We start from the raw sequence: 115,343 nt of genomic DNA on the forward strand, positions 1-115,343 counted from the left end.
TTGGTCTGGTAGTTCAGCTGGTTAGAATACATGCCTGTCACGCATGGGGTCGCGGGTTCGAGTCCCGTCCAGACCGCCAAAATTAATTAAAAGGCATCCATTTGGATGCCTTTTTTTGGTTTTATCCCCTCCTATTATCCCCAAGTAAATACTTTTTCATTAAATATTTTTATAAAAATAAATGAGTATATTTATTTTATCAATTTACCCTACTTATGGAAATCCCAAATGACAGCTCGAACTCCGAAGGTAGAACGGTAGCCATCATATCCTACCTCACAGTGATAGGACTTATTATTGCGATCGTCTTGAATGAGGAAAAAAAGCATGATGAAGCCAGCTTTCATATCCGTCAATCCATGGGCCTATTTATATCTATTGGATTAGTTTTACTCCTTACCTATATCCCTGTCGTTGGCAATATCTTAGCCAGTATTGGACTCCTCTATTTTATTGTTTTATGGGGTTTTGGCATAGTTAATGCCGTATTTGGGCACAAGAGAAGAATCCCTACAGTAGGTTTGTACTATGAAAAAGTGTTTTCAAATTTATAGAAAACAGTCGGTTCAATTTCTGTATACAAGTTCTTTCTGCATCAATAACTAATATTCCATAAAGATTTATTAAGGTTATTGATAATACATAAAATTTGCATTACGTTTGGGAAGTAAATTGAAAATTTAATTTAATTTACAGAAAGGTGGGTTACTATTTGAAAATAAGGGTATTAATTAGTGAGTAAAATAAAGAAAATCATTGCAAACACTCGAAGCGATCAAGAGCTTTTGGAGGGGATTCGATTAGGAGATAATGCGGCGATAGCTTATGTATATAAATCTTGTTATCCTTCGGTGTCCCATATGATCATCAATAGCCGAGGAAACGAAGATGAAGCCAAAGATATTTTTCAAGAAGCCATCTTAGTTTTATACGATAAAGTTACTCATCAACAATTTGAATTAAGCAGCAAATTAAGTACGTTCTTATATGCCGTCTGTAGAAGGTTATGGCTAAAACAACTTGGAAAAAAAGGTGGCGCTATTCATTTAGATGACCATGAGAATTTAGATATTCCTGATCTGGAAGAAGATATAGTCAATCATGCGGAGCAAGAATTAAAATTCGAGCATATGCATGTCGCTTTAGCGGGTCTTGGTGAACCTTGCGCAACGATTCTTAAAGATTTTTACATCGCCAACAAATCGATGCAAGATATCTGTGACAAGTTGGGTTATACCAATACGGACAATGCTAAAAATCAAAAATATAAATGTTTACAACGATTAAAAAGGTTGTTTTTTGAACAACATCAAAAAAATGGGTAATTTAATGAATCGACAAGAATTTTTAGAGTTAGCAGACCGCTACTTACGCGATGAATTGTCGGAAAGTGAAATCATAGCATTTAATACCTTGATCGCAGCAGATCAAGAGTTGAATGAAGCATTCCTTGCGCAGCAAAATTTTATAAATACGTTTAAACAGCATCAACAGCGTGAAGATTTTAAATTCGCCCTTACAGATGTGATGGAAAACACATCCACTGAACCTATCGTATATAGGATGTGGAAAAAGCTAAAAATTAATGCTATTGCTGCTGCAGCAGTAGCCATTATTTCTTCTTTAGCTACCTTGTATCTTACAGGATATTTTTCGACTTTACGTAAAACGACTTCCGATTATAGTGCTTTAAAACGTGAAGTAAACAATGTAAAACGAAATGTCAATGCCCATCAAGATGCCATCCAAAATATAAGTAAAGAAAATACACCTCAAGCCGCCCTTCATTTTGGCGCTACAGGCTTTATGTTAACCAAAGATGGCTATGTCGTAACCAATTATCACGTCGTTAGTGGAGCAGATTCTATTCATTTACAGAATGCTGCAGGACATACCTATAAAGCATCCATTGTCCATTTAGACCAAGAAAAAGACATTGCCATATTGCATATATCGGATACCAGCTTTAAGAGTGTCACGAATATTCCTTATACTTTCAAACGTCAGAATATTGATTTAGGAGAAGACATCTATACCATTGGCTATCCAAGAGATGAGGCTGTTTATGGCGAAGGTTATTTAAGTTCAGCAACTGGCTATACAGGGGATACCACGGCTTATCAAATTTCTATTCCTGTCAACCCTGGAAACAGTGGTGGACCTGTGATAGATAAACATGGTAATATCATCGGAATTATCTCTGGAAAACAAAAGAGTTTGGATGGTGCTGCATTTGCCATAAAAACCAAAGCATTAATAGAAACCTTAAATCGCATTCCAAAAGAATCTTTAAAAGGCAATATTGTTTTAAGCAGTAAGAACAGCTTAAATAAGTTACCTAGAACAGAACAAATTAAAAAATTGCAAGACTTTATATACATGGTCAAAGTATATTAATAGCAAGTTTTCGCTCAAGCGTATTATTTAAAGATTATATAAATGAGGTTATTGAAGAAATAACCTCATTTTTAGTTTTGTAATTTATTCAAGACAAGTGCTATTTCTAACCGAAAATCGAATTAAAATTTAAAAATTATCTTTTACTTTGCATTGCTTAATATATAGGTTAAAAATTTACAAAAATTAACTAAAGCATACATTAAACCAATTAAAGAATTAAAAAAAGTAATTATTTATTTAACAGTATGAAAAAATCATATTTATTTTCATTGTTGATTTGCTTATCAACAGTCACTTACCATTCAAGTGCTCAAACCTCCACGTTCGAAAACAATAAATGGTCTGGATTTTTCGATCAGGAAAAATTTAATCAAAATTTCGAAGATAAGACTGCATCCCTATTACTGAATGAACAATTTATAAATCCTCAAGATGCAGCAAACAAATTAATTGAGGTGGAAGGTCTTAAAATCAAACTTAACAAACCTAAAACGAGAACTAAAGCCTTGAGTTCTGCAGAAATTGCGTCTATCATCCAACCTTCTTTCGTCGCTTTCGGGGTAGCCTACGACTGCGGAAACTGCCACAAGACCCATATTAACCCAGCATCTGGCTATATTATTAGTGAAGATGGATTAATTGTTACAAATTATCATGTCATTGAAAGTTATACAAAAACCAGCGATAACAAGAATTTAGCCATGACTGTACAAGGCATAGATGGAGAGGTGTATTTAGTTACCGAAGTAATTTCCAGTTATAAAGCCGCAGATTTGGCAATCGTAAAAATAGATACCAAAGGCAAAAAACTGAAAGCATTGCCTTTAGGAAATACAGCCAATGTAGGTGACGATGTTTTTGTAATCAGTAATCCTGCGCCTATGATCAATTATTTTACGGTAGGAAAAGTAGCTAGAAATTATTTAGGTTATTTCAATTCCAAAGAAAAGCTACCTCAAACAGATATCACAGCCGATTATGCTGCTGGCTCTAGCGGAGCTCCCATCGTAGACCAATACGGCAATGTGGTTAGCACAGTCTCCGCCACACGCTCCATCTACTACAATCCAAAAGAACAGAAAAACTTACAGATGGTAGCAAAAAACACCATTCCTGTCGTTTTGTTAAAAGAACTTATTGCAAATTAATGCCCTAGTTTGCCAACTCAAAAAAATATTATGCAAAAAGGAAAGAAGCCAATCATACGATTGGCTTCTTGAACTTTAAATATATTACTCTAGTTATTTATTTGGCTGTGGAGTTGTTCTCAGGTAAGGCTTTATTTCTTTAAACCCTTTAGGAAATTTACCTGGAATATCCTCTGTTTTTATGGCAGGTACTACAATTACATCTTCCCCATCTTTCCAATCTGCAGGAGTCGCTACCTGATATTGATCTGTTAATTGTAAGGAATCAATCACCCGTAAGATTTCTTGAAAATTCCTCCCTGTTGATGCTGGATACGTGATAGTCAATTTCACTTTTTTATCCGGACCTATCACAAATACCGAACGTACTGTCGCAGTCGCGGAAGCATTGGGATGAATCATATCATACAATTGTGCCACTTGACGATCTTCATCTGCAATAATCGGAAAATTTACTTCCGTATTTTGTGTTTCATTTATATCCAAAATCCATTGCTGATGATCTTCTACTGAATCTACACTGAGGGCTAACACCACTACATTCCGTTGATCAAACTCCGACTTTAGTTGAGCTGTTCTACCTAATTCGGTCGTACATACCGGTGTGTAATCCGAGGGATGCGAATACAATACAACCCATTTACCATTAATATATTCGTGGAAATCGATATCTCCTATCGTTGTCTTTGCCTGAAAATTTGGTGCTTCATCACCTAATCTTAAACTCATATCTATTAATTTTAATTTTATTAACTTAATTAACCAATTAACTCTACCAATATAGTAGATATTATTTGTTATTCCAAACAATATCCAGGAATATGACAATAAAATTTGTCTTACTCCCTAAACAAATCCATACGCCATTAGTTTTTAACATTCCATTATTCCGCTCCGCAGTTGCTCCCAGTATACGCTGTACATAAACACAAATTTTTTGTTATGCTTGCATAGTATAAATTAGTTATATTTGATTAACCATAGTAAACAAGCATATGCATTTTCAACTTTCCGAAGAACAAATCATGATTCAAAATGCGGCAAGGGAGTTTGCCCAAGAATTAAAAAAAGGAGTTATCGAACGAGATGAAGCCGCCCAATTCCCTACAGAATTTGTAAAAAAAATGGGTGAACTAGGTTTCATGGGCATTATGATTCCAGAAATCTATGGTGGGGCAGGAATGGATACGATGTCTTACGTATTGGCCCTAGAGGAGATTGCAAAAATAGATGCCTCTGCGGCAGTCATTATGTCTGCTCACAATTCATTAGTATTGTATGGACTTCATGCCTATGGCACAGAAGAACAAAAAAATCGATTCTTAAAACCACTAGCATCCGGCGAAAAACTTGGTGCATTCGCGCTCTCAGAACCAGAGGCGGGATCAGATGCATCCTCCCAGCACACGTTAGCAGAAGACAAAGGCGATTATTACTTGCTCAATGGTACTAAAAACTGGATAACTAACGGCGGAAATGCCGATATCTATTTGGTCATCGCGCAAACACATCCCACATTAGGTCACAAAGGAATTAATGCACTTATCGTTGAAAAAGGCACAGCAGGCTTCAGTATAGGTCCGAAAGAAAATAAACTAGGAATTCGTAGTTCAGATACCCATTCATTACACTTTACGGACGTTAAAATCCCAAAAGAAAACCGAATTGGAGCAGATGGTTTCGGATTCAAATTTGCGATGAAAACATTGGATGGTGGCCGTATAGGCATCGCGGCACAAGCATTAGGAATTGCTGCGGGTGCCTATGATTTATCCTTGGCCTATTCCAAAGAACGGAAGACATTTGGAAAACCCATATCCAACCACCAAGCCATTCAATTTAAATTAGCTGATATGGAGGTAGAGATTGAAGCAGCGCGACTTTTAACCTATAAAGCAGCCTGGACCAAAGACCAAGGACTAGCATTCGGTAAAGAAGCTGCAATGGCAAAATTGCACGCATCAGAAGTAGCCATGAAGCACAGTATTGAAGCAGTGCAAATCCATGGTGGATATGGTTACGTCAAAGATTACCATGTAGAACGACTCATGCGCGATGCAAAAATCACCCAAATCTATGAAGGCACTTCAGAAATTCAACGCTTAGTAATCGCAAGAGAAATATTGAAATCATAATCCAAAGTCCAAAATACCACAAAGGCTATCTTCTCACCCGGAAGAAAGTCTTTATGCATAGGTACAGCCGAAGGATAAACCCAATAAAACGCGCGAAATATTTCAACTTTAGCAAGCAAAAAATATTTTAAACAAGTGAAATTTATTCATTTTTAAGTCTACTCAACTGCATCTTATACGGATCTCCTTCGGATGTTCTTCGGATTTCACTTGAAAAGACCCGAACAAGAACCAAAGAAGATGCCTGTAAAAACCGAATATTCGGCAGATCTTAACCGATTAATACAATTAGCTAATCCATTAGCAAACAGACAGCTACGGGATTCGAATGGACTTGTAAGTCCGCTTTAAAAAACTACAAAATCATTTCCGCATTGAATAATATACCTTAACTTAGAATTTGGGAACTAATCGGATTAATACACGAAGTCTCTAAATTCATAATCCTTCAAATGATGATTTACATCAGCCACATTATTAACAACCGATCAGCAGAAGAGCGAATAAATTACCCCTACCATATCCCTGCATTAAAACAGATGGATAAGTTGGAGTTCCGAAAACCCGTCACTTTTATTATTGGAGAAAATGGGGCTGGAAAATCAACCTTAATAGAAGCTATTGCGATCAAAGCGGGTTGCAACCCAGAGGGAGGTAGTGCCAATTTCAACTTCAGTACTCACCAAAGCCATTCTAACCTCTACGAAGATATTCAGCTTATCCGAACGGTAAACCGAAACAAAGACACTTATTTTTTGAGAGCAGAGAGTTTTTACAATGTGGCCACAGCGATCATTGAATATGGAACGATAGCGTCATATGGTGGTTCATTGCACGATCGTTCACATGGGGAAAGTTTTTTAAATTTATTGCATTACCGATTATCTGGGAAAGGATTGTATATTTTTGATGAGCCAGAATCGGCATTATCCATTATGAGCCAGTACAATATGCTGATCAAAATAAAAGAGCTCGTAGAAAAAGAATCGCAATTCATTATTGCGACACATTCACCATTTTTGTTGGCCTATCCTGGCGCAGATATTATTCAAATCACTAATAACGGCCACGAACTTGTCTCTTTGGAAGAAACAGAACAATTTCAAATGACCAAATTTTTTGTAGAGAATTACCAATCTTTAATCCGCGAATTGGGATTGACACCTTAACAAGAAGCTCTTGTTAACTAAAGAGTTCATTAATATCTGCTTTACTCAATGACTTCACAAAGGATTCTTCTGTAGTAATTAAAGCATTCGCAATGGATTTCTTATTGCCTTGTAGTGCCAGAATTTTCTCTTCTATGCTATCCTTAGCAATAAATTTATAAATAAAAACATTCTTCGTTTGCCCAATACGATGACTACGGTCTATGGCTTGTTGTTCAACCGCTGGATTCCACCATGGATCCAGAATAAATACGTAGTCTGCTTCGGTTAAGTTTAGCCCTACTCCACCGGCCTTGATAGATATTAAGAAAACTTGAACATCCGCATGTTCTTTAAAACCCTTTACAGCCTCACTCCGGTCTTTAGTAGCCCCGTCCAAATAGGCATGTTTAATTTGATGTTTATTAAAATAATCCTTAAAAATTTGCAGATGTCGGACAAACTGAGAAAAAATCAATAGCTTATTTCCTTCTTTTAGGATAGACTGCATCAATTCTATAGCAGCATCAAATTTTCCAGATCCAAACGAATAATCCTGATCGATCATGGCAGGATGATTAGCCAATTGCCTTAATTTAGTCAAGCCTTGTAATAAAGCAATTTGAGAAGCTTTCCCAGAAAAAGCACCATCTAAAATCGCATTTCTATATTCCGATTTTACAGTTTCATAATATTCTTGCTGCTCCTCGGTCATACTGCAATAAAAAATTTGTTCAGATTTTGGCGGAAGTTCCGTAGCTACCTGAGACTTTGTACGACGGAGCACAAAAGGCTTAATGATTGCTTGAAGTTTCTTACTTTTCTGTTCATCTTTCTTCTTCTCTATTGCAAATACAAATTCCTTTTGAAAATAAGCATAACTTCCTAACAAACCAGGGTTGACAAAATGCATTTGTGACCAAATATCGGCCACCGAGTTCTCAATAGGGGTTCCACTCAACGCTAATTTGTTTCGGCTTTTAAAATGGCGAATAGCAGCAAAAGATTTAGATCTAGAGTTCTTAATGTTTTGACTTTCATCCAAAATAACATAATTGAAGAAAAAGCTATTAAAAAGTTCTTCGTCGATACGAGCTATTCCATAAGTGGTAATCACCAAATCAAAGTGTGTAAAAGCAAAATTATCTTTACTACGATGAGCTCCCGTATGCAATAATATTCTAAGTCCAGGCACAAATTTTTCAGCTTCCTTTTGCCAATTGAAAATTAATGAAGTTGGAACGATTAACAAGGATGTTTTCGGATGTTCAGAACCTAGCAGCTGTTCTTTGTTGTATTGCAATACTGCTAACGTTTGAACGGTCTTTCCCAAGCCCATATCATCTGCCAGTAAACCGCCAAATCGATAAGCTTGGAGAAAATGAAACCAATTATATCCGGCCTTTTGGTAGGGCCTTAATGCTCCATTGAAAGCAATTGGCGTCGGTACATCTACGATTTCATCAAATTCGCCCAATTTGTTCAGTTTTCGTTGCATTCCAATCTGGGTATGTTCAGAAATCTCATTCAATAAACCAACATGAGATCTATTTAACCTTAACCCGTCCTTTTGCGTAGAAAATTGAAATAAATGCTCGTATTGAGAAAACCACTCTTGGGGAATAATCGCAATTTCGCCGTTTGGTAATTCAAATTCTTGAATACGATTTAAAATATGCTGTCTAAGTTGAATAAAAGGTATTTCATAGTCACCGAAGCGCACAAAAGCCTGCACATCGAACCAATCATTTTTCTCATTGATCTCAATACTTAAGCTAGTTTTACCAATCAAAAATCTTTTCACATGGTCTGGCTGAATTACTTCATAACCTAATTCCATGAGTTCAGTATAACGATCATTTACCCATTCTATGGAAGACTTGCTAAAACCACTACCGTCATCCATGGGACCATAGGTCCCAAAAAGTGGATCAATTTTTTTTAAACCTAAATCCAATAATTCTTCCGCTTTATTTTCTTCCCAAAGAAGGGATCTTTTAACGCGATAAAATTTATGCTCGTCATTGGATTCTTGATAATCATACTTGACCGTAATGGGATGATGTCCTCCTGCTGCAAAATTAAATTCTCCATATTGGAAATTTAACTGCAATTGGGATTCTTGATCACTACTATACAAGATCCTGAGCTGAGGTTTTGCCTGTTCCTTATAAGTATGTATCGTTAAACCTTCGGCATACACATGATGCTTTTCAATTAAACTCGTAACAAAAGTTTCAAAATATTTTTTTTCTGTGTTCTTGGGAATGGAAATAAATCTTTTTTGAAGAAAGGGTGTTAATTTCTTTCCTTCCAATTCTTCATCAAAATGATACAGTACTGAATCCAACAATAACCAAGCTTGTTGATTAATAATAACCTCCGCATTCTTAAACATAAATTCCATGCGGTGCCCATCATATTTTAGGGTAGGGAAATAGCGTGTTTCATTCTCCGTTTTTCGGAAATGAAATAATATGGAAGTTGATTTTTCAGCAATTTTTAATTCTTGATCAGCAGGATACCCATCTTTACTCATTAAAAATAAGGGTTTATCGCCAATCAAATGGAGGATACTTAAAATACGTTGTTCTATTTTAGGACGAATAAAATCGTAAATTTTGGAATCGAAAATTTTGGTGAAATAATCTACTGGTCGAATTGCCTTTTTATGAAATCGCTTAATAATTTGCGTTTGTTCGATTTCATCAGCCCATTTAATTAACTGGTAATCAACCTCATCCAAAACAGCGCTAAATTCACTAACTGTATTGCTGAATACCCTTTTATACGAAAGGGAATAGCTCCCATTTTGATTTAAATAGACAATATGAGGCTCTATGAGAAAGCCTAAATAAGGATGCTTTCCTAAAGAATAAACTAAACGATAAGTTGATGAGTTATCTACCTGCTGCATAAAGCCATGTTGCTCTCAGAAAAAGCTACTAATATACATTAATTGGAGCTTTTTCTAAGAAAACAACAGATTAAATAATTAAGAAATTTTTACTTTACCGTTAAATACCTGAACCGCGGGACCTGATAAGTAAACTTGCGTAAACACATCTCCCGCTTTGTGGAAAGAAATTTTTAATTGTCCGCCAAGAACGCGAATTGGAATTTCTAAGTCGCCTTCTAAGCCTTCGGATAAGGCAACAGCCATAGCCGATGCCACAGCTCCAGTACCACAGGCATACGTCTCATCTTCTACCCCACGCTCAAATGTTCTTACAAAATAGCCCCCCTCTTCCTTTTCCACAAAATTAACATTAATGCCTTTGGGACCATACGTTTCATTATTTCGAATACTAGATCCATTTAAGTATACCGGATACGTTTCTAAGCCCGTGACAAATTGAACATAGTGGGGAGAACCTGTTTGTAAGACATAGGCCTCGTAATCTTTATGATATTCCCTAACATCTATCATCCCTAATTTAACTTCATTGGCAGAAATACTTGCATCATGGGTACCATCAACCGCCAAAAAGTCAGTGTTTTGTTGTATCACACCTAAATCCCGTGCGAAAGCGACGATACATCGACCACCATTGCCACACATCGAACCTTCTTGGCCATCGGCATTATAGTAAACCATTTGGAAATCATAATTATTATGTTTTTGAAGGAGCATTAATCCATCAGCACCTATTCCAAACCTACGATGACATAATTTTTCAATTAAATCATGGTTTTTAGGATCAAAATCATCGTTTCTATTGTCGATTAATATAAAATCATTACCTGCTCCTTGGTATTTATAAAATTGAATTTCTTTTATCATGGTATTGAAAATCTGCTGTAAATTTAATATTCTTGTTACAATAAATCGAGCTTTTGTTAAATCATGTTAAATTAGAGACAAAGGATGTCCCCCTTAACATTATTTAACTGACAAAACTTGTGCTAAGCATTCTAATGGTATTACATTTGAATAAGAGTTGAAACAAGAATATATATAAAAGTTATAAAAAATATATGAAAAAGATAGGAGCAACATTATTAACAGCCATCATTGGAGGAGCGATAGCAGTAGGCGGGTTTAAGCTCTTTGAAAACAAACAGATGGATGGAATGACGTTTGAGGAACGTCAAAAAGTATATTTTGCCAATAACCCAGGAGCAGAAATTCTGTCTTCTACAGGGAATCCGGATTTTACACAAGCCGCTGCAGCAGTAGCTCCGGGGGTAGTTCACATTCAAGTGACTATGAGTAGCCGAAATTCTCGTGGAGGGGGTGGTGGAAGTGGCTCACCATTCGATATGTTTGAGGAATTTTTCGGAGCTCCTCAGCAACGTCGTGGTCAGCCTCGTCAAGCAACAGCTTCCGGATCAGGCGTAATTATTTCCCCTGATGGATATATCGTAACCAACAACCACGTAGTGGAAGAGGCTGATAAGATTGAAGTGATATTGACTGATAAAAGAAAATTTGAAGCGAAAGTGATTGGTCGCGACCCTAACTTTGATTTGGCTTTATTAAAAGTAAGTGCGACAAGTTTACCAATTGTTAAACTTGGAAATTCAGATAATGTACAAATAGGGGAATGGGTGCTTGCCGTAGGTTATCCATTAGGATTGCAATCTACAGTAACAGCGGGAATTATTAGTGCAAAAGGTCGTCAAATTGGCATCTTAGGTGAATCGCAACAACAACAACAACAACAACGCGGATATGGCTATGGTTATGGAGAACCTGAGCAAATAATCAACACGGCTGTAGAATCCTTCCTTCAAACAGATGCTGTAATTAATAAAGGTAATAGTGGAGGTGCATTAGTGAATGCAAAAGGAGAATTAATTGGAATTAATTCTGCTATAGCTTCCCCAACTGGAACCTATGCAGGTTACGGATTTGCAATTCCAATCAATTTAGCGAAGAAAATTTTAGATGACTTCAAAGAGTTTGGAAGCGTTAAACGTGGATATATTGGAATTACATTCAATGAAATGGATGATGCTATCCGTAAAAAAGCAGGCATTGAAGATGTAAATGGCTTATATGTGAATGATGTTGTGAAAGGTGGAGCAGCGGAAGCTAGTGGCATTAAAGCTGGTGATATTATCACTAAAGTGGAAGGTAAAGTGATTTACGGTTCTCCTGATTTACAAGAGCATATCGCTAGATTACGCCCAGGTGATAAGGTTAAATTAACGTACAAACGTGGAGGTCAAGTAAAAGAAGTTAATGTAACGTTGAAGGGTGAAGAAACAAAAGCGAAAATAGCGGATGAGGAATCCAGTGCATCAGCCACTGAAATCTTTAATAAACTAGGTGCAAGTTTTGTTCCAGCGCCAGATTCACGTAAACAAGAATTAGGCATTAGCTCTGGTGTCGTGGTATCACAAGTGCACCGCGGTGGCGTATTCGAATACTTTGGAGTAGAACGCGGATTAGTGATTACCAAAATAAATGGTAAACCTGTTAATTCCGTAGATGATATTGAAACGGCTTTAGGTAGCACAAAACGAAATATTGTCCGAATTACTGGAGTACCTGAAAAAGGTAGTACGGTAGAATTCAATGTTCCTTTGCAGTATTAGATATACATCATTAAATGAGGCTGTCTAAAAAGGTCTCTTAAAAAAATAACCCCGTCATTAAAGAATGGCGGGGTTTTCTGTTTTTTGTCCTTAAGATTTAGTATCTTAAGGTGCACCCAAAAAACAATATGGGAACCATACATTTCAAAGCGTTTCCATCCAATAGTCCGAGTCTTTTTCCTGAGAATATTTTAGATCGTTTCCCATTAAAGCATCCTGTTCGGTTGCTGAATCAGGTTGTTGAACCGTTGGATCTGGAGCATATTTTCATCTGCTGTTCGGATGGAAAAATAGTTGTCTTGCTATTCTTTTTCATGAAATTTATCTCTCTAAACCAATGCTGCAAAAATATTAGCATTTTGAAATGTGAAAGCAATGTCATATTTGGAACATAGAAAAAATATGACTAGTGACGTAGTATCAATTATCAACACGGCCAAGATTAATGGCTGTTGGATATATTATGAAAAAAAGCACCCTTAGGGTGGTAGTGTGAAGCGAAGCAATCAAGCCGAAAAAGATGGATAGGGGAAAAAAGTTTAAATCCTGTATTATCATGATCGTATGCATGTCCGGAAACAGTAAACCCTTTTTGAAAAGCAAAATAACAACGGACTTTGTTGTCAACCGGAAATGTCAATTTCAACTCAGGACTAAGTGTAATAATTTATATATTAATTCCGAGAGTATATTGGGGAATGTTCCTTTAATAGTTCCTGCAATTGACCAATTTAAATCAGAAATAAATAATTGGGTTCCTATAGATAATTGTGAATCCATTTTCTATCCATATAATGGATTCATGGGTAAAATAATATTATGATAACACACTTAAGATAAGTTTTCATCAAACAGTTTTAATTGGTATGCTCCTGCACACTATTCTCTGTAAGTTAGTTAACAAAAGTCTTTTTAATTTCAATAACCCGTTCTTTACCTTGCCCAATTAACGAACCATTCAAATAATACTCTTTACATTTTATTACGTCGTTTTCCAAAATTATTTTTCCAGAAATCGTATCTGCGGGTAATCCGTTATTCCAATTAATTATTAAGTTTGAATTCACAAAATGCGGTGAAATGAAGACCGACATTGCAAACCTTCCATCATCTTGTTTTCTAATAAAAAAAGATGTCGGTGCCATATACTCATATGTAAAATCTAATTTCTTTGAAGGAGAACTTCCGTTTCCATTATTTCCATAAGATTCAATTTCTATATCCTCAGAGACAATACTAAATGAGAAATCACTGTCTGGATTTAATAGGTCTTCATTCGATTCATCCTTAACATACAACTTAATTTCATTATCTAGCTGATAATATTTATTTGATTTGGCACACGACATCACTAAAGGAAATAAAATGACCAATAAAAATATTTTTTTCATATCACAATAATTTAATTTGTTATTTATTTAAAAAAAACGATTACTTTAATTAATAAATAATACGACTCTGAATTAAGAAATGCTACATTTTAAAATAATATCCTCAAGCTATATTCTTTAACACATTAAATAACTGTTCTATTAATGATGAGTTGTGAAAAAGAAACCAAACCAACTGTAAAAGTTGATGCTCCAACATCTGTCGATGAAGGTTTGAAAGCACTGGGGTTTAATCCAACTACAACCAAAAAGATGGGTGATACCCTAATTGTCGAAGGGGATATTATATTATATAAGTCTAAGCTATTACAGAATCTTAATAAGACAACAGCAAGACAGGCAATAGCTATTATGGGCGCATTAGATAAAATTGACGTAAAAATAGCTATATCAACGGCCTTCACATCCGCTGAAGTTGCAGTAATTAAAGATGCATTAAGTGAATTTACAATAGGAAAACGAGGAAATTATGGATATAACTCTATAACATAGGTCTCTGAAACACAAAATCCAGATGCTAGAATCGTCTTCGCTACACTTTCTTCCGGAACTTGCGGTCAAGCCGAATTGCCTATACAATATATTGTAGGAGGAAGTCTGGTCTATAAAAAATTAGGCACTATAATGCGACTTAGTCAAACTTCTTTTAGAAATTTAAATCCTGCTTCACAAAAATTTTTAGTAGCACATGAATTTGGACATATGATTGGCTTGAGACACACTAATTGGAGAATGGGTGAATCAGAGACAGGCTCCTACAATGGCCAAGCCTAGGGGGCTTATACAGTTTTTGGCACCAATAATTCATCTCTAAATCCTGGCCCAAACTCGGTTTTTAATTCGTATACCTGCGGATACAATTGGGCAGGATTTATTTCAGCAGATTTGACAGCTATTAGATTATTATTGCCTCCTAGTCGTATGGGAAGAAAATAAATACCGCTGGAAAAGAGGATATTATAACAGGATCTAGAGATGTTGCTAATTGGTTGGATTAAGGAGATATAAAAGGTTACAAAATGTCACTCCAAGAATGCAAGAATGTAAATTATTATGGTCAAAAAGGTATAATTTATCAAGTTGCACAAGCAGGAAGTCTAACACATCTAGATATTTATTCAGGAGGAGGTAATACAGGATCTGATTTATGCTAATGATACAATTGTATTTTATCCTATTGATGATAATGGGTGTCTTGATTAATTATAAACCTTTCTGAACTGTTGTGCTTTATTATTCTAAAATTGTAATTATAGCCTTCTGAAGGATATTAAAGCGATAGATATAGATGTTTCGACTATGCTCAACATAACATTAGTAGCGGTTTTAGGTCATAATACCCAAGGGCAGTAGTGCCTGCCCAAAGGGATGCAAGCCATTAAGAAGAGATGGAAAAAAAATTATTTGCTGATATATAAACTAATTTATGCTATTGTGACAAATGAATTCATATCCAGGTTCTATAAAAAATCTACACTTTAGAAATTTCTACATAATTTTATGAGCTATCGATTCAACAAATTTTTTAACATTTCCTGTTTTTGAATTGTAATATGTTACTATTTTTTCTGAATTGGTTCAGTCACCTATCATAGAAAATGAACACATATAAAATCATAAATCTTATTAAATTCTTACATTTATTGACCATTTGGAATTCAATTATGAGACCTTCGTCACAAAAGCAGTATAATGATTGATTGTTTCAATAATTGGTATATTTGAAACCATGAAAATATTAATGGTATGTTTAGGCAATATCTGCCGTTCTCCCCTAGCCCATGGGATTTTAGCACATATAGTGAAACGTGAAGGGTTAGTTTGGGAAATTGATTCCGCAGGAACAGGTGATTGGCATGTAGGGCAGGCACCCGATCGCAGATCTATTGCAGTTGCCCAGCATCATGGTATTGATATTTCGAAGCAACGTGCACAACATTTTACTCCTATACTTTTCCAACGATATGATCGTATCCTGGTGATGGATCAGCAAAACTACAAGGATGTTTTATCATTGGCCAGCAATGAAGAAGATAAAAATAAGGTGGCTCTTTTTATACCCAACGATATGGTCCCTGACCCCTATTACGACAACAATTTATTTTTACCGGTTTTTCAACTCATCGAAAATCGTTGTAAAGAATTAATCAGCGAATTACAAGAACAATAAAAAGATAAAAACGCATGCAAGCAACAGATATAAATAAAAAATGGAAACAACTCCAAGAGGCTATTTCCAAGGCCTTTGACACCGATATTCCAGACATCAAAGTGATGTTGTTTTTAATTGGCGTACAAGAATTGGGTAAAGGTCCTATTTCGTATTCGAAAAGAGAAAAAGAAGAATTGATGCACATTGCTACCTGCAGGCTATTCAGTAGTTTGGGATTTTATGAATTGGAAGGATTAGACGAACAAGGCTGGCCACACTGGAATTTGGTAAAGCCAATTCCAAATTATACCTTAATGGAGCAAGAAATGGTAATGAAATCTTTGATTATCGATTATTTTGAAGAAGTAAATATGATTTAACATGAGAAAACTTTTATTAATTAGTATACTCCTACTGGGCATCACTTCCATATATGGGCAAACGCCAAATCATTATTATGTAATCATTGAAACGAAGGAAGGAAATTGTCGGTTAAAACTATATAATGAAACCAAAAAACATCGTGATAATTTTGTGAAATTGGTGAAAGAAGGCTATTTCGATTCCTTATTATTTCATCGCGTGATTCACAATTTCATGATTCAGGGAGGAGACCCGGACTCTCGATACGCCGGGAGTAGACAAAAATTAGGAGAAGGTGGACCTGAATATCGAATTCCTGCAGAAATACAGTCTGAAATCATTCATAAAAAAGGTGCTATTGGTGCCGCAAGAGATAATAATCCTGCGAAGGAATCCTCAGCTTCTCAATTTTATTTGGTTCAAGGTCGCGTCTTTAGTCAGGCTGCATTAGACTCGTTGGAACAATTTCGACTTAAAGGGGTAAAATTAAGCCCATACCAACGACAAACCTATTCCACCATTGGTGGCACCCCTCATTTGGATGGCAATTACACCGTTTTTGGCGAGTTACTACAAGGCTTAGCAATCGTTGATTCCATCGCGAAGGTAAAAACAGACGAACGAGACAGACCACTCACAGATGTACGCTTTTCCATGAAACTCCTGAACAGGAGAGAAGCCTTAAATTATGAACGTGAATTGAATGGACTTCCACCCAAGCAAGGCTTTTTAACCCGCTTATTTGATTCCTTTAAATCTAGAACATATAAACTCCCATAACTCATGAAAATAATAACCTATAATGTCAATGGAATTCGAGCAGCACTCAAAAAAGGTTGGTTGGATTGGTTTAAATCTGAAAGTCCGGATGTGATTTGTATCCAAGAAATAAAAGCCAGCCCAGACCAGGTACCGGAGATTGTGTTGCTGGAAGAATTGGGTTATGAGCATTATTGGTATCCTGCACAGAAAAAGGGATATAGCGGAACAGCCATTTTTACTAAAATAACGCCTAAACATGTGGAATACGGATGTGGACATGAAGATTACGATTTTGAAGGCAGAATCATACGTGCAGATTTTGACGATGTCTCCGTCATGAGCACCTATTTTCCATCAGGGACTACAGGAGATATTCGGCAGGACTTCAAATATAAATTTTTGGATGACTTTCAAATCTATAGCAATGACTTATTGAAAGAGAAACCCAACTTAGTGGTTTGTGGTGATTATAATATCTGTCACCGTGCTATAGATATCCATAATCCAAAATCCAATGCCAATAGCTCAGGATTCTTACCTGCTGAACGAGAATGGATGGAGAATTTCATCAACTCGGGATATATAGATTCATTTAGACATTTAAACCCAGATCCTCATCAGTATACCTGGTGGTCTTATCGCGCGGGCGCCCGTGGTAGAAACTTAGGTTGGCGTATCGATTATAACATGGTTTCTGAAGGATTGAGAGATCGTATACAGTCTTCTAGAATATTAAGTGAAGCAGTACATTCAGATCATTGTCCTGTAGAGCTTGTTTTATCCTAAACAAGCATTTAACTGTTTGAGATAGATTTTAACTAATCAAACAGTTAAATCTGTTGTTATCCACCTTTCAAATCCAAACGCAGGAATTTTCATCTTTACGGCAATTATGTTGCATGGATTACGATTAAATCCATCCATTTGCTGTATATTTATGGTTTTAATACTTAATCAACCAATTTGTTGATTCAATCACAAATGAAAAAGCCTATTCTAGTTATAAAATTTGGTTCAGCATCCATTACAACTGATGGAGAAATTGATGAACGTATCGTTTTAGAAATCGCCCGGCAATGTGCGCAATTACAAGCGAACTATAATATTGTTTTAGTCTCTTCCGGTGCAGTAGCAGCAGGGAAGAAATATATTCCAAAATATACAGGCACCTTAGCGCAACGAAAAGCCGCAGCAGCCATAGGAAATCCACTATTGGTGATGACTTATGCGTCCTATTTTAAGCCCTTTAAGATCGCATTGGCGCAAAGTCTATGTGAAAGGCATCATTTTGCCAATAGAGCCCAATTCCTTCAACTCAAAAGCACGTATGAAACACTATGGAAGAACAACATTATTCCTATAGCCAATGAAAACGATGTGGTGAGTAATAAAGAATTAAAATTTTCGGATAACGACGAACTAGCAACTTTAATAGCTGTGGGCTTTGGGGCAGAACAAATTTTGTTTAGCACTTCGGTTCCAGGTGTTCTGGATAGCAAAGGTGAGGTCATCAGAGAGCTTTCTGTGATTGACAAATCGGCATTAGCCCTAGCTAAGAAAGAAAAATCTGCCGTGGGATTAGGAGGAATGACCTCGAAATTAAATTTTGCCCGATTGGCGACACAAATGGGGATTAAAGCGGTTATCTTTTCCATGCAATCCGAGAACGGCATAATTAAAGCCGTATCCGGAGAAACAGGCACGATTTGTTTAGCACAGAAAAGCAAAGTTTCATCCAGAAACAAATGGTTAGCCAGTGGAAGTTTAATCACTGGATTGGTGCAAGTAGATCAGGGAGCTTTAAAAGCATTAAACAACAGAAAAAGCTTACTGGCAGTTGGTGTTAGTAAAATAATCCAGGACTTTGAAATTGGTGAAGTATTTCAGATTGCGGATGAAGACTATGTGATTCATGCGGTAGCAAAGTCCAAAATTGATTCCATCAGTCTAAGATCAAAAACCAAACAAAAAAATATTGAAATTGCTCACGCAGATGACATCGTTTTACTTTAAATTAAGATGAAAAAATCCATAATTGACCAATTAGAAGCCAGCAGAAAGGCGAAGCGAAGTATAAGCACATTAAGTATAGCTCAGAAAAAAAAGGTATTGTCCGATTTGGCAGAGCAGTTAATCCAACAAACTGAACATATCTTAGCGGAAAATAAGAAAGATTTAGCGCTAATGGATCCCAGTGATTCCAAATATGATCGACTAAAATTAACGAATGATCGAATTGCCAGTTTAGCGGAGAGCACCTTGGCAATTTCCAATCTTCCAGATCCTACAGGTCAAACCTTAAGCATTAACCAGCTTTCCAATGGATTGACCGTGGAAAAGAAAACTGTAGCCTTAGGGGTGGTTGCTGTAATTTATGAGGCTAGGCCTAATGTAACTATTGATGTTGCTGCCTTAGGTATTCAATCTGGTAATGTGTCCTTATTGCGAGGCGGATCGGATGCCTGGTATAGTAACTCCTGCTTAGTGAGCATCATTCAAAAGGTACTGGAAAACAATGATTTGGACCCGAATATTGTTCAATTGCTACCTACTGATCGGGAATTAGTACATGAATTATTGGAAGCAACCGCCTATGTAGATATCATTATCCCTCGTGGTTCTCAGTCTTTGATCGATTTTGTTCGAGAACATGCGAAAGTCCCTGTTATAGAAACAGGAGCAGGTGTATGCCACACCTATGTGGATAAATCTGCAGATATCCATATGGCTGCAAAAATTGTCGCAAACGCGAAAATATCCCGGCCCTCCGTATGCAATGCACTAGATACGATTCTATTGGAGAAATCTACTATAGCCAATTTTGTAAAAGAAGTAATCCCCTATTTTGAAGAGGCATCTGTACAGGTACTTGCTGATGACAAGAGTTACCCAGTATTTAAACAAGCAGGTTATCCTTACCTGCAAGAAGCTGAAGAAGCCGATTTTGGAAGAGAATTTTTAGATTTTATATGTTCCGTGAAAGTAGTAGATGATTTAAATCAGGCTTTAGATCATATCGCAAACTATTCTTCCAAACATTCTGAATGTATTGTATCTTCTGATTCAGAAAATATAGCGACCTTTATGCAAGCGGTAGATGCAGCAGCAGTTTATGCAAATGCTTCCACCCGATTTACCGATGGTGGGGAATTTGGATTAGGTGCGGAAATTGGTATTTCCACACAAAAACTACATGCTCGTGGACCCTTTGCTTTAGAAAAATTAGTTTGCGAGAAATGGTTCGTAACAGGCAATGGACAAATTAGGTAATTATGGGTATACGATACGAAAAAAGCAGTATTCTAAATTGGATTAATGAAATGGGCAAATTTTTACGCCTAATTGTTGATAAATGGGAAGGAAATATCGTTGATCTAACGGATCAACAAATTGATAGTGCCTATACTGATTTTTTTGGCTTGGCTAAAGAATCGTTCATGAACATGAAGGAGGCAGAAATTCTTCAATTCATAGATACCTTGGAATTGGAAAAAATACATCCATTAGGAAAACTTTTACTTTATGATGGATTAATCCAGGAACAAACAGAACTATTAAAATTATCCAAATTTATTTTGGAAGAAAATATGCGAAGAACGGGTAACTATTCTTTTGATGATTATGGCTATTTGGCAAAAATAGATCAAGTATTAGCTGCAAAATAATTCCATTCAAAAAAAAGATGCTCTTGTTTTAATAAACAAGAGCATCTTTTTTTTGAATAGCTTATCGTTATAGTGCTGCTCTAAAATTAACTGCACTAATTTTAACATCATTCATATTGTTTTCCCAATTGTATTCATACTCTGCAGCAATCATACCTTTGTATTTTTGACGCTTCAACTCTTCAATTACGTTTTTAAGACCTAGTTTACCTGTTCCCCAATGAACATCGTGTGCATTTTTCTTATTGAATTCATTCAAATCTTTAAAATGAATATGATAAATACGACCACTCAATTTTTTCAATGATTCAACTGGATCTAAACCTGAACGCATCCAGTGACCAACATCAGCCGTTGCACCTAAACGCTTACTTCTACCCTCCAAGGCTTTAAGTACCAAATCAGGATTCCAGTAGTAAGAAGGATCCGGGTGATTGTGAATAGCTACCTTAATATCGTATTGATCAGCTAATTTGGATATAATATCCAAATGCTCCACTTTTGGTTCGGTATTAAGAACCTTAATTCCTAATTCTTTTGCAAAAACAAAGACCTTCTCCCACTCTTCTTCACTGCCTGGTACAATTACTCCGTATGCTTGAATACTAATATTTTTGTCTTTTAAAAGTTGTTTAACAAAAGCTCTCCCTTCTGCAGAAAGGTTATGTGACAATTGCTCCTTGCTTCCAGCGCCGATAGCTTGACCAGGGAAAGCTTCCACATGTCTTAATCCAGCACTATCAATTTTATCTAAAGCTTGAGCAAACGTGAATAAACGGAATGTATAAGCTTGAGAGCCTAACATCCAGCCCAACTTCTCTTCTGGAAAAGCTGCTTTCTTTCCATTACCTGCTGTAGAGCTTGTGGTAGAACATGCACTCACAAAGATCATCGATACGGCAAGGCAGGCAATAAAAAGTTTTTTAAAATAATTCATATATGTTTTTGTTTAAGTTGATTCTATCCTTCAAATTTGGGTAATGCAAGTTGAATACGTTCAACCACTTCGTCTTTCCCTAAATGTGCAGCAATTTGGAACACATCAGGTCCAAATTTACCTCCTACGAGCATGATGCGGAAAGGCATCATTAATTCGCCAATTTTCATTCCTGATGCTGATATCTTAGCTTTAAACATAGGTTCTAATATTTCAGCATTCCATTCAGATTGGTTAGCAAAATCAAGTGCAATTTGCTCAAAAAAAGCTGTTTTCTCGGCATTCCATTTTGGTTTCACCGCATCAACATCATACTGATTAGGTTTTTGAAAAAAGAAAGATGCTTGTTCCCAAAAATCTTCGATGTAAATTAATCTTTCTTTTACTAATTCTAAAATGGAAATTACAAAATTATCATCAATTTTTACGTTTTCTGGCAAATGCTCTTCGATAACATGTTGAATTTTTGGCAATAATTCAACATTTGAGCTTAGTTTTATCCATTCTTGATTAAACCACTTCGATTTTTCGAAATCGAATTTTGCACCGGCTTTACTGATACGCTCCACGGAAAACTTATCGATAAGTTCTGCTAAGGTGAAAATTTCTTGTTCAGAACCATCATTCCAACCTAGCACTGCTAGCATATTAACAAATGCTTCTGGCAAAAATCCACGCTCGCGAAATCCTACAGTTTCGTCCCCAGTCTTCGGGTCTTTCCAATTCATAGCATAAACCGGAAATCCTAATCGGTCACCGTCTCTTTTACTCAGCTTACCATTTCCATCAGGTTTTAAAATCAAAGGTAAATGCGCCCATTGCGGCATCTCCTCTTTCCAACCTAAATATTCCCATAACAAGATATGTACAGGGGCAGATGGCAACCATTCTTCGCCACGGAAAACATGAGAAATCTCCATCGCTCTATCGTCCACGACAACGGCTAAATGGTAAGTAGGCATGCCATCGGCTTTTAACAAGACTTTATCATCTACCAGTTTGGTTTCAAAAGTTACGCGACCACGGATAAGATCTTCGAAAGATACCAATTCATCTTCAGGCATTTTGATACGTACAGTATATGGAGCCCCTGCTTGTAATAAGGCTGCAGTTTCCTCAGCGGAAAGACTAAGGGAATTTCTTAAGGTCTTTCTGTTTTCATGAGAATATCTAAAATTAGGATGGATTTGTCTTTGTTGATCGAGTTCTTCAGCAGTGTCGAAAGCATAGTAGGCATACCCTTTTGCTATTAATTGTTCGGCAAACTGACGATAGCTCGGTTTGCGTTCGCTTTGACGATACGGTCCGAATGAACCTTCTTTCCATGGGCTCTCATCTGGAGTGATTCCACACCAATCCAAACACTCCTTAATATATTCCTCCGCACCTGGAACAAATCTTGTTTGATCCGTGTCTTCAATACGTAGAATAAAATCACCGCCTTGATTTTTAGCAAATAAATAATTGAACAAGGCTGTTCTCACTCCCCCTAAATGTAGACCACCGGTAGGACTTGGCGCAAAGCGCACTCGTACATGTTTTTGTGAACTCATAACTGCAAAATTAAGCATTTAAAAATTTCTTTCTCCAAGCTATTATAAAATGATTAATTTGGAATCCAGTTTGTCATATATGAAGCAACATCCTTACCGTTACAACAAACAAAAATGGAAAGTCCTCTTGTTCTTATTTGCCGCATTAATTGCCGCGGCATCCTTACTCTATAGCAATTATTTAGTAAAAAACTTATCTAAATCTGAACGCAGCAAAGCGCAGGTTTGGGCGATGAGTACTCAAAGTATCGTGAGCATGCCCGATGTAGATGATCAATTTATCAGTTTTATTTATGCTGTTCGGGATAGTTTGAGCCTTCCAGCCATTATCACCAATGAAGAAAACCAAATCATATTTTGGCGTGATTTAGACTCTACAAAAACCAATATTCCACTAGTTGCGCAAGATAGTAGTAATCTGCTGGATCATGATCCAGGTTATTTTGAAAAGCAACTTGCTAAAATGAAGAAAAGCCACCCTCCTATTATCATAAACTTGGATACCGGAGAAAAATGGCATGTTTATTACCATGACTCAGAGGCCCTGCGCCAATTACGAATCTTCCCCTATTTACAGCTTTCGCTCATTGCAATCTTTTTAATCATCGCGTATACTGTTTTTAATTCTATCCGAGACTCGGAACAAAACTTGGTTTGGGTAGGCATGGCTAAGGAAGCCGCTCATCAATTGGGGACACCTATCTCCTCCTTAATGGGTTGGGTTGAATTAGCTAGAATCACCTATGAAAATAATGACCAACAATTGTTTGATGAGATGGAAAGGGATATCAAACGATTGGAAATTGTGGCGGATAGATTTTCGAAAATAGGATCGACACCTTCTCTTTCCAACTTGGTTGTTTTTGACGTCGTGCAAGAATATGTGAACTATTTTAAAATTAGAACAAGCAAACGCATCACCTTCGAATTAATCGGAGACCAGCATGTGGAAGCTATGCTAAACATTCAAGTTTTTGACTGGATTATCGAAAACCTCCTTAAAAATGCAGTTAATGCAATTGAAGGAGAGGGAAAAATAATAATTAACATTTCAGAAAATATTGCAAAAGAAGAAATTTTTATTGACATTAGTGATACTGGTAAAGGAATCCCAAGATCAAACTGGGAAATGATTTTTCAACCTGGCTTCACCACACGTCAACGGGGATGGGGTTTAGGGTTAAGTTTAACACAAAGAATGGTGTATTACCATCAAGGACAAATATTTGTTAAAGAATCTGAAATCGGAAAAGGAACTACCTTCAGAATTATTTTAAAAAGCAATCTACGTTATGAGCCAACTCAAATCTGACGAATACCCAGCAATCTTCAATGATTACATTGAAACGATTACTGGAGATGTCATGGAAGAATTAAATGATCAAGTCAGCAGTTTTCCAGAATTTATAGCTAGCATCCCAGAAGAGTTAGGGACGTTCAGTTATGCTGAAGGAAAATGGACCATTAAAGAAGTTTTGTGTCATATCTTGGATGCTGAACGAATCATGACTTACCGAGCATTGCGATTTGGAAGAAATGATATGACCGCTTTATCTCCATTTGAACAAGATGAATTTGTAGCTAATGGAAGGCATAATGATCGAAAATTAACGGATATCGCGCAGGAATTTTATCATTTGAGAAAGGCTAATCTGTATTTATTTGAATCTTTTGATGAAACAGAACTCGCCCGTAAAGGTATGGCTTCAGATAGGTTGATCAGTGTTCGTGCATTCTTGTATATTATAGCTGGTCACTTAAATCACCACGTGATTTTATTAAAGTCCAGGTATTTAAAAGATCAAAACTTAGGAAATGATTTGGTATAGATCATATACACTAGAAGAAATCAACGAATTATTTGCCGTCAATATGACCGGATATTTAGGTATTCGTGCGACTTCCATTTCCTCGGATTCCATGATTGCAGAGATGCCTGTTACTGATAAAGTCAAACAACCATTTGGACTTCTTCATGGTGGCGCTTCGGTTGTACTGGCCGAATCAATAGGTAGTGTAGCATCTAATATGCTGATTGATACTGATAAATTTGCTGCAGTAGGACTAGAAATTAATGCGAATCACATACGCCCAGTAACAAAGGGAACTGTTTATGCAACTTGTAAATTACTGCATCAAGGTAAAACAACCCATGTTTGGGATATTCAGATAAAAAATGAAAAAGATGCATTAATCTGTATTTCCAGGTTAACCATTGCCGTTATAAAAAAACCAACTGTATAAAAACAATCTAAAATAATTTTTGTTAAACATATTAATATTACCATTTTGGTTTTATGATACGGTTTAGGTTTTTTTGAGAGACGTCGCCCATTCGAGGTCTCTCATCTATTTTAAATATCATGTGCAAACGATTGTTATGATTTTTAAATTTTATTATTCCAAATTATTTTATTAGCCTTGTGAAATAGCTAATAAATTAATCCATAAATCGACTTTATGAATAATCAACAAAATCAATCTACCGTAGGTCCAATGATTATCATTGCCTCGTTATTTTTCATTTTTGGCTTTGTGACTTGGTTAAATTCGCTTCTGATTCCATATTTACGTATAGCATGTGAATTGACGGAAGTGCAATCTTATTTTGTCACATTTGCTTTCTATATTGCCTATTTTGTCATGGCACCAGTATCTACTTGGGTATTGAACAAATTTGGTTTTAAAAATGGAATGGCAGTAGCCCTTGGCATCATGGCTTTTGGTGCATTTCTATTTATTCCAGCAGCATATACAAGAACGTATGTTTTATTTTTAATCGGATTATTTACGATTGGAGGTGGATTAGCCATTCTTCAGACCGCATCCAATCCATACATTACCATTATAGGTCCAGTGGAGACCGCAGCGAAACGAATCAGTATCCTAGGGATATTCAATAAACTAGCTGGGGGTATTGCCACGTCTGTCTTTGGGGTTTTATTGAATGTTAAAGACGTTGATAAATTAGAAGCAGATATCAAAACATTATCTGCAGATCAATTAGAGCAAGCATTGGATAAAATGGCTTTGGAAGTTGTTAATCCATACATAGGTATTGTGGTAATCTTATTAATCTTAGCATTCTGGATTTCTAAAACAAACTTACCTGAGGTAAAAGGTGATGAAGAAGAAGATGCAGAACACCATACCTTAACAGAATCAAAACGCAGCATTTTTGATTTTCCGCATGTGATCTTGGGTTTTGTTGCTCTATTTGCTTATGTAGGTGTGGAAGTTTTGGCTGGTGACACAATTATCGCTTATGGAAAGTATTTAGGAATTCCATTTGCCGTAGCTAGTAATTTTACGTGGATAACCATGCTATCGATGGTATTAGGATATATAATCGGTATTATCGCCATCCCTAAATACTTAAAACAGGAAACAGCATTAAAACTATGTGCCATCTTAGGTATCATATTAACGTTCGGAATTGTCTTTACAGATGGTATGACTTCCTTGGTATTAGTAGGTTTATTGGGTTTTGCTAATTCACTAGTATGGCCAGCAATTTGGCCTTTAGCATTGAAAGGTGTAGGTAAGTTTACCAGTGCAGCATCCGGTATTTTAGTGATGGGTATTGCTGGTGGAGCAGTAATTCCATTACTTTACGGTCAGTTGGCACATGTGACTAATTCGCATCAAGCCTACTGGATCGCATTGCCTTGTTATTTATTCATTTTGTACTATGCTGTGTCTGGACATAAAGTTCGTAAACACTAATATTAAAATATTATGAAAATAAACGGAGTTAGCTGACTAACTCCGTTTGTTATTTAAAAGCAGTTCTGTATCTTCGGGAAACTCTAGTTAAATTGATCATGAAAAAAATATCACTTACTCTATTAATTCTTGTTGGTGTTTTATGTTGTACGGCTCAAGCACAACTTAAATTACCACCAGCAAGTACAACACAATTCATTATACAAGATTTAGGTGTTCATCAAGTGAGTATCATTTATCAACGTCCAAGTATTAAAGGAAGGGTAGTCTTTGGTGACTTAGTTCCTTTTAATCAAATTTGGCGTACAGGTGCTAATAATGCAACAAATATTACTTTCCAATCTGAAGTAATGATTGAAGGACAAAAACTTGCGGAAGGTACTTACGCATTATTTACTATTCCAAATAAAAACGAATGGACGATTATCTTCAATAAAAATGCGAAACAATGGGGTTCATATAAATATGATGAAAACGATGATGTACTACGAATCAAAGTTAAACCTGTTGCTATAAAAGACAAGATTGAAACATTCACCATTAGTTTTGATGATGTAAAAGACCAATCTACCAAAGTTTCTTTGGCTTGGGAAAACACGAAGGTTGCTTTTAATATCTCGGTTGATCAATCTAAAGAAATCATAGCAAATATTGAAGAAGCTATGAATGGTGAGAAAAAACCATATTTCCAAGCTGCTCAATATTATTTCAACAATAATTTAGATATTCAAAAAGCTGCATCATGGATTGTTGAAGCAGATAAAGGAAATACGCAGGCTGCTCATATCAAATATTGGAAATCTTTAATCTTAAAGAAATCTGGCGATCAAGCAGGCGCAATTAAAGCCGCTGAAGAAGGTATTGCTATGGCCAAAAAAGATAACAATACAGAATATGTTACTTTAAACACAAAGGCATTACAAGCCGCTAAAAAATAAGGTTGTTGTATACCCAAACAGAAGAAGGCGCCAAATGGCGCCTTCTTCTGTTTGGGTATACACATAAAGATTAAACTAAGGTTTAATTTAATGCATCAAATAAAATTTCAATAGGATGTTTAGCGATTTCCTTTGTTCCGTCAAAAATTTGATGCCTGCAACTTGCTCCTGGAGCAGCAATTATGCTTTTACTAGGCTTATTCCTAACCGCGGGAAACAAAACCAATTCCCCAATTTTCATGGATATATCGTAATGTTCTTTTTCATAACCAAATGAACCAGCCATACCACAACAACCCGAAGGTATGGTACTAACCTTATAATACTTAGGAATAGACAATGCTTTTTGAACTTTTGGCATTAATCCCCAGGCTTTCTGTTGACAATGACCATGCAATAATATTGCTTGAGAGGTTTCTTTGAATTGTGAGGAGGTAATATGGCCTTTTTCAAATTCTTCCACCATAAATTCCTCTATACTTAAACAATGAGGGGCTATCCGTTTTGCATCTGCAATGAGAGACTCATCCACTAAATCAATGTATTCATCACGAAAGCTTAAGATGGTGGAAGGTTCTACTGCTATTAATTTACAATCATCATTTAGTCGTTTGGAAAATATGCTTACGTTGCGATTAGCTAGTTTTTTAGCGGCTCTTAATAATCCCTTGGAAATTAATGCTCGCCCAGAGAAGGCATGCGGAACAATTAAAACTTGATAACCTAACTTTTCTAATAGCAAAATAGCTTTCTGTCCTAAGGCGACATCATTATAATTGGTAAATTCATCACAAAAGAAATACACAGATTTATTTCCTTTAGATGGATTAAAATATGGCTTATCCCTTTTAGAAAACCACGTTCTTAAATTTATATTGGAAATTAACGGAATCTGACGAGCATTAGAGAATCCCAATACAGCTTTAATCCAAGAACTGGTTAGGGTATTCTTTGCAAATGTATTGTATAAACCGCGCACAGGGTACATTAAACTAGTTAAAGTATCTACATGGGCTATCATTCTGGAGCGAAAAGGAACTCCATGGCTATCGTAGTAGGCTTGTAAAAATTCAGATTTTAATTTTGCCATATCAACACTGGAGGGGCATTCTGATTTACAAGCTTTACAACTTAAGCATAGATCCATTACTTCCTTGATTTCTTCATGATCAAATGGATTTACTTTATCAGACTGTGTAAGCATCTCTCTCAAGACATTCGCACGTGCCCTCGTCGTATGCATTTCATCCTTAGTAGCCATATAAGATGGGCACATGGTACCTCCAGATAAATGTGTCTTCCTGCAATCTCCAGATCCATTACATTGTTCTGCATGTTGCAAAACATGTTGATCCCCATACCTAAATACGGTTTTAATAACGGGGTAAACTTGTAAAGGATCATATCGAAGTTGGGTATTCATGGGAGGCGTATCGACAATTTTACCTGGATTAAATATACCATTGGGATCCCAACTTCTTTTCAGTTCTTTAAGTAGAGCATAATTATGTTCGCCAATCATTAATGGAATAAACTCTCCGCGCAATCGACCGTCACCATGTTCCCCACTTAAAGAACCTTTATATCGCTTCACTAATAGCGCAATTTCCAAGGCAATGGTTCTAAACAATTGATTACCTGCTTCGGTTTTCAAATTGATTATAGGTCTTAAATGCAATTCTCCGGTAGCTGCATGGGCATAATGGACGGCATACAATTGATGTTTATCCAATAGCACATTAAAATCCGCAATGAAATCAGGAAGGTCATTTACGTCTACTGCGGTATCTTCTATAACCGCTACGGGCTTACTATCTCCTGGAACATTACTTAATAGTCCCAATCCGGCCTTGCGAAGATCCCATACTCGTTTCTTGTCTTTTTGAAGCACTAAAGGAAAGTGATAGCCTAAGCCAGCATTACGCATATCCGCTTCCAATACAGCCGCTTTTGCCAAGACCTCATCTGCTGTTACGCCATCAATTTCAATGATGAGCACCGCTGCTGGATCGCCTTGAACAAAAAACCGATTTTGTGCTTGCTCTAAGTTTTGTTTGGTGCATTCTAAAATATAATGATCCATTAATTCTACCACCAAAGGAGCGTGCCTGAGGGCGATTAAATTCGCTTGTAATGCATCTTCCAAACGCTCGAAATGGACACACAATAATCCAGAAGGATTGCTAGGTAATTTTTCTAAGTGAAGCTTTATTTCGGTAATAAACGCCAAAGTTCCTTCAGAACCACAGATAAGTTTACAGAAATTAAATGGTGCTGCACCAGCCACAAATGGATCAGAATCTAATAAGAGATCGAGTGCATAACCTGTGTTTCGTCTTTTAATAGTTGATTTCGGGAAATTAGCTCGTATTTCTTGTTGGTTTTGATAATCACTAAGGATATGTTTGATCTGGGAATAAATTGCCCCCTCTAAATCTTGTTGTTTACTTTTATCAACAAACTCATCAAAGGATAAGGTTTTAAAAATTGCTTCGGAACCATCACTTAATAATGCATGAATCTCTAACGTATGCTCCCGTGTACTGCCATAAATTAAGGAGTTAGACCCACAAGAGTTATTACCGACCATCCCTCCGATCATCGCTCTATTTGCTGTGGATGTTTCAGGTCCAAAATACAGCTGATGCTCTTTCAAAAACAGATTTAACTCATCCCTGATTACACCTGGCTCAACTCTTACCCAATTCTCTTCCGTATTTAATTCTAATATGGCTGTTAAATACTTGGATACATCCACTACGATTCCGCTACCTACCACTTGTCCAGCTAAAGAAGTTCCTGCTGCACGAGGTATTAAAGAGGTATGATGCTCATTAGCAAAAGCTACAAGCGCTTTTAAATCAGACTTTCCTTTTGGATACGCAACCGCTAATGGGAGCTCGCGATATGCAGAAGCATCGGTGGCATATAAAATACGCATGGTTTTGTCCCAATAGAGTTCTCCTTGAAGCTGATTTGCCAAGTGTGCCAAATGCGCATCCATCTGTTATTCTTTGATTTGAGAAGTATAGGTGCTTTCAAAAATTTTATCCGCATTATTGGTTTCAAAGCCATCCCTACGGTGATGAGAACGGATGTCTTCTTTGTTCAGATTTTGAAAAGGAGGCAATACACTTCGTTCAGCAAACTCTACGTAACTCCCCGCAATCTTCAATACACGCTCATCTGCAAATGTCGCATCGTATAAGGCAGATACCGTACTGCTTTGTCGTAAATAACCATCAGCGCTGGTCTTTATCTTTCCACCAGAAGTATTTAGTTTAATGCCGATGCTCTCGAGAAATAAATTAAATTCTTCGAGCGTATTATACCCATCCTTTAATTCATGGATACTGATGGTATAATGATTCAAGTAATAGCGATTGTATATCACCCAAGCAGCGTATTCACTCTCTGCCAATAATTTTTCATATTCTGATGAGCTGGGCAAATCCCATAGTGGGCGTTGCAAGAAATTAGCGACCTCAGGGCCATTCGATAAATCCAGTGAGTCTACAGGATCACTGCTAATAGGTTCTACATACTTATAAATGATTTGCTGTGCTTCATCGCTTAACTCAGCAACACGCAATTCGGAAACAAAGATTCTAGGATATTCTGGACTTGGAGGAGCATACCAATAGGCATCTAACTTTTTGCCTTCGAAGTAAAAGTAATCCTTCTTCTGATAGCCGAAGGAAAGAAAAATCTTTTCAAAAGACTTTATACCAAGATTTGGCACACCTAAAGTCCGAAAAGCGATATGATCATTCACAATTTCCTCCTGTGAATTTACAACCCCACGTTCTAATAAAGCTTGGGTAATCTTATTTACATCAGAAACATGTTGACGATAGTGTTCAAATAGGTCATTCAAAACAAAGGCTATCGGTTTATTTTCATCAAAATGCATAGCTTTAAAATTAGTTTTACAAATTGAATAAAGTTATCTAAAAAACAGAAAAAACTCGTAAAAATTCGATGAAATTTGATAAATAAAAAATATTATTCAGCAAAACTACAATTCCTCATTCAATATTTTCTCCAACTCTTCTGCCGTGAGATTCATATTGATATTCCCGTCTTTTGCAAAGGAAATCTCGCCTGTTTCCTCAGAGACGATCACAGCTACCGCTTCGGATACTTCTGTAACGCCAATTGCTGCTCGATGTCTTAATCCAAACTGCGGGGGTAAATCATCACTATCAGAAAGAGGCAATACCGAGCTAGCAGTCATGATCCTAAAATCAACGATAATCACTGCACCATCATGTAAAGGAGAGTTTTTGAAAAATATAGACTCCAATAATCTTTTCGAAATAGGGGCATCGATATTGGTGCCACTCGTTTGGTAATATTCCTCATCAAAATACCTAGAAAACACTAAAAGAGCCCCAGTTTTGGATTTAGACATATTCTGACAAGCTTCAACAATAGGCTTGATGTATTCGGAGTGATCTTGGTTGGTCGCTTTCTTCGTCCCAAATATTGTCCAAAAGAATTTTTTCCTTTTCAAGGAAATATTCTTGCCAATATGCAATAAAAATCGTCGAATTTCTTGTTGAAATACGACAATCAACGCAATGGAACCTACTGAAATAAAACCCCCAAATATTTCGGTCAACAACCTCATCTCCATTTGCTTTACAACAAAATAGATGACGTAAAACAACCCTACTCCAATCAGAATATTAACCGCTATGGTACCCTTTATGAGGCTATATATGTAATAGATAATAATTGCAACCAGCAATATATCAATAAAATCCAAGAGCCTAAAGCCACTTAATAGATTGAGGTCCAGTCCGTCCATATTATCCGCAATTTAAATAATTTTATCCATTGCTTTACTCTTATTAAATCATAAATTGACAATAAATTGGCAATGCAAAACTGTAAATTTGTAAAAAACGATTATCATGACTAAACTTTCTGTAAATATCAATAAGATCGCGACCTTAAGAAATTCCAGAGGTGGAAATGTACCAAACGTATTATCTGCGGCACTTGCGTGCGAACGTTTTGGAGCGGAGGGAATTACCGTACACCCTCGACCGGATGAACGCCATATTCGATATCAAGATGTTTATGATTTAAAAGCAAACATTAAAACCGAATTCAATATTGAAGGGAATTGCCAAGAACAAAAATTTATTGATTTGGTATTAGCCAATACGCCTACCCAAGTAACCTTAGTACCCGATGTGTTGGGACAAATTACTTCTAACCACGGTTGGGACACAATCAAGCATCAAGCCTATTTAAAAGAGATGGTCAAATTATTTAAAGACCAAGGTATACGAGTTTCTATATTTGTAGATCCTATCGAAGAGATGGTGGAAGCTGCCGCTGAAACTGGAACTGACCGAATTGAGCTCTATACTGAAGCATATGCTGCAGAATTTGGATTTCATAAAGAACAAGCGATAGAACCTTATTTTAAAGCTGCGGTAAAAGCACGGGAAGTTGGACTTGGATTAAATGCTGGTCATGATTTAGACCTTAATAATTTGCAATTCTTCAATCAACATATCCCTGGATTATTGGAAGTCAGTATTGGACATGCACTTATTGCTGATGCCTTGTATTTAGGTCTTGAAGAAACCATAAAAAGATACCTTGCTGCGCTAAAATAAAATTGTATAAAAAAAAGACCTAATGAATTAGGTCTTTTTTTTATTGCGAAGCTCAAGCTACAAATCGAACTGATTTAACATCACTTGATTTAATTAATTCCTTTAAAAATTCTGTTCCATCTAACCTTAGAAAAGAAAGAACCATCTTTATCCCAACTTAACCAAGTAAATAATGCTTTTCCAACGATATGATCTTCAGGCACAAATCCCCAACCTCTTGAATCTAATGAATTATGACGGTTATCCCCCATCATCCAATAATAATTCATTTTGAAAGTGTAATGATCTGTTTTCTGACCATTTACATAATATCCATCAGATTTTAACTCAAAATCATTCCCTTCATAAACACGAATTATTCGTTCATAAAGTGGAACAGTAAGGGAATCTAATTTCACTGAAGATCCTGCACTAGGAACCGTAATAGGACCAAAATTATCGTAATTCCATGCTGGTCCTTCTACATAGTGCGGAAAGCTAATACTATTCGAACTGGCTGTTCCTGCTGGAAATATCATTTCATAGAAATTCTTAACATTTGGCCATTTTTTTACTATTTCTGCTTCTTCCTTAGTTAAGTGTAAGGCGTATTTACCAGAATTGAAGTCCGAGTATAATTCATCAATTTCAATACGTAAGTCTAATAAGCGTTGCATATTCATGCCATTAGGTTCAGTTTCCGCCATGTAATTGGTTTGAAAATCCGCATTTGTAAATGCGGGATCCCCATTCACAAATAATTTCGCCATTTCCATCGTCAATACATCTCCCGGTAAACCCACGCAACGTTTAATATAATTCTCACGTTTATCTATTGGCCGTTCAGTTTCCATAGGATAATTGAATACAACCACATCATTACGTTTAATTTCCTGAAAACCTGGAATCCTTTTATAAGGTACTTTTATAATTTCGGAGTATGCTTTACCACCTGTAATCGGCATTGTGTGGTGTGCAAACGGAAATGCGATAGGTGTCATGGGAATACGAGGTCCATAATTAAGTTTACTGACAAACAAAAAATCCCCTACCAACAAACTTCTTTCCATCGATCCCGTAGGAATCATATAAGCCTCTATTAAAAAACCTCTAATCAATGTCGCTGCGACTGTTGCAAAAATAATTGCATCTGCCCATTCACGGGAAGCCGACTTTTTATAAGGATAATTCTTTTTAAAATCTTCGCTGGTCGATAATCCTAAATATTTCACTTGAGGATCTCTTCCCCACATCGGAAGTACGATAAATGGAACCAACACTGCTGCTGCATTCTCCCAAAACCTTCTTTTACCAAAAGCCTTAATTAAATTAAGATATAGATCGTAGAAAATAAATATGTTTACAATCGGAACAAACAACCAAACAATCCACCATCCAGGTCTTCCAACCAATTGAGCCATTACATATTGCCCGTAGAATGGAACAATTGCCTCCCATCCTTGTTTGCCTGCTTTTCTATATAGTAAATAGAGCCCATAAAGAGATCCAATTAAAAATATGGCTAAAAATATATACCACATAAATTATTTATTAAAATCAAACATTTCCGTTACTTGGTAAAAGCCTTTTTTACCATACAGCCATTCTGCTGCAATCACTGCCCCTAAAGCAAATCCTTCCCTGCTATGAGCAGTATGTGTAAATTCTATTTGATCCACTTCCGAACTGTACAATACGGTATGCGTTCCAGGAACTTCTTCAATACGTAAACTTTCAATCAACAATTGATCTGGTTTAGCGATAATTTCCTCACCAGAACCCTCAATTGAATTTACCCAAGAGTTTTTATCATCTATTTGATCCAATATACCTTCCGCAATAGTGATTGCAGTACCACTAGGAGCATCTAATTTGTGGATATGATGGATTTCCTCCACCTGCACATCATATTGTTTATAAGGATTGATTGCTTTCGCTAATAACTTATTAATATGAAAAAATATGTTTACACCTATACTAAAATTAGAACCATATAATAAGGATTGGTCTGCATTTAGACAAGTATCTTTAACTTCCTCTAAGTGTTCATACCAGCCTGTTGTACCAACCACAATCGGCAGGTTAGCCTCGAAACACAAACTAATATTATCTAATGCTGCATCAGGGGTACTAAAGTCTATGGCCAAATCTGCATCTTCAATATCCTCCAGCTCTATACTCGATCGGTTATTTTCATCAACGACCAATACGATTTCATGCCCCCTTTTTACGGCAAATCGTTCGATCAGTTGACCCATTTTTCCATATCCCAATAAAATAATTTTCATATACTGTTAATTGGTTATAATTATTTAATAGAAATTGTCATTTTTAATCCTGGCGCGAATAAACTCTTTGCGTTTAATGATCCGAAACCAGGAGTAGCTGCATAAGTTGGCATAAATGTAGGTGATAATTTAAAAGTAAGATCGTCACTCATATTCCACCTATTTTTCAACATGGAGTCCACATAAGCCTCCACGATATTCAAACCATACCATCCTAAAGTTACTAAAATTGTCAAATCCCGATTACGTCTACCGTAATCTTTAGATTTCACCAAGCCATTGACATCCCAATTACTTTCCATCCCTAAGATTCCATCAGAACCCTGTCCAAACTCTGCCCGGTATTGAAGTTCATCCAAGAACAATTTATAATACCACTGCCAATAATTGAAAACAAAATACGAGGCGACAAAACCTCCATAAATAATGGGTACCTTGATCCACCATACTCCTTGATTAGTATATTGTCCCCAACCTGGCACCATCGCTGATCGCTTCCATGCCACTCTGGACAATCTTTCAATTTCTAGGCGCGAAGAATCCTTTAAAATATCTTTATAATAGAATTTAGCACGTTCTTTTTCCGCTTTCTCTCTAGCTTTCCGTTCGGCTCGTGTTTCTTTTTTTACTGTATCTTGCAATTCCTTAACCGCTAAAGAATCTTTCAATTCAATAGGATTTTTAGTCTTTGGAATCGTATCAACTTCCTGTCCATTCACCAAAGCATGGCACATCAACAGGAGTCCGAGCAATAACAATCTGTACATTACCAATCAAGTAACTCTAAAATACGGCTTAAATCATCTTCCGAGTTAAAAGGAATTTCTATCGCACCTTTACCCTTCACACTTTTTAAATTCAATTTAACTTTAGTGGCAAACTTTGACGCCAAATCATCTTCAATTTTTTGAAATTGAAAGTTCAGTCCAGCATCCTTATTTCCTTTTAATTTTTTGTCTTTTGCTTGTTGAACCTCACGCACCAATTGTTCTGCTTTTCGAACCGATAACCCTTTTTCAACTATCTCTTTAAAGATAAAAAGTTGCTTATCCACCTCTCCAACATTGATTAAAGCACGTGCATGACCCATAGAAAGATCTCCATCACGAATTGCAGCTTGAATAACCGGTGGAAGTTTTAATAAGCGCAAGTAATTGGTTACAGTAGACCTGTTTTTACTTACTCGGTCACCCAGTTCTTCTTGCTTTAAACTGCACTCTTCAATCATTCGCTGAAAACTAAGCGCGATCTCTATGGCATTAAGATTTTCACGTTGAATATTTTCAATCAAAGCCATTTCTAGCATTTGCTGATCATTCGCCGTGCGTACATAAGCAGGTATCTCCGTGATTCCAGCTAATTTAGAAGCTCTTAATCGTCGTTCTCCACTAATTAATTGATATTCATCCTTAGCAACTTGACGAACAGTTATTGGCTGAATTAAGCCTTGAAGTATGATTGATTCCGATAATTCCTGTAATGCTTGCTCGTCAAAATCTGTACGTGGTTGAAAAGGGTTGATTGCGATTTGTTCAACCTTAATAAAATTAATACTCCCAGCGGTAGCTGAAGGTATTTTTCCAATTGGAATCTCAACAGACGACTGCTGTGAAACTGGAATATCTTCTTGTTGCAATAATGCACCTAATCCCTTACCCAATCCTGTTTTACGCTGTTGTGCTGCCATACTATACTGTTACTGTTTTCGTATTTTCTTTCAATAATCCGTTTTTCTCTAAAATCTCTCTTGCTAGATTTAAATAATTAATTGCTCCCTTACAAGAAGCATCATGCATGATCACTGAAATTCCAAAACTTGGAGCTTCACTCAAGCGTGTATTCCGTTGAATAATCGTGTCAAAAACTAAATCTATGAAATGTGTCCTCACCTCTTCAACGACCTGATTGGAAAGTCTTAATCGAACATCATACATGGTTAACAGTATTCCTTCAATTGCCAATTCGGTATTTAATCTGTTTTGAACAATCTTAATTGTATTTAACAACTTGCCTAACCCTTCCAATGCGAAATACTCACATTGCACAGGAATAATGACAGAATTTGAAGCCGTTAATGCGTTAATCGTAATTAATCCCAATGATGGCGAACAATCAATGATGATAAAATCATAATCATCTTGAATCGTTTCCATGACGCGTTTCATTTTAAATTCACGCTCTTCAAGATTGATCATTTCGATTTCTGCACCTACCAAATCAATATGTGCAGGAAGCAAATACAAATTGGGAGTATCAGTAGCATGAATGGCCTCTTTAGGATCCAAATCATTCACCAAGCATTCATAAATACTTGCCTTTATCCCACGAGGATCAAAACCAATACCAGAAGTAGAATTCGCTTGTGGATCTGCATCAACCAATAATGTTTTATATTCTAGAACAGCAAGACTTGCAGCAAGGTTTATTGAGGTAGTCGTTTTCCCAACCCCTCCCTTTTGATTCGCTATGGCAATTATTTTTCCCATTGTTATACCTCAAATTTTGAAAATCTGTATTGTTTTAGACCATATCTTACTCCAATATGCAAATTAACACACCTTATCGATAAAACAGTCTTAAATGATGTTAAATTTGCTAATTTTGAATTAGATTTTAATCTACTTACTCAGGATGCTAAGATACAAAAAATAGAATTACGTATAGTGATGTATCTTCCATGCTTTTTATAAGTAACAAGAAACAATGAACTTAATTATATCGGGAACTAACAGGAAACACGCCAACTCATTAAGGGTCGCAAACTTTTACCAACAAGAATTATCCAAACGAAAGGAAGAATACAAAATACTTTCGCTGGAAGATCTACCACCCAACATTATACAAACTGATCTTTATGGCAAAAGAAGTGATGATTTCAAAACAATTCAAGAACAAGTTTCCGCTTGCGATAAATTTATTTTTATTATCCCAGAATACAACGGCAGCTTCCCAGGTGTGCTCAAAGTTTTTATTGACGCCTGTGCCTTTCCCGCTTCTTTCTATCATAAAAAAGCGGTTTTAGTGGGCGTATCATCAGGAAAATATGGAAATATTAGAGGTGTTGATCATTTTACAGGCGTATGCAATTACTTAAGAATGCATGTCCTTCCACTTAAAATTCACATCCCGCACATTCAATCGGAACTAAATTCAGAATTACATATTGAAGATCCTTTAACGTTAAAGTATATCTTAGAACAGATTGAAGAAATAAAGCATTTTTAACCAAGATATTAAACTTGCAAATCCGCACTTAAATTTGTTTAGGCTTTTGATGTTGGTTAACCAGCAGCAAAAAATAAAACGAACTAAAATATAACGTACCTAAACTTGCTAATAAACTGGGTTTACGCCAGTTCAATTGAAGAATTATAATTACAATAGGTATAGCGATTAAAACAGCAATCAATACATAATATACGACAATTGCAGCTTTCGTTTCATAAAATGTTTTGCCTTCTTGAATCGAATGATTATTGAGTCCATTTGACAAATTGAAAATTATAATTTTTTCATTAAAATCCTTTTTAAACAAGTCAAATTCACCATTATAATAAAAAATAGATTGATGAATTTTAATTTTAGAATTGTCTTTTAACGTCAATTTAAAAACATCATAGTTTTGATCATTCTCAAATACATATTCTTTAATATCCGAAAAGAGAATATCATAATCGTCTATTTTATGAAATAAATATTGATTCAACCATTTAATTCTTAAACGTTGGTCAGATAAACTAATTTCCATTTTTACAATGGCAGTTGATCTTATTAAATAGATTACCAAGGAAAATTGGCAAAGTACAAGAATTGCAAGTTGCAGTGTAGTTAAGGTAGGAATATAATCGTTAATTTTTAAAATATAATAGGTGCCCATTATAATAACATTAACAACGAAGACATTCAAAAAAAACATTAATGGCGAAGTATTTCTAATGTAATAATTGGTCATATTTCTTGTTTAGGCTAACAATTATAAATTTGATAATTGAAAAATAACAATTTTGGAGCAACCTAACCCATTTATATTTAACAAAAAAAGCATCAATTTCTTGATGCTTTATCTTGTGGAGGCTACTGGGTTCGAACCAGTGACCCTCTGCTTGTAAGGCAGATGCTCTGAACCAGCTGAGCTAAGCCTCCTTTTCTTATGTTGGTGGAGAATACTGGGTTCGAACCAGTGACCCTCTGCTTGTAAGGCAGATGCTCTGAACCAGCTGAGCTAATTCTCCCTTTTCCGTCTTGCGGTGTGCAAATATAGGTCTTAAATCTGATTTTCAAAACATTTTACAGATATTTTTTACGAATTAGACAGCAAAATATTAAAATACAATAAGATAAATTTTCATTAGGCTACTTCTATTCATTCCTTTTCTAGGTATGAATAGATCTTTTGCATATAAAATGCTTCATCTAGCGCCGACACCAGTTGATTGAGTTCATAGGGATTGAATGAAAAATTGATACCATTATAGGGTGATTGCATGAGAATTCGATGCCTTCCATCTGGAAAAATAACAGCACCATGCTCCGCATAAATATGCTTTACCATCGTTCTAAAAATAGCAAAATCATATAATGTAAAATTGATCATCAGATTATTGAAACACAGATGAATAAACTCCTTACTTTCAGGCATACTGATAAATCCCAATTCATTCATCGTTAAAATTTTAAACTTGCTACTTTCCATAACAGAATCCAAACTATCCATTTTTTATGTTGTGCCTGCATTACCCGTATGGCTTCCCCATACGGGTAAACAGGGCTTCAGTATGAATGATACGTGCTGTTCATTTAATGAAAATAAAGATATAAATTATTTAGAATGATTATAAATAACAATGCTTGTTTTACCCTTTTATGACATTAGTATTATACAAGACCTCTTCTATTATCCAAAAAAAAGAGGATTCTATTCGAATCCTCTTTCATATATAATCAATTATAGAAGCTTATATTACAGCTTACGGAGCAATATATTTCTAAATCCAACCGAGTCTGTATGGTTTTGAAAAGCAATTTTACCCTTTTTAAAAGTGCCAAATCCAGGGTAATTTACCATGTTTGTTTGGGAAACCTTTTCTCTAAACTCGGAGCTAAGTACATCATCCTGAAACGTAATCTGATCATTAAGCCAAAAAGTAACCTGACCGTTTTCTTGCCTTATTTTTCCTTGGTTCCATTCATTAAAAGGTTTTGGTTTTGAAGCACTCCCTAAACAATCAACGGCATATAAACAGCCTGCCCAATGCGTAGAATCTACTTGATGCCTTGGCTCAGCATTTTTATTGTCTAATAATTGCATCTCTAAACCAGTAGCAAATGTAGCAGCATACGCAGCATCTTCCTTTACATTAATAAATACACCACTATTTCCCCCCTTACTCACTTTCCACTCAAATTCCAACTCAAAATTCTCATACTCTTGATCTGTGATAATATCTCCAAAAACACCCGTACTTTTAGGATCACAAATCAATTCCCCATCTGACACTTTCCATTTTGATGGAATATTTCCTTGATTATAAATATGCCATCCTGTTAAATCCTTACCATTAAAAATAAGATCATCATGCGCCTGATTTTCCGTTGACTGACATCCAGTTAATACAATAAGAAAAATAAAGAATAGTGCTTTAAAGAATTGAATCATAATAAATTTTTATATCCTGTTTTAAAACGAAACTACAAAAATTATCACGATATATCATCATGAACATAAGGGCAATACGGTTATATACCAATAGCTAATCCCTAAATAAGACGACCTCTTTGATCGTTCAAAGAGGTCGTCTTACTAAATTTAAGCTCTCATTTATTTATTTTGAAACACGGAATTAACTTCACGAACCTTCCATCCGCCAGCATCCGTAGTTAATTGCACATAATCGGTACGTATAAAATCATTAAAAGTCAAAGTTACCTTTGCTATACTAAATCCATTGGCTTCTTCCATCAGTTCCACAGCAGTTTTACAATTATACTTAACCCCAGTTAAAGACTTAAGATGTTTAATATACGCACTCTTTTTTACTGAAGCCTGTTTGTTTCCAGTTTGAAATCGTTGAACAAAATCTTCAGAAATAAATTCCTGAACAAATTCTGATTGTCCATAAACAGAACTGTTAACATATGCATCCAACACAACACTTACATTAGCCCTATTTAAGCTATTTGTAGGCACTTTAGCAAATGATAGAGCGGAGGTTGTAATAACTAAACCAACTATTGCGAATACTTTGATTAAACTTTTCATCATGCGTTTTTATATTGTTTCTAATGTTTTGATAGGTCAAAGGTATTGCGAAACAGCAAATCAAGCCAGTTCAAATAGGTTAAAACAACTAGAAATTCGGCAAAACACGAATTAGATTCGGTGAATAAATCAAACGCTAGAAAAGAAAATAAGAATTATACGGCCTTTAGGTTATAGCAGTCAATGCTTGGCTTGTAACCGCAGATTTGGAAATAGTTTAGTCGTAAAATTTCCAAGAAACTCCAAACCGAAGAAATGCAGGATTCATCGGATATCTACGCACGGTATAATAACCGGTCGGGTAAATATGTTGGTTCACATAATTATAACTTAAAAACAAGTTAACACGTCCAATATTGGCCGTCAACCACAGATCAACTATTGGATATGTTGAAAATTCTAAACCAACCTGATCATTATAAAATTGCCCTGAGTTGATGGAATAAGATGGAGAGCGGAATGGGGTATTAAAACGCACATCAGTACCGATTCTAAAATCCATAACCTTATATAATATATTAGCATAATACAAACTATGCCAGGTGTACAGTTCTGGAGTTGCTAATAAGGATAGGGCATCAGATTTTTGATAAACTACCCGATTATCCAAATGAAATTTTCCGAATTTAAAGTTTTGACCGATGGTCAATTTTAATAAATTCAAATTCCCATGTTGCCGAGGTTCAATCAGTTTATTTAACTGCAATTCCGCATTTGGATTATCTACCTCGTTAAAATAAGTGTAATTATTAATTAAGAAGTACTCCAATTTACCATTAAATCCAACTTTACTATTTGCATAAGCAAAAGATAAATTTTGCGTCTTAATCTTATCCAAATTAAAGTCAGCCTCATTCCAAGTATGATAAGATAAATTTGCATTTTGAAAAATCATTTCTGGAGATTGATTTTGCGTATATGCTCCTATTTTTAACTTACCAATGGACTCGGAGATAAAAACATCCGCATTAGCCTCGTATAAAAAGTCACCAAAGTTTCTGCCTAACACAATTTGATTAACGGCAAAATTAACATCAATTCGATCACTAAATTTATAACCTACATTGCCCTTCACAGTCGAGTTTTGATAAAACTCCCCTAACACACTGTCCGAATACCAAATTAAATCATTTTGAAAACCAAGCTCCACCTTTGCTTCATTTTTAAGCGATTTGCCCCGCACAAAAAAGCTATAAGAAAAATCATTGCTGATGGTCGTTATTTTGGTACTGTCGTCAACATGGGTGAGTGCTTTAAATGGAAAAGCATTGTATAAATCGGCTTGATTCTTAAAAAAGATAAACTGTTGTTGCCGTATACTTGAATTATGGGCGATAACATTCGTTGGATGAATTTCCGCATCTGGACCTGCTCCATTCACGGTATCGATTCGCCCTAAATAATAGGATTGACGAAGAAAGAAACCTAAATCCTTCCACTTATTAAAAGGCCTGTTAGCTTGTGTCCCATTTAATCGCACAGGGTATCTAGAAGGCGATCGATTTGAAGAAGTATCTCTAAACACCGTATCATTCATGATAGAGCCATTCTCTGTCGCATCTAAGGTATTAAAAGTAAAATTGGACAATAAATTATAGCGTTTACTAGGTGATTCGTACCAGGAAAACACAGCCCCTTTTCGATCGCTATACAACTGGTTATTAAAATAACCATCTGTATTAGTGGCATGATATTCAGCTCCAATATTGAGATTGGGATTAATATTTTGAGCTAATCGAACTTTAAAAACCTGATCATCAAAGAAAAAACCTACCGCATACAATTCAGAAAATCGGGCTCGCGCACGATAATACTGTACCGAATCAGCATGAATTAAATACCGCTCTAAGGCATGATATCCAGGTTGAAATCCAATTTTTTTATTCGGTGTAAATAATAAATCACGAGTTGCCAAACCGTAAGAACCTAAATTAATCGATGGATTCCAGGGCAAATTTTGTTTATTATAATATTGAAAATTTATATGGGAGGTATCTAATTGATAAGTCTTGGTATACTTCCTCATCGTGTTTAAGTTCGTATACCTGACATACTTTGCGCTAAAAACAACGGAGTCCTTCTTATTATCTTCCTTAGACCTAGCAGAATCCAAGGCCGAACTGAACTCTTCTTCCACCTGAGCATAAACAGCAGGTATACAACAAAACAACATCAAGACAAGAAACCACTGTTTTAGCATACGCATGAAAGAATCCTAAATTATTTTATCAACAAAATTAATCCAAAAAAGCAAAATTATTGCAAAGCAATCAATTCTTTTAATATTTTAGTCAGTTTAGGCTCTGCTTCTGCCGCTACCGCCACTATTTCTTGAAGTGAAACAGGATGCAACTGTGCATGAAAACCCTCATCTGTAATGACAGATATAGCAAATACGGGAATATTCATATGATTAGCTACAATCACTTCCGGAACGGTACTCATTCCAACGATATCCCCACCTATGATTCGCATGTAGTTATATTCTGCTCGGGTCTCTAAGTTGGGGCCCGGTGTTGACACATAGACCACCTTATGCGTTCTAAAACCAAAATCAGCGGCTATTTGCAGCCCCTGTTCTATCATTTTAAAATTATAAGGCTGGCTCATATCTGGAAAGCGTGGACCAAAATTGCTTTCATTTGCTCCCCTTAATGGGTTATCGGGTAACAAATTAATATGATCATCAATAATTCCGATATCTCCTTTCAATATCTGTGGATTTAAAGATCCTGAAGCATTAGAAACAAACAGTTTCTGAATTCCTAAGACCTTCATCACTCGTATTGGAAAGGTAATTTCGCTCATGCTGTACCCTTCATAATAATGAAGCCTACCTTGCATCGCTACCACTTTTCTACCATTCAAACTTCCAAAAATTAGTTTTCCGGTATGAAACTCAACGGTAGAAATAGGAAAATTAGGAATATTGGAATACATCATTTGAAATTCAATTTCAATTTCGTCTACCAATTTTCCTAAACCTGTCCCTAAAATGACACCAAATTCTGGAGTAAAATCACCGATCTTTCGGCGTATAGATTGTACAGATTCTTCAATCAAATGATACATGTGTGCAAAAAACTAATTATTCAAACTTACAGCTAATTTTTTGCACACACAAATCATCCTATAGGCTAGCGTCTGCCTACTAGCTTACCGACTACCTTACCTGGAGAAGTTAACCACAATAAGATAAAAGTTAATAAACCGTTGTAAACGATCAATTCAAAACCTATTTTGTATGCTGTATACGGAAATACATACAATGAAAGTAAAAATATCAACATTGGAGCAATCACACAGATAAATGGCACCAACTTATCATTTACTTTTCTATTGGTCAAAATACCAAAAGCAAACAACCCTAATAGAGGTCCATAAGTATATCCTGCTATCTTAAATATCGCAGAAACCACCGAATCATCATTTATCCAATTAAAAAGCAAAATAACCAATAACATCACTAAAGAGAAGGCAAAATGCACATAGTTTCTTTGCTTCACCAACTTAGGATCATTCGGGTTCTCTTTTTTATTAAAGTTTAAAAAGTCTACACAATAGGATGTGGTTAATGCTGTCAAGGCTGAGTCTGTAGTCGCAAATGTTGCGGCTGTTAAGCCCATCATAAAAATAATTCCTGGCAACAAGCTTAAATGACGTAAAGCAATTTCTGGATATAAATAATCTGATTTTCCTAAATCAGCAATCTTGATTCCATTCGCATCTGCATAAAAATACAATAACGCTCCTACCGCTAAAAAGAATATATTGATTACAATAAAAATACCTGTAAACGTCATCATATTTTTCTGCGCTTCACCGATAGTCTTCATGCTTAAGTTTTTTTGCATCAAATCCTGATCTAATCCAGTCATCGCGATCGTAACAAATGCTCCACCAATGATATGCTTCCAAAAATGTCGCGTATCGCCCAACAGATTTTCCCATACAAAAATCTTAGAATAGGAACTTTCTTTCACCTTTTCAAAAGCTTCTCCTATGGACAGGCCAAGACCATCAGCCATAAAATAAATAGAAAGTATTACCGCTAAAACCAGAAAGGTCGTTTGCAATGTATCGGTAATAATGATGGTCTTCAAACCACCTTTATTCGTGTAAAGCCAAATTAATAATAAACAAACCGATACCGTAAGGAAAAATGGAACATTCCAGGCATCAAATATATAACGTTGCAATACAATTGCCACCAAATACAAGCGAAATGCTGACCCGATGGTTCTTGATATCAAAAAGATCATCGCCCCAGATTTATAACTTCTATGGCCTAAACGCTCCTCTAAATACGTATAAATGGACGTTAAATTCATACGATAATACATCGGCAATAATACGTAAGCGATAATGATAAAACCTATCGCATTTCCAATAACAAATTGGAAATAGCTAAAATTATTCGCATCCGTCAATCCAGCTGGTGTATTCCCGACATCACCTGGTACAGAAATAAATGTCACGCCAGACAAGGCTGTACCAATCATTCCAAAGGCAACCATGTACCATTTCGAATTTCGATTCGCCACAAAAAAAGTACTATTATCGGCTGTGCCCTTTGAAGTAAAATAAGACACGCCCAATAAGATCGCAAAATATACGACCAAAAAGGTTAATAATATTATTGGAGTCATAGAGATTACAATTAATTGCTTTGGTTAAAATTATCTATTGCTTTACGAACATTGCCAAATTCTTCGATTAAAGCCGTTGCTGTTTCTTCATCCAATCCTGTTTCAGCCATTACCATCCGTACACCACGACCAACCAATTTATGATTGGACAATTGCATATCAACCATTTTATTCCCTTTTACACGACCTAATTGAATCATGACTGCTGTACTAATCATATTCAACACTAATTTCTGTGCTGTACCTGCCTTCATACGCGTTGATCCTGTCACAAACTCTGGCCCTACAATTACTTCTATCGGAAATTGTGCTCTTGCTGCTATTGGTGAATTTCCATTACAAACGATACAACCTGTTGCAATCCCTCTCGAATTCGCCGCGTCTAATCCTCCAATCACATAGGGAGTAGTCCCTGAAGCTGCAATGCCAATCACCACATCATGCTCATTAATTGCATATTCCTCTAAGTCCTTCCATGCCTGATTTAAATCGTCTTCTGCAAATTCTACCGCTTTACGAATCGCTGTATCTCCTCCCGCTATTAATCCGATTACCCAATCAAATGGCACTCCATATGTAGGTGGACATTCTGAGGCATCCAAAATCCCTAAACGACCACTTGTTCCTGCTCCAATATAAAACAATCTTCCTCCAGCTTTCATTCGGTCAACTACAATCTTCACCAATTCTTCAATCTGTGGAATTACTTTTTCAACAGCTAAAGGAACTGTTTTATCTTCATTATTGATGTTCACTAATAATTCTTGAACCGACATCAAGTCTAGATCCTGATAATTTGAATCCTTCTCCGTTGTATTCACCATAACATTCTGCATTTGCAATACATTCATTAACATTTCGTAAATATGCGACTTTTTGATAAAAAACGCAAAAACACGCAACTATATTTTATAATTCATCTAAAGTGACGAATTTGTAATCTTTATTTTTTAATTCGGTAATCAATTTATCTAAACGATTATAAAATTTATCCGCCCTTCTAGCATCGGTACCTATATGAATTAATACAATGAAACCTTGCATACCATATTTTTCCTCGTAGCTCAGAAGTTGCTCCATGATACGATCTGAACTCATATAACGGCTACCCATTTCTGGATAGGTATAATCTGCTGCAGTCCGCAATCCTGGGGTTAAATTGATTAGTTGTAATCCTCGCTCTTGAGTCCAAGAACCAATGGCCTTATTATACCATTCAAAAGGAGCCACAAATTTATCAATGTTTAGCATACCTAGGGCATTAATTTTAATAATATTTTGTGTTAAATCTTCATTATATTCCTCTTTAGAAATCAATAAACTATCCCGATTTTCCCACGGCGAATACAATAAATGCTTATCCGAATGTGGACCTACATAATGTCCATCCAGAATTAATGCCTTCAGAATTTGAACGGAAGGTTCATCTTCCAAAAATTTACCCGTAACAAAAAAACTACCTGGTACTTTATGTCGTTTTAAACTCTTAGAGATGCTTGGCAAACCATCCCTAAATTCATCCCCTGTAAATATTAAACTTAATTGCCTTTTACTGGTATCACCAGCTATAGTAGCGCCATAAGGATCAATTAATCTTTTTTTTTAGATTCAAATTCTTTGGCTGCTAGCAGGTAAACCAAAGATGCTGTTCCATCCATCGTCGGTTCATTCGTGCTATAATCACCAAAATCATCATGATAGACAACCAAATTACTTTGGAAGTCTTTATAGCTATCTTCGTTATAAAGCTGTATTCCAATCAAATTATTGAATATACTAGCATATACTGGTCCGTCCACTAGTCCACCATCTATAGGAAAACCATGTAAATACGTAAACGCTGAATGTGGATCTACTGGTGTATCGCCGTCACTTGGTAGTCCATAAACCATACTAGTACCCCAGGGATTAACCCCAAATAACCAATCAATATTTGCTTGTGCTAATTCATCAAACTGACGATCATGACTTACTTCCTGATACCAAAGACATTGTATAGCAAAAGCTGTAGTTAAATTATTACTACACCATATAAACGGAACACCCCGATAAAAAACATTTTCTTTTGCACGATCCCAAACCTGCGTAATTCCTTCTTTATAATACTTGATGGCTTCTGCTTTAATTTTCTTATCCTTTGATTTTGCCAATTCATAATGGCCTAAATTGATGAAAGGATAATATTGATAATGATTCGCAGTATCTCTTACTATCCATGGTGTCACCGTTTCTTCTCGTGCAAAACGCACCGCTTTATCCAGATATTCTTCCTTCTGGTGCAAATGATACATGGAAACTTCTGCAAGCTCCATATCGTCTACCCAATTATCTTCTGCATAGATGTATGGTGATTTCACCGAAACTGTTTGAGTAACTCCAGGCTTTTTATAAGCAAATTGGTAGGCGCTACCCGCCTTCTCCTTCAATAATTCTGCATATGACTTGTCTGCACTAGCCCATAATTGATGACCGAGCCCAAACGCACTAACAAATTTAGCAGCTGTAGAACTCGTGCCCGTAGTATTATTCAAAAGTTTACCACGCTGTTGCGGAAGTCCATTGATGAAATATACTGGACGCTCATGACCTCTGCCATAAATAGAATCTTGACCTGGCAGTCTCAATTTGGTATGATCCCGATCATCTGCGATTTGATTGTACATAATATGTGGTTCAGGATGCATTTTCAGCAACCAGTCCAAACCCCATTTAGCTTCATCCATTACATCCGCAATTCCATTGCTTCCATCGAGTCCGTTTGCTTGTTTTTCATCTGTAAATACCGACCGAAAATCCCGGTAGGCAGATAGCAAATGATAAGTTGCATTCGCTGAAGTTGTTGCATACTGCAGATAATCGGAGGCATCATGCCACCCGCCTGCTACATCCACTCGAGTACTATCGGCTAATCCAACGGAGGAAGCATACATGGTAAAACCATCATGGGTATGACAACTATCTTGTAAATAAGGATTAAATAAAGTTCTTTGTTGACGCATATACCGCAAAGCAAAGTCAGCAGTTCCTTTATAAACTTCATTATTAACTCTAAATTTTGGAGATTTAACGCCATCATCCGTTTGGATATAATATTCACCGCTTGATTTAAGTGCAGTAAAATTTAAGCGATATCCTTTACTAAAAGGGCCATATGCACCGAATGCTTGACTTACTTTTCCTTTGTAAACCGATTTTCCACTGTGTAAATCATGAATTTCAAAACTCTTTAACGTCTGATCCGATTTAGAAACCCAAACAGCAACTTTTGAGGATTGAGGTAAATAGCCTAGCTGATTAATACGAATCCATGATTTATCTTGACTAAACGTACTTAACGCTAAAAAAATAAAACCTACGAGCAATACAATACTTTTCTTCATAACACTAGATTATAAGGCTAATTGAACTATTTTACCATCCATCGTACTAGCAATGACCTTATTTTTTAAAATTAGCACTGGATTAATCATTCCATTTGAAATTTTATACTGCCAAAGGATCGCTCCAGTTTTAGCTTGCACTGCTGTCAATAATCCTTTATCACTTGGAACAATAACCACATCCTTTTCGCTCTTAATCGCGGATGGTGCTAATTCGTAAGGTAATTTCAACTTAGCTTTCCAACTGACAGTTAAGCCAGAACTAGTGACAGGTACACCAATAACCTCCCCATCCATGGTTTTAGCGTATACTGTTTGGCCATCTGCCGATAGGCCCATAGATTCACGCACACGGATATCTGGATTTTTCTCTCGCCATATTTCTTTGCCCGTTTTCAAGTCCAATGCGGTCATGAAGCGATCTGGTGCCACTATAAAGACACGACCATTGGAAACTACCGGATAACATGCTGCTGCCGAAAACATCCGGTTTTGATGCCCATTATCCCAAGCCCAAACTAAGGCGCCATTCTGTTCATTCAATGCATAAAAACCATTAGACCAACTTCCAAAAATCACTTTCCCATCGGCTAGCGTTGGTTTACTAGACACATATCCATGCACCGCTTTAAACTCCCAGATTAAATCTCCAGATTTCAGATCAATAGCGCGAAATATACCATCAGATCCGCCGATAAATACTTTTCCAGATTTTATAGCAGGAGAACCTAAAACAGCCTTTTTTGTTTCCAATTTCCAGATAAGCTGCCCATTTTTTGCATTTAAACCATAAATATAGTGATCCGAAGAACCGACTACCAAAACGCCTTTACTCACGGTTGGAGTAGAATAAACCTTGCCTCCCGTTTTAAAAGTCCACACTTTTTTTCCTGATTTTGCGTTTAACGCATACACATCCCCTACCGTATTGGCCGCAAAAATATGTTTGCCATCTGAATCTAATCCTGCACCTATGTCTCCATGATCTTCGAACTCCCAAATTAGTTTCGTACTGTTCGTATTCACCTCATAATTCGGTCGTATCACGACAGGTTTTGAATCTTTATTCAACGGTTTCAAAGCTACAGTCAGCCAAGGAGATTCCAAAGAACCTAAAGGACGCTTTACTTGAAAAATAGCATTGCCATTGCCTATACTGATGACATTATAACCACCAATACTATCCTTTGCTCTTAAATTTGAACGCGACATTACCCCTGGAATTCCTTCCCAATCGTACAACTGGTTTTGATGCCCATGTCCACATAAAGCAAGTTGTATATTTCTACTTTTTAAGCGGTCAATCAACTCATACCAATTATTTAAATCAGCATTTAGCGGATAATGATTGATGGAAATCAATGGTTTTTCACGATTTAGGTTTCCCTGAAACACAGAGTCTATCCATACTAAATTTTCTCTAGGAATCTGACCAGGACTCATCCGCATATTCGGCCCTGAAGCAGAACCTACAAACTGAAAACCCTTATGCTCAAAGAAAAATGTTTCTGACCCAAATACCTTTCTAAAACTATTCGCTCCACTTTCTGACCAATTACTATCATGGTTGCCCGGCAAAATGTATAAGGGTAATTTTAAACTGTCTAAAATCTGTTTTCCCAAAGCCAGCTCCTCATCAGAGCCAAATTCTGTAACATCTCCAGAGAGGATTACAAAATCAATATCTTTTGATTCATTTAGGTCTTTTACAGTCCTGCGCAAATCATCGGCTCCAGTACTTCCCCCTATGTGGGTATCTGTAACTTGAGCGAATTTGAACGATTGTCCAAAAAGGGAAAATGGTAATAAAAGTAGGATTAGGATAATTCTTTTCATGCAATAAGTTTAATCATAAATATCAATATAAAGGCTAGAAAAATCTAGCCTTTATTTTTACTTAATTTTAACGGTTAATCTTCCCAACCAGGATTTTGAGTTAACGTAACTCCCTGATCTTTATACAATCGGATTTGATCTCTCGGAATCGGATTTAAATAAACTTTCTCCCCTGTAAAAATTCGTTGCGTTTCAGCTCTAAATGCAGGTTTGATATATCCGATCCGTGTAGTTGGACCACCAGTTACGGTTAAATTTTCAACCAGTAGTTTTCCAGTGCCATCTTTGTAATCATCTTTGTTAATCCAAGCACCCAAGTTGATTTCTGGATGGTTATTCGTATCCATGGTAGGCAGAAGTTTCCATCTTCTCAAATCGTTATAACGGAATCCTTCCATCATTAATTCTACACGACGCTCTCTTCTGATTTCCCAAAGAATAGGGGAAATGGTCGGATCACGTTCCGGATCATTAATGCTGACTCCATCTACCAAGGCATTCTGGCCAGTAACTTCAAGTTTAGGCAACGATACACCTGCTCTGCTTCGGATAACATTGATCGATAAATCCAAATCAGTTTGTGTTAAATTACCAAGCTCCGCTACAGCCTCCGCATAATTTAATAACACCTCTGCATACCGGATTATCGGTGCATCCGTCTCATTTAAACTACCACTTCCTTCTGGATTATTTTTAACCCCTTCATTTAAAAATTTCATTACCGCATAACCAGAAGTACTTGAATTCGGTGATACACCAACCAAACGATATTCTGGAGCTAAAATTTGATTTAAACGAGGGTCACGATCAGTCAATACATCAGCGATCGAATGATCTCCCTGATACAAAGGCGACTGATCTACAGGAAGACCATCTTTTGACAAATAGCTTCGTACTGCATCACGAGAAATTCCTGTTTGTGCTTCCTTATTGTTATAAGACATTAATGCATGAGTTAACAAACCAGTCACATAACGTCTATACATGATCATTTCTGGGTTACCTGTTAAGCTCAACGAAGAAAATAAATCTCTATAATTAGGGCCTAAAGTATATCTTTTCGACGTTATCAACTCATTAGAAGCCCATTTAGCAGCTTCTAAATAAGTTTTTGCGCGTGCTTGATCGGTTGTATGGTATTTCAACCAAGTCCCTTGAAACAACATAATGCGAGACATGAATGCTAAAACCACATCTTTATTTACATATAATCCCTTTTCACCGACATCAGCTACCCGAACATTTTCGGCCGCAAACTGTAGATCTTCAAGAATCTTGTCTACAACCAAACTTCTAGGGTCGCGTGGTTTATACAAAGTGGTTAAATCCGTTTCGCTAATCACTTGATCATAAAATGGCACATCTCCAAATCGGCTTACCATATCGTGGTATTCCATCGCACGGAAAAAGCGAGCTACACCAGACCAATGTTTATTAGCCTCTTCAGATATAGGAGCACGTTGAATACGTTCTAAAAACACATTCGCTTTTCGTACCCAAGTAAAGCCCCATCCTCCACCTGTTTCCGGAACGATTCTCGTGAATTCGCCAGGACTAGAGCTTGCAAAATCATCATTAAAGGCTTGACCTGAAAAATAATTTCCCCAAGTAAATCCAGAACCATATCCCGTAAAATAACCGGTATAAAAACCATAAGAGAATGTTCTGATATTTTCCTCTTTGGTCCAAAAATCTTCATCTGTCATCGTATCTTGGGGATATTTCTCCAAGAAATCTTTACTACAACCCGTGAAAACTGCTGTTGTTCCTATAATTCCTATAAAAGCAACGATCTTATTAATAAATTTCATGTTAAGATTCAATTTATATTATAACCCTAATTGAACACCAAAAGAAAAGGATCTTTGGAATGGATAAACGCGACCAAAGGAATTTCCATCATTGATACCCCAACTGGTATAATCCGTTTCTGGGTCGATTGGAATATTCGTATTCTTTTTCTCAAACAAATTCTCGCCACTAAAGAAGATACGTGCTCTGCTAAACTTCGCACGCTCTACCAAATGCTTAGGTAAGGAATATCCTATGGTTAAGTTTTTCAATCGCAAATAAGACATATCCATTAAGTACTTGGTCTGCGGCATAAAATTTCTAGTCGCATTGCTTTGTCCTTGATCAGTAGGGCGTGGATAATACGCATTCGGATTATCTTCTGTCCAATAATCCAATTGATGCTCGTACCACGCTTCTCCTGGACGGAATCCTGGAACAAAAACTGTCCCACTTGCCCATTGACTACGTTGACCTACTCCTTGGAAAAACACGCCCAAATCAAAACCTTTGAATTCCATATCTAAACGAAATCCATATTGATATCTTGGATTGCTATAACCTATGATCTTACGATCACCTGGGTTCTCCACAGTACCGTCTCCAGTAGAAATTTTACCGTCTCCATCTAAGTCTTTATACTTGATATCACCAGGTCCATAAAAGAACCAACCACTTTCAAATTGTTTCTGATCTGCAATACCATCATTCAAGATCCATTTACCTGCAGCATCTTTTAACAAATCACCATTTCCATCTTGTTGAAAATCGTCTTTTGAAAAGAAACGATCCGTTTCATAACCCCAAACTTCACCGATCACTCTACCTTCATAGTTAGACGTAATTAAGCGAGTTGCATTATTAAACTTGGTAATACGTTCCTTGAAATCACTCAACTGTCCTGAAACACTGAAAAATAATCCGTTATCGAAGGAATGTCTAAATTTCACTTCCGATTCCCAACCTTTCGTTTCCATAGCACCTGCATTTACACGTGGTGGATTTGCTCCGAAAGAACCTGGTAAAGTCGATCCACTACTTAGCATATCACTCGTAGTTCTTTTAAACCAATCAAAAGTTACATTTAAGCGATCTCTAAATAAACCAAAATCAGCACCAAAATCTACATCGGTTACTTTTTCCCAAGTTAACGTAGGTGAAACTACGGTCGGTGTTCCAACGGTGTTTAAGAAGGCGTCTCCAACCAACCATCCAGAAGATGTTGGATTCATGGTGGAGATAAACGCATTGGTTCCCACGTTTTGATTTCCAACCATACCGTAAGATCCTCTAATTTTCATAAAAGATAATACCGGTTTCAAAGGATCCATAAATCCTTCTTCAGTAACTACCCATCCTGCAGACATAGCTGGGAAAAATGCCCAACGATCGGAGGAAGGAAAGCGAGAAGATCCATCTTGACGTCCACTCACTTGCAACAAGTATCTGTTTTTAAATGCGTAGTTAATACGTCCTATATAACCTAGTGTTGCCCAATTTCCTAATGAACTTCCTGCAGTTTGAACTCCAGTAGCTAAAGCTAATTCGCCTTTATCTGGATCCATCAATTGCATTTTTTGAGAAAAGTGGTCTCCACCTTGATACATTTCCATGTTCATACCGGCAGTAAATTTCAAATCATGATCACCAATTACTTTATTGTAATTGAAAAATCCGTTGAATACATGCCTATCTTGGTAGTAGGAGGTATAATTTACACGATCATGCGCCGCAGATGTGAATGTGCGGTATGGCATATCGCCTCCACCAGCCCAAAAATCTACCCCTGCTACCGATCCACCAACGATATGATCTCTTGCACCATAATTCGTATAGGTATAATCCGCATCAAAGGTTAAACCATCAATGATATTTAAGGTCGTTCCTAGGTTAATCCTAGTCATACCCATTTTATATTCATTCATTTTTGCTTGCTCCACTTCCGTAATGGCATTACGAGTTGGGTTACCACCTATCGTACCATATGGGAATACCTTCTGCCATCTGTACAAATAAAACCAAGGGTCATATGTCCCTCCACCAAAAGAGTATGGTGCAGTTTTAGTGGTATTTGAATACAATAACTTACTGCGTACCGATACCCATTTATTTACTTTAGCATCAATCGACGCATTCAAGTTATACCGCGTAAATTTATCTGGATTAACTTTCAACACCCCTTTTTGATCGATATACCCTAAACCTAAGTTATAGGAAATAGCACTACTTCCTCCATTTAGATTCACGTTATGGGTTTGTTGAGGAGAAAATTTATTCATATACATGGCGGCAGCATCCCAAGGGCGATAGAAAAATAATCTACCTCCACGGACTTCCCAGTCACGGCCTTGCACCAATTCATTTCCTAAATCTTGTCCGCCATATAATTTTTCCCATTCACGCATTTTCTCGATGGCAGTTTGATCATAGTTTACTCCTACTGCACCAAATACATTCGTATTAGGATTTGTACGTTGCATAGCATTTAGCGCTACTTGAGCTCCATCCGCTGCATTTGCAATTTCTAAGATCTCCGTAGGCTTTTGCCAAGAGAAATTGTTCGAATACGATAATTGATTTGGCGTATCTTTACGCCCTGTTTTTGTTGTAATTAAAATTACCCCCCATGCCGCTCTTGTTCCATAAACGGAAGTAGATGCCGCATCTTTTAATACTGAAACACTGGAAATATCTTCCGGATTCACCATTTGTAAATTCGGAACTTCCACGTTATCTACGAGGATTAATGGAGATGCTGATCCCGCATTTAATGATCCCGTTACCCCACGTAATCGAATGGTTGGATTGGTTCCTAAATCTCCACTTGGGGAAGTAATCGTTAGTCCTGGTACAGAACCTTGAAGTGCCTTACCAACATCTGTTATTGGTCTTGTTTTAAATGTTTTTTCCACATCTACAGAACTCACAGCACCGGTTACATTCGAGCGTTTTTGAGTACCATAACCTACGACAACCACTTCGTCCAAGCTGTCGCTTGATGGGTCTAGGAATACATTTAATGTATTACCAGATACGGTTACTTGTTTAGATTCAAAACCTACAAATGTAAATTTTAATGTAGAACCTACAGCTGCTGTAATACTGTATTTACCATTGGCATCAGTTACGGTAGTTTGGTTACTACCTAGCACATTTACTGTGACACCAGCGATAGGACCTGTAGACCCTGTGACTGTTCCAGAAATAGGATTCTGGTATACAGCTGATGCTGATTTCCAATCAGCAGATTTTTCTAGGGCTCCAAAACCAGTTCTTCCATAAATGGAGGCATAGCTTGGCATGGTTAGACCTAGAGCGAGAGAAAAGAGTAGAAGTCTTCGCATTGCTAAATGATTAAATATTAAAAATTTGAGTTATCATAATTAGGTCTATTTCATTTAAAACATGAAGAAACCTGCATAATTTCGTCTAAAAAAACATTATAGAATGCTATAATGCGCACGTTGTTTCAATAACAATATAGGGCTCAAGAAATCATGAGCCCTTTGTTTTTCATTCAAAATCTGGGTAGAGTAAATATTTTTTACGAAGCTCTTTATAGGCTTTTAGTTCCGGTTCCCAGCTCTTCCGAATCTCAGCCTCTGACTTTCCAGCTATAATTTGCTTCCTTAATTCATCGGTACCAGCCAACTTATCAAAGAATTCTGCCCTTGCAAAAAACTTAGATTTATCTGGCATATTTTTGTAAAAATGTAAGAGATACTTCAAGGTAAACTTTTCTTTATCCGGATCTAATTCCCTTAAATCTAATCCATAGTTTACTTCTCCTTTACCCTCTACATGCTTTACCATTCCAGCTTTTTCTCCTGGGGTAAATGTAAAATCACCATAAACTGGATTGGTGTATCCAACCACTTGAAATGGCCAATCTGTACCACGACCTACTGAAATATCCGTTCCTTCGAATAAACATAATGAGGAATATAAACGTACAGACAAATGATTTGGAAGACTAGGAGACGGCATTACAGGTAATTCATATTTGCTAGCATGGGTGTAATTTTCTACAGGAATTACTGTTACCTTACATTGTTTACCGTCTTTTAACCATTTTTCCCCATTGATCATGTGTGCTAGTTCTCCAACGGTCAATCCATGAATCATAGCAATTTTATGAAAGGATACCCCAGATTTAAATTTATCATCTTTACGCACTGGTCCATCCACTTGATCTCCACATGGATTTGGGCGATCTAAAACTATCAATTGCTTATCATGTTTTGCACACAATTCCATGACCTCGTGCAAGGAAGTGATGTACGTATAAAAACGCGCTCCCACATCTTGCAGATCAAAAATCATCACATCAATAGAATTTACTATAGAATCTTGCTTTTCATTTTTACCATATAAGGTAAACAAGGGCAATCCCGTTTTCTTATCCACGGCATTGCTCACCTTTTCCCCGCGTTCAATATCCCCTCTAAAACCATGCTCAGGAGCAAAACCAAATTTCAAATCCACGTTCTCCCGCAGCAGTACATCCACTAAATGTTCTTTTTCAGCGCCAACTATGGTCGTTTGATTTCCCATCAATCCCACTTTTTTCCCTTTCAACTGAGGAAGGTACGCCGTCAATCGATCTGCAGCTGGTAGGATTACTTGCTGATTATATTCGGAAGTCTTTACAGTAGCTGCTGAAGATGGCGTTGTTTTTTGGCTTGTTCCACAACTATTCATTAAAAAAACGCCTAGAAGTGCGGTATGAATAAAATAATTTTTCATTAGTAGTTCATGATGTAAATGCAGATTCATCAATATTTCATGATAAAAATAAAACAAATCACGCATAATTACGCACAATTTGTAAATTTTTGTGCAACAATTACTAATTAAGCCAATGTAAGACCGCTAAAAAACGCAAACATACTTAATTGGAAAATTATTTTTTTATTGAAAATGAGGGTTCTAATGAATAAAAACAAATGGTTGATGCAAACGATTGCAAAACTTAGTGTACAATAAACACACTAAAGTAACTTTCTTGTGACTTTACTAACTTCTAAATTAGAGCCCACTAAAAAGCCGAATAGCTTTAATACGCTATTCGGCTTTCTTTGCTTAGGAGCATGTTTGGTTTATTCTACTTCTTCACCGATATATTCACCTTCATTTCCTAAACGATCTACTGCTTTTACCGCAACAGCTGATAATTTTTGTCCATTCTTTATTTTAGGTAGACTCATTTCAGTCTGAGCTGCATCCAAAATTTCCAAATTCCAATGTTCACCATATTTGCTATAAACTACCCATTTAAACACTTGTTCAGATTGTTTATGTAACCACTTCGCAAAAATACTACTTGGCTGTTTGCTTAGCATTAAGGTAGGTTGTAAAATAGGATTCGAAGACAGCCATGGTGAAGCAGGAACCAAGGCATTTTCACGGTACAAACCTTCGCGCAATTCCTTTAATAAAGTTGGGTTTTTTGTTAAACCAGCAATACTCCAATGCACTGCTCCTACACTTTTTGGCGTAATTTCTCGAGTCACTTCAATTTGCCTTTTGATTTCTTCCGTACGATTTGGCGCACGTACCTCGACGGTATTCAATCCTGGCCAAAGATGCCTTTGATGCTTATTTTCGGATTGCCACCATTTTAATAAGGCTGAAAAACTTTGCTTCGGCGGGTCAATAGGCCAATACAATTGAGGCGTAAAATAATCAATCCATCCCTCATTCAACCATAATTTAGCATCCGCATATAATTCATCGTACTGGGAACTGCCCACCACTCCTGCAGGGAAACCCGGTTTCCAAATACCGAATGGACTAAGTCCAAACTTTACAAAAGGTTTTTCTGCTTTGATTTCTTGATAAATACGTTTTATAAATTTATTTACATGATCACGACGCCAATCCGGGCGACTTAAAGATCCACCAGTACGTTTATAAGCTGTCCAGGTTGCATCATCTGGAAAGTCTGCGCCACCATTATATGAGGCATAGGGATAAAAATAATCATCAAAATGAACACCGTCAATATCATAACGCTTTACAATATCACGTACTACCGCCGAAGCATGATCCTGAGTTGCTTGATTTGCAGGATCAAACCAATACATGCCATTTCGCAATCGAACGACATGATCAGCTGCTTTTTTAACCATCGATTCACTAGTGACTACGCCGCCATTACTATGATGTGCACGATACGGATTTAACCAAACATGCAATTCTAAACCCCGTTTATGCGCCTCTGCCACCCAAAACTCCAATGGATCATAATATGGACTAGGAGATTTCCCAATACTCCCGGTCAAAAAGTAAGACCAGGGCTCTAAAGATGAATTGTATAAGGCATCTGCAGATGGGCGAACTTGAAAAATAACCGCATTAAAATTGTTCTCTTTCAACAAATCCAACAAATTGATAGCTTCTTGTTTTTGTTGTTCCGTACTTAAATTATTTTTACTTGGCCAATTGATATTGGCTACCGTAGCGATCCACGCTGCGCGAAACTCCCGGGGTGCAGCAGGAAGATCTGCTTTAAAAACAGGTTTTTCCTCCAATTTTTTGACCGCAACTTTAGGCAGCTCCTTTTTGTCTGGAACTTCCTTATTTTTATTCTCTTCAACGACGATCGGTTCAGGTTTATTGACCTGAGACTCTTGTACGGCTTCAATAGATTCTTGCTTTTTATTCTTATTCGCCTGTTTCTTAGACTTACAAGCTGTGATTGCTAGGAATAAAATAGCAAGGAATGCTAACGGTAATAATCTTCTCATCTTAAAATCATTCTAACATACAAAACTACACTTTTTATTATCGTTAAGTCAAGTTGCACATATTCTTTATCCGTAGGATTTCACATCTCCCTGAAAAACAACGCTAATCACCTCATAATCATCGTTGAATATTAATACATTCGCAAGAGAATTCTTCTCAAATTGTCCAATGTCATTTCTTTTTAATAATCGTGCTGGATATAAAGTGGCCATTCGAATACTTTCTTCCAAGGAGAGATGCACATGTTTTACACAATGTTTTATCGCTTGCAACATGGTCAATGATGAACCTGATAATGTTCCATCGGGCATTGCAAAATGATCTCCTTTGAAGATATGTTGATAAATCCCTTTATTACACTTGGCCACTGCATCTGTAATCAGGAATAACCGTTCTCCCATCAGGTTTTTACTGATTTTGACGGCCTCATAACTTACATGGATGCCATCTACTATGATAGAAGCACAAACCTCTTTATGATTAAAAGCAGCACCTGCCAAGCCCACATCCCGGTGATGTAATGGAGACATCGCATTCCATAAGTGCGTTACTGTAGGTATGCCCGAGTCAAAAGCCTGTGTAGCTTGTTCCATTGTTGCGGCACTGTGACCTGCAGATATTAAAATACCCGAATGCTGTAAGTAGGCTAAACAAGGTTCAGTCAATAGTTCGGGAGCCACCGTCATCATACGAACTATGTCGTTTTGGCCTTCCAACAAATCCTTCAACAGATCCATATCCGCAGTGATAATATATTCTTCAGGATGTGCCCCTTTTTTCTTTGCATTTAAAAATGGACCTTCCAAATGTAGACCTAAACCAGCCAATGGTTGCGTTGCTCGATATACCTGAGTCGCTTTTTTGAAAACATCAATACTATTAGTAGCTAAAGTCAACAAATAAGATGTACATCCTTGAGCGATCAATTGTTCATCAATCCTTAACAGTGACTCAGGACTTAATTCAGCAGAATAGAGATCCTCTCCTGTTCCATAGATTTGTAAATCAATTAAGCCTGGACAAATATTTGCCCCTTGTGCGTCTATCCGTTCAAACCCATCAGGAATACCTTGACGATCCACGATTTCAACAATACGATCTCCTTCGATTAGGAGCGCATGATCCGTGAAGCAGTCATATCCACTGTAGATTGTCCCATTATATATTGCATATTTTCCTTCCATGTTGCAAGTTACTTATTGCGATTTTAAATTGAAAATTCAATCACCTAATCGTATATTAGTCCATTGCAATCTAAAAAGTAATATGATAATTTACTGCTCTATTTTTAGACGCTTACCCCTCATATCATCTTTTTAATTAGCTATAGAAGGATAAAAAATTAACGAATAAAGAATATGGCCAACAAAGAAATTTTAAATACAGAGAAAGCTCCCGCAGCAATAGGACCTTACAACCAAGCGATAAAGGCAGGAAATACCTTATATGTATCAGGTCAAATCCCGCTAATTCCGGAATCCATGGAACTAATAAGTACTGGCGTAGCAGATGAAGCACATCAGGTATTAAAAAATGTAGAAGCCATCCTTAAAAATGCCGGCTACAGCTTTGATGATGTTGTAAAAACATCCATTTTTTTAAGTAGTATGGATTATTTTGCCACTGTCAATGAGGTCTATGCCCAATACTTTAAAGAAAATCAACCTGCCAGAGAATGTGTAGCAGTAAAAACCCTTCCTAAAGAAGTTAATGTTGAAATTTCTGTTATTGCCTGGAAAGACTAATTATAAAATTTAGACAAGCATACGCTAAGGCTCCTGGATTAAAAATCCAGGAGCCTTAATTTTATCACGTCAATTATCCTGCCTAATATGGCTCAATTTTCCCATAGAACCTGTCTCAATTTTCCTAGTTAAATTTGCATCTCCATCGGATCTTCTTCGGATCTCCTACACACATTAGTCGGAACTGACTCGTAAAAAAGCAAAGGAAATCCGACTAATAACCGATTCTATTCCATATTTCCCCCGCTGAATCCCTTTGAAAGAAAACAAACTTCCAAACCCCTTAGCAATTATAGACCGCTAAGCCTGAACCCAATAAATAATACCTATAAAATGTGATGATGCTGTAGCATCTCGTCCCTAACCACCGTTTACTCCGTATTACAAAACGATATAAACCCCTAATTATGAAACTTTTGACTTTAGCAATTGCCTTGTTTTTAATTTTTGCTTGTTCAAAATCAAATCAGTCTACGATGAAAGACCATGATCAAAAGCAATTAATTCAAGAATATGAAGCGATTAAAAAAATCTATTCATCCTTCTCCTGTGAGGCAACAATGGAATGGACAATCATTGGTTTAGGAAATAGAGCCTGTGGGGGATTTCAAGAGTTTTTAGCCTATCCAGATAATATAGATCAAGAAAAATTTAAACAACAAATTTTGGATTATAACGATATGGAGAAAGAATTTAATATCAACTACAATATTGTCTCCACTTGTGAATCGATCTTACCTCCACATCGCGTAATTTGTAAAGATGGAAAAGCCTTACTCGTATATAATAACTATTAAGAAGTATAGCTCTCCAATTCACCGGCAATTCCGCTGAGTTCTTGCTATAAGGATAATTTTCCGCAAAATTTGCTAATTTAGTGGGGTTTATCAGATGGCAGAACTTTCACAAATTACTCCCATAGAATATCTAAAAGGCGTTGGCCCTCAAAAAGCTGATGTGCTGAAAAAGGAATTGCTCATATTCACTATTGGCGATTTACTTACGCATTACCCATTTAGATACATCGACCGGACCCAATTCCATAAAATTCGACAATTACATAGCGACATGCTTTCGGCCCAGGTGATGGGACGATTAATTAGCCTGCAAGAAGTTGGCGAAAAGCGTGCTAGGCGAATCATTGGACAATTTAAAGATGAAACTGGAGTCGTGGAATTGGTTTGGTTTCAAAGTCTTACCTGGCTCAAAAAAAGTCTGCAAGTAGGTGCTGTGTATATCATCTATGGGAAGCCTACGGAATTTAATGGCAGCATTTCCATTACGCATCCGGAAATGGAACTTTACCAAAGTCAAGAAAAGAAAACGGGAAACCTCAGCATGCAACCCGTATATTCATCTACGGAGAAGTTGAAGAAATTTAATTTGGACAGTAAAGGCATTCAAAAACTCGTGCAAACTGCTTTTGAAACAGTCTTTAGAACTATTCCAGAAACATTGCCTGATTACCTGATGCAAAAGCATCAATTAATCAGCTATCCAAATGCCTTACTAACCATTCACTTTCCTAAAAATGAGCAGCAATTAAAAGATGCCATTCGTAGGCTAAAATTCGAAGAATTGTTTTTTATCCAGTTAAGGTTATTGAATAATAAACAATTGAACACGAAAAAATATAAAGGACATATTTTCAAACAAGTAGGCGAAAAATTCAACCATTTTTATTCCCAAAAATTGCCTTTTCCATTAACAAATGCGCAGAAAAGAGTGGTTAAAGAAATTCGAATCGACTGCCAAACGGGGGCACAAATGAATCGATTGGTACAGGGCGATGTGGGTTCTGGAAAAACAGTGGTCGCGTTAATGAGCATGTTACTTGCGATTGATAATGGTTTTCAAGCTTGTATGATGGCACCAACAGAAATCTTGGCTCGACAACATTACCTGGGCATAACCAGCTTACTGGGAGAAGATTTTTGCAATATCAAGCTACTAACAGGCTCTACAGGAGCCAAAGCCCGAAAAGTTATCCACCAAGAATTGGAAGATGGACGGTTGGATATATTAATTGGTACACATGCCTTAATAGAGGATAAAGTAATATTCAAAAACATAGGATTCGTAGTCATTGATGAACAACATCGCTTCGGCGTAGAACAACGTGCCAAATTGTGGCGCAAGAATACTATTCCGCCGCATATGTTGGTCATGACGGCAACTCCCATACCAAGAACCTTGGCCATGACGATGTATGGCGACTTAGATATATCGGTCATTGATGAATTACCAGCAGGTCGGAAACCGATCAAAACAATCCATTTCTTCGAAAATCAACGATTAAGGGTTTTTGGGTTTATGCGGGAAGAAATAGCCAAAGGTCGTCAAGTTTATATCGTATATCCATTAATCAAGGAGAGTGAAAAAATGGATCTATTGTATTTGGAAGCCGGATTAGAAGGACTATTGCGAGAATTCCCGCTTCCGAACTATAAAATCAGTATCGTCCATGGGAAAATGCCGGTGAAGGATAAAGATTTTGAGATGCAACGCTTTGTAAAAGGGGAAACCCAAATAATGGTCGCAACTACCGTCATTGAAGTAGGGGTAAATGTACCGAATGCATCGGTTATGGTGATTGAAAATGCGGAACGTTTTGGTTTATCCCAATTACACCAATTGCGGGGCCGTGTAGGTCGAGGCGCGGAGCAATCGTTTTGTATCCTGATGTCTGGTCAAAAATTAAGTAAGGAAGGGCGAACTCGACTGGAAACGATGGTACGTACGAATGATGGTTTTGAGATTGCTGAGGTTGACCTAGAATTGCGAGGCCCAGGAGATCTTTCCGGAACGCAACAATCTGGAGTCTTAGACATGAAGATTGCCGACCTCGCTAAGGATCAATCTATATTAATTGAAACAAGGGAATCAGTGATTGCAATCTTTAAGGAAGATGCCGAATTGTCAATGGAAAGAAATAATATCCTTCGAAATTTTCTACATCGCAGCACCCCAGCTATTTCTTGGGACAAAATATCCTAAAAACCTTACCTTTGTATTCTTGTTTTATAACAAGGGTATTTCTTTATTTTACTTTATTGGGAATAAGGAACATTACATTTTTAAACATACTACATGGCTAGAATTAAAATATATGACACAGCAATAAAACCAGAAACAGCGGTATTGGTAAGTGTAATAACTCCAGATGTTTCGGAACAAACTGCTAAAGAGTATTTAGAAGAACTTGAATTTTTAGTTAGTACTGCTGGTGGTATTACGAAGGGTGTTTTTACCCAAAAACTAGCTTATCCTGACCGCGCGACATTTGTGGGTAGTGGAAAATTGGACGAAATCAAAGAATTTGTAGAAGCGGAAGAAATAGACATCTTGGTGTTTGATGATGAGCTATCGCCTTCTCAGCTGCGTAATATTGAGAAGTATTTGAAAATTAAAATCCTAGATCGCTCCAATTTAATCCTAGATATCTTTGCGAAGCATGCGCAAACTGCACAGGCTAAAACACAGGTAGAATTGGCACAATTGCAATATTTACTACCACGACTTACGCGTATGTGGACCCACTTGGAACGCCAACGCGGGGGTATAGGTATGCGTGGACCTGGGGAAAGTCAGATAGAGAGTGATAGAAGGATGATCTTGAATAAAATATCTTTGTTCAAAGAACGCCTTAAACATATCGACAAACAGAATGAAACACAACGAAAGAATCGTGGGGAAATGATTCGTGTGGCCCTCGTAGGATATACGAATGTGGGCAAATCAACGATCATGAACATGATTTCAAAATCGGAAGTATTAATTGAGAACAAATTGTTTGCTACACTGGATACTACTGTTCGTAAAGTCGTAATCGATAATTTACCTTTCTTATTATCCGATACCGTAGGATTTATACGCAAGCTCCCACATCATTTGGTGGAGTGTTTTAAATCTACCTTGGATGAGGTGCGGGAAGCAGATGTATTGATCCATGTAGTGGACATTTCACATCCTTATTTTGAAGATCATATCCGTGCGGTAAATGAAACGTTAAAGGATATTGGTGCCGTAGACAAACCCATTATCACCGTGTTTAATAAAATTGATGCTTACAAACCACCGGTAGAAGTGGATGAAGAAGGCGAAGAGATAAAAGTAACATTGGATGATTTTAGAAATTCATGGATGGCGAAAAATGCAGATCCTGCAATTTTTATTTCAGCAACTGACAAAGTGAATATTGAGGAATTTAAAAGCAAATTGTACGAGGTGATTGTCAAAATGCACAATGAGCGATACCCTTATAACAATTTGTTGTACTAATACACTTCATGAAAAATAAAGCCGTAAAATTTATCGACTGGGGAACCAAAGATTATCAGGAAGCTTGGGATAGTCAAGAGGAAATCTTTGCAAAAACCTTGGCGATAAAACATCAGAATAGACTTAACAACAGCGAAGAAGCTACACCAAATTACCTGATATTCACGGAACATCCGCACGTCTATACCTTAGGTAAAAGTGGCCATGAAGACTATTTACTATTGGATGAAGCAGGCCTAAAAGAAAAAGAGGCTCGTTTTTATAAAATTAACCGGGGTGGAGACATCACTTACCATGGACCCGGTCAGATTGTGGGATATCCCATCTTAGATTTGGATAATTTCTTTACGGATATTCATCTTTACCTAAGAACATTGGAAGAAGCTATTATTTTAACTTTAGCCGAATATCAAATAACGGCTGGCCGTTATCCTGGATATACTGGAGTTTGGTTAGATGCAGATAATGATCGCGCAAGAAAGATTTGTGCACTCGGAGTTCGTGCTTCTAGATGGGTAAGCATGCATGGTTTTGCATTCAATGTGAATGTGGATTTAGATTATTTTGCTAATATAATTCCTTGCGGAATCGATGATAAAGATGTGACTTCCATGGAAAGAGAGCTAGGATACCCCCTGGATATGGAAGAAGTTAAAGAAAAATTGAAAAGAAATATCGGCAAGTTGTTTGAAATGCAGTGGTTATAAGCAATAGCGCTGTCCTCCAAAGCCTGATAGAATAAAGGATGCTTAGTTCCATAAATCTAAAATTAACTGTCCACCGCATCCTACAGAAAAGACCTTCTAAAAACATTAGAAGGTCTTTTAATTGATATATTGAAAACTATTTAATAAGCTGAGCTAATGCTTTCTCTAATTCTTCTCCTCGCAGGTTTTTGGCAATAATTTTACCTTGAGGGTCTACTAAAAAATTACTCGGCACAGATCGTATGGCATATATACCGGCAACTTCATTTTTCCATCCTTTTAAATCTGAAATATGCAACCAGCCTAACTGATCATCTTTGATGGCTTTCTCCCAACTTGCTTTATCGTTGTCTAATGAAACTGCAAGAATTTCAAAGTTCTTATCCTTGTATTGCCTGTACGCTTTGACAATATTTGGGTTTTCCTGCCTACAAGGCACGCACCAAGAAGCCCAAAAATCCACCAACACATATTTACCTTTCAAATCAGATAATTTAACGAGTTTTCCATCAGGAGAATTTTGTCCAAAGTCTACGGACTGCGCTCCGACTACGAAAGCTAATCCTTTAAGCATAGTCTCAAAGCGTTTGCCTTTTTTCGAAGACCTCAATTCGCTTGATAAACTATTAAAAATGGGAAAGATCTCTTCTGCATTTGGTTTTGGTCCGGATAAATCTTCAACAAACAGTAAGCTTAATGGATTGGCAGGATTATTTTTTACAAAGTCCAACTTAGCTTTTTGAAATACATCCTTAGGATTACCATACACTTTAGTTAACTCCTTCTCCTTTTCATTAACCTGAGCCATTAATGCATCAATGTCTTTTCTTTTTTCTAGATATTCAGCAGATTTATAAAAACTCCGTTTATCTTCAACCTCCTTTTTAAATGCTAAATACTTAAGCACATCTGCTGAACCTCCTGTAATTTTCTCATCTTTAGAAAAATCCATCAGATTTTCTCCGGGATTTAAATAAAACCAGGTGTCTTTCGTACTCCGCTCATTCTGGTTATTGATGTTTTCTCGGAATAATATTCCTGCATAGGAAACCCCTTTTAATTCTCCTGAAATGGAAAACTTGCCATCCTTTACCGTTGCTGAATCCAGCAACTTCTCATCATCCTCAAAAGAATAATACATCAAAAAGACTTTTTTTCCATCAGGAACATTGATAGCTTTTATTTGAAAAGGTTTTAATTCTTGTGCAAAGCCTACAGTGGATAGGCATACGAACAACAGTAGCGATATTATTTTCATTATTTTAAATGGTTATTTATCCAATTATTTATATTTATATACCTGCAAAAACATCTACGACTTCTTCTGCAACATGCTTGTCTTGAATTTCTAAATCCTTCGTATTTATATCATACACATACACGGAACTTTTCTTTTCTCCAACAAACTGCTCATCATACGTAGCGACGATCAATTTCTCATTCTCCAATTTGAAGGTTTTAATAACGCCATTTTCTCCATTGGGTAGCGTTACATAATTTTGAAATTCCAAGCCTAAATGAGATGCTCTATAGATGGCTTTACTTGTCGCGACATACCAGAAGTTATTTCTAAAGTCATAAGTGGAAAATCGAATATTACCGTCTCCTGGGATTGGAGCCTCCGCAATCTTATCCATACTACTGGGGATATAATTGCTATTATAGTTTACCATGTAAGAAATCAAATTATTGCCTTCTCGCATTAAATAAACCATTTTTATTTCAGAACCAATACTAGCTTGACGACCGGTAAGATAGCTTTGGTTCTCGAATATTGAGGGCTTAGTAATTTGATCATAACTGATGGTGTAGTTGTAGGCTATACCCGATAAGGCATGGTCCACAACCCGCATACTTTTGTTTTTTTGATCATAAAAACTTAAAAAGTACTGCCCATTGCTATATGGCGGAACAATACTGTTTAACCCTGCGAAATAATCTTTTGGATCATTTCTTAAAATATGCAATCCAATAGCGCCTTTTTGTAATACATGAATCTTTCCATTATTAACCACATAAATGATCGGGTTAAATGGATCGGTAACCACCTCCGTAGGTTCAAACTTAAAATTGGTCTTATCCCCTACATACGAATCCGTATTGTATAACAATACCGGTAGAAACTCCCTTGAATCAATCATAATCACTGGGTAGCTTGCATTTTTAACCCCAATTACCAATCGATTATAATAATCTGTACTGGAATTTCCATATTGCCTCATGCCACCTAATGTCAATGGGTTTTTACCTAGATCAACATTAGGAATAAGTACCTTTTCAAATTTTTTAGATTGGCTTAATGTTGACCTGCAATACAAAATACTTTCATTAGCTGCATTTTTGGAAAGCAAATAATAACCTAATTTATAGGGGTTGATTACATTGACAAAAAAGTTAAATGTTTTTTTTATTCCCGTTTCCTCATCGGTTACAATAAATTCTCCTGGTAATTTTCCGTATTCTTTATCGGCTACATAATTAAATTTTAGCGTATTTGAAATGACTTCATGATTTACCTTCCACTCAAAAGTTAGCTTACTATGGTTCGTTCCCGAAATACTACCGACAACAATAGGATTGATAGTCATGGTATCTTTAAATGGTAAATTATATATCCTTTCGGTATTGTGATCACCTTCTAAAACATTGGTAATACTGATTTCATTTATTGTTTTATAAGTGTATGATCCCGAATCTTTTGAACAGGCAGCAAACATAAGTACCGTTAAAAAGCCTATAAGGGAATAGATTATATTTTTCATTTCTGTGATTCTTAATTAGGGTAGTAATATTCGTTCTTGACTGCTATCTCCATTTGGATAAACTACATTATTCGCAAAGTAGTCCTTCAGTATTCCCATATACATAAAGGTTATGGGATACCAAGTTGCTGTAGCAGATGAGGGCATGTTATTCCAATAATATATTGGTCCTGGTGTACCTTCTGTCAGGTGTGGACTCATATCAGCTCCTAAATAATAGATCTGCATCCACTTTTGGAAAATTTCCTTATGAAAAGGTCCAAAATACCTTCTCCAAGTATTCCACCAAGTTGGTTCCACCAATATATCGCTAAACACCAATTTAATAGATTGATTGTACTGATGTCCCTTAATAAAGTTTTCATTGGATTCTATATCTAATTTGATCATCATCTCTTTCTCCGAAAGAATAGGTGCTCTTTTGATCTTCAATAGCAAGGTGTCTTCGTATTTGTTCCCAGCGATCATCGGTTCTGATATACTAATTAAAGACTCATCATAATCTGAACTATCACTAATTACATATTTAAAGGACCTATTTTCTGATGCGGATAAACCCGCTATTTTCATTGGAATTTTAATGGTTTTTTCCGTAAGTGTTAAGTCTTCATCTGCCGCAAAGCTATAATATAAACTATCGGTATATTTTTCTACACTTCTCTTATTGGAATTGGGATAGGCAAAATATACATAGGATGCTGAGGTATCATAATCTATCAAAATATTTTCTTTACAACCAAATAAGCATAAGATCAATACCACAACTATACTGTTTCTTTTCATCTTAAATTAATTTTGAGGGTTATATAATAATTCATCATCTGGAATAGGTAATTTGAAGATAGTCAGGCTTGGCTGAACGGCTGATGCACGATGTATGGCTTTGTACAGGCGTTTATATTCAGTAAACATGTATCCTTCATCAATATTATCTTTTCGCATCTCATCGAATATTAAATTCTTGATGGATTCTTCCGTCATGGTACCGCTATAAGAAAGGTTGTTTGTGACATTCCTTGCATTACGAACCTTATTCAAATATTCAATAGCCTTATTCGGATTGCTCTTCGCATATTCTTCAGCGGCAATCATATACAGGCTATGCAGGGATATTACCTTATTTTCATATAAGGGCTTATAGGTCATATTGGTAAATACATAGAGCGGATCAAAAATAAATTTCACCAATTTCCAAGTCGTACTGGTGGTGCTGATACGTCCAAACCAATTCAATAATCTAAAGTCATTTAAAGAGCCATGACCTGCTGCGTTGTATAAATTGTTTAAATGAAAGTTATAGTTTGGAAATAACAAAGGTGAAGTCGACGATGATCGTGTATCAATGATAGTTGGATGCACAACCTGCACATTTGATAATAAATTCTGCGATAATAAGGCAAATATGTTTTCCATAGGTAAGCGGATATTTTGAGCTTGACTCAATTCGCCAGCGCTGGCCAAATGAATGGAACTCTCTGTACGCTCTAATTCAGCGATTACCTCCTCTGCATAGGTCTTTGCTTGTGTTAAATCTCCTTTCCATTGAGCAACTAATGCTTGAAGGGAAACAATACCATAATAATTCATGCGCGTTCCTCTTCGGTCTATGAGGCTATTGTATTTTTCGTAGGAGAACTCATTTAAATTGGCCGTTCTGGGATTAGTACGTATGGGATCATTTTCCATCAATGTTCTTGCTAAGGCAAGATCAGCTTCAATGTTAGAAATCACTTCTGCAGCTGTTGGAAATTGTCCGCCAGTATATTCAACTTGGGCCTTATAGGGAATGCTTGTTACATCCAATCCTTCCTCTTGAATGACAGGTCCAAACAATTTTAATAGTTGCAAATGCAAAAGTGCTTTAATCCCTATTGCTTCGCCTTTAACTAATCCATAATGGGGATCGTTTTGGATAGTTTCTACATTCTTAAGGATTACATTTGCCTGATTAATAACATTATACAAATTTCCCCAAATATCCATAATCTTTGTTTTTGGAAAATCGTATCCATATTCATGGCGATAGGCCCGGTAATATTGATGTGATGAACCTAGGTTGGTATAGGTACCAACTAATGATTCTAAAAATCCAAATTTCATCTCCCTCCCGTATAATTGGGGTGAATTCATGCTTACATATACCCCAGCTAAGGCTGTTTCAAACCCACTACGATCTGTAAATAGATTCTCCTCATAGGCTTTATTTTCTGGATTTACATTTAGGAATTTCTCACAACTGGAAAGAAAAACCAATGCTATTAAACTAAATAATATCTTTTTCATCACTTAAAACTGAACCATTACACCAAAATTATATTCCCTTGCATAAGGGTATTCCAAGCCTCTTTCCATTCTTACGGAACTCAATCGGAAAGGGTCATTCATGGAGAAGTTTAATTTCAATCGCTGCAACTTCAATTTCTCCAAAACTACTGCAGCAAAATTATAGTTTACGTTTACGGAGGCTAAGCGCCAAAAGTTCTCTTTTTGTACAAAACGACTGGATACTTGTGTTACCGAAAGATCACTGATAGACTTATATTTCGCCTGATCTCCAGGCTCTTTCCAACGCTCTTCCAACACACGCTTATCGGCATTCAGATAAGGTGAATTATTTTCAATTTTATTCATTAAGGTATTATTGAAAACATCTGCCCCCAACGAGTATAGGGAGTTGATCTGGATAGAAAACCCTTTGTAATTTACAGCGGTTCCAAGTGAGCCATACAAATCAGGTTCCTTATTTCCTACGACTACCTGATTGCTTGCATTCCAAGTGTAGGTTGAATTTCCTTGACGATCTACATACAATTCTCGACCCGTAGCCGGATCAATCCCTAGCGATGGTACCGCACGAATAATATCCAGCGATTGTCCTTCCTCATAATACGTGGAAGGCGCAATAACATTCCCAGATACATCGGTTCTTACCAATGAATTATTTAATTCACGCAGTTCATTGGAAATTTCCAATAATTTGCTTCTGTTTTGGACGGCACCCGCAGTCACGTACCAAGTGAAATCACTTGGTGTATCTTGATAGATGCGAGCATTGGCTAGGACTTCAAATCCTCTATTCCGTGCTTTTCCTAAATTTTGAAAAAATGTATTTTTAGCAAATCCAAAGGATGGCGCTACCGTCACTTCAGATATCATTCGATTGGTGGTACGATCGTAGACAGAAACATTCAAATTCAATAGGTTATCTAAAAAGTTAACATCTACACCTAAGCTGGTTTGTTTCTGCTCAGGCCACCTGACACTCGCGTTTCCCTGCCCACTATACATCGCTGCATATTGATTGTTGTAATACATCCCAGAGACGAATCGGTAAGATGTACTTACCATACCTGCATTAAAATTATTGACAGTACTATTGGTACCTATATTTCCAAAAACGCGCAGTCGATTGACCACTCCTTTAGGAAACCATCGCTCATTATGTATATTATACGAGGCCCCTGCAGACCAGAATGTTCCAAAGCGATTATCATGGCCATAAATTGATGCTCCATCGCTTCTTGCCGTAAAACTTAAATTATATCGATTGTCATAGGTATAGAATAAAGAACCTAAGAATCCAACTTCCCGTACGGGTCTTGATATAGAAACAGGTAGTGTGTTTATATGATACCCTAATGCCATTTGTGGCGTGATAAACCGATCGTCTGCATATCCTGAGACGATATGCGAATTCCCGATTACGTTGGAAGCTCGTGCTTCAGTAACTATACTCGCATTAATTTGGTGCTTATTTATCATGTTTGCATACTGCAACTCTATTCTACCTTCATAGGCCATTTGGGAGGAATCTCCAAATGCATAGGTTCCTTTTAGCGTTGGATCAGTAACATTATAAAATGCTGTATTAAATGGAGAAGTGTATTGATCATGGTTGGCAATTAATCTAGAAATAGCCCCCTTACCTCTTAAAGTAAATTTCGAATTGATAAACCATTCTAATGATAAGTTGTTGCTAATAAACTGTGTCACAGATTCATTTTTGAATCCTAATTGCGCATTATAAAGCGGATTAAACATTACATCATCACCAAATGAATAATATTGCCCCAATTCTCCAAATCTAATATTGTATTTCCCTTCGGCATCGAACATCTTTTCATATGGATTTAAATCGGCGTAATAACTGAAATTTCCAAATGGACTTTCATATCCTTTAGTGTATTGATAGGTAGCTATGTTTCTAAAAGTAATCACATTGGGAATACGGTAAATCAAGTTGAACCCTGCCCCACCTCTGGTTCTTCCAGATTCTTTCATGATGCCTTTATAATCATGGTAATTTCCTTCCAAGCTGTAGCGTACATCACTGCTTCCTCCCTCCATACGAATGCTGTTATTGACAGAGAATGTATTGCGGACTGGCTGTTTTAACCAATAGGTGTCTACTCCAGATAGTACATTTTTTAACCGCTCATGGTAGAGGTTATTATACATTTCTTGCTCCATCAAATTCCAATCTGGATTTTCTGTATCACTCACATATATTCCTGCTAATCGTTCATATTCTAACTTCTCCTTCGCATTCATTAAATTATAATCGCTCAAATCCACAAAAGACATGTTTGGTTTGGCATCATAGGTAATGGTAAATCTGCCATCTTTAGGTAATCTAGTTTCGATTACTATGACACCATTACCACCTCTAGAACCATATAAACTTGTTGAACTGGCATCCTTTAATAAAGAAATACTCTCAATGCGATTAATGTCTAAATCATATAAATTAGTTAGTGCGACTTCGAACCCATCCAATATGACCAAAGGGGCATTTACAGCATATTCTCCAACGCTGGAAATACCGCGGATATTGATTTGAGGCAATACATTTGGATTGGACCCTGCTTCTACTCGTTCATCCACTTTAAAGGATGGATCTAGTGCCTGCAACATGGAAAAAACATTGCCTGTATTAAATTTTTCAATTTCCTTCCGTGTGATCGTTTTTGCTGCCCCGGTAAAATTTTCCCTTCTTAATGTTCCGTAACCTGTCACGACCGTTTCTTCAATCACTTGATTCACTTGCTTTAACTGTATCGTCAATTCTGTTTTACCATTGACATTTACAGCACTAGACTCAAATCCAAGCATTCGAAAAGTTAGATTAGCATTTGGGAATGCTAGAATAGAAAAACGACCGTTTTTACCTGTTTGTCCTAAAGTTTTACCTCCATCTGTAAGTTGTATACTGACTCCTTCTAGAGGGTCTCCCTTATCATTCGAAACGAAACCACTAATCTCCATTTGCTCTTGTGAAGTAGAAACAGTCCTGCTTGTTGATGAAGACTGATTAGTAGCAGACTTTGCACCAACAATAATGGTTTTATTCCTATAAATTAACCGAACAGGTTGATTTTTTGCCAACTCGTTTAATACTTGCTCAAGCGGCGCATTGGTTACTGCGATTGTTACAGGTGCTGTTTTATCCAATAACTTCAAATCTCCAATGAGATCTAATTTGGTTTGTTTGCTAATTTTTTCCAACACTTTTACCAGTGCTGCATTCTTTTCTTTCAGTGTAATTACCTGAGCTTTTGCAGAACCAAGAACACTTGCACTCACCATAAATAATACAATAGCCATACTTATGCTATAGATCACTTTGGTTTGCTTCCATCCGACAATCAGCCTCAGAACAAAATGTAAAATTTGTTTCATAAAGTAGCTTAATGTTTTAATAATTTGGGTTATCAATTTTGATAATCGATAGGTAGTTCATTATTACTTATGTTAGAATAATGTTATTTCTTCCGCCTCTCTATCAATTGTAAAAACGGCAGTAAATCATAAATGTCCTGTGATTATTAAAAAATATTTTTAATAGTATAAACTTCACTTAAATTTTATAAGAATAGCTAGGGGTATTTTGATGTTTTATAAATAAAACATCCTTGAACATCGCTTAGAAATGAATGACAAGTGATACTAGTAGTTATTTTTTGTTTTGTTGCTTCTGAATAATGAGTTCTCCATTAGCGATGTGGTAATCCATGGGAATAGCTTCAGCCACAATTTCCAACACTTCTTTTAAATCTTTGGTTCTACTTATTCTTCCAACCAGTTTGCTGTCTGCTAAATCAGGGTCCAATTTAACTTTTATGCCGTACCAATTGGATAATTTGCCAGATAAATCTTTTAAAGATTGATTGTATAGATTGAAATATCCTTCTTTCCAATCAATATAGTGTTCTATTTGATCTACTTGAATAATTTGACCATTTGAATAGACTTCATTCGGGAGAATATTGGTCATAAATTGAATTTGAGATGCCTCTTCCTGCTCTGCCCCTTTTCCAATAGCTACTTTTCCTTCCAACAAAGCTGTTTCAAAATCCTTAGAGACATTGACATTAAATTTAGTTCCAAGTACTGAAATACTATGTTGATCACTACGAACATAAAATGGAATCTTGACTGCCGATTCACTAAGCTTCTCGACCTCAAAATAGCCTTCTCCTTTTAAAAACACTTCTCGTTGGTTTGATGCAAACTGAACTGGATAACGTAATTCAGAGTTTACATTTAACCAAACCTTTGTCCCATCGGATAACAGCACCGAGGCTGTACCACCTACCTTAGTCCGCAAAGTATTATAAACCAATGCAGAAGACTCCTCAGAGACTACATAACAAACCTCTCCATTGCTCAATCGCGTGATATGGTAATTATTACTATGAATGGTATCTCCTACCTTCAGTTTATTCAAATCATATTCCTGATTATCATCTAAAACAATAATGGCATTGTCGCTAGAAGGAGCTTTAAAAGATTGTATATCGACTATTTCCTGCTTATTCCAGAAATAAAAAGCAGCATATCCTGCCATAAAGAAAACAAGCAAACTTGCTGCAATAGTTAGCGCTCGTTTATAGGGATTAGATTTTTTTATAGGTGGCATACCCATCTTTCGATCCAAAGAATTAATCATGCTTAATAATTCTTCTGCTGATATTTCTTTATCCTCTCCCAATTGATCTACCCAAGACTCTACGAAATCACGTTCTCTATCTGACACTTGTTCAGTTAGATATTTCTTGATTAATGATTTCTCTTGATCCATAGATGATAATTCAATTTTTGATATTCTTACCTACACTTTATAACGGCAATACTAAGCTCATGTCCCTAAAAAAATAAAAATAACAATACATTAGAGAATTTCGATCGGATAATTTTTAATATGGAAGAGTAATTGTTGCGAATAGTTTTTTCTGATAAACCCAACTCATCCGCTATCTCTTGGTTGCTATATCCAGCCATTCTTAAATGCAATATTTTCTGATATTGCGGCCCATATTGCTTTAATAGATCCTGGATATGGTTTAAAAAATGTTCTGATCTAATTTTTTCATCTGCATACTGATACGAATATTGATTGCTAAAATCATCTAATGAATTGATATACTTTTTAGCGTTCTCATCGCGATCCATAAAATCCAATATCTTATTGCGCAATGCCTTAAACAAATAACCAGCTATCCGTTCTTCAATGATGACCGTGAATCGATTATTCCAAAGCTTTACAAAAATATCCTGAACTAAATCCTCCGCAACTTCAAAAGGCACACGCTTTGCCGCATAAACCAACATCGCAACCTTATACCGCTCGTAAATTTCCTGATAAGCATTTTGCTTATCTTGATTTACAAGAGTGTAAAGATGTTCGTCAGACAGCTGTAATTCCTTTGCCATGAGGATTAATGTGGCCTTATTAGATTAATAAAATGCAATATTAAAAAATTAATGAGAAAATATCCTATTTCAAGACCATCCTTTTAAAAGCGCATGAGCTAAACCAAAAAATATCAAACGATTGATTTACAGCCTATAGGAGTTAAAATCCTATATACTTCCACTTAAAAAATAAGATTCTTGGACAACGATTGTTTCCCCTATTTTTTCAACTTGTAACGATTGTTCCCTATGAATCTCTACGGATTCATACCTGTATAAAGACGTTGCTTGATGTCTTTCTGCTACTGAAAGTGTAAACGTTGTACTATGTGCTGCAAAAGTTTCATACACTAAATCGACTCGATTATTCTCTCCAGAAAGATGACCTAAAATAAGGTGCTTTAACCTAGCTGATTTATTTTCCAATAAAGCTTTTAAGCATATTGAATTTGAAAGATGGCCCATTCCTCCAGAAATCCTATTTTTCAAATAATAAGGATATCGACCATTTTTCAACATAAATTCATCGTAATTAGATTCTAGGATAAGAATATCCGATAAGGAAATCGCACGTTGTACATTCGCACACACACTTCCCAAATCGGTGAGTACAGCAATATTGGTCTTTCCATCACTTACTAAAAAGCTACATGGCTCCTTAGCATCATGAATCTTCGGAATCCCATATATCGCCAATTCCCCAATTTGAACACAGGAATTTGATGCAATAATATTGATTAAATAAGCTGGTATAAGATGCGCACAGGATTCGTATGTTCCCTTGGTCATAAAGACAGGAATCTGATATTTTTTGGTAAATACCGATAATCCAGCGATATGATCTACATGCTCGTGGGTGATAAAAATCGCTTCAATACTGCAAGGATCAACGCCCACACTTGCCATCCGAAGATGTAATTGCTTACTATTGATACCGATATCGATCAGGATTCCTTTCCCATTCTTACTCACATAATAAGAATTTCCATTACTCCCTGAAGCTAGTGCACAATATTGAATCATAGGACAAAGATAGAAAATCTATACAGAGGCAAAAGATTTATTAAGTAGCTGATCCAGCATTCATATTATTTTAAAAAAATTAAACCGATAAGTTTAAACTTATCGGTTTATGGATTATAGTTTGATTCAAATATGTTCTAATTTCCGATGTGCAAATCTATGATCTCTTCCGTAACATGTTCATCTCGAAATATTAATTGCATCGTATTAATGTTATACAAAAAGACTGAGCTTTTTTTATCACCAGCAAACCCTTCATCATACGCTCCGATCATTAACCTATTATTCATGATTTTGAATTTCTTTATAGTTCCTGTAAAATCTTGTGGTAACTCCACATAAGGTTGAAACTCAAGCCCTAAATGAGAAGCACGAAAAATAGCCCTGCTCGTCGATAAATACCAAAAATTACTCATGAAATCATAATAGGCAGAGGTCACAATTCCATCCCCAGGAATGGCATTTTCAGCCAATTTTACGACATCAGTAGGGATCCGTTTGCTATCGTAATTTACCTTATACGATTTCAATGTTTGCCCTTCCAACATTAAATACATCATTTTGACATTTCCGTCTAAATTCGTTTGACAACCTGTAATAAACTTTTGATTTTTAAACAAGGATGGTTCTACGATCTGATCATAGCTTTTTGTGAAGTCATAAGATATATTCGAAATACTATTATCCAGCAAGCGCATTGTTTTATTTTTCGTATCATAAAAGCTTAAAAATCGATGCCCGCTACTATTCGTTTTCACTAAACTGCCAAACCCTGCGCTATAATGATTCGGATCCTTACTAAATATTGGTAGATCAATTCCACCCTTTTGTAAAATATGAATCTTCCCATCATTGACAACATAAATGACAGGAAAAAAAGAATCAATCATTACTTCTGTAGGCTGAAAATTAAAATTAGTTTTATCCCCAACATAGGCCTCATTATTATAAACCAGTATAGGTAAAAATTCCCTTGTATCTATCATAAAAACAGGATTAGCAGAATTCCTTATTCCAAATATTAATTTATTGTAATAATCAGTGCTCGAATTCCCGTACTCCCTAACCCCTCCAATAGTTAATGGATTTTTACCTAACACCATATTCGGAATAAGAACCTTTTCAAAAACACTTTCTTTTACGAGGGTAGATTTGCAATATAAAATGGCCTCATCGTCTGCATTCTTCGCTAAAACATAATATCCCAATTTAAAAGGATTCACAATATTAATGAAGAAATGATAATACTTTTTAAAACCAGTTTCATTATCCGTTACTATAAATTCACCAGGTAATTTTCCATACTTTTCATTTGCTGTAAATTTTAGGTTTAGTGTGTTTGAAATAATTTTATCGTCAATTTTCCATTCAAAAGTTAGTTTTTTATGGTCTGCACCACTCAATGTTCCTTCTACCGTAGGATTAAGCTCTAAAGTACCTTTAAAAGGTAAATTAAATATTCTATCGGTATCATGATCTCCTGCTAGCAGTCCTGATATATTTACTTCATTCAATTCCCCATACTTATAGTTTCCCAGTTCCTTAGAACATCGATTAAACAGGAGAAATACAACAATGCTGAGTATGATAATTATTTGTCTATACATGATTTAATGGCGCGTTTAGGGTAATAAAATTCGATCTTTGGTATTATCTCCGTTTGGATAAACCACGTTTTCTTCAAAATAATTCTTTAGAAGTTTGAGGTACATAAATGTTATCGGGAAGCTGCTCAATAATCCAGTCGGCATATTGTTCCAGTAATAAACAGGACCTGGAGTCCCTTCATATAAATCTGGACTTTTGTCTACTCCTAGATAATAGATTTGCATCCATTTTTGAAATACCTCTTTATAAAATGGCCCAAAATACTTTTGCCAACCGACCCACCAAGAAGGAGCATTCAACACGTCATTACAGACTATTTTTATGCTGTTATTAAATGTATTCCCTAGATGAAATTGATCGTTAAGTTCTAAATTCAATTTTATTTCCATGTCCGTTTCAAGCATAGATGGCACACGTTTAAAATGAATTCTTAAGGTATCTTCAAACTTATTCGCTGAAATTACAGGATTTGAAATTCGTACAGCCGTAGGATCATATTTTGAAGACTCATCGATCACATATTTATAGGTTCGATCCATGGAGGATGACAATCCAGCTATTCGAACAGGTATTTTAATCTCTTTTTCTTGAAGCGTTAAATCTTCATCCATTGCAAAACTATAAAAGATACTGTCCGTATAATTTTCTACAGTATTTTTCTTTTCTGCATACGCAAAGTAGATATAGGATTTTGCAGTGTCAAACCCCAACAGATTATCTTGTTTGCAGCCAATAATCAATGCCACAAAAAGCATTAAAGTCAATAAAGTTTTCATCAATTATTTATTTTGAGGATTATACAATTGTTCATCTACAGGAATTGGAAATTTAAATATTGCTACAGTTGGCTTAACAGGCCTAGCTCTATGGATCGCCCGAAACTGCCTTTTGTATTCTCCAAACATATACCCCTCATCAATATTGTCCTTTCGCATCTCATCAAACACTAAGTTTAATATGATTTCTTCAGTCAATTCACTCTTGTATTCTATATTTTTAGTGATATTTCGTGCATTACGAACTTTATTCAAATAACTTATAGCTTTATTAGGATCGCTTTTAGCATATTCTTCTGCAGCAATCATATAAATTGTATGGATAGAAATTATTTTATTCTCATACCTTTTCTTTTCCGCACTGTAAAGGTATTTTGGATCAAACACAAACTTGATCAATTTCCATGTGGTACTTTCTTCGTTATATCGACCAAACCAGTTCAATAATCTAAAATCGTTTATAGAACCATATTCAGCCACATTATAGAGGTTCTTTAAGAGGAAATTATAATTCGGAAATAAGTATGGTGTTGTACCTATTTCGTGATCATCATTAATTGTAGTATGTACAATTAAGGCATTTTGCAATAAATTAGGACTTAGTAAAGCAAATATATTTTCCATAGGGAATCTACTATTACTAGATTCATTCCTCTCACCTGCCGTAATCAATCGTATAGAAGTCTGCTTGGTTTCGAATTCTTCCAGCAGTTCTTCCGCATATTGCCTAGCTATCACCAAGTCACCCTTCCATTGCGCTACTAATGCCTGCAAAGAAATCACGGCATAGTAATTCATTCTGACCGCTCTATAATCTATCAAACTATTATACCGTTCATACGCTAATATATTTAAGTTGGCATCTCTTAGGTTTGTTCTTAAAGGATCATTAATTAATAATGCTCTCGCTTCAGCGAGGTCCTTTTCCAATTTCTCTAAAAATTCTTGTGTAGTAGGATATTGTCCACCGACAAATTCTGTTTTTTCTTTATAGGGAATACTAGCCCCTTCAATACCCTCTTCCTTTATCACAGGGCCAAAGAGTTTGAGTAGTTGAAAATGCATCAAACACCGGATACCTAATGCTTCTCCCTTCACTAAATTATAGTAGCTATCATCTTTAATATTTTCAATATTTTTCAAAATGATATTTGTCTGATTGATCAAATTATAAGATTCTGACCAAATTTCACTGATTCGTTTTAAAGGAATATTGTAGTTATATTGATGCTGTGAAGCATGATAGTAATAGTGGGAAGAATTTAAATTCGTGTAAGATCCAACGAGCGTTTCCATAAAACCAAATTTCAACTCTTTTCCATACAAAGGAACTGAGGCCATTTTATGATAAACACCTGCAAGAACGCTCTCAAAACCACTCCTATCGGCAAATAATTCATCCTCATAAGCCTTATTTATAGGATTTATATTTAGAAATTTTTCACAACCAGATAGACTGCATAAAATTAGTATAGCAAATATTATTGTTCTCATCATTTAATATTGAATCATTAAACCAAAATTGTATTCTCTTGCATAAGGATAACTTAATCCACGCTCCATTCGTACCGAACTGATACGAAGAGGGTCATTCATTGAAAAATTCAATTTCAAGCGTTGCAGCTTGTATTTTTGCAGGTAGGAAAGTGGAAAATTATAATTGATATTAATAGACGCTAATCGCCAGAAGTTTTCTACTTGAACAAACCTACTAGAAGCCTGGGTAATCGTTTCAACACTAATAGATTTATATTTTGCCACATCACCCGGTTGCTTCCAACGCTGCTCTAAAACCCTCCTATCCGCATTGAAGTAAGGATTATTATTCTCAATTTTATCAATCAATGTTTGATTAAATATATCCCCCCCGATCGAATAAACAGCATTCAACTGAACTGAAAAACCTTTGTAATTTATATTTGTACCCAAAGACCCGTACAGATCTGGTTCCTGATTGCCAACGACTATTTGATTTTTTGCATCCCATAGGTAACTAACAGAACCATCCTGGTGTAAAAACATTTCCTGGCCATTAGCTGGATCTATTCCCAATGATGGAACAGACCGTATAATAGAAAGCGATTGTCCTTCCATATAATAAACAGAAGGGGAAATAATTTTCCCATCCACCTTCGTAACATTGGACTCATTCAGTTTTCTCAATTCATTGGATATCTCTAATAATTTACTTCTATTTTGAACTGCTCCAACATTCATAAACCAGGTAAAATCTTTCTGCTGATCTTGATACAATCTTACATTGGCCATTAATTCAAAACCTCTATTTCTAGCTTTGCCCAAATTTTGAAAATATCCGTTCCCTGAAAAACCAAAAGATGAGGCTACAGTTATTGGTGAAATCATTTTTGCAGTCGTTCTTTCATACAAAGAAGCGTTCAGATTAAATAAATTATCCAATAAGGTAATATCCAAACCCATACTCGTTTGCAACTGTTCTGGCCATCTCATTTTCGGATTTCCTTGCCCTGAATAAACCGCTGCATATTGATTATGGTAATAGATTCCGGATAGAAAACTAAAGGAAGTACTCACCATCCCGGCATTCATATTATTGACGGTACTATTGGTCCCAACATTAGCAAAAACTCGGAAACGACTAATGAAAGATTTATGAAACCATTTTTCATTATGCATATTGTAAGAAACCCCAGTTGACCAAAAATTACTAAAACGATTCTCTTTCCCATAAATTGAAGCGCCATCACTTCGACCTGTAAAACTTAAATTGTATCGATTATCATAGGTATAGAAAAATGTTCCTAAAAACCCAATTTCTCGTACTGGCTTTGATATGGATAAAGGCAATGAATTAATCTTGTAACCTAAAGCCATTTGGGGACTTATAAAGCGATCGTCGGCATATCCAGTCACAACATGGGAATTACCGCTCACCTCAGAGGACCGAATTTCAGAAACCAAATTTGCTGTGATCTGATGCTTATTAAATGTATTTGAAAATTGAAGATCTAAACGTCCTTCATACCCCATCGATGTCGAATTCCCAAACCCGTACGACCCTTTCCGATTAGGGTCCTTTTCCTTAATAAAATCTGTGTGAAAAGGTGATTTATACGTGTCAGTAGTAGTTATAATTCTTGAAAGGCCAGCCTTAGAGCGTAAAATCAAATACGGCTTAATCGTCCATTCTAAGGATAAATTATTATTTATGCTATGGGAAACATTTTGATCTTTAAATCCTAATTGGGCATTATACAAAGGGTTAAACAAATCGATATCACCGAAATTATAAAACTTCCCCAACTCACTGAATTTCACAATGTATTTCCCTCTATCATCATATATTTTCTCATAAGGATTTAAAATTGTATAATCATAAAATGAACCATAGGGACTTTCATAGCTTTTGGTATATTGATAACTTGCTATATTTCGAAAGGTGATAATTTTCGGAATCCTATAAATCAAATTAAAACCAGCACCTCCTCGAATTCTACCCGACTCTTTCATGACCCCCTTATAATTGTGATAATTCCCTTCTAGGCTGTAGCGTACATCATCCCGACCTCCTTCCATCCGTAGGCTGTTATTTACTGTTAACGTATTTTGAATTGGTAATTTTAACCAGTAGGAATTTACCCCAGAATTCACATCACGAAGTCGTTTATTATATAAATTTCCAAACACTTCATTTTCCATCTGTTCATATTCAAAAATCTCCGATTGGCTGATATATTTTCCTGCCAACCTTTCATATTCAAGTTTCTCCGATGCATCCATCAAATTATAATCGCTCAAGTCTACAATCGACATGCTTGGTCTATTGTCATAAGTAATTGTAAATCTGCCATCCTTTGGTAATCGCGTTTCAATGACAATCACCCCATTTCCACCTCTTGATCCATATAAACTTGTAGAACTCGCATCTTTCAAAATCGAGATACTTTCAATCCGATTTACATCAAGATCATATAAGGTGGATAAAGAAACTTCAAAACCATCCAAAATAACCAAGGGGGCATTCACCGCATAATCACCTACACTGGAAATTCCGCGAATATTAATTTCAGGCAGCGCATTCGGATTGGAGCCTTCTTTTACACGCTCATCGACTTTGAAAGAGGGGTCTAATGCCTGTATCATTGAAAATATATTCCCAGCATTAAATTTCTCAATATCTTTTCTGGTAATAATCACAGCAGCTCCTGTAAAATTCTCTTTCCTGTATGTAGAATAACCTGTGACTACTGTTTCTTCAATCATTTGGTTTTCCTGTATCAGCACGATAATTAGATCGTTCTGCCCATCCACTGCAATAGTTTTAGGTTCAAAACCTAACATTTTAAATGTAATTTTAGATTTCAAGTTTATTTTAATCGTGAATTCGCCATCTTTCGATGTTTGTCCAAGCGATTTATTAGGCTCATCTAAAAAAACACTTACCCCCGCTAAAGCCTGTCCATTGGTATTCACTACCCTACCCTGCAGTACGATTTGATCCTGTTTAACCACGTGGGGAATCACCTGCTCTAGGTTTTTTTTCGAGCTGATAATGATCGTATTATTCTTGTACCTCAGATTTATCGGCTGGTCTTTTTCTAATACCGCCAGCAGCTCCTCAACGGGCATATTCGTAACTTGAATACTAATTGGGCTTGTATTCTTTAACAAGGATAGATCTCCCACCAAATCTGATTTCATCTGTTTGCTTACTTTTTCAACAATTTGTAAAACAGAGCTGTTTTTTTCTGCCAATGTAATTTGCTGTGCGTAAAGAGGTAGTACAAACGCTAACTGAATGATTAACATTGAAATTCCATGGTTCAGAGGAATGATAAGCCTTTTAATTTTGTGTTTTACAAACCCGCGGAGAATAACGTGTAATTCTTTTTCCATAAATAATTAAAATCTCATAAAATGGTTAATAATTGTTTTAATGCAAGGGATAATAAATATCTATTTTAAACTTTAGTTTAATCTAAACTTTAAAATACAACCTATTTTTACCCCTGATTTATAATTATAAACGGATGTTTAATACAATTGTCCTTTTAATTATTTAAATTCAATATTAAACTAATTTATAAGTTTTTACACTAAAAAAAATCAATCGATATTAATTCGTGTATAATTAAATTAACATAATCGAAGTTATAATCTATTTGTAGGCGTATTTTTTAAGAAATCTGTGTATTGAGAAATACTACGAAGAAATATCGGCAATGCGTCAACTGCTCGTCATTCAAAATCGTAGGAAAAGTTTGACAAAAAAAAATCACCTAACTACATTAGGTGATCTATACTCAAGAATCATTTTCTTTACATTAACACTCCGGCAAGCTCAAAGGCACCTTAATTGCCAATCCGCCATCAGCAGTTTCTTTATATTTAACATTCATATCTTGCGCTGTTTCCCACATTGTGCTTACTACGGCATCCAAACTTACCTTTGCTTTATCAGGATTTGACTGTAGAGCCAATTGAGCCGCTGTAATTGCTTTGATAGCCCCCATGGTATTTCGTTCGATACATGGAATCTGCACTAAACCACCGATAGGGTCGCAAGTTAAGCCCAAGTGATGCTCCATCGCAATTTCGGCAGCCATCAATACCTGTCTTTGCGAACCGCCTAAACATTCCGTTAATGCCCCGGCAGCCATTGCCGATGACACGCCGATTTCTGCTTGACAACCACCCATAGCCGCTGAAATGGTAGCGCCTTTTTTAAAAATAGACCCAATTTCTGAGGCTGTCGCTATAAATTGAATAATCTTATCCTCTTGATAACAATCGTGGAAAACAATATAATATTGCAATACTGCAGGGATAACACCTGCTGCCCCATTGGTAGGCGCGGTTACAACTCGACCAAAAGAAGCATTTTCTTCATTCACAGCCAATGCAAAACAGCTTACCCAATCCAAGATATACCCAAAATCCTTGCCTCCACTTCGAATAGCCTCCACCCAAGTATCAAAATCATGGTAGGGCCTATCCTTTAGCATACGCTTATTTAATTTAGATGCCCGACGTTCCACATTCAAACCTCCAGGCAATAAGCCATCTGTATGGCAACCTTTATAGATACAATCTTTTAAGGCTTGAAAAATCTTTAATACACCTGTCCTTGTTTCTTCCTCTGATCTCCACGAACATTCATTTTCCAAAACCAACTCGGAGATTTTCAATCCAGTACGCATGCAAGAAACCATTAATTCTTGTGCCGTATCAATTGGAAAAGGCAAATCTATTTCAGAAAGTACACCTTCAGCATCTCCTTCTTGCACCACAAAACCGCCACCAATAGAATAGTAGGTCTCACTAACCGCTGTCCCATCATTTAACAAGGCTTGAAAGGTAACTGCATTTGGATGGAAAGGCAGGCTTTGCTCATATAAAAACATCAAATGCGCAGCATAGCTAAATGAAACCTGATGTTGAGCCCCTAGGACTAAAAGATTCGATTGTTTTATACGTTCCACCTTCGGTAGCACATCATGCACATCAAAAGTAACAGGATCATCTCCACTCAAACCCAGTAGCACCGCAATATCCGTCCCATGCCCTATCCCTGTCTTCGCTAAAGAACCATACAATAAGATATTTACCTGCTCAACACTTGATAATAACTTTCTATCAATCAGCACTTGAACAAATCGTTGCGCAGCTCGCCAAGGCCCTAAGGTATGAGAACTAGAAGGCCCTATGCCAATCTTAAACATGTCGAAAATCGATATTTGCTCTTTTGCCATGATTGATTATAATTACGCACAAAAATAGATTTTCTTTAACCAATTCCACAAGGAGAATTAGATTAGTGTTTTAGTTTTTTTGAATTATCAAACAAACATTATTTCTGTTGAAAATCTATCAATTTTACTTCCTAAAAATTACATTTCTATTTTAGTAATTTCCAGTTGAGGACAAAAAAAATGAGCCAAGGAAAAACACTGGCTCATTAATATTATCGTATAGAAGGCTTATTTTCCATCTGAAAACTCATATCGCTTAGAAATAGTCACTGGCAACTTACCTGTTGCTTTCAATTGTTTTAATAACACTTTCAATGCCGCTTTTTGCATGAAAGATTCATTTTGATAGCACATAATTAATGAACCACTGCGATGAACATCTACCGCATTTAAAGCATAAGGATTGGTAAACATAACCGTTAAAGTTCTTTTTCCAGCTAATTCGTGCACAAAAGCTTTTGTCGCCTCATTAAAAGTTAATTCACTTCTTGGTCTACTACGATTATCATGAATAGCCAATACAATTTGTTTAAAATCTTTAACCTCTTTCAACAATATGTTTAACTGTTCTTCAGACTCATCCCCTTTTATAAAAAAGTTTTTACCATTCGTTAATTGATTAGACAATCCTATTTCAAAATCCTGTGCCTGTGCTATACCCACACTCACCACAGCCGTTTCTTTTTTGGTGTCAAATCGTTTCAATACACGGTCAGCATTCAATAACGTTACCGAAGCATCTGCTAAACGCTGAACTAAACTTTGCTCACTTGCCGTATTCAAATCCTCGTACAAATAATTGCTGTTTACATGGGTTCCTTTATTTAATCCCAACCATAATTTGGATGCTAGTACGCGTTTCACACGATGATCAATATCCGCTTGCGATAAACGTCCTGCCGCAATGGACTTCTCAATTAAAGCGATAGCACGTTCACTATTTTCCGAAATCTCCAAAAGGTCATGTCCCGCTTCAATAGCCATGACATCTGCCTCACCATTAGGGAAGAATTTTTTAACCCCTTTCATATCCATTGCATCCGTAACCGTTAAGCCCCGAAAGCCCAATTCATTACGCAATAAATCCGTCACCACCTTTTTAGAAATAGACGAAGGAATGTTTGGGGTATCATCCAAAGATGGAATGTTCATATGAGCAACCATCACACTAGGCGCCCCTGCCTTAATCAATTCTCTAAATGGAAAAATCTCTAAACTTTCTAATCGTTTCTTATCAAACGTTAAGAGCGGAAGATCGTAATGGGAATCTACATCAGTATCTCCATGACCTGGAAAATGTTTTAATGATGCTAGAATTCCACCATCAACCATACCATCCATATACGCTTTCGCTTTGATCGTTACGTTCTCCTTATTATCCCCAAATGATCGGAAGTTAATTACCGGATTTTTAGGATTGTTATTGATATCCACCACCGGTGCAAAATTAAAATGCATCCCTATTCGAAGGAAATCACGAGCCACCTGTCTACCCATATCGTATATCAAGCTATTGTTTTGAATAGCTCCTAAAGTCATTTGATAAGGAAATGACACCGTAGAATCTGCCAATCGCATACCCAAACCCCACTCACCATCGAAAGTTATCAATAATGGAACTTTACTCACTTGCTGATATTGGTTGAACATATTTGCATGACGAACCGGACCACCTTGAAAAACGACGAGTCCACCTAATTGTTCATTAGCTATAATTTGTTTAACGGAATCAATGTATTTTTGACCTAAATTGGTATGGGCTCGTACTAAAAACAATTGTCCAATTTTTTCTTTAGGACTTAATGTCTGGAATACCGAATCGACCCAGGCATGTTGTTGATTAATAAAGGATACAAAATCTGGTTTCTTTTGGGCTAATAAATTAGTTGCAAACAATAGCGTGCATAACCCTACAAACAATATTTTTTTAATCATCAGCTGATAGTTTTGTACGAAATAAGGCAAATTACCTTATTTAAAAAAATATTTTTGCGTTTTTTATTTTGAAAAAAGCATAAAAACGCATTAATCCAAACCGTACTTATCTTTAATTAGATTAGCAATCACAAGTGCATTATCGATTTCACCACAGGCTTCTTTTTTCCACAACATATCGATCACTAATAACAGGTATTGCGTTTCTAAGTCTGGATTTTGAAAACCTAATTCGGTAAAGGCTTTCACTAATATTGGTTGAACAGGCTTGATGAATAATTCATGTTGAGCTTTTGAAAAGGCATGATGAGACAGTCGTTCTTGCAATTTCCAAAATAAAGGTTCTTCAGCGACTAATTGACTTGGCAACATGACCATATTTCTTAAAAACTCTTTCCCACCGCGATAGGACATCATCCCTTTATGTTGCAACAATACTTTCCGGTAGCCCGATTTTACAATATGAGCCAAGAGTGAATCTTTATTTCCAAAATGTTTAAAAATTAAAGCTTCCGAAACTCCTGCTTGCGAAGATATTTCTTTCGTCGACGTATCTAAAAAGCCTTTAGTGGCAAACAATTGCAAAGCGGTTTGCACAATTTTTTCTTTTCTACTTAATGCTGTCTCTTTCATGTTCTATCCAAAACAAATATATCCATTTTATTGTAGAGACGATAGTCAATGTATCTTTTTTGTGATTAGCCCCTATTTTTCATTTAAAAGCTCTAATATTGATTAATCAATTTATAACTTAATAAGATGAAATACGTAGTGTTTCTTTTTCTTTTAATTTGTTTTGCGCGTCCAGTAAGTGCGCAGATTAAACTTTCTGGTAAGGTAAATGATAAAACGAAAAGTGCAGGATTAAACTCCGTCACCCTCAAACTCCTCAATTTAAAAGATTCAACCCAAACTTCCAATAAATCCAATGACTTAGGCGAATTTAACTTTGATAAAGTTGCTGCCGGAACATACAGACTAAGCACCTCTTTACTGGGGTATAAACCTTATGTCATGGAAATACAAATCAGCAATAAACCCCTCACTTTTCAAATTGATTTGGAACCAGGGGAAGTTATGATTGAAGAAATTGCCATCACTGCTCCTCCTGCTGTATTAGTAAAAGGGGATACCATGGAATTTAATTCGCGAAACTTTAAAACTCGTGAATATGCTGATGCGGATGAAATGGTAGCGCAGGTACCAGGAGTAATGATCGATGAAGATGGAAATGTGCAAGCTCATGGCGAACCCGTAACAAGAATACTCGTAGATGGAAAGGAATTTTTCAGTACTGATCCCAAAGTAGCCTTAAAAAATCTACCCGCGGATATGATCGATAAACTCCAAATTATTGATGAAAAAAGTGAAGCTGCAAGATTTTCCGGTTTTGATGACGGAAAAAGAAATAAAGTCATTAATATCGTCACCAAACCCGACAAAAAACGAGGCCATTTCGGGAGAATGAATGCCGGAAAAGGTGATAGTGATAAATTTGCACTTAGTTCTGTTTTAAACGCGTTTAAAGGCGACCGTAAACTGGGACTAAACCTCATGGCAAACAATATCAATGAAACCAATTTTGGGGAACAAGGAAGAGGGGGATCTCGCCGTGGAAATAGCAATACGGAAAGGGGATTATCTGATACCTATGCTGGTGCTGCTTCCTATTCCAATACCATTTTGAATAAAAAGATGGAAGTAAGTGCCGATTATAACTTCAATAATTCCAAAACATTGTCTTCATCGGCATCCGAAATCGAATACATTTCTGGAAACCGGGCCAACCAATTTCAAAGTAGCACGAATTTAGGAAACCAAAATAATTCTGAACATAAATTTGGTGGACGAGTAAAATGGGATATCGATAGTGTCAATAAATTGGATTTTACCCCCAATTTAAATTACACCATTGCCAATAGAGATAACATCTCCTTTAGCAAAATGACTCGGGAACAAACCGAGCCAATGAATAATTCAGATAGAACAAATCTGAATGATAATAGTAATCTAAGTTTTGGTGGAGGTTTAAACTTTAATCATCGATTTAAAAACCCTGGTCAAACCATCAGTTTCAATATCAATGGAAATAAATCAACCAACGATGCATTAGGGCAATCCCTAGCTTTCAATGAATATTATAAAAACTCTATTTTAGATCGTATTGATACCAATAACCGAGAAAATGTTACCTATGGCTATGGCACAGGGTTTAATTCAAGACTTTCATTCTCTCAAAATATCAGCAAATTATCTAGGTTACAAGCTAGTTACGGGTTTAGAAACACTAGTAATTATTCCGACCGAAAAACTTTGGATTTTCTAGCTGAAACAGGCCAATATGAAGAATTAAATGAACGCTTATCCAATGAGTTTAGAAATGATTTCAATCACCACAGCGCTGGTCTTTCCTATTCTTATAATAAACACGATACATTACGAATTCAATTTGGATTAAATTATGAACATGGGCTAAGAATAAATGACCGTACTTTCCCATATGATTTAAAAACAACAGCAGATTTTTCTAGTTTTTTACCTGATTTCACTACGCAATACTACTTTACCAAAGAAAGAAGTATTGAATTTAATTACAATACAGCAACGAACACACCATCCATAGATCAATTGCAAGATTATTTGAATAATGGAAACCCATTATATATGAGTAATGGTAATCCAAATTTGAACCAAGAATACAGTCACCGGATGCGATTGCAGTTTCGAGACGTCAATAAAACAACTGGTAGAAGTTTAAATACCAATGTAAACTTCAATTATGTTAATAATAAAATTATCAATTCCGTATTTACGACAGATACAGCGGTTCTCCTATTTGACGATGTAATTTTAGGGGCTGGAGGTCAATATGTAGTTCCCCTAAATATAGATGGTGTATTTAACATCAACTTAAACAACAGCTATGGTTTACCTTTGAAAAAATTAGGCATCAACCTTAATTTATCTACAGATGGTTATTACAACCGTAATTTTTCGTATTTAAATGATGATTTAATCAAAAATTTAACTTTCGGATTTGCTCAACGCGTTGGTGTATTTTCGACGTTCAGCAATAAAATAATAATAGGGGCAAATTACAATTACAACGTTGGTTTCACGAGAAACCCTACAAGTGGCGATCAACTCTATAATGTCCAAAACCATCGGTTAAGTCATAATTTTACGTTAGAGTTTTTGAGCAATATGGTGTTAAATTACAACCTTGCATATATTCAAAATGGAGGTATTATGGGCCGAGAATCCACTTCACTTACCCTATTGAATGCGTCCATAGGCTACAAATTATTTAAAAAGAAAAATGGAGAACTTGCCTTGAAAGCTTTTGACATCTTTAATAATGCCACAAACATTAACCGAAGTGTCAATGATACGCAAATCGCCAATATCACTTCAAATACCCTAAATCGATATTTCTTACTTAGTTTAACGTACAATATTCGCAAATTTGGCGGAGGGCAAGGTGGCCGTCCAGATCGAGGATCAGGAGGACCATGGCAAGGTGGTGGCCGACCAGGCGGAGGTTTTGGAAGACCGGATTAATTTGCAAACGAAACTTTTCTTTATAGCTTTTAGAAAGGTCTATAACCATGTTAAAACACCTCTAAAATGAGGTGTTTTTTTTTATAGCTCCAGCAGCGGTTTTAGCCCGATTTAAATGGCATTGAAGGCCTTAATTTACGGATCTCCATCGGATCTCCATCGGACCTCTTTCGGATCCCCATTGAAAAAACACGAAGGAGATCCGAAGAAGATCCATAGAAATTGCCAGTAAAAGTAGACTCGTATTTTTCCAAATGCGACATGCAATTCCCCTTTAGGATTCAGAATTTTTCCATTTAATAAGGAGATAAGGACCCATGATAAGGTATAGTAAAATTAGTTCATAGGATACAAAAGGTAGGCTAAGCCATTTACAAAGCAAACCCTAGATTGAGGTCAGTATATTGGGCAATCCGCTTCCGCTCAAGATTATATTAATAATCCTCCCGCGCGGATAAATTCATTTTTCTTTTCCATCATTGCACCCTTATCGATCGCTTTGGTTGCTTTAGAAATAATGCTGGTTTTAAAACCCTCGCTAAGGGCATCCATCGCGGTATAAAAAACGCAAAAATCCGCTGCAAGTCCCGAAACATGCAGTTCGGCTACCCCACGATCTTTTAAATACCCTGATAGTCCGGTATTTTTTAATCGACCATTATCATAAAATCCAGAATAGCTATCGATGAAAGGATTCAATCCCTTCCTGAAAATTCCTTCCACCCGAGCAAGCTGAAGATCTTCGGCAAATTGAGCTCCATAAGAATCTTGAATGCAATGGTCCGGCCATAACACTTGAGTCATGCCTGCCAATTCTATGATTTCGAAGGGTAATTTACCAGGATGCTGCGATACAAAACTTTGATGATTAGCAGGGTGCCAGTCTTGTGTAGCCACGATTAAATCGTAATCTTTTTGGATGTAATTGATCACCGGTATGATTTCATCTCCTTTACTCACCTCCAAAGCTCCACCCGGCAGGAAATCATTTTGAACATCTACAATAATCAATGCTTTCATTTTCAATTTTTAATATAAACTAATCTACAGACAACATATACCCCACACCTCGAATATTGGTAATCTTTATCCGCTCGTCCAAGGATAAATATTTTCGGATTCTACTGATAAATACATCCAAACTTCGACCCGTAAAATAAGTATCATTATTCCAATACGTTCTAATTATTTCATCCCTTGGCAACACCTTATCTTTGCTTTCTATTAACCGCTTTAACAATTCGGATTCCCGATAGGATAGTTTTTCCATATGATCCAGAATGGTCAAGGTGTTTTTCAAAGTATCTAAGGTGTAGTTTCCAATGACGAATTTCGTATTGGACATTCCTTGGCCACTTTTTTTAAGGGAGGCCTCTATACGAACGATTAATTCTTCAATTTTAAAAGGTTTTCGCACATAATCATTTGCTCCCAGTTTAAACCCTTTAACCACATCTTCTGTTTGTGTCATCGCTGTTAAGAAAATAATCGGGGTATGTAGATCCGATTTGCGGATTTCCTTAGCCACCGTGAACCCGTCCATCAGTGGCATCATCACATCTAGAATGACAATATCAGGTTTATATTTTTGATGAAAAATAAGTGCTTGCTGACCATTAACCACATGTCGAACTTCAAAGCCATGATCCTCCAGACTGTCTGACACAATCATTGCCAAACTTTCTTCATCTTCTACATATAAAATATTGATCATTTCTTCTCATTTGGTAAATAAATAACAAAAGTACTGCCAACTCCTTCCTCACTGATGAGTTCAATACGTCCATGATGCTGGTTTATGATTTGTTTAACATAAGCTAAGCCTAAACCAAAGCCTTTAACATCATGAATAACGCCCGAAGGAACTCTAAAAAACAATTCAAACACCCCTTTTTGGTATAACTTAGGTATTCCAATACCTTTATCGTTTATACTAAAAGTGACTCCATCTGAGGAGGATGTCAAATCTATACTAATTTCTATTTGATCTTTTGAATATTTTACTGCATTATCCAGCAAATTGCTGATCACATTTTTAATATGCGATTGATCAGCAAATAACCTGTACGTTTGCTCTTTACTTATAAAATGGATAGTGATAGGACGCTTAGCAAACAGCTTGGTATTTTCGATCGACTCTTGGATCAATTCCACTAAATCAAAATAGGTTTTTTCCAATTTCACACCATTAGTTTCTGCCACATCTACCTGCAATACCCGCTCTATCATGTCCGAAAGGTGCTCCAATTCATGCCTAGAAATGTTCAGATATCGATTCATTTTTTCCTTATCGTCTCTAGCCCCAAAACGTTGAATGGATTCCACAGCAGCCATAACCGTTGAAATAGGCGTTTTCAATTCATGCGTCATGTTATTTACAAATGCTTTCCGCAAGAGTGCTAGTTGATTTTGTTTCTTAATCGTATCCAATAAGTAAACAAAGGTGCCTATCAATAATCCGATTAATACAATAGAAATAAATAATTGCCAAGCAATTGTTTTCAATAGGTATAACCAGGGATTTACAAAAACTATGGTTAGATGCAATTGCTCTCCAGGATCAACAAGAATCGGTCTTGTCTGATGATTTTTAAATCCTACCTTATAAAATTGATCTGGGCGCAGCTTGTCTTCGGGAAATTTTATTAATAATAACTGAAATTTAGTGTTAATACCCCTTTCCAACAGAGATTGCTTCATTCTTAAGGATAAGGTATCAACCGTTTCTTGTCCCCAATTGATATTTCGAAAAACAAAAGACGATACAAAACGACTATTTCCTTTCACATTAGCGTTTGAGGAATCCGCTTTATTAGTACGATCTGAACTATTACCACGCCTCCAAACCCCTTGAGCATCTAGCATTTGCTTTACAGAATCTTCGGGCACATTAGGATATTTTTCATGTAAGGATTTTGCAAAACGATCGACTCGACCTATCCGTTGTGTTTGTGAATCCTTCTGAATTTCCGCTTCATTATCTTGATAATAAGTTTGTATCACATTAAACAATTCATGCTCTGCAAAACCTAAAAAAAACTGTTTACGAACCTTATAACTACCATACAACCACACAGTTAAGACTAAGGCAATACCTGTGGCTGTCATGATGATGGCGAGCATCAATATTTTATACTTTTTTAACATAATTAAAACAAATTTAAATTAGTAGATTTGCACCTCATAAAGTAAATAAAGCTTTTAACAAATTATAACACTGATTAACAATTCTATACTGTTTGAGTTGTAGCAATTAGAGTAATAAAACCGTTAAGATAGACAATAGCTTTATTAATTTGATGTTTTAAAGGTATCATTGCAGATAAATTAAGGAATAGAACCTCCTGATTTTTCATATTATTTAACATTATATAACAAAATCTAGGTTTCTGTTTCTATACTTTTGCATGACTAGTGATTTTATGATAAAAAATATACGTTTTTCTCTTTTTACTTTATTCAGTTTAAGTACTGCACTATTCTTCGCCAGTTGCGATAAGGATATGGCTATTTCGTTGAAGAACGATAATATAGATAATTTAAATGTAACCTCCATAGACAGTTTAAATGCTGTGGTTTCTACTGTTCAACTACCCAATATACCCTCCGCTGGGCAAGGGATGTTGTTAGTTGGAAAAGTCGCTCAACCAACTATTGGAAGTTTAGAGGTTAATACTTATTTCCGTTTAATACAGTCTTCGTTGACAAATGATATTCCTGCAGGCGCAAGTTTTGATTCGATTAATTTAGTAATCAAACCTAATTTACAACGCTATGCTTATGGAGATACCTCAAAATTTCAAACCATTTACGCCCATAGGCTTACTGAAAACTTAGAAACTAAAACTTTAGGAAGTTCTGTGACTGGGCAACCAAATCCAGTTTATTATCCTGGAGCAACGATTTTTGCACATCAATCATTCGCATACGAGGCTGCGCCTATAGGCTCTATCCGTTTTTTACCACATATGCGTAGAACAGACTCTTTATCTATTAAATTATCAAATACCATTGGTGCAGATATGTTTAATAAGATTAAGACTGCAGACATGACATTCAATTCCGTTGCTAATTTCCAAGAATATTTCAAGGGTATTACCTTACGTACGGATGAAAACAATACCGCCGTGGTAGGTTTTAAAGATACGCTTCAAGTAAATATCAATTATTCGTACTTAGGAAGTGATGGATTCAAGAAAAAAGGATCCAAAAGCTTGAACATGGGGAATAAGGTTTTTCAGTATAACCAATTTATTTCAGATCGATCTGGTACAGATTTCGCGGCTTTAACTGCTCAATCGCCTATTCGTGTAGAGGATACGGATGGATTAAGTTTTGTGCAAGCCGGAACTGGTGTAGCTACAAAAATTGATTTCCCAAGTTTAAAAGCATTTATGCAACAAACCGGAATAGCTATTAACAGGGCCGAATTGGAAATAGAAATTGAGTCTTCCCATTTAGGTTACTACGCAGCAGCGCCGATTCCTATCTTGTTAATTGCTGATGAAAATAATATTCCAGTTAATTATGTGACGATTCCTTTTTCAAATGCCATTCAAACTGGAACTTATATATTAGGAAATAACACCGGCAAACCTGGTAAATATCGTTTTAATATGATTCAATATATCCGTTCTACATTAACAGGAACGGAAGATAAACAATCACTGATATTATCACTTGCTTCTCCATCGCTATTTAATACGGTAAATACCAGTATATTGGCAACGGAAAACAATAAACCGAAAATTAAATTAAATATCGTATATACAAAATTTAAATAATCTATGAATAAGAGAAATTGGCTAGTACTACTTTTGGTAGGTGCCTTCGCAATCGCTTCCTTTAACTCCTGTAAAAAAGAAGATGAAACCAGTACGGAAACTGGTCCTACAGAATGGACTAGAACAACAGCATTTGAAGGAGAAAATCGTAATGGAGCAGCATCTTTCACTATAAATAATACCGCATACGTAGTGGGCGGTTATATTAAAACAAATGCTTCATTAAACGACAACTATTCCTTTAATGGTTCTTCATGGGTTAAAAAAGCTGATTTTACAGGATCTAAAAGACATAACGCAGTTGGGTTTTCAGTTGATGGTAAAGGATATGTTGGTTTAGGCTATGGTACGAAAGATGATGGAACTCAAGGCGAACTGAATGACTTTTACAGTTATGACCCTACGGCTAATACTTGGTCTAAAATTAAAGAATTCCCAGGTGATGCACGTTTTGGAGCTACCGCATTTACTTTAAACGGTAAAGCTTACGTAGGATTAGGTACTACTTCAACAGATAAATCATTCAGTGATTTTTATGAATATGATCCTCAATCCAATATCTGGAAACAATTAACAAACACCAAATTTCCATTTAAGAAAGCATATGCTTATGCATTTGTAATTGATAATATTGCCTATGTTGGTGGTGGTCTAAACAATGGTCAACCGGCTGATGATTTATTCTCGTTTAACGGAACAGATTGGACAGCTTTAGAAAATACAAAAACAGACGAATACGATGCTCGTCGTTATAACTCTTCTACTTTTGTTATTGGTAAATTTGGTTACTTAGTAAGTGGACGTTCTTCATCTGGTATTGTTTCTACCGTTTGGAAATTTGATCCTGCGACTAAAACTTGGACTGATAAACATGAAGCATTCGGTTCTGTACGTGAAAAAGCAGTTGCATTCGGTTTGAATGGTAAAGGTTATATCACTACAGGTACTAACGGAAGTACATTTTTTGACGATACTTGGGAATTTACTCCTGTAAGATAGTATCAAAAACAGTATACGATAAAAAAGGATGGTTTTACACCATCCTTTTTTGTTTATATACACAGTGGTATTACTTCTAAAAAGCATGCATTCTTTAAACTCGCAAAGCATCATGTTGATTAGCATATCGTTTAGACCATAAATAGTTACTCCTAATTACATAAAAATGACTTCCTTTAATTGACTGAAAAAAATTTCGTATCTTAGTTTGTGAATCAATTAGTATCCTGCTAAAAACATAAACTTAGGCATTTCCTCCACAGCCATAATAACCCTAAAATTTATCTTTAAAATTCAAGATTTCGCCAATCAAATTCAATCAAATCTATCGGTATTAAAAAAATTAAATCAATAGAGCTATGAATCTATTTAGGGAATACTCCTCCCTTACCTATTGACTTTGAAAATATTCTTAAGGACTTCAATGGAATGCTTAAGTTAAAACAAACAAAGTTATGCAAAAAGACAATTTTTATATTTTAACAGGTGGACCAGGAACTGGAAAAACTACACTGATCCATGCTCTTCAACATGCAGGTTATAAATCGGTTGAAGAAGATGCGAGAAGAATTATATCAGAACAAATAGCTTGTGGTGGGGAAGCATTGCCCTGGAAGAATAAAGAGTTATACGCCAGTTTCATGTTAGAAGCATCGATAAAGTCATTCGATAAAATTAAACACAGCGTAAGCAAGGAACCCGTCTTCTTTGATCGAGGGGTTCTAGATGCCGTATGCTATATGCGCATGGAGGACATAGCCCTAAGCAAAAGATTTAAAGCACAGGTAGAACAATGTGCTTATCACAAAAAAGTCTTTATACTGCCTCCATGGAAAGCTATTTATGAGCAAGATGAGGAAAGAAAACAGAATTGGTATGACGCGGAGAACACTTATGAGTGGATGAGACAAACCTATTTATCATTTGATTATTCTCTTATAGAAATTCCACGTTCATCTGTTGCAGAAAGGTGCCAATTTATTAGGAAATACATCAGTCAAATTACCTCCATAAAATTGTAAGAGAAGACCGGCATCACAGGAGGTATAACCATTAGGCATATACCAATAAACGGATTAAAGTACAATGCTAAAAAAAAGCCTCTCCGAAAAATCGAAGAAGCCTTTTATATATGTATAAGTGATTTCTCTTAAATTAATCCTTTGCCATGTAATAATTCAGCAACTTGCACCGCATTCGTTGCAGCACCTTTTCTTAAGTTATCTGCAACAATCCAAAGATTTAAGGTTTTATCTTGAGTTTCGTCACGACGAATACGACCTACAAAAACTTCATCTTTACCATGTGCATCTTTAGGCATAGGATATTCCAATTTCGAAGGGTTATCCACTACAATGATACCTTCTTGCGCTTCCAAAGCAGCTCTTACATCTTGTAAATCAAATTCATTTTCAAATTCAATATTTACAGATTCTGAATGGCCCCCAATCACTGGAATACGAACAGTAGTAGCAGTTACTTTAATACTGTCATCACCCATGATTTTATTGGTTTCTTTAATCATTTTCATCTCCTCTTTGGTATAGCCATTATCTTGGAATACATCAATTTGAGGAATAACGTTTAAATCGATTTGATAAGGATAAGCCATTTCACCTTCTACCCCTTGGCGCTCATTCATTAATTGATCTACAGCCTTCACACCTGTACCTGTTACAGACTGGTAAGTCGAAACAACAACACGTTTGATTTTATATTTTTCATGCAATGGTTTCAACACCACAACCATTTGAATAGTTGAACAATTTGGATTTGCAATAATTTTATCTTCTGCGCTCAATACATCACCATTTACCTCTGGAACGATCAATTTCTTGCTTGGATCCATTCTCCATGCAGATGAATTATCGATCACTGTGATTCCTGCTTCTGCAAATAAAGGGGCATATTCTGTAGAAGTACTTCCTCCAGCAGAAAAAAGTGCCACATCTGGTTTTAATGCAATAGCTTCAGATGGCGTTACTACCTTATATTTCTTTCCCTTGAAGTCAATTTCCTTACCCTTGCTTCTTTCTGAAGCAACTGGAATTAACTCTGATACTGGGAAATTCCGTTCCGCTAAAACGGTCAACATTTCCGATCCAACAAGGCCTGTCGCGCCGACTACTGCAACTTTCATAGTTTAAATTTTTCTTTAAATTTTTAAATAACGTTAGATTTTTTGTACGAACTTGGGGAGCAAACATACTAAATTACAGGGACTTCTACGAATATAATTTAGGGAATTAATAATGATGAATATCCCTTCAAAAATTAAATTCAACGTTTCAGGTCATCCAATGAAAGTTATTCAGCAAAACAACTTTTTCCATGAAATATTATTGTTTAATGTAGTTTTTAGAGAATTAAAAAATATCCCGAAAAATTCAGATCCACCATTTTATGCGCTTGGGTTAAAAGAAAACCATTCCATAGTATTGCGCCCAAGGAAGAGATTTATTTTAAGTAAAAATTTAACTTACTTAATTTCAAATTGTTTAAATACAACATAAACTTAATTATATTAAATAAAATATTTAATTAACAGAGCCCAAAAGAAGTTAAAATATTTATTTAATTAATTTATTTTCATTTTTAAGCATATTATTTTATTCAAATCATTTATATTTGTTAAACCGTATTAGCAATAAACTAGAACGGCTTATCTATCCATTAAACCAAATTATAAATCAGTATGTTTAAAAATTCGAACTTAATCTTCATTGTCTGCTTATTACTCTTTGGGCAGCTGCCAAACAAGCTGTTGGCAAATATTGCTCAATCCGCTAATACCCTTCAACAACAAAAAATAACTGGTAAAGTCTTTAACTCTTCGGGAAGACCTATTAAAGGAGCTTCCATAAGCATCAATGGCAGTAATCAATCTACGGTTTCGGACCAAGCGGGGCACTTCAGTATTTCAGGTAAAATTGGAGACAGCCTAAAAATCAGCTTTTTGGGGTACCAAACAGCAAGCATTGTTGTAGACCAATTTGAAATCCAAATTACTTTAAAGGAATCAAGTGAGGTTATGGAGGAAGTCATTGTTATAGGATATGGAACAACCAGTAGAAAAAGTGTCATCGCGGCAGTAGATCAAATCAGTAAAAGTGCAATAGCGCATAGACCGGTTAGCAATCTTAGCCAAGCCTTACAAGGACTATCCCCAAGTTTAGGTATCCAACAGTTGAGTATGGATCCCAACAATAATCGAATGAATATAAATATTCGGGGAGTATCTACTTTAAACAGTAATAGCCCCCTAGTCGTTATAGATGGTTTAGTCAGTGATCAAGGTACATTAAACAATTTAAATCCATCTGATGTTGAAAATGTATCAATTTTAAAGGATGCAGGATCAGCCGCTATTTACGGCTCAAGATCTGCCAATGGCGTCATCTTGATAACGACCAAATCAGGGAAGAATAATCAAAAACCTCAGATCAATCTGTCAAGTATCACCGGAATCCAAGAGCCTAAAATCCTGTTCTCTCCAGTAAAAGGATACCAAAATGCAACTTTAAAAAACCTTGCCTTAACGAATGTAGGTAGTGATAATGAATTTACACCAGATGAAATTCAAGACTTATACCATCATCGAGATGAAGAAGAATGGAACTTCAAACAAATCCTACAACCCGCCTTACAACAGAACCACAATTTTTCTTTTACAGGTGGCGGAGAAAACAACAGTTATTTTTTATCGGGGGGATTTATGGATCAAAACAGCAACTTTGTTGGAAACAAAAATTATGGGATTCAACGCTATAATCTTCGCTCAAACCTAAAGGCTAGCTATGGTATTTTTACATTAAATTCTATCCTATCCTATTCCAGAAATAATGGATTAAATACGACTGCTACCAATGCGATAATTAATTCCTCCAGGTTACCACCTTACTATTATTACAAGATGCAAAGTGCGGATGGTAAATACCTAGTCAATAATGCGCTGACAGACCAAAATCCCCTTGGAGAATTAAATAATGGGGGTTATATCAAAAATGGCAATGATTATTTCAACGCCAATCTCGCTTTGGAAGTCAAGCTTTTTGAAGGTTTAAAAATAAAAGGGGTTTTTGGAGCAGACATCAATGCAAACCATCGCTTCATCCGACGTATCGAAGTTCCGCTTTACCCTCATCCAGATGCGGAAAAACCAAGTGTATTTATGAACTCCAATCGGAATACAGAAGATTTTAATTTAAAATCCTCCATCCTGAATTATCAATTTTTAATAGATTATGTCAAAAAGATCCATAAACATGACTTCAAGGCCTTTGTAGGTCTTACCAATGAGTCCTCGACCAGTCAAATCAATGAGATCAAGCTAAAATTTACGGATCCTATTTTAGGAACCCCCACAACAGGAACGGAAATAGACCCTGCTAGTAAAGTGTCTCCGCAAGGAACAAGAGAAACCAGCATTAGCTCTATCATTGGAAGGCTTAATTACGAATGGAATAACCGGTATTACTTGGAAGGCACCTTTCGATATGATGGATCTTCCCGATTTGCTAAAGAACATCGCTGGGGATTTTTTCCATCGATTTCTGCAGGATGGAGAATTACCGAGGAAGCATTTTTGCAAAACTATAAGGCCTCGATTGGAGATATTAAATTTCGCTCCTCTTATGGGGTATTAGGCAATCAAGATATTGACCCCTATCAATTCCTAACCATTTATTCCAGTTATAATAACGTATATGGATTCGACAATCAGGCTGTTGCCGGCGCAGGCTTTACCTATGGCAATAATGATTTACGATGGGAAAAAACTAAAAATTTCAATTTAGGATTGGATCTGTCTTTTTTAAATAATCAATTGACAGCCAATATCGATTACTTCATAAAAAACACCTCCGATATATTGATCACTCCAGAAATACCTTCCGTCTTCGGTACCGTATTGTCTAAAATGAATATAGGACGAATGAAAAATGAGGGTTGGGAATTTAATGTTACATATCGATTAAAAACAGGCAATTTTCAACATAACATCTCCGCCAACCTAGGCGATAACCATAACGTAGTAACTTATTTTGAAGATAAAATCCAGATTTCCAATGCGGACAATGTCATCAATTTAACGCGAGAAGGTTTACCTATCAAAACTTATTTTGGATATAATAAACAAGGACTGTTTCAAAATATTCAAGAAATCGAAACGGCCGCATTACCTGTAGGGATAAGTCCTTCCGATTTATCACCAGGAGATGTACGATACGTCGATCGCAATCATGATGGAATAATAGATTCAAGAGATCGATTTGTCTTAGGACATGGGTTTCCAAGATTTATCTACGGTTTAAATTATCAGGTAAATTTCAGAAACTTCGATTTTAGTATGTTATGGCAAGGGGTAGGCAAAAGAGATATGATGATCAGAGGCGAACTCGTAGAGCCATTTCATTCCAATTATTCGTATGCGATTTATCAGCATCAATTGGATTTTTGGACCCCAACAAATACGGATGCCAAATACCCTAGACTAACCGCTGCTGGTTCAGCTTCTACAAAAAACAATTACCAAATGGAATCCGATTTGTACAAATTCAGTGGACAATATGCCCGATTGAAAAACATTCAAATTGGATATACCATACCGAATGAAATAAGCAAAAAACTACAACTGGAGCAGGTTCGCTTTTTTGTAAACGCACAAAACTTATTAACCTTAAGCCTTAACTCTTGGATAGATCCTGAATCATCAGAGTTTGATGGAAATATGAATGGAAGGGCTAACAGCGCTAGAAATTACCCAACCTTAAAATATTATGGATTTGGTTTAAATGTAAAATTTTAAATAAGACCTGATGAAACTTAAAACCTCTATAAAATTGATGTATAGCATCATCACGTGTTTTGCAATTTCCTGCAATTCAATGGATCCCATCCCTACCGACAACTTTACGGATGCTACATTTTGGCAAAGTTCGGCCAATGCCGAATTGGTTGTGAATATGGCTTACAATCAAATGTACTCGGCAGATAAAATGTGGAATGACGAAGCGTTAAGCGACAACATATTCGAAGGTAGATCAAACACCAATCAACGATCGATAAGAAATGGACTTGTAGATCCATCATTAGGTTTATTTTCCTCCGAATGGGGCGATATCTATGCTGGAATAAAAACATGCCATGTTTTCCTGGCAAACATAGACAGAGTTCCAAATATAGACAGGCAATTGAAAAACAGGAGAATTGCAGAGATCCGTTTTATCAGAGCATACCTCTATTTCCGACTTATAAATTTTTACGGTGATGTCCCCTTCTTCAGCTCGGATATTTTACTGTCGGAAACTAACAGCATAAAAAGAACAAATAAAACGGTTGTCCTCCAATTTATCCATGATGAACTATCGGCTATAAGCTCCATCTTGCCTTCAAAAAATCAATTGTCGAAACTTGAAAACGGACGAATAACCAAGGGTGCTGTCCTGGCTTTTCAGGCTAGAGCCAATTTATATGAAGGAAATTGGCAAAAAACCGCCAATTATTGCGACAGCTTAATAAATAATCAAGCTATTTATGGCAATTATTCCCTATTCCCCAATTATGAAGGCTTATTCCAGAGGGAAAATGAAAATAACCAAGAAGTGATACTGGATTATTCTTATGTGCCATCCTTAAAAACTTGGAATAAATTATATGGAGCTGCTCCATTATCGGCAGGTGCAAATTTAAATGCCTATGCCCCATTACAAAGTTTGGTAGACAATTATTTAACCATCAACGGAAAAACTATTGCAGAGGATGCACATTATTCAGCAGATGATCCTTACAAAGATAGAGACCCCAGATTAGCAGCTACCGTCGTATTTCATGGTGCCAAATGGACAGCGTTCAATGGAAATATCCAAACGATTTACATAAAACCAGGTACGGGGAATAATGCGCAAGAAAGATTAGATAATTATTCCGGACCGAGTGCGAACTCTTCATCGACCGGTTACTATGTGAAAAAATATTATGACCGATCTGCCAGCGTAACTTTTGAATCTAGTTTAAATATTTTCATGTTCCGTTACGCGGACATTTTATTAATGTATGCAGAAGCAATGCAAGAATTAGGGAAATTTAATGCCTCAATATGGGATGATACTATTCGTAAAATTCGAGAAAGAGCAGGCTTCACCTCCTCAGATGCTTTATCCTATCCATCTGGAGCAACAAAAGAACAACTAAGCAACATCATTCGAAATGAAAGAAGATCTGAACTTGCCTTGGAAGGTCTCCGATATTATGATATCATTCGATGGAAAGCTGGAAAAACATATTTAGATGGGCCAGTATATGGCGCAAAATTCAGTAATGGAAACAGGGATTATATTCGTTTAGACAACCGTCGATTCGATGAAAACAGAGATTATCTTTGGTCGGTTCCTCAATCCCAACTTGATTTAAATAAAAACTTATTACCCAATAATCCAGGTCACTCTAATTAATAGCTAAATAAACTTGATCATGAAATCATTATTAAACTTGATACTATTTGCATTACTATGCATTAGCCTAAATTCCTGTAAAACAGATAACATGAATTTTACCGATGTTCAAATAACAACGGTAAATAATGTATTTGAACCTATTGACAATAAAAGCGTAAAACTACTGAGCTCAAGTTCAGCAAGTTTATTTTTTGAATGGGAAGCGGCCTTAACCGAAGATGGCGGAGCTGCCCAATATGAAATTGCTTTTGATAAAATTGGAGGTGATTTTTCGAAACCATTATATAAAGTAATATCTACCAATAAAGGCTTTGCCAGCAACGCTTACGTTTCCCATAAAATATTAAACACGGTTGCTTCTTTAGCTGGAATAAATCCGGGAGAAACAGGAGATATCCAATGGACAGTGATATCCTCAAGAGGAATAATACGTAAAACATCGGCTGTTGTAAGAAAATTAAAAATCACCAGTCTCCAAGGGTTTTCAGAGATTCCGAGTGAACTATTTATTACTGGTGAAGGTTCTGAAACAGGAAATTCGGTTAATCTTGCCTTACCTTTTAAATCTGTGGCAAATGGAGAATATGAAATTTACACAAAATTAGAAGCTGGCAAAAGCTATAAATTCATTGACAAAAAGGAAGAAAATGCAAGGTCATTTTACAGCGAAGATCAGGTGAAGTTAAAGGAATCGGATAATATGCCCGATATGAAAGTAGCGAAAACTGGCGTATATCGAATAGAAATAGACTTTAATGTGGCCAACATAAAATACACAGAAATAAAATCCGTGGGACTTTGGTTTTCACCTGAAGGCAAGGTGCTATTTGATTTACCATATGCAGGAAAAGGGATTTGGTCTGCAACACAAGTCATCAACTTTAAACAAGAAAGTTGGGGTAAAGATGAACGATACAAATTTCAACTTTCAATCTCCTCAAATGGCCAGGATGAAGTTGCACAATTGGGCACAAAAAACCCTACTGATAGCCGTCCAAACGCATCGAGTCCTGAATCTTATTACCATATAAAGATGGTACCCGTGGATCGATGGAATGATAAGTGGAAATTTGCGTTAGAGGTAGATGGAAAATCAACAGAGATCCGTGTTATCTTACAAGGAGATAAAGAGTATACACATCAAGTAACTGTAAAATAGAATAGGCTATGAAGATAAATACGACGATGCTCATCTTCTCTTTTATCCTGGTTCTAGGAAGTTGTGGTAAAATAGAAGACGAATACCAATTTACCGATGAAAGTTCCGTTTCTTGGGAAGAAACTGCAGATAAAACCTCGCAGAAATTAATAGATGCATTCTGGAATAAGGATGGATATTTTAATTATGGAAGTGATGAAACTGATTTAGGATTTCAATATTGGCCAAATGCACATGCCATGGATGTTGTAATCGATGATTATTTACGAACAAATGATGAAAAATATAGGCCTTACTTCGATCGTTGGTTTGAAGGCATTAAGTTGAAAAATGGCGGCAGCTATTACAATAACTACTACGACGACATGCAATGGAATGCCTTAACGTTTCTTCGATTACATGAAATCACAAAAGATCAAAAATATTTAGATGCCACAATCCTATTATGGGAAGACATTATCAAGGGTTGGAATACCGAGTTTGCTGGAGGGGGAATTGCTTGGAAAAAAGACCTCTTGTATTCGAAAAATGCCTGTTCCAACGGACCCGCGAGTATTTTAGCAGCAAGATTGTATAAGGTAACTAAAAATCAAACGTATCTTGATTGGGCAATCAAGATTTATGAATGGGAAAAAGAGGTTCTTTTTGACCGTTCAACCGGCGCAGTATATGATCATTTCAATGGACAAACGGATGTCATCGCTCGTTTTTCCTTAACCTATAATCAAGGCACCTTTTTGGGTACTGCTGTAGAATTATACAACATTAGCAAGGATCCTATTTATTTAAATGATGCCCAAAAAATTGTGAATTATACCATAACGAAATGCATAGATGCCAGTAATAATGTATTAAGGCATGAGGGTATTGGGGATGGTGCCATGTTTAAAGGCATTTTCATCCGATACTTCGTGCAATACTTATTAGTCGATGAGATTAGTGATGCTTTTAGAAGTAAGTTTGAGAACTTTTTTCTACATAATGCAAAAACAGCTTTAACTCTAGGAACTGATCATAGTTTACTGCTATTTAGTCCTTCATGGACTGAAAAGCCTTCTGCCAGCAGCACATTAACTTGCCAAGCAAGTGCTGCCATGCTTTTTGAGGGTTTGGCACATCTCCGAAAGCATAAACCATAATGAATTTAAACTAGGTTGACCTTTAAAAGGATAATCTTTAATGTTATTTTTTAGCGTTTTCTGCATACAGAAAACGCTTTTTATTTTTTTGAAGAATTTTATTATTAAGACTAAAAAATTCCTAGAACATATTAATAACTTTGCAAGGAAGGCAGAAATTATCGGAAAATAATATATTGTAAGCGCGATAATAGCTAACATACGATTGCGTAAAATACATATAAAACAATATTTTCGAGCATTTATTGGTAATTTCGCTGGAACATTTGAATTGAATTGAACCAGAATTAAAGATACTATCATTACAAGAATGAAAGAATGCATTTTAATGATCGGCGCTAATGGGCAAATTGGCTCAGAATTAGCTGCAGCGCTACGATTAAAATTTGGTACTCCTGCGGTCATTACCTCCGACATCAGAGCGCCAAAAGAATTAGCTGAAGGAGAATTATTTGAAACCCTGAACGTATTAGATAAAGAGAGCATCAAGGCCCTTCTTATTAAATACAAACCAACACAAATCTATTTATTGGCAGCCATGCTTTCCGCTACTGGCGAACAATATCCTCAAAAAGCTTGGGATTTGAACATGAATGGCTTATTGAATGTGTTGGATTTAGCGGTTGAATTAGGAATTAAAAAAATATTTTGGCCAAGTTCCATTGCGGTTTTCGGACCACACTCTCCGAAAGTAAATACCTCCCAATATTGTATCATGGATCCAAACAGTATTTATGGGATCAGTAAATTAGCTGGAGAAAGACTTTGTGAATATTATCATAACAAATACGGTTTGGATATCCGTAGCATTCGCTATCCAGGCATCATTTCTTGGCGTACAGAACCAGGAGGAGGCACCACAGATTATGCTATACACATCTTCTTTGAGGCCATTCGTTCAGGCAAATACACTTCATTTTTAGCAGAAGGAACAGAATTACCAATGCTGTATATGGACGACGCGGTGCGCGGAACTATTGAATTGATGGATGCGCCTGAAGATAATTTAACGATACGTTCAAGTTATAATTTAGCAGGAATAAGTTTTACGCCAAAACAAATTGCTGAAGAAATTAAAAAAATTCTACCTAATTTTGAGGTATCATATGCAGATAACGATCCTAGACAAGCAATTGCAGATTCATGGCCAAAAAGCATTGATGACACGCAAGCTCGCGAAGATTGGGGCTGGAAACCTACCTATGATCTGACAGAAATGACAAAAGACATGTTAGACAACCTAAAAATTAAATTACAATAAAATGGGAAGAGCTTTCGAATTTAGAAAAGAAAGGAAATTTAAACGCTGGGCCAAAATGGCCGTACAATTTACACGTTTAGGCAAGGAGATTGCCATGGCTGTTAAAGAGGCTGGACCGCATCCAGATAATAATTCTCGTTTGCGTACAGCTATGCAGAATGCCAAGGCCGTAAATATGCCCAAAGACCGTGTAGAAGCAGCAATTAAAAGAGCTTCTGAAAAAGATGCGAAAGGATATGAAGAATATGTATACGAAGGATATGGTCCTCATGGTGTACCTGTACTGATTGAAACAGCTACAGACAACACCAATAGAACAGTAGGGAATATCCGTAGTTACTTCACAAAATCAGGAGGCTCATTAGGTAAAACTGGATCCTTAGATTTTATATTTCAGCGTAAATCAATTTTCCGATTCCCAGCGACAGAAGATTTGGATGTAGAGGAATTAGAATTAGAACTAATTGATGGCGGTTTAGATGAATTATATGTCGAGGCTGATGAAGAAGGAAATGATATCGTAGTGGTACAAACTTCTTTTGAAGACTTCGGAAATATGCAAAGACTACTGGAAGAAAAAGGGATAGAAGTTTCTTCGGCAAAATTGGAGCGAATTTCATTATCTCACAGTACGCTGACTGAAGAACAGGCCGCAGACGTCTTAAAACTAATTGATAAAATAGAAGAAGATGATGATGTCCAGGCGGTTTACCACAATATGGATTAATCCAAGTATTAAAAAAAGATTAAAAAAAGGAGGGTTATGATATAATCCTCCTTTTTTAATGCCTGATTAATTACATTTGTATATGCTAACGATTGTTGAATTTTTTTCTAAAAAGAAAATAAACCTTAAGGCTATAGAAAAAGAACAGCCAGAACTATACCTTGAATTCGCTCGGGATTATGGTCAAATGGGAGAAAAAAGTTTTGATCATAGCAAGAAGTTTTGGTTTAATAAGCTTCGGAAACAATACCTATTAGCGGATGAGCCTGTTACTCTTGAAAGTAAATCTCCGACGATAAATACAGCTCAAAACATTGAAAACCAAACTACAGCCGCTAAACCAACAGGGTTTAAACCGAAATTTAGAGCAGCGTCAACTAGCAGTTCTCCAGTAATTCCTGAAGAATCAAATGAAGCAATTGTTCCATCTGCAGATCATGCTTCTAACGTTTCTACAAACACCAAGGAATCTACCGCAGCAGTATCCGGTTTTAAGCCAAGATTTAAAGCTAGCCAGGTCCCACAAAAAACAGAAGAAACAAGCGATAATCCTTCGGTAGAACCTCAAGTATCTACGGAAGATCCTGTTGCTGCCAATAAACCGGCAGGGTTTAAGCCCAGGTTTAAAGCCAGTCAGGTACCACAAAAAATAGAAGAAACAAGCGATAATCCTTCGGTAGAACCTCAAGTACCTACGGAAGATCCTGTTGCTGCCAATAAACCGGCAGGATTTAAGCCCAGGTTTAAAGCCAGTCAGCTCCCACAAAAAATAGAAGAAACAAGCGATAATCCTTCGGTAGAACCTCAAGTAACTACGGAAGATCCTGTTGCTGCCAATAAACCGGCAGGATTTAAGCCCAGGTTTAAAGCCAGTCAGGTGCCACAAAAAACAGAAGAAACAAGCGATAATCCTTCGGTAGAACCTCAAGTATCTACGGAAGCCCCTGGTGCTGCCAATAAACCGGCAGGATTTAAGCCCAGGTTTAAAGCCAGTCAGCTCCCACAAAAAACAGAAGAAACAAGCGATAATCCTTCGGTAGAACCTCATGTATCTACGGAAGAACCTGGTGCTGCCAATAAACCGGCAGGATTTAAGCCCAGGTTTAAAGCCAGTCAGCTCCCACAAAAAATAGAAGACATTAACAAAATCCCTGTTATGCGTGAAGAAGATCATTCTGCTACAGAAATCCCTTCCATAACATCTACCTCAATTGATCAGCATTCAGCTCATCAATCTAAAGAAACATCTGCCAATGAAACCAATGCTAAACCTTTAGGCTTTAAACCTAAAATTAAAAATAGCATAAAAACAAATCCCAAAAACGAAGGTGAGATGGGTACAGATGAACAATTGTAAAATCAATTGTATTTTTTATATTTTTATAATCCAAATAAAACATAAGTTATGTTAAAAGAAGAGAGGCAAGCCTATATCATACATCAAATTAATATTCACAATAAAGTATTATCTTCCGATTTAAGTGTACAACTTAATGTATCTGAAGATACCATCCGACGAGATCTCAATGATTTAGCAGAAAGTGGCCAAGTATTAAAAGTATATGGTGGTGCCCTATCCAAATCTTTTCAATATCCATTTCAAGAAGGAAATGTATATGCTAAAGAAGCCAAAAAAGAAATTGCTTCTAAGGCGATCACTTTGATACAAAGTGGAATGACTATTTTAGTTGGTGGTGGAACGAGCATGATCGAATTGGCTAGATTAGTTCCAAAAGACATTCAATGTACTTTTTTCACCATAAGTCCTTTAGTTGCTTTAGAATTAGCAGAGAAGGAAAATTTAGAAGTGATATTATTGGGCGGGAAATTGTCTAGAAACACCAATGTGGTTACTGGTTCACAAGTCATCAATGAACTTTCCGAGTTAAAAGTAGACTTATGCTTGTTAGGAACGAATAGTATTTCCGTAGAGGAAGGCATTACTGATTCAGATTGGGAGGTAGTTCAAATCAAGAAAGCCATGATAAAATGCGCTAAGAAGTTGGGGATTTTGAGTATCGTGGAAAAATTAAATTCAAATCAAAAAATGCGGGTTTGCCCACTAAAAGATATCAACTATTTAATTACAGATTTAGACCCTCAACATAAAAATTTGAAAGAGTTTAGTCAGTATATTACGGTAATATAACGCAGAAAGATCTTATTTTTTTATTTTTAATCGAATGGCTCGCTCTACGAGCCATTTATTGCTTTCAATAAATAGATTGTGCCAAAGCATGTTGTAGTCTATCTTTCGATTGAAAACGGTACGCTTTACCTGTTTTAATAGCGATTTGAATTGATATCTTGCTAGGCCATTAAAGGGTTTTGCATAATAAGCGGCATGGTGTAATTCCCATTCTTTAATCGCAAATTGGTTGACATATTCTGTATAATCCGCAGACATCAATTTTTCTTGTAATCGATGAAGTTCAACATCCGATTGTTCACGTTCCATCAAGCTTACTTGTTCAGCTTTTTTGTTTAACAATTGAACTTGATGATGCACTAAGTTTTTATGATCAAATTCCAAGGTTAAAAGACCTCCGGTATTCCATTGAGGATGGTTGGAAGGATAATCGAAATAAAAGTTACCCAAGCTATAGCAAATCAATTTACCCTCATAAGTTTCCACCGCTTGAACAACATGAGGATGATGACCGACAATAACATCTGCCCCAGCATGCAACAAGGCCCGATAACGGCTTCTCCATTCTGGAATAGGAACATCTAATAATTCCACACCGGCATGTACTTGGATAATTAAGACATCCACTTTCGATTTCCAATAGGAAATGGCTTGTTCCGTCTGCTCGGCATTAACCCATGCATGTCCAAAATCTCTATCACCATTTAAAGCACCATAACCATTTTCACCAAATGCCATAAATCCATAGCTGATGTCGTCCAACACCCGTATTTGCGCTGCATAAGCTAGGTCTTCTCCACCTACACCTATAATCATCTCTTTTGGAAATGCAGCTATAGTATTTTGGAGACCTAAATCGCCATAATCGTAAATATGATTGTTCGCTAAACTAAATAGGTTAAAGCCCATGTCCAATAATAGACGAGGAGCATCTACAGATTGAGAAACCAATGGACCTGTTTTTTGAATAGGCGAACCATATCCAGTTAAGGGGGCTTCAAAATTGCAAGATAAGACATCTGCTGAATCGAACAAGGATTTTAGTTCTGCGGATAATACGGGTTTACTTGATAAGACCGCATCTCCTACAAAAATGAATTTATGCTTGTTTTTGGTAGACATTTCGCTGCTTTAATAATGATTCAATAGGCTTTATGGTAATATAAGCAAAATAGGCATCGATTAGTTCATTTTTAGCGCCCAATAGTTTAAGAACGCCTTTAACCTTGGGGGTATGCATCAATGTTTGAAATATTCGTTCCTTGGTTCCAATATTTGATATCTTCTGATTAATCCATTCCAGATATGCTGGTTGAATAGCTTCTTTTAATAGTGTGACATCAAGCGGCTTTAATTCTTCATGCAATAAAGCGTAATAATTCAAAGAATTCTGATAAGTATATTGATGCTTTTCCTCTTCAAAGAGTATTCCTTGTTTCCTAAAAAAATCACGTTGCCATATACGATCAGCTTTTCGATCTACAGGTAAATTCAGCATAGCTAAGGCTAAATCTTCTTGTATAAATGGGGAATACCCCGGGAATCCTAAGGCAGAAGGCACAGTAATTAAGTATTGTAGAAGCATCATTTTGGTGCGCATAGCCGTGATGATTCTAAAATCTGGATCTTTTAAATTTTCTTTTTGTTGATCAAAAATAGGCTCTGCTAAGTGGGTATAATCCCGACCTGTGGCTCGACTCGCATCGGCACTCATGCCATGGGTATACCCTAATGTTCTATATTCTTGAGAGGAAGAAATTAATGGAACTTTAACCGCTCCTGCCCAAGCATCGCCAATGATTCCACTTAATAAGTGTAATTTCTGACCAGCTTCCCTTTCTTGGATTTTCTTGTAAAATTCAATATGATAGGTACCCGATGCGCCAACACTGGGACCAAATTGATCATACCAATCACCCATATATTGGTTAAATTGACCCAAGGGTATTCTTGACCATTGAGTTCCGAGTCGTTGTGACAAAAGGTTCGCATAAACAGATTCTCTAGATTCTCCTTGATTCAGCGAAGTGCCATAAGTATAGGCATGAATTCTGTCTTTATCCTTAATCAATATATTCATCAATCGGGAGTCAAAACCTCCACTCGTTGGTATTAAAATTGGCTCTGAAAAGCTAGATGCCCATTGATTGACCGACTGTTGAATTTTATGTAGGACCTCCTCTTCATGGGTTTGTTTTCCCAACAAGGAAATGGTTTGATCCGAATGCTCTTGTATCTTTAGTTTACCAGCTACCAATTGCAAACTTTGGTTAGGGAGTAAAAACTTCACATCTTTAACAGGAGTTCTACCGAATACCGCATAACCAAAATCTAAGTAAGCGGACAAACCGTCCATGTCTATTTCTAAATTGGCAAAATCAATCACCTCATGAATATCCGTACTATATTTACCCGTT

At 36.3% G+C, this 115,343-nt stretch carries 93 protein-coding genes, 3 tRNA genes and 1 pseudogene (1 of these 97 running past the window's edge); 43 read left to right on the forward strand and 54 right to left on the reverse strand.

Annotated elements, in window-relative coordinates; translation table 11 throughout:
• The first annotated feature begins 2 nt into the window (after window positions 1-2).
• The 5 genes from ACFRAE_RS13885 (at window position 3) to ACFRAE_RS13905 (ending at window position 3,548) form a co-directional block, all read left to right on the forward strand.
• Window positions 3-79 (forward strand) — tRNA-Asp (locus ACFRAE_RS13885).
• Window positions 80-215: 136 nt separating this feature from the next.
• Window positions 216-554 carry a DUF4870 domain-containing protein gene (locus tag ACFRAE_RS13890; protein ID WP_422797768.1) on the forward strand — a complete coding sequence of 113 codons (339 nt, stop codon included), beginning with the start codon at window positions 216-218 and terminating at the stop codon, window positions 552-554.
• 180 nt (window positions 555-734) lie between these two features.
• Window positions 735-1,325: an RNA polymerase sigma factor gene (locus tag ACFRAE_RS13895; protein WP_422797769.1), complete on the forward strand. Its 591-nt coding sequence runs from the start codon at window positions 735-737 to the stop codon at window positions 1,323-1,325.
• A complete protein-coding gene (locus ACFRAE_RS13900) occupies window positions 1,318-2,397 on the forward strand; it encodes a S1C family serine protease (protein WP_422797770.1) in 1,080 nt (359 codons plus the stop codon). Before ACFRAE_RS13895 ends, ACFRAE_RS13900 begins: the two co-directional genes overlap by 8 nt.
• A gap of 248 nt (window positions 2,398-2,645) precedes the next feature.
• Window positions 2,646-3,548, forward strand: coding sequence for a S1 family peptidase (locus tag ACFRAE_RS13905; RefSeq protein WP_422797771.1), 903 nt, complete (start codon window positions 2,646-2,648; stop codon window positions 3,546-3,548).
• A 93-nt stretch (window positions 3,549-3,641) separates the two neighbouring features.
• On the opposite strand, the gene ACFRAE_RS13910 is transcribed toward ACFRAE_RS13905, so the two are convergent.
• Window positions 3,642-4,277, reverse strand: a complete 636-nt coding sequence (locus ACFRAE_RS13910) for a peroxiredoxin (protein ID WP_422797772.1) — start codon at window positions 4,275-4,277, stop codon at window positions 3,642-3,644.
• A 266-nt stretch (window positions 4,278-4,543) separates the two neighbouring features.
• Between ACFRAE_RS13910 and ACFRAE_RS13915 the strand changes: the two genes are divergently transcribed.
• Both ACFRAE_RS13915 and ACFRAE_RS13920 read left to right on the forward strand, forming a co-directional pair.
• On the forward strand, window positions 4,544-5,683 hold the full coding sequence (locus ACFRAE_RS13915) for an acyl-CoA dehydrogenase (protein WP_422797773.1): 1,140 nt from the start codon (window positions 4,544-4,546) through the stop codon (window positions 5,681-5,683).
• 452 nt (window positions 5,684-6,135) lie between these two features.
• Window positions 6,136-6,852 (forward strand): AAA family ATPase, encoded by a 717-nt coding sequence (locus ACFRAE_RS13920; RefSeq protein WP_422797774.1) that lies wholly within the window; start codon window positions 6,136-6,138, stop codon window positions 6,850-6,852.
• Window positions 6,853-6,865: 13 nt separating this feature from the next.
• On the opposite strand, the gene ACFRAE_RS13925 is transcribed toward ACFRAE_RS13920, so the two are convergent.
• The gene (locus ACFRAE_RS13925) at window positions 6,866-9,748 is read right to left on the reverse strand and encodes a DEAD/DEAH box helicase (RefSeq protein ID WP_422797775.1); all 2,883 of its coding nucleotides are present in this window, start codon (window positions 9,746-9,748) and stop codon (window positions 6,866-6,868) included.
• A 78-nt stretch (window positions 9,749-9,826) separates the two neighbouring features.
• Window positions 9,827-10,615 carry a diaminopimelate epimerase gene (gene dapF, locus ACFRAE_RS13930; protein ID WP_422797776.1) on the reverse strand — a complete coding sequence of 263 codons (789 nt, stop codon included), beginning with the start codon at window positions 10,613-10,615 and terminating at the stop codon, window positions 9,827-9,829.
• A gap of 194 nt (window positions 10,616-10,809) precedes the next feature.
• On the opposite strand from dapF, the gene ACFRAE_RS13935 reads away from it, so the two are divergent.
• Window positions 10,810-12,375, forward strand: a complete 1,566-nt coding sequence (locus tag ACFRAE_RS13935; RefSeq protein WP_422797777.1) for a Do family serine endopeptidase — start codon at window positions 10,810-10,812, stop codon at window positions 12,373-12,375.
• Window positions 12,376-13,268: 893 nt separating this feature from the next.
• Here the strand turns inward: ACFRAE_RS13935 and ACFRAE_RS13940 are convergent.
• Window positions 13,269-13,766, reverse strand: a complete 498-nt coding sequence (locus ACFRAE_RS13940; protein ID WP_422797778.1) for a hypothetical protein — start codon at window positions 13,764-13,766, stop codon at window positions 13,269-13,271.
• A 144-nt stretch (window positions 13,767-13,910) separates the two neighbouring features.
• On the opposite strand from ACFRAE_RS13940, the gene ACFRAE_RS13945 reads away from it, so the two are divergent.
• The 10 genes and pseudogenes from ACFRAE_RS13945 (at window position 13,911) to ACFRAE_RS13990 (ending at window position 20,708) form a co-directional block, all read left to right on the forward strand.
• The gene (locus ACFRAE_RS13945) at window positions 13,911-14,258 is read left to right on the forward strand and encodes a hypothetical protein (protein WP_422797779.1); all 348 of its coding nucleotides are present in this window, start codon (window positions 13,911-13,913) and stop codon (window positions 14,256-14,258) included.
• 24 nt (window positions 14,259-14,282) lie between these two features.
• A pseudogene (locus ACFRAE_RS13950) lies at window positions 14,283-14,540 on the forward strand (zinc-dependent metalloprotease family protein); the annotation flags it as partial.
• Window positions 14,541-14,785: 245 nt separating this feature from the next.
• Entirely contained in the window at window positions 14,786-14,920 is a 135-nt protein-coding gene (locus tag ACFRAE_RS13955) for a hypothetical protein (protein ID WP_422797780.1), read from the forward strand.
• 575 nt (window positions 14,921-15,495) lie between these two features.
• Window positions 15,496-15,936 carry a low molecular weight protein-tyrosine-phosphatase gene (locus tag ACFRAE_RS13960; RefSeq protein WP_422797781.1) on the forward strand — a complete coding sequence of 147 codons (441 nt, stop codon included), beginning with the start codon at window positions 15,496-15,498 and terminating at the stop codon, window positions 15,934-15,936.
• Between the two features lie 14 nt (window positions 15,937-15,950).
• Window positions 15,951-16,298 carry a hypothetical protein gene (locus ACFRAE_RS13965; protein ID WP_422797782.1) on the forward strand — a complete coding sequence of 116 codons (348 nt, stop codon included), beginning with the start codon at window positions 15,951-15,953 and terminating at the stop codon, window positions 16,296-16,298.
• A gap of 1 nt (window position 16,299) precedes the next feature.
• Window positions 16,300-17,061, forward strand: a complete 762-nt coding sequence (locus ACFRAE_RS13970) for a peptidylprolyl isomerase (protein ID WP_422797783.1) — start codon at window positions 16,300-16,302, stop codon at window positions 17,059-17,061.
• A gap of 3 nt (window positions 17,062-17,064) precedes the next feature.
• Window positions 17,065-17,829, forward strand: a complete 765-nt coding sequence (locus ACFRAE_RS13975) for an exodeoxyribonuclease III (RefSeq protein ID WP_422797784.1) — start codon at window positions 17,065-17,067, stop codon at window positions 17,827-17,829.
• 195 nt (window positions 17,830-18,024) lie between these two features.
• Window positions 18,025-19,056, forward strand: coding sequence for a glutamate 5-kinase (gene proB / locus ACFRAE_RS13980; protein ID WP_422797785.1), 1,032 nt, complete (start codon window positions 18,025-18,027; stop codon window positions 19,054-19,056).
• A gap of 6 nt (window positions 19,057-19,062) precedes the next feature.
• Window positions 19,063-20,313, forward strand: a complete 1,251-nt coding sequence (locus ACFRAE_RS13985; protein ID WP_422797786.1) for a glutamate-5-semialdehyde dehydrogenase — start codon at window positions 19,063-19,065, stop codon at window positions 20,311-20,313.
• Between the two features lie 2 nt (window positions 20,314-20,315).
• A complete protein-coding gene (locus tag ACFRAE_RS13990; protein WP_422797787.1) occupies window positions 20,316-20,708 on the forward strand; it encodes a hypothetical protein in 393 nt (130 codons plus the stop codon).
• Between the two features lie 67 nt (window positions 20,709-20,775).
• On the opposite strand, the gene ACFRAE_RS13995 is transcribed toward ACFRAE_RS13990, so the two are convergent.
• Window positions 20,776-21,645, reverse strand: coding sequence for a sugar phosphate isomerase/epimerase family protein (locus ACFRAE_RS13995; RefSeq protein WP_422797788.1), 870 nt, complete (start codon window positions 21,643-21,645; stop codon window positions 20,776-20,778).
• A gap of 23 nt (window positions 21,646-21,668) precedes the next feature.
• A complete protein-coding gene (gene gltX, locus ACFRAE_RS14000; RefSeq protein ID WP_422797789.1) occupies window positions 21,669-23,198 on the reverse strand; it encodes a glutamate--tRNA ligase in 1,530 nt (509 codons plus the stop codon).
• 49 nt (window positions 23,199-23,247) lie between these two features.
• On the opposite strand from gltX, the gene ACFRAE_RS14005 reads away from it, so the two are divergent.
• From ACFRAE_RS14005 to ACFRAE_RS14025, 5 genes are all read left to right on the forward strand, one after another.
• Window positions 23,248-24,510 carry a sensor histidine kinase gene (locus ACFRAE_RS14005; RefSeq protein WP_422797790.1) on the forward strand — a complete coding sequence of 421 codons (1,263 nt, stop codon included), beginning with the start codon at window positions 23,248-23,250 and terminating at the stop codon, window positions 24,508-24,510.
• Window positions 24,491-25,027 carry a DinB family protein gene (locus ACFRAE_RS14010; protein ID WP_422797791.1) on the forward strand — a complete coding sequence of 179 codons (537 nt, stop codon included), beginning with the start codon at window positions 24,491-24,493 and terminating at the stop codon, window positions 25,025-25,027. The genes ACFRAE_RS14005 and ACFRAE_RS14010 overlap by 20 nt, the downstream gene beginning before the upstream one ends.
• A complete protein-coding gene (locus tag ACFRAE_RS14015; RefSeq protein WP_422797792.1) occupies window positions 25,014-25,442 on the forward strand; it encodes a hotdog fold thioesterase in 429 nt (142 codons plus the stop codon). Before ACFRAE_RS14010 ends, ACFRAE_RS14015 begins: the two co-directional genes overlap by 14 nt.
• Window positions 25,443-25,658: 216 nt before the next feature.
• A complete protein-coding gene (locus ACFRAE_RS14020) occupies window positions 25,659-26,924 on the forward strand; it encodes a sugar MFS transporter (RefSeq protein ID WP_422797793.1) in 1,266 nt (421 codons plus the stop codon).
• A gap of 98 nt (window positions 26,925-27,022) precedes the next feature.
• The gene (locus ACFRAE_RS14025; protein WP_422797794.1) at window positions 27,023-27,862 is read left to right on the forward strand and encodes a DUF2911 domain-containing protein; all 840 of its coding nucleotides are present in this window, start codon (window positions 27,023-27,025) and stop codon (window positions 27,860-27,862) included.
• Between the two features lie 82 nt (window positions 27,863-27,944).
• On the opposite strand, the gene ACFRAE_RS14030 is transcribed toward ACFRAE_RS14025, so the two are convergent.
• The 3 genes from ACFRAE_RS14030 to cdaA all read right to left on the reverse strand — a co-directional run bounded on the left by ACFRAE_RS14030 (window position 27,945) and on the right by cdaA (window position 32,675).
• Entirely contained in the window at window positions 27,945-30,866 is a 2,922-nt protein-coding gene (locus tag ACFRAE_RS14030) for an FAD-binding and (Fe-S)-binding domain-containing protein (protein ID WP_422797795.1), read from the reverse strand.
• A 3-nt stretch (window positions 30,867-30,869) separates the two neighbouring features.
• Entirely contained in the window at window positions 30,870-31,775 is a 906-nt protein-coding gene (locus tag ACFRAE_RS14035; protein WP_422797796.1) for a DUF1338 domain-containing protein, read from the reverse strand.
• 105 nt (window positions 31,776-31,880) lie between these two features.
• On the reverse strand, window positions 31,881-32,675 hold the full coding sequence (cdaA, locus tag ACFRAE_RS14040; protein WP_422797797.1) for a diadenylate cyclase CdaA: 795 nt from the start codon (window positions 32,673-32,675) through the stop codon (window positions 31,881-31,883).
• A 106-nt stretch (window positions 32,676-32,781) separates the two neighbouring features.
• Between cdaA and ACFRAE_RS14045 the strand changes: the two genes are divergently transcribed.
• Entirely contained in the window at window positions 32,782-33,498 is a 717-nt protein-coding gene (locus ACFRAE_RS14045; RefSeq protein WP_422797798.1) for a pyridoxine 5'-phosphate synthase, read from the forward strand.
• Window positions 33,499-33,587: 89 nt separating this feature from the next.
• Here the strand turns inward: ACFRAE_RS14045 and lepB are convergent, their stop codons facing one another.
• The 5 genes from lepB to ACFRAE_RS14070 are packed head-to-tail and all read right to left on the reverse strand — an operon-like array spanning window position 33,588 to window position 38,251.
• A complete protein-coding gene (gene lepB / locus ACFRAE_RS14050) occupies window positions 33,588-35,018 on the reverse strand; it encodes a signal peptidase I (RefSeq protein ID WP_422797799.1) in 1,431 nt (476 codons plus the stop codon).
• A gap of 3 nt (window positions 35,019-35,021) precedes the next feature.
• Window positions 35,022-35,765: a 4-hydroxy-tetrahydrodipicolinate reductase gene (gene dapB / locus ACFRAE_RS14055; protein ID WP_422797800.1), complete on the reverse strand. Its 744-nt coding sequence runs from the start codon at window positions 35,763-35,765 to the stop codon at window positions 35,022-35,024.
• A 20-nt stretch (window positions 35,766-35,785) separates the two neighbouring features.
• Window positions 35,786-36,532, reverse strand: a complete 747-nt coding sequence (locus ACFRAE_RS14060) for a DUF5683 domain-containing protein (protein WP_422797801.1) — start codon at window positions 36,530-36,532, stop codon at window positions 35,786-35,788.
• On the reverse strand, window positions 36,532-37,452 hold the full coding sequence (locus ACFRAE_RS14065; RefSeq protein WP_422797802.1) for a ParB/RepB/Spo0J family partition protein: 921 nt from the start codon (window positions 37,450-37,452) through the stop codon (window positions 36,532-36,534). The genes ACFRAE_RS14060 and ACFRAE_RS14065 overlap by 1 nt, the downstream gene beginning before the upstream one ends.
• Before the next feature lies 1 nt (window position 37,453).
• Window positions 37,454-38,251 carry a ParA family protein gene (locus ACFRAE_RS14070; protein WP_422797803.1) on the reverse strand — a complete coding sequence of 266 codons (798 nt, stop codon included), beginning with the start codon at window positions 38,249-38,251 and terminating at the stop codon, window positions 37,454-37,456.
• Window positions 38,252-38,468: 217 nt separating this feature from the next.
• Here ACFRAE_RS14070 and ACFRAE_RS14075 point away from each other — a divergent pair, with 217 nt between their 5' ends.
• A complete protein-coding gene (locus ACFRAE_RS14075) occupies window positions 38,469-38,990 on the forward strand; it encodes an NADPH-dependent FMN reductase (protein WP_422797804.1) in 522 nt (173 codons plus the stop codon).
• A gap of 28 nt (window positions 38,991-39,018) precedes the next feature.
• On the opposite strand, the gene ACFRAE_RS14080 is transcribed toward ACFRAE_RS14075, so the two are convergent.
• From ACFRAE_RS14080 to nagA, 18 genes are all read right to left on the reverse strand, one after another.
• Window positions 39,019-39,513, reverse strand: a complete 495-nt coding sequence (locus ACFRAE_RS14080; protein ID WP_422797805.1) for a hypothetical protein — start codon at window positions 39,511-39,513, stop codon at window positions 39,019-39,021.
• A gap of 320 nt (window positions 39,514-39,833) precedes the next feature.
• Window positions 39,834-39,908, reverse strand: a tRNA-Val gene (locus ACFRAE_RS14085).
• Window positions 39,909-39,919: 11 nt separating this feature from the next.
• A tRNA-Val gene (locus ACFRAE_RS14090) sits at window positions 39,920-39,997 on the reverse strand.
• Window positions 39,998-40,128: 131 nt separating this feature from the next.
• On the reverse strand, window positions 40,129-40,479 hold the full coding sequence (locus ACFRAE_RS14095; RefSeq protein ID WP_422797806.1) for a DUF6686 family protein: 351 nt from the start codon (window positions 40,477-40,479) through the stop codon (window positions 40,129-40,131).
• Window positions 40,480-40,725: 246 nt separating this feature from the next.
• Entirely contained in the window at window positions 40,726-41,421 is a 696-nt protein-coding gene (locus ACFRAE_RS14100; protein WP_422797807.1) for a 3-keto-disaccharide hydrolase, read from the reverse strand.
• Window positions 41,422-41,583: 162 nt separating this feature from the next.
• On the reverse strand, window positions 41,584-42,027 hold the full coding sequence (locus ACFRAE_RS14105) for a nuclear transport factor 2 family protein (protein WP_422797808.1): 444 nt from the start codon (window positions 42,025-42,027) through the stop codon (window positions 41,584-41,586).
• A 214-nt stretch (window positions 42,028-42,241) separates the two neighbouring features.
• A complete protein-coding gene (locus ACFRAE_RS14110) occupies window positions 42,242-44,230 on the reverse strand; it encodes a putative porin (RefSeq protein ID WP_422797809.1) in 1,989 nt (662 codons plus the stop codon).
• A gap of 50 nt (window positions 44,231-44,280) precedes the next feature.
• Window positions 44,281-45,096: a purine-nucleoside phosphorylase gene (locus tag ACFRAE_RS14115; protein ID WP_422797810.1), complete on the reverse strand. Its 816-nt coding sequence runs from the start codon at window positions 45,094-45,096 to the stop codon at window positions 44,281-44,283.
• Between the two features lie 65 nt (window positions 45,097-45,161).
• Window positions 45,162-46,673, reverse strand: coding sequence for a sodium:solute symporter (locus ACFRAE_RS14120; RefSeq protein ID WP_422797811.1), 1,512 nt, complete (start codon window positions 46,671-46,673; stop codon window positions 45,162-45,164).
• A gap of 11 nt (window positions 46,674-46,684) precedes the next feature.
• Entirely contained in the window at window positions 46,685-47,524 is an 840-nt protein-coding gene (gene murQ / locus ACFRAE_RS14125; protein ID WP_422797812.1) for an N-acetylmuramic acid 6-phosphate etherase, read from the reverse strand.
• A 58-nt stretch (window positions 47,525-47,582) separates the two neighbouring features.
• Window positions 47,583-48,176, reverse strand: a complete 594-nt coding sequence (locus tag ACFRAE_RS14130; RefSeq protein ID WP_422797813.1) for a polysaccharide deacetylase family protein — start codon at window positions 48,174-48,176, stop codon at window positions 47,583-47,585.
• An 86-nt stretch (window positions 48,177-48,262) separates the two neighbouring features.
• Window positions 48,263-50,053 carry a glycoside hydrolase family 9 protein gene (locus tag ACFRAE_RS14135; RefSeq protein ID WP_422797814.1) on the reverse strand — a complete coding sequence of 597 codons (1,791 nt, stop codon included), beginning with the start codon at window positions 50,051-50,053 and terminating at the stop codon, window positions 48,263-48,265.
• A 9-nt stretch (window positions 50,054-50,062) separates the two neighbouring features.
• Entirely contained in the window at window positions 50,063-51,889 is a 1,827-nt protein-coding gene (locus tag ACFRAE_RS14140) for a PQQ-binding-like beta-propeller repeat protein (RefSeq protein ID WP_422797815.1), read from the reverse strand.
• Window positions 51,890-51,963: 74 nt separating this feature from the next.
• Window positions 51,964-53,700 carry a RagB/SusD family nutrient uptake outer membrane protein gene (locus tag ACFRAE_RS14145; RefSeq protein ID WP_422797816.1) on the reverse strand — a complete coding sequence of 579 codons (1,737 nt, stop codon included), beginning with the start codon at window positions 53,698-53,700 and terminating at the stop codon, window positions 51,964-51,966.
• 18 nt (window positions 53,701-53,718) lie between these two features.
• A complete protein-coding gene (locus ACFRAE_RS14150; RefSeq protein ID WP_422797817.1) occupies window positions 53,719-57,024 on the reverse strand; it encodes a SusC/RagA family TonB-linked outer membrane protein in 3,306 nt (1,101 codons plus the stop codon).
• 169 nt (window positions 57,025-57,193) lie between these two features.
• On the reverse strand, window positions 57,194-58,426 hold the full coding sequence (locus ACFRAE_RS14155) for an exo-beta-N-acetylmuramidase NamZ family protein (protein ID WP_422797818.1): 1,233 nt from the start codon (window positions 58,424-58,426) through the stop codon (window positions 57,194-57,196).
• A gap of 353 nt (window positions 58,427-58,779) precedes the next feature.
• Entirely contained in the window at window positions 58,780-60,429 is a 1,650-nt protein-coding gene (locus ACFRAE_RS14160) for a glycoside hydrolase family 10 protein (RefSeq protein WP_422797819.1), read from the reverse strand.
• Window positions 60,430-60,495: 66 nt separating this feature from the next.
• On the reverse strand, window positions 60,496-61,614 hold the full coding sequence (gene nagA, locus ACFRAE_RS14165) for an N-acetylglucosamine-6-phosphate deacetylase (RefSeq protein WP_422797820.1): 1,119 nt from the start codon (window positions 61,612-61,614) through the stop codon (window positions 60,496-60,498).
• Between the two features lie 174 nt (window positions 61,615-61,788).
• Here nagA and ACFRAE_RS14170 point away from each other — a divergent pair, with 174 nt between their 5' ends.
• The 5 genes from ACFRAE_RS14170 to lipB all read left to right on the forward strand — a co-directional run bounded on the left by ACFRAE_RS14170 (window position 61,789) and on the right by lipB (window position 67,163).
• Window positions 61,789-62,175: a RidA family protein gene (locus tag ACFRAE_RS14170; RefSeq protein ID WP_422797821.1), complete on the forward strand. Its 387-nt coding sequence runs from the start codon at window positions 61,789-61,791 to the stop codon at window positions 62,173-62,175.
• A gap of 407 nt (window positions 62,176-62,582) precedes the next feature.
• Complete coding sequence (locus ACFRAE_RS14175) at window positions 62,583-62,972, forward strand: hypothetical protein (RefSeq protein ID WP_422797822.1); 390 nt, start codon at window positions 62,583-62,585, stop codon at window positions 62,970-62,972.
• 94 nt (window positions 62,973-63,066) lie between these two features.
• Window positions 63,067-65,172, forward strand: a complete 2,106-nt coding sequence (gene recG / locus ACFRAE_RS14180; protein WP_422797823.1) for an ATP-dependent DNA helicase RecG — start codon at window positions 63,067-63,069, stop codon at window positions 65,170-65,172.
• 93 nt (window positions 65,173-65,265) lie between these two features.
• A complete protein-coding gene (gene hflX, locus ACFRAE_RS14185; RefSeq protein ID WP_422797824.1) occupies window positions 65,266-66,456 on the forward strand; it encodes a GTPase HflX in 1,191 nt (396 codons plus the stop codon).
• 8 nt (window positions 66,457-66,464) lie between these two features.
• On the forward strand, window positions 66,465-67,163 hold the full coding sequence (lipB, locus tag ACFRAE_RS14190; RefSeq protein WP_422797825.1) for a lipoyl(octanoyl) transferase LipB: 699 nt from the start codon (window positions 66,465-66,467) through the stop codon (window positions 67,161-67,163).
• A 136-nt stretch (window positions 67,164-67,299) separates the two neighbouring features.
• Here lipB and ACFRAE_RS14195 read toward each other — a convergent pair whose 3' ends face one another.
• The 15 genes from ACFRAE_RS14195 to ACFRAE_RS14265 form a co-directional block, all read right to left on the reverse strand.
• A complete protein-coding gene (locus ACFRAE_RS14195; protein WP_422797826.1) occupies window positions 67,300-68,421 on the reverse strand; it encodes a redoxin domain-containing protein in 1,122 nt (373 codons plus the stop codon).
• A 34-nt stretch (window positions 68,422-68,455) separates the two neighbouring features.
• Window positions 68,456-69,925: a PKD-like family lipoprotein gene (locus ACFRAE_RS14200; RefSeq protein ID WP_422797827.1), complete on the reverse strand. Its 1,470-nt coding sequence runs from the start codon at window positions 69,923-69,925 to the stop codon at window positions 68,456-68,458.
• Between the two features lie 15 nt (window positions 69,926-69,940).
• Window positions 69,941-70,708, reverse strand: a complete 768-nt coding sequence (locus tag ACFRAE_RS14205; protein ID WP_422797828.1) for a DUF4843 domain-containing protein — start codon at window positions 70,706-70,708, stop codon at window positions 69,941-69,943.
• A 6-nt stretch (window positions 70,709-70,714) separates the two neighbouring features.
• Entirely contained in the window at window positions 70,715-72,208 is a 1,494-nt protein-coding gene (locus ACFRAE_RS14210; RefSeq protein WP_422797829.1) for a RagB/SusD family nutrient uptake outer membrane protein, read from the reverse strand.
• Between the two features lie 3 nt (window positions 72,209-72,211).
• Window positions 72,212-75,604, reverse strand: coding sequence for a SusC/RagA family TonB-linked outer membrane protein (locus tag ACFRAE_RS14215; protein ID WP_422797830.1), 3,393 nt, complete (start codon window positions 75,602-75,604; stop codon window positions 72,212-72,214).
• 274 nt (window positions 75,605-75,878) lie between these two features.
• On the reverse strand, window positions 75,879-77,006 hold the full coding sequence (locus ACFRAE_RS14220; RefSeq protein ID WP_422797831.1) for a FecR family protein: 1,128 nt from the start codon (window positions 77,004-77,006) through the stop codon (window positions 75,879-75,881).
• A gap of 65 nt (window positions 77,007-77,071) precedes the next feature.
• Window positions 77,072-77,638, reverse strand: a complete 567-nt coding sequence (locus ACFRAE_RS14225) for a sigma-70 family RNA polymerase sigma factor (protein WP_422797832.1) — start codon at window positions 77,636-77,638, stop codon at window positions 77,072-77,074.
• Window positions 77,639-77,788: 150 nt separating this feature from the next.
• On the reverse strand, window positions 77,789-78,643 hold the full coding sequence (locus ACFRAE_RS14230) for an MBL fold metallo-hydrolase (RefSeq protein ID WP_422797833.1): 855 nt from the start codon (window positions 78,641-78,643) through the stop codon (window positions 77,789-77,791).
• A gap of 137 nt (window positions 78,644-78,780) precedes the next feature.
• Complete coding sequence (locus ACFRAE_RS14235) at window positions 78,781-80,250, reverse strand: PKD-like family lipoprotein (RefSeq protein ID WP_422797834.1); 1,470 nt, start codon at window positions 80,248-80,250, stop codon at window positions 78,781-78,783.
• Between the two features lie 15 nt (window positions 80,251-80,265).
• Window positions 80,266-81,027: a DUF4843 domain-containing protein gene (locus ACFRAE_RS14240; RefSeq protein WP_422797835.1), complete on the reverse strand. Its 762-nt coding sequence runs from the start codon at window positions 81,025-81,027 to the stop codon at window positions 80,266-80,268.
• A gap of 3 nt (window positions 81,028-81,030) precedes the next feature.
• Window positions 81,031-82,524, reverse strand: coding sequence for a RagB/SusD family nutrient uptake outer membrane protein (locus tag ACFRAE_RS14245; protein ID WP_422797836.1), 1,494 nt, complete (start codon window positions 82,522-82,524; stop codon window positions 81,031-81,033).
• Complete coding sequence (locus ACFRAE_RS14250; RefSeq protein WP_422797837.1) at window positions 82,525-85,815, reverse strand: SusC/RagA family TonB-linked outer membrane protein; 3,291 nt, start codon at window positions 85,813-85,815, stop codon at window positions 82,525-82,527.
• A 515-nt stretch (window positions 85,816-86,330) separates the two neighbouring features.
• The gene (locus tag ACFRAE_RS14255; protein ID WP_422797838.1) at window positions 86,331-87,758 is read right to left on the reverse strand and encodes an L-serine ammonia-lyase; all 1,428 of its coding nucleotides are present in this window, start codon (window positions 87,756-87,758) and stop codon (window positions 86,331-86,333) included.
• Window positions 87,759-87,986: 228 nt separating this feature from the next.
• Window positions 87,987-89,693, reverse strand: a complete 1,707-nt coding sequence (locus ACFRAE_RS14260; protein ID WP_422797839.1) for a glycoside hydrolase family 3 protein — start codon at window positions 89,691-89,693, stop codon at window positions 87,987-87,989.
• Window positions 89,694-89,783: 90 nt separating this feature from the next.
• On the reverse strand, window positions 89,784-90,326 hold the full coding sequence (locus ACFRAE_RS14265) for a TetR/AcrR family transcriptional regulator (RefSeq protein WP_422797840.1): 543 nt from the start codon (window positions 90,324-90,326) through the stop codon (window positions 89,784-89,786).
• 126 nt (window positions 90,327-90,452) lie between these two features.
• Between ACFRAE_RS14265 and ACFRAE_RS14270 the strand changes: the two genes are divergently transcribed.
• Window positions 90,453-93,254 (forward strand): outer membrane beta-barrel protein, encoded by a 2,802-nt coding sequence (locus tag ACFRAE_RS14270; RefSeq protein ID WP_422797841.1) that lies wholly within the window; start codon window positions 90,453-90,455, stop codon window positions 93,252-93,254.
• 101 nt (window positions 93,255-93,355) lie between these two features.
• On the opposite strand, the gene ACFRAE_RS14275 is transcribed toward ACFRAE_RS14270, so the two are convergent.
• The 4 genes from ACFRAE_RS14275 to ACFRAE_RS14290 all read right to left on the reverse strand — a co-directional run bounded on the left by ACFRAE_RS14275 (window position 93,356) and on the right by ACFRAE_RS14290 (window position 96,401).
• A complete protein-coding gene (locus ACFRAE_RS14275; RefSeq protein ID WP_422797842.1) occupies window positions 93,356-93,517 on the reverse strand; it encodes a hypothetical protein in 162 nt (53 codons plus the stop codon).
• Window positions 93,518-93,683: 166 nt separating this feature from the next.
• Complete coding sequence (gene pncA / locus ACFRAE_RS14280; protein ID WP_422797843.1) at window positions 93,684-94,274, reverse strand: bifunctional nicotinamidase/pyrazinamidase; 591 nt, start codon at window positions 94,272-94,274, stop codon at window positions 93,684-93,686.
• Between the two features lie 19 nt (window positions 94,275-94,293).
• A complete protein-coding gene (locus ACFRAE_RS14285) occupies window positions 94,294-94,968 on the reverse strand; it encodes a response regulator transcription factor (protein WP_422797844.1) in 675 nt (224 codons plus the stop codon).
• On the reverse strand, window positions 94,965-96,401 hold the full coding sequence (locus ACFRAE_RS14290; RefSeq protein ID WP_422797845.1) for a sensor histidine kinase: 1,437 nt from the start codon (window positions 96,399-96,401) through the stop codon (window positions 94,965-94,967). The genes ACFRAE_RS14285 and ACFRAE_RS14290 overlap by 4 nt, the downstream gene beginning before the upstream one ends.
• Before the next feature lie 275 nt (window positions 96,402-96,676).
• Here ACFRAE_RS14290 and ACFRAE_RS14295 point away from each other — a divergent pair, with 275 nt between their 5' ends.
• From ACFRAE_RS14295 to ACFRAE_RS14305, 3 genes are all read left to right on the forward strand, one after another.
• On the forward strand, window positions 96,677-98,038 hold the full coding sequence (locus ACFRAE_RS14295) for a hypothetical protein (RefSeq protein ID WP_422797846.1): 1,362 nt from the start codon (window positions 96,677-96,679) through the stop codon (window positions 98,036-98,038).
• Window positions 98,039-98,041: 3 nt separating this feature from the next.
• A complete protein-coding gene (locus ACFRAE_RS14300; protein ID WP_422797847.1) occupies window positions 98,042-99,037 on the forward strand; it encodes a Kelch repeat-containing protein in 996 nt (331 codons plus the stop codon).
• A gap of 455 nt (window positions 99,038-99,492) precedes the next feature.
• The gene (locus tag ACFRAE_RS14305; protein ID WP_422797848.1) at window positions 99,493-100,059 is read left to right on the forward strand and encodes an AAA family ATPase; all 567 of its coding nucleotides are present in this window, start codon (window positions 99,493-99,495) and stop codon (window positions 100,057-100,059) included.
• A gap of 128 nt (window positions 100,060-100,187) precedes the next feature.
• On the opposite strand, the gene ACFRAE_RS14310 is transcribed toward ACFRAE_RS14305, so the two are convergent.
• A complete protein-coding gene (locus ACFRAE_RS14310) occupies window positions 100,188-101,177 on the reverse strand; it encodes an aspartate-semialdehyde dehydrogenase (RefSeq protein ID WP_422797849.1) in 990 nt (329 codons plus the stop codon).
• A gap of 112 nt (window positions 101,178-101,289) precedes the next feature.
• On the opposite strand from ACFRAE_RS14310, the gene ACFRAE_RS14315 reads away from it, so the two are divergent.
• The 9 genes from ACFRAE_RS14315 to ACFRAE_RS14355 all read left to right on the forward strand — a co-directional run bounded on the left by ACFRAE_RS14315 (window position 101,290) and on the right by ACFRAE_RS14355 (window position 112,926).
• Window positions 101,290-101,550 (forward strand): hypothetical protein, encoded by a 261-nt coding sequence (locus ACFRAE_RS14315; RefSeq protein WP_422797850.1) that lies wholly within the window; start codon window positions 101,290-101,292, stop codon window positions 101,548-101,550.
• Window positions 101,551-101,732: 182 nt separating this feature from the next.
• The gene (locus ACFRAE_RS14320; protein WP_422797851.1) at window positions 101,733-104,843 is read left to right on the forward strand and encodes a SusC/RagA family TonB-linked outer membrane protein; all 3,111 of its coding nucleotides are present in this window, start codon (window positions 101,733-101,735) and stop codon (window positions 104,841-104,843) included.
• Window positions 104,844-104,853: 10 nt separating this feature from the next.
• The gene (locus tag ACFRAE_RS14325; RefSeq protein ID WP_422797852.1) at window positions 104,854-106,488 is read left to right on the forward strand and encodes a RagB/SusD family nutrient uptake outer membrane protein; all 1,635 of its coding nucleotides are present in this window, start codon (window positions 104,854-104,856) and stop codon (window positions 106,486-106,488) included.
• A gap of 91 nt (window positions 106,489-106,579) precedes the next feature.
• Window positions 106,580-107,650: a SusE domain-containing protein gene (locus ACFRAE_RS14330; protein ID WP_422797853.1), complete on the forward strand. Its 1,071-nt coding sequence runs from the start codon at window positions 106,580-106,582 to the stop codon at window positions 107,648-107,650.
• Window positions 107,651-107,658: 8 nt separating this feature from the next.
• Window positions 107,659-108,789, forward strand: coding sequence for a glycoside hydrolase family 76 protein (locus tag ACFRAE_RS14335; protein ID WP_422797854.1), 1,131 nt, complete (start codon window positions 107,659-107,661; stop codon window positions 108,787-108,789).
• Window positions 108,790-109,099: 310 nt separating this feature from the next.
• A complete protein-coding gene (locus tag ACFRAE_RS14340; RefSeq protein ID WP_422797855.1) occupies window positions 109,100-110,050 on the forward strand; it encodes an NAD-dependent epimerase/dehydratase family protein in 951 nt (316 codons plus the stop codon).
• Window position 110,051: 1 nt separating this feature from the next.
• Window positions 110,052-110,777, forward strand: a complete 726-nt coding sequence (locus ACFRAE_RS14345; RefSeq protein ID WP_422797856.1) for a YebC/PmpR family DNA-binding transcriptional regulator — start codon at window positions 110,052-110,054, stop codon at window positions 110,775-110,777.
• 82 nt (window positions 110,778-110,859) lie between these two features.
• Window positions 110,860-112,134, forward strand: coding sequence for a hypothetical protein (locus ACFRAE_RS14350; RefSeq protein ID WP_422797857.1), 1,275 nt, complete (start codon window positions 110,860-110,862; stop codon window positions 112,132-112,134).
• A 48-nt stretch (window positions 112,135-112,182) separates the two neighbouring features.
• Window positions 112,183-112,926: a DeoR/GlpR family DNA-binding transcription regulator gene (locus tag ACFRAE_RS14355; protein ID WP_422797858.1), complete on the forward strand. Its 744-nt coding sequence runs from the start codon at window positions 112,183-112,185 to the stop codon at window positions 112,924-112,926.
• A 12-nt stretch (window positions 112,927-112,938) separates the two neighbouring features.
• Here the strand turns inward: ACFRAE_RS14355 and ACFRAE_RS14360 are convergent, their stop codons facing one another.
• Window positions 112,939-114,048, reverse strand: coding sequence for a CapA family protein (locus tag ACFRAE_RS14360; protein WP_422797859.1), 1,110 nt, complete (start codon window positions 114,046-114,048; stop codon window positions 112,939-112,941).
• A protein-coding gene (locus ACFRAE_RS14365; protein ID WP_422797860.1) for a hypothetical protein crosses the window boundary here: on the reverse strand, window positions 114,026-115,343 show its 3' portion. It continues 56 nt past the right edge of the window; only the last 1,318 of its 1,374 coding nucleotides appear in the window; its start codon lies off the right edge, out of view; it ends in the stop codon at window positions 114,026-114,028. The genes ACFRAE_RS14360 and ACFRAE_RS14365 overlap by 23 nt, the downstream gene beginning before the upstream one ends.

The sequence above is a fragment of the Sphingobacterium sp. HJSM2_6 genome, from assembly GCF_049316305.1.
GTDB lineage: Bacteria > Bacteroidota > Bacteroidia > Sphingobacteriales > Sphingobacteriaceae > Sphingobacterium.

Excerpts from the sequence above, each read along its gene's own strand:
- ACFRAE_RS13890 (WP_422797768.1), top strand. The coding sequence starts at position 216 with ATGGAAATCCCAAATGACAGCTCGAACTCCGAAGGTAGAACGGTAGCC.
- ACFRAE_RS13900 (WP_422797770.1), top strand. The coding sequence starts at position 1,318 with ATGGGTAATTTAATGAATCGACAAGAATTTTTAGAGTTAGCAGACCGC.
- ACFRAE_RS13905 (WP_422797771.1), top strand. The coding sequence starts at position 2,646 with ATGAAAAAATCATATTTATTTTCATTGTTGATTTGCTTATCAACAGTC.
- ACFRAE_RS13910 (WP_422797772.1), bottom strand. The coding sequence starts at position 4,277 with ATGAGTTTAAGATTAGGTGATGAAGCACCAAATTTTCAGGCAAAGACA.
- ACFRAE_RS13915 (WP_422797773.1), top strand. The coding sequence starts at position 4,544 with ATGCATTTTCAACTTTCCGAAGAACAAATCATGATTCAAAATGCGGCA.
- ACFRAE_RS13920 (WP_422797774.1), top strand. The coding sequence starts at position 6,136 with ATGATGATTTACATCAGCCACATTATTAACAACCGATCAGCAGAAGAG.
- ACFRAE_RS13925 (WP_422797775.1), bottom strand. The coding sequence starts at position 9,748 with ATGCAGCAGGTAGATAACTCATCAACTTATCGTTTAGTTTATTCTTTA.
- dapF (WP_422797776.1), bottom strand. The coding sequence starts at position 10,615 with ATGATAAAAGAAATTCAATTTTATAAATACCAAGGAGCAGGTAATGAT.
- ACFRAE_RS13935 (WP_422797777.1), top strand. The coding sequence starts at position 10,810 with ATGAAAAAGATAGGAGCAACATTATTAACAGCCATCATTGGAGGAGCG.
- ACFRAE_RS13940 (WP_422797778.1), bottom strand. The coding sequence starts at position 13,766 with ATGAAAAAAATATTTTTATTGGTCATTTTATTTCCTTTAGTGATGTCG.
- ACFRAE_RS13945 (WP_422797779.1), top strand. The coding sequence starts at position 13,911 with ATGATGAGTTGTGAAAAAGAAACCAAACCAACTGTAAAAGTTGATGCT.
- ACFRAE_RS13955 (WP_422797780.1), top strand. The coding sequence starts at position 14,786 with ATGTCACTCCAAGAATGCAAGAATGTAAATTATTATGGTCAAAAAGGT.
- ACFRAE_RS13960 (WP_422797781.1), top strand. The coding sequence starts at position 15,496 with ATGAAAATATTAATGGTATGTTTAGGCAATATCTGCCGTTCTCCCCTA.
- ACFRAE_RS13965 (WP_422797782.1), top strand. The coding sequence starts at position 15,951 with ATGCAAGCAACAGATATAAATAAAAAATGGAAACAACTCCAAGAGGCT.
- ACFRAE_RS13970 (WP_422797783.1), top strand. The coding sequence starts at position 16,300 with ATGAGAAAACTTTTATTAATTAGTATACTCCTACTGGGCATCACTTCC.
- ACFRAE_RS13975 (WP_422797784.1), top strand. The coding sequence starts at position 17,065 with ATGAAAATAATAACCTATAATGTCAATGGAATTCGAGCAGCACTCAAA.
- proB (WP_422797785.1), top strand. The coding sequence starts at position 18,025 with ATGAAAAAGCCTATTCTAGTTATAAAATTTGGTTCAGCATCCATTACA.
- ACFRAE_RS13985 (WP_422797786.1), top strand. The coding sequence starts at position 19,063 with ATGAAAAAATCCATAATTGACCAATTAGAAGCCAGCAGAAAGGCGAAG.
- ACFRAE_RS13990 (WP_422797787.1), top strand. The coding sequence starts at position 20,316 with ATGGGTATACGATACGAAAAAAGCAGTATTCTAAATTGGATTAATGAA.
- ACFRAE_RS13995 (WP_422797788.1), bottom strand. The coding sequence starts at position 21,645 with ATGAATTATTTTAAAAAACTTTTTATTGCCTGCCTTGCCGTATCGATG.
- gltX (WP_422797789.1), bottom strand. The coding sequence starts at position 23,198 with ATGAGTTCACAAAAACATGTACGAGTGCGCTTTGCGCCAAGTCCTACC.
- ACFRAE_RS14005 (WP_422797790.1), top strand. The coding sequence starts at position 23,248 with ATGATTAATTTGGAATCCAGTTTGTCATATATGAAGCAACATCCTTAC.
- ACFRAE_RS14010 (WP_422797791.1), top strand. The coding sequence starts at position 24,491 with ATGAGCCAACTCAAATCTGACGAATACCCAGCAATCTTCAATGATTAC.
- ACFRAE_RS14015 (WP_422797792.1), top strand. The coding sequence starts at position 25,014 with ATGATTTGGTATAGATCATATACACTAGAAGAAATCAACGAATTATTT.
- ACFRAE_RS14020 (WP_422797793.1), top strand. The coding sequence starts at position 25,659 with ATGAATAATCAACAAAATCAATCTACCGTAGGTCCAATGATTATCATT.
- ACFRAE_RS14025 (WP_422797794.1), top strand. The coding sequence starts at position 27,023 with ATGAAAAAAATATCACTTACTCTATTAATTCTTGTTGGTGTTTTATGT.
- ACFRAE_RS14030 (WP_422797795.1), bottom strand. The coding sequence starts at position 30,866 with ATGGATGCGCATTTGGCACACTTGGCAAATCAGCTTCAAGGAGAACTC.
- ACFRAE_RS14035 (WP_422797796.1), bottom strand. The coding sequence starts at position 31,775 with ATGCATTTTGATGAAAATAAACCGATAGCCTTTGTTTTGAATGACCTA.
- cdaA (WP_422797797.1), bottom strand. The coding sequence starts at position 32,675 with ATGGACGGACTGGACCTCAATCTATTAAGTGGCTTTAGGCTCTTGGAT.
- ACFRAE_RS14045 (WP_422797798.1), top strand. The coding sequence starts at position 32,782 with ATGACTAAACTTTCTGTAAATATCAATAAGATCGCGACCTTAAGAAAT.
- lepB (WP_422797799.1), bottom strand. The coding sequence starts at position 35,018 with ATGTGGTATATATTTTTAGCCATATTTTTAATTGGATCTCTTTATGGG.
- dapB (WP_422797800.1), bottom strand. The coding sequence starts at position 35,765 with ATGAAAATTATTTTATTGGGATATGGAAAAATGGGTCAACTGATCGAA.
- ACFRAE_RS14060 (WP_422797801.1), bottom strand. The coding sequence starts at position 36,532 with ATGTACAGATTGTTATTGCTCGGACTCCTGTTGATGTGCCATGCTTTG.
- ACFRAE_RS14065 (WP_422797802.1), bottom strand. The coding sequence starts at position 37,452 with ATGGCAGCACAACAGCGTAAAACAGGATTGGGTAAGGGATTAGGTGCA.
- ACFRAE_RS14070 (WP_422797803.1), bottom strand. The coding sequence starts at position 38,251 with ATGGGAAAAATAATTGCCATAGCGAATCAAAAGGGAGGGGTTGGGAAA.
- ACFRAE_RS14075 (WP_422797804.1), top strand. The coding sequence starts at position 38,469 with ATGAACTTAATTATATCGGGAACTAACAGGAAACACGCCAACTCATTA.
- ACFRAE_RS14080 (WP_422797805.1), bottom strand. The coding sequence starts at position 39,513 with ATGGAAATTAGTTTATCTGACCAACGTTTAAGAATTAAATGGTTGAAT.
- ACFRAE_RS14095 (WP_422797806.1), bottom strand. The coding sequence starts at position 40,479 with ATGGATAGTTTGGATTCTGTTATGGAAAGTAGCAAGTTTAAAATTTTA.
- ACFRAE_RS14100 (WP_422797807.1), bottom strand. The coding sequence starts at position 41,421 with ATGATTCAATTCTTTAAAGCACTATTCTTTATTTTTCTTATTGTATTA.
- ACFRAE_RS14105 (WP_422797808.1), bottom strand. The coding sequence starts at position 42,027 with ATGATGAAAAGTTTAATCAAAGTATTCGCAATAGTTGGTTTAGTTATT.
- ACFRAE_RS14110 (WP_422797809.1), bottom strand. The coding sequence starts at position 44,230 with ATGCGTATGCTAAAACAGTGGTTTCTTGTCTTGATGTTGTTTTGTTGT.
- ACFRAE_RS14115 (WP_422797810.1), bottom strand. The coding sequence starts at position 45,096 with ATGTATCATTTGATTGAAGAATCTGTACAATCTATACGCCGAAAGATC.
- ACFRAE_RS14120 (WP_422797811.1), bottom strand. The coding sequence starts at position 46,673 with ATGACTCCAATAATATTATTAACCTTTTTGGTCGTATATTTTGCGATC.
- murQ (WP_422797812.1), bottom strand. The coding sequence starts at position 47,524 with ATGAATGTATTGCAAATGCAGAATGTTATGGTGAATACAACGGAGAAG.
- ACFRAE_RS14135 (WP_422797814.1), bottom strand. The coding sequence starts at position 50,053 with ATGAAGAAAAGTATTGTATTGCTCGTAGGTTTTATTTTTTTAGCGTTA.
- ACFRAE_RS14140 (WP_422797815.1), bottom strand. The coding sequence starts at position 51,889 with ATGAAAAGAATTATCCTAATCCTACTTTTATTACCATTTTCCCTTTTT.
- ACFRAE_RS14145 (WP_422797816.1), bottom strand. The coding sequence starts at position 53,700 with ATGAAATTTATTAATAAGATCGTTGCTTTTATAGGAATTATAGGAACA.
- ACFRAE_RS14150 (WP_422797817.1), bottom strand. The coding sequence starts at position 57,024 with ATGCGAAGACTTCTACTCTTTTCTCTCGCTCTAGGTCTAACCATGCCA.
- ACFRAE_RS14155 (WP_422797818.1), bottom strand. The coding sequence starts at position 58,426 with ATGAAAAATTATTTTATTCATACCGCACTTCTAGGCGTTTTTTTAATG.
- ACFRAE_RS14160 (WP_422797819.1), bottom strand. The coding sequence starts at position 60,429 with ATGAGAAGATTATTACCGTTAGCATTCCTTGCTATTTTATTCCTAGCA.
- nagA (WP_422797820.1), bottom strand. The coding sequence starts at position 61,614 with ATGGAAGGAAAATATGCAATATATAATGGGACAATCTACAGTGGATAT.
- ACFRAE_RS14170 (WP_422797821.1), top strand. The coding sequence starts at position 61,789 with ATGGCCAACAAAGAAATTTTAAATACAGAGAAAGCTCCCGCAGCAATA.
- ACFRAE_RS14175 (WP_422797822.1), top strand. The coding sequence starts at position 62,583 with ATGAAACTTTTGACTTTAGCAATTGCCTTGTTTTTAATTTTTGCTTGT.
- recG (WP_422797823.1), top strand. The coding sequence starts at position 63,067 with ATGGCAGAACTTTCACAAATTACTCCCATAGAATATCTAAAAGGCGTT.
- hflX (WP_422797824.1), top strand. The coding sequence starts at position 65,266 with ATGGCTAGAATTAAAATATATGACACAGCAATAAAACCAGAAACAGCG.
- lipB (WP_422797825.1), top strand. The coding sequence starts at position 66,465 with ATGAAAAATAAAGCCGTAAAATTTATCGACTGGGGAACCAAAGATTAT.
- ACFRAE_RS14195 (WP_422797826.1), bottom strand. The coding sequence starts at position 68,421 with ATGAAAATAATATCGCTACTGTTGTTCGTATGCCTATCCACTGTAGGC.
- ACFRAE_RS14200 (WP_422797827.1), bottom strand. The coding sequence starts at position 69,925 with ATGAAAAATATAATCTATTCCCTTATAGGCTTTTTAACGGTACTTATG.
- ACFRAE_RS14205 (WP_422797828.1), bottom strand. The coding sequence starts at position 70,708 with ATGAAAAGAAACAGTATAGTTGTGGTATTGATCTTATGCTTATTTGGT.
- ACFRAE_RS14210 (WP_422797829.1), bottom strand. The coding sequence starts at position 72,208 with ATGAAAAAGATATTATTTAGTTTAATAGCATTGGTTTTTCTTTCCAGT.
- ACFRAE_RS14215 (WP_422797830.1), bottom strand. The coding sequence starts at position 75,604 with ATGAAACAAATTTTACATTTTGTTCTGAGGCTGATTGTCGGATGGAAG.
- ACFRAE_RS14220 (WP_422797831.1), bottom strand. The coding sequence starts at position 77,006 with ATGGATCAAGAGAAATCATTAATCAAGAAATATCTAACTGAACAAGTG.
- ACFRAE_RS14225 (WP_422797832.1), bottom strand. The coding sequence starts at position 77,638 with ATGGCAAAGGAATTACAGCTGTCTGACGAACATCTTTACACTCTTGTA.
- ACFRAE_RS14230 (WP_422797833.1), bottom strand. The coding sequence starts at position 78,643 with ATGATTCAATATTGTGCACTAGCTTCAGGGAGTAATGGAAATTCTTAT.
- ACFRAE_RS14235 (WP_422797834.1), bottom strand. The coding sequence starts at position 80,250 with ATGTATAGACAAATAATTATCATACTCAGCATTGTTGTATTTCTCCTG.
- ACFRAE_RS14240 (WP_422797835.1), bottom strand. The coding sequence starts at position 81,027 with ATGAAAACTTTATTGACTTTAATGCTTTTTGTGGCATTGATTATTGGC.
- ACFRAE_RS14245 (WP_422797836.1), bottom strand. The coding sequence starts at position 82,524 with ATGATGAGAACAATAATATTTGCTATACTAATTTTATGCAGTCTATCT.
- ACFRAE_RS14250 (WP_422797837.1), bottom strand. The coding sequence starts at position 85,815 with ATGTTAATCATTCAGTTAGCGTTTGTACTACCTCTTTACGCACAGCAA.
- ACFRAE_RS14255 (WP_422797838.1), bottom strand. The coding sequence starts at position 87,758 with ATGGCAAAAGAGCAAATATCGATTTTCGACATGTTTAAGATTGGCATA.
- ACFRAE_RS14260 (WP_422797839.1), bottom strand. The coding sequence starts at position 89,693 with ATGATTAAAAAAATATTGTTTGTAGGGTTATGCACGCTATTGTTTGCA.
- ACFRAE_RS14265 (WP_422797840.1), bottom strand. The coding sequence starts at position 90,326 with ATGAAAGAGACAGCATTAAGTAGAAAAGAAAAAATTGTGCAAACCGCT.
- ACFRAE_RS14270 (WP_422797841.1), top strand. The coding sequence starts at position 90,453 with ATGAAATACGTAGTGTTTCTTTTTCTTTTAATTTGTTTTGCGCGTCCA.
- ACFRAE_RS14275 (WP_422797842.1), bottom strand. The coding sequence starts at position 93,517 with ATGTCGCATTTGGAAAAATACGAGTCTACTTTTACTGGCAATTTCTAT.
- pncA (WP_422797843.1), bottom strand. The coding sequence starts at position 94,274 with ATGAAAGCATTGATTATTGTAGATGTTCAAAATGATTTCCTGCCGGGT.
- ACFRAE_RS14285 (WP_422797844.1), bottom strand. The coding sequence starts at position 94,968 with ATGATCAATATTTTATATGTAGAAGATGAAGAAAGTTTGGCAATGATT.
- ACFRAE_RS14290 (WP_422797845.1), bottom strand. The coding sequence starts at position 96,401 with ATGTTAAAAAAGTATAAAATATTGATGCTCGCCATCATCATGACAGCC.
- ACFRAE_RS14295 (WP_422797846.1), top strand. The coding sequence starts at position 96,677 with ATGATAAAAAATATACGTTTTTCTCTTTTTACTTTATTCAGTTTAAGT.
- ACFRAE_RS14300 (WP_422797847.1), top strand. The coding sequence starts at position 98,042 with ATGAATAAGAGAAATTGGCTAGTACTACTTTTGGTAGGTGCCTTCGCA.
- ACFRAE_RS14305 (WP_422797848.1), top strand. The coding sequence starts at position 99,493 with ATGCAAAAAGACAATTTTTATATTTTAACAGGTGGACCAGGAACTGGA.
- ACFRAE_RS14310 (WP_422797849.1), bottom strand. The coding sequence starts at position 101,177 with ATGAAAGTTGCAGTAGTCGGCGCGACAGGCCTTGTTGGATCGGAAATG.
- ACFRAE_RS14315 (WP_422797850.1), top strand. The coding sequence starts at position 101,290 with ATGATGAATATCCCTTCAAAAATTAAATTCAACGTTTCAGGTCATCCA.
- ACFRAE_RS14320 (WP_422797851.1), top strand. The coding sequence starts at position 101,733 with ATGTTTAAAAATTCGAACTTAATCTTCATTGTCTGCTTATTACTCTTT.
- ACFRAE_RS14325 (WP_422797852.1), top strand. The coding sequence starts at position 104,854 with ATGAAACTTAAAACCTCTATAAAATTGATGTATAGCATCATCACGTGT.
- ACFRAE_RS14330 (WP_422797853.1), top strand. The coding sequence starts at position 106,580 with ATGAATTTTACCGATGTTCAAATAACAACGGTAAATAATGTATTTGAA.
- ACFRAE_RS14335 (WP_422797854.1), top strand. The coding sequence starts at position 107,659 with ATGAAGATAAATACGACGATGCTCATCTTCTCTTTTATCCTGGTTCTA.
- ACFRAE_RS14340 (WP_422797855.1), top strand. The coding sequence starts at position 109,100 with ATGAAAGAATGCATTTTAATGATCGGCGCTAATGGGCAAATTGGCTCA.
- ACFRAE_RS14345 (WP_422797856.1), top strand. The coding sequence starts at position 110,052 with ATGGGAAGAGCTTTCGAATTTAGAAAAGAAAGGAAATTTAAACGCTGG.
- ACFRAE_RS14350 (WP_422797857.1), top strand. The coding sequence starts at position 110,860 with ATGCTAACGATTGTTGAATTTTTTTCTAAAAAGAAAATAAACCTTAAG.
- ACFRAE_RS14355 (WP_422797858.1), top strand. The coding sequence starts at position 112,183 with ATGTTAAAAGAAGAGAGGCAAGCCTATATCATACATCAAATTAATATT.
- ACFRAE_RS14360 (WP_422797859.1), bottom strand. The coding sequence starts at position 114,048 with ATGTCTACCAAAAACAAGCATAAATTCATTTTTGTAGGAGATGCGGTC.